General features: G+C 40.0%; 98 protein-coding genes (2 of these 98 only partly in view). 13 read left to right on the top strand and 85 right to left on the bottom strand.

The window, feature by feature from the left end; translation table 11 throughout:
* On the top strand, window positions 1-627 hold the 3' end of the coding sequence (locus tag AB4027_RS04765) for a transcription antiterminator (RefSeq protein WP_368646198.1). Its footprint begins 1,302 nt before the window's first position; 627 of the gene's 1,929 nt are visible here — the last part of the coding sequence; the start codon falls outside the window, past its left edge; its stop codon occupies window positions 625-627.
* 415 nt (window positions 628-1,042) lie between these two features.
* Here AB4027_RS04765 and AB4027_RS04760 read toward each other — a convergent pair whose 3' ends face one another.
* The 6 genes from AB4027_RS04760 to AB4027_RS04735 form a co-directional block, all read right to left on the bottom strand.
* Window positions 1,043-1,348, bottom strand: a complete 306-nt coding sequence (locus tag AB4027_RS04760) for a hypothetical protein (protein ID WP_368646197.1) — start codon at window positions 1,346-1,348, stop codon at window positions 1,043-1,045.
* Window positions 1,349-1,369: 21 nt separating this feature from the next.
* On the bottom strand, window positions 1,370-2,107 hold the full coding sequence (locus tag AB4027_RS04755) for an NDP-sugar synthase (RefSeq protein ID WP_368646196.1): 738 nt from the start codon (window positions 2,105-2,107) through the stop codon (window positions 1,370-1,372).
* 2 nt (window positions 2,108-2,109) lie between these two features.
* Complete coding sequence (locus AB4027_RS04750; RefSeq protein WP_368646195.1) at window positions 2,110-3,306, bottom strand: hypothetical protein; 1,197 nt, start codon at window positions 3,304-3,306, stop codon at window positions 2,110-2,112.
* A 188-nt stretch (window positions 3,307-3,494) separates the two neighbouring features.
* Window positions 3,495-4,892: a DUF4301 family protein gene (locus tag AB4027_RS04745; RefSeq protein ID WP_368646194.1), complete on the bottom strand. Its 1,398-nt coding sequence runs from the start codon at window positions 4,890-4,892 to the stop codon at window positions 3,495-3,497.
* 276 nt (window positions 4,893-5,168) lie between these two features.
* Window positions 5,169-6,017, bottom strand: a complete 849-nt coding sequence (locus AB4027_RS04740; protein ID WP_368646193.1) for an N-acetylmuramoyl-L-alanine amidase — start codon at window positions 6,015-6,017, stop codon at window positions 5,169-5,171.
* Between the two features lie 21 nt (window positions 6,018-6,038).
* Complete coding sequence (locus AB4027_RS04735) at window positions 6,039-6,599, bottom strand: sigma-70 family RNA polymerase sigma factor (protein WP_368646192.1); 561 nt, start codon at window positions 6,597-6,599, stop codon at window positions 6,039-6,041.
* A 482-nt stretch (window positions 6,600-7,081) separates the two neighbouring features.
* Between AB4027_RS04735 and AB4027_RS04730 the strand changes: the two genes are divergently transcribed.
* The 3 genes from AB4027_RS04730 (at window position 7,082) to AB4027_RS04720 (ending at window position 9,849) form a co-directional block, all read left to right on the top strand.
* Window positions 7,082-7,993, top strand: a complete 912-nt coding sequence (locus AB4027_RS04730) for a nuclease-related domain-containing protein (RefSeq protein WP_368646191.1) — start codon at window positions 7,082-7,084, stop codon at window positions 7,991-7,993.
* A 278-nt stretch (window positions 7,994-8,271) separates the two neighbouring features.
* The gene (locus AB4027_RS04725; protein WP_368646190.1) at window positions 8,272-8,880 is read left to right on the top strand and encodes a plasmid pRiA4b ORF-3 family protein; all 609 of its coding nucleotides are present in this window, start codon (window positions 8,272-8,274) and stop codon (window positions 8,878-8,880) included.
* 354 nt (window positions 8,881-9,234) lie between these two features.
* A complete protein-coding gene (locus AB4027_RS04720) occupies window positions 9,235-9,849 on the top strand; it encodes a hypothetical protein (protein WP_368646189.1) in 615 nt (204 codons plus the stop codon).
* Between the two features lie 304 nt (window positions 9,850-10,153).
* Here the strand turns inward: AB4027_RS04720 and AB4027_RS04715 are convergent, their stop codons facing one another.
* The 13 genes from AB4027_RS04715 to AB4027_RS04655 all read right to left on the bottom strand — a co-directional run bounded on the left by AB4027_RS04715 (window position 10,154) and on the right by AB4027_RS04655 (window position 25,139).
* On the bottom strand, window positions 10,154-12,169 hold the full coding sequence (locus tag AB4027_RS04715; protein WP_368646188.1) for a hypothetical protein: 2,016 nt from the start codon (window positions 12,167-12,169) through the stop codon (window positions 10,154-10,156).
* Between the two features lie 15 nt (window positions 12,170-12,184).
* The gene (locus tag AB4027_RS04710; protein ID WP_368646187.1) at window positions 12,185-13,885 is read right to left on the bottom strand and encodes a hypothetical protein; all 1,701 of its coding nucleotides are present in this window, start codon (window positions 13,883-13,885) and stop codon (window positions 12,185-12,187) included.
* A 505-nt stretch (window positions 13,886-14,390) separates the two neighbouring features.
* Window positions 14,391-15,395, bottom strand: a complete 1,005-nt coding sequence (locus AB4027_RS04705) for a hypothetical protein (RefSeq protein WP_368646186.1) — start codon at window positions 15,393-15,395, stop codon at window positions 14,391-14,393.
* Between the two features lie 203 nt (window positions 15,396-15,598).
* A complete protein-coding gene (locus AB4027_RS04700) occupies window positions 15,599-16,054 on the bottom strand; it encodes a hypothetical protein (protein ID WP_368646185.1) in 456 nt (151 codons plus the stop codon).
* A 26-nt stretch (window positions 16,055-16,080) separates the two neighbouring features.
* Window positions 16,081-17,082: a toll/interleukin-1 receptor domain-containing protein gene (locus AB4027_RS04695; protein ID WP_368646184.1), complete on the bottom strand. Its 1,002-nt coding sequence runs from the start codon at window positions 17,080-17,082 to the stop codon at window positions 16,081-16,083.
* 170 nt (window positions 17,083-17,252) lie between these two features.
* A complete protein-coding gene (locus AB4027_RS04690; protein WP_368646183.1) occupies window positions 17,253-17,723 on the bottom strand; it encodes a hypothetical protein in 471 nt (156 codons plus the stop codon).
* A gap of 109 nt (window positions 17,724-17,832) precedes the next feature.
* Window positions 17,833-18,006 carry a hypothetical protein gene (locus AB4027_RS04685; protein WP_368646182.1) on the bottom strand — a complete coding sequence of 58 codons (174 nt, stop codon included), beginning with the start codon at window positions 18,004-18,006 and terminating at the stop codon, window positions 17,833-17,835.
* A 51-nt stretch (window positions 18,007-18,057) separates the two neighbouring features.
* The gene (locus tag AB4027_RS04680; RefSeq protein WP_368646181.1) at window positions 18,058-18,279 is read right to left on the bottom strand and encodes a hypothetical protein; all 222 of its coding nucleotides are present in this window, start codon (window positions 18,277-18,279) and stop codon (window positions 18,058-18,060) included.
* A 399-nt stretch (window positions 18,280-18,678) separates the two neighbouring features.
* Window positions 18,679-20,355 (bottom strand): SWIM zinc finger domain-containing protein, encoded by a 1,677-nt coding sequence (locus tag AB4027_RS04675; RefSeq protein ID WP_368646180.1) that lies wholly within the window; start codon window positions 20,353-20,355, stop codon window positions 18,679-18,681.
* A 580-nt stretch (window positions 20,356-20,935) separates the two neighbouring features.
* On the bottom strand, window positions 20,936-21,664 hold the full coding sequence (locus AB4027_RS04670) for an HIRAN domain-containing protein (protein ID WP_368646179.1): 729 nt from the start codon (window positions 21,662-21,664) through the stop codon (window positions 20,936-20,938).
* 13 nt (window positions 21,665-21,677) lie between these two features.
* Window positions 21,678-22,511 (bottom strand): HipA domain-containing protein, encoded by an 834-nt coding sequence (locus AB4027_RS04665; protein ID WP_368646178.1) that lies wholly within the window; start codon window positions 22,509-22,511, stop codon window positions 21,678-21,680.
* A gap of 159 nt (window positions 22,512-22,670) precedes the next feature.
* Window positions 22,671-23,804: a Fic family protein gene (locus tag AB4027_RS04660; RefSeq protein ID WP_368646177.1), complete on the bottom strand. Its 1,134-nt coding sequence runs from the start codon at window positions 23,802-23,804 to the stop codon at window positions 22,671-22,673.
* Between the two features lie 300 nt (window positions 23,805-24,104).
* On the bottom strand, window positions 24,105-25,139 hold the full coding sequence (locus AB4027_RS04655) for a hypothetical protein (protein ID WP_368646176.1): 1,035 nt from the start codon (window positions 25,137-25,139) through the stop codon (window positions 24,105-24,107).
* A gap of 529 nt (window positions 25,140-25,668) precedes the next feature.
* Between AB4027_RS04655 and AB4027_RS04650 the strand changes: the two genes are divergently transcribed.
* A complete protein-coding gene (locus tag AB4027_RS04650) occupies window positions 25,669-26,532 on the top strand; it encodes a competence protein ComK (RefSeq protein WP_368646175.1) in 864 nt (287 codons plus the stop codon).
* Window positions 26,533-26,579: 47 nt separating this feature from the next.
* Here the strand turns inward: AB4027_RS04650 and AB4027_RS04645 are convergent, their stop codons facing one another.
* The 23 genes from AB4027_RS04645 to ltrA all read right to left on the bottom strand — a co-directional run bounded on the left by AB4027_RS04645 (window position 26,580) and on the right by ltrA (window position 52,399).
* Window positions 26,580-27,560 carry a Lin1244/Lin1753 domain-containing protein gene (locus AB4027_RS04645; RefSeq protein ID WP_368646174.1) on the bottom strand — a complete coding sequence of 327 codons (981 nt, stop codon included), beginning with the start codon at window positions 27,558-27,560 and terminating at the stop codon, window positions 26,580-26,582.
* A gap of 247 nt (window positions 27,561-27,807) precedes the next feature.
* Complete coding sequence (locus AB4027_RS04640) at window positions 27,808-28,659, bottom strand: IS3 family transposase (RefSeq protein WP_338192724.1); 852 nt, start codon at window positions 28,657-28,659, stop codon at window positions 27,808-27,810.
* A 32-nt stretch (window positions 28,660-28,691) separates the two neighbouring features.
* Window positions 28,692-28,952: a transposase gene (locus AB4027_RS04635; RefSeq protein ID WP_080145561.1), complete on the bottom strand. Its 261-nt coding sequence runs from the start codon at window positions 28,950-28,952 to the stop codon at window positions 28,692-28,694.
* A 218-nt stretch (window positions 28,953-29,170) separates the two neighbouring features.
* Window positions 29,171-30,181, bottom strand: a complete 1,011-nt coding sequence (locus AB4027_RS04630) for a nitroreductase family protein (protein WP_368646173.1) — start codon at window positions 30,179-30,181, stop codon at window positions 29,171-29,173.
* A gap of 60 nt (window positions 30,182-30,241) precedes the next feature.
* Window positions 30,242-31,762, bottom strand: coding sequence for a lipopolysaccharide biosynthesis protein (locus AB4027_RS04625; protein WP_368646172.1), 1,521 nt, complete (start codon window positions 31,760-31,762; stop codon window positions 30,242-30,244).
* Window positions 31,763-32,217: 455 nt separating this feature from the next.
* The gene (locus AB4027_RS04620) at window positions 32,218-33,069 is read right to left on the bottom strand and encodes an IS3 family transposase (protein ID WP_338192724.1); all 852 of its coding nucleotides are present in this window, start codon (window positions 33,067-33,069) and stop codon (window positions 32,218-32,220) included.
* A gap of 32 nt (window positions 33,070-33,101) precedes the next feature.
* The gene (locus tag AB4027_RS04615; protein WP_080145561.1) at window positions 33,102-33,362 is read right to left on the bottom strand and encodes a transposase; all 261 of its coding nucleotides are present in this window, start codon (window positions 33,360-33,362) and stop codon (window positions 33,102-33,104) included.
* A 199-nt stretch (window positions 33,363-33,561) separates the two neighbouring features.
* Window positions 33,562-34,071 (bottom strand): serine acetyltransferase, encoded by a 510-nt coding sequence (locus tag AB4027_RS04610; protein WP_368646171.1) that lies wholly within the window; start codon window positions 34,069-34,071, stop codon window positions 33,562-33,564.
* Between the two features lie 10 nt (window positions 34,072-34,081).
* The gene (locus AB4027_RS04605; protein WP_368646170.1) at window positions 34,082-34,798 is read right to left on the bottom strand and encodes a 2-C-methyl-D-erythritol 4-phosphate cytidylyltransferase; all 717 of its coding nucleotides are present in this window, start codon (window positions 34,796-34,798) and stop codon (window positions 34,082-34,084) included.
* A complete protein-coding gene (locus tag AB4027_RS04600) occupies window positions 34,799-35,632 on the bottom strand; it encodes a phosphorylcholine transferase LicD (RefSeq protein WP_368646169.1) in 834 nt (277 codons plus the stop codon).
* Between the two features lie 142 nt (window positions 35,633-35,774).
* A complete protein-coding gene (locus AB4027_RS04595; protein ID WP_368646168.1) occupies window positions 35,775-36,785 on the bottom strand; it encodes an NAD-dependent epimerase in 1,011 nt (336 codons plus the stop codon).
* A 107-nt stretch (window positions 36,786-36,892) separates the two neighbouring features.
* A complete protein-coding gene (locus tag AB4027_RS04590) occupies window positions 36,893-37,387 on the bottom strand; it encodes a glycosyltransferase (RefSeq protein ID WP_368646167.1) in 495 nt (164 codons plus the stop codon).
* Window positions 37,387-37,836: a PssD/Cps14F family polysaccharide biosynthesis glycosyltransferase gene (gene pssD, locus AB4027_RS04585; RefSeq protein WP_368646166.1), complete on the bottom strand. Its 450-nt coding sequence runs from the start codon at window positions 37,834-37,836 to the stop codon at window positions 37,387-37,389. The genes AB4027_RS04590 and pssD overlap by 1 nt, the downstream gene beginning before the upstream one ends.
* A gap of 136 nt (window positions 37,837-37,972) precedes the next feature.
* Window positions 37,973-38,875 (bottom strand): ATP-grasp fold amidoligase family protein, encoded by a 903-nt coding sequence (locus tag AB4027_RS04580; RefSeq protein ID WP_368646165.1) that lies wholly within the window; start codon window positions 38,873-38,875, stop codon window positions 37,973-37,975.
* Window positions 38,876-38,924: 49 nt separating this feature from the next.
* Window positions 38,925-39,530, bottom strand: coding sequence for a sugar transferase (locus AB4027_RS04575; protein ID WP_368646402.1), 606 nt, complete (start codon window positions 39,528-39,530; stop codon window positions 38,925-38,927).
* A gap of 214 nt (window positions 39,531-39,744) precedes the next feature.
* Window positions 39,745-41,262 (bottom strand): lipopolysaccharide biosynthesis protein, encoded by a 1,518-nt coding sequence (locus AB4027_RS04570; protein WP_368646164.1) that lies wholly within the window; start codon window positions 41,260-41,262, stop codon window positions 39,745-39,747.
* Between the two features lie 94 nt (window positions 41,263-41,356).
* The gene (locus AB4027_RS04565) at window positions 41,357-42,562 is read right to left on the bottom strand and encodes an O-antigen ligase family protein (protein ID WP_368646163.1); all 1,206 of its coding nucleotides are present in this window, start codon (window positions 42,560-42,562) and stop codon (window positions 41,357-41,359) included.
* 18 nt (window positions 42,563-42,580) lie between these two features.
* On the bottom strand, window positions 42,581-43,717 hold the full coding sequence (locus tag AB4027_RS04560; RefSeq protein WP_368646162.1) for a glycosyltransferase: 1,137 nt from the start codon (window positions 43,715-43,717) through the stop codon (window positions 42,581-42,583).
* On the bottom strand, window positions 43,710-44,732 hold the full coding sequence (locus tag AB4027_RS04555) for a glycosyltransferase family 2 protein (protein ID WP_368646161.1): 1,023 nt from the start codon (window positions 44,730-44,732) through the stop codon (window positions 43,710-43,712). The genes AB4027_RS04560 and AB4027_RS04555 overlap by 8 nt, the downstream gene beginning before the upstream one ends.
* A gap of 34 nt (window positions 44,733-44,766) precedes the next feature.
* Complete coding sequence (locus tag AB4027_RS04550; protein ID WP_368646160.1) at window positions 44,767-45,834, bottom strand: glycosyltransferase family 4 protein; 1,068 nt, start codon at window positions 45,832-45,834, stop codon at window positions 44,767-44,769.
* Window positions 45,835-45,876: 42 nt separating this feature from the next.
* On the bottom strand, window positions 45,877-46,971 hold the full coding sequence (locus AB4027_RS04545) for a glycosyltransferase family 1 protein (protein WP_368646159.1): 1,095 nt from the start codon (window positions 46,969-46,971) through the stop codon (window positions 45,877-45,879).
* 466 nt (window positions 46,972-47,437) lie between these two features.
* Window positions 47,438-50,617 (bottom strand): GW dipeptide domain-containing protein, encoded by a 3,180-nt coding sequence (locus AB4027_RS04540; protein ID WP_368646158.1) that lies wholly within the window; start codon window positions 50,615-50,617, stop codon window positions 47,438-47,440.
* A 393-nt stretch (window positions 50,618-51,010) separates the two neighbouring features.
* Entirely contained in the window at window positions 51,011-52,399 is a 1,389-nt protein-coding gene (gene ltrA, locus AB4027_RS04535) for a group II intron reverse transcriptase/maturase (RefSeq protein WP_368646157.1), read from the bottom strand.
* 540 nt (window positions 52,400-52,939) lie between these two features.
* On the opposite strand from ltrA, the gene AB4027_RS04530 reads away from it, so the two are divergent.
* Window positions 52,940-54,121: an IS110 family transposase gene (locus AB4027_RS04530; RefSeq protein WP_368646156.1), complete on the top strand. Its 1,182-nt coding sequence runs from the start codon at window positions 52,940-52,942 to the stop codon at window positions 54,119-54,121.
* Window positions 54,122-54,474: 353 nt separating this feature from the next.
* Here the strand turns inward: AB4027_RS04530 and AB4027_RS04525 are convergent, their stop codons facing one another.
* From AB4027_RS04525 to AB4027_RS04415, 23 genes are all read right to left on the bottom strand, one after another.
* Window positions 54,475-55,644: a nucleotide sugar dehydrogenase gene (locus tag AB4027_RS04525; protein ID WP_368646155.1), complete on the bottom strand. Its 1,170-nt coding sequence runs from the start codon at window positions 55,642-55,644 to the stop codon at window positions 54,475-54,477.
* A 104-nt stretch (window positions 55,645-55,748) separates the two neighbouring features.
* Window positions 55,749-56,726, bottom strand: a complete 978-nt coding sequence (locus AB4027_RS04520; RefSeq protein ID WP_368646154.1) for an LCP family protein — start codon at window positions 56,724-56,726, stop codon at window positions 55,749-55,751.
* Window positions 56,727-56,813: 87 nt separating this feature from the next.
* A complete protein-coding gene (gene rfbD / locus AB4027_RS04515) occupies window positions 56,814-57,653 on the bottom strand; it encodes a dTDP-4-dehydrorhamnose reductase (protein WP_368646153.1) in 840 nt (279 codons plus the stop codon).
* 65 nt (window positions 57,654-57,718) lie between these two features.
* On the bottom strand, window positions 57,719-58,699 hold the full coding sequence (rfbB, locus tag AB4027_RS04510) for a dTDP-glucose 4,6-dehydratase (RefSeq protein ID WP_368646152.1): 981 nt from the start codon (window positions 58,697-58,699) through the stop codon (window positions 57,719-57,721).
* The gene (gene rfbC / locus AB4027_RS04505) at window positions 58,699-59,268 is read right to left on the bottom strand and encodes a dTDP-4-dehydrorhamnose 3,5-epimerase (protein ID WP_368646151.1); all 570 of its coding nucleotides are present in this window, start codon (window positions 59,266-59,268) and stop codon (window positions 58,699-58,701) included. Before rfbC ends, rfbB begins: the two co-directional genes overlap by 1 nt.
* 11 nt (window positions 59,269-59,279) lie before the next feature.
* Window positions 59,280-60,149, bottom strand: coding sequence for a glucose-1-phosphate thymidylyltransferase RfbA (rfbA, locus tag AB4027_RS04500; protein WP_368646150.1), 870 nt, complete (start codon window positions 60,147-60,149; stop codon window positions 59,280-59,282).
* Between the two features lie 167 nt (window positions 60,150-60,316).
* Window positions 60,317-61,738 carry a lipopolysaccharide biosynthesis protein gene (locus AB4027_RS04495; protein WP_368646149.1) on the bottom strand — a complete coding sequence of 474 codons (1,422 nt, stop codon included), beginning with the start codon at window positions 61,736-61,738 and terminating at the stop codon, window positions 60,317-60,319.
* 14 nt (window positions 61,739-61,752) lie between these two features.
* Window positions 61,753-62,901, bottom strand: coding sequence for an EpsG family protein (locus tag AB4027_RS04490; protein ID WP_368646148.1), 1,149 nt, complete (start codon window positions 62,899-62,901; stop codon window positions 61,753-61,755).
* A gap of 31 nt (window positions 62,902-62,932) precedes the next feature.
* On the bottom strand, window positions 62,933-63,358 hold the full coding sequence (locus AB4027_RS04485) for an adenylyltransferase/cytidyltransferase family protein (RefSeq protein ID WP_368646147.1): 426 nt from the start codon (window positions 63,356-63,358) through the stop codon (window positions 62,933-62,935).
* A gap of 39 nt (window positions 63,359-63,397) precedes the next feature.
* Window positions 63,398-64,450, bottom strand: a complete 1,053-nt coding sequence (locus AB4027_RS04480; RefSeq protein ID WP_368646146.1) for a glycosyltransferase family 2 protein — start codon at window positions 64,448-64,450, stop codon at window positions 63,398-63,400.
* Window positions 64,451-64,481: 31 nt separating this feature from the next.
* Window positions 64,482-65,615 (bottom strand): CDP-glycerol glycerophosphotransferase family protein, encoded by a 1,134-nt coding sequence (locus tag AB4027_RS04475; protein WP_368646145.1) that lies wholly within the window; start codon window positions 65,613-65,615, stop codon window positions 64,482-64,484.
* A gap of 15 nt (window positions 65,616-65,630) precedes the next feature.
* Window positions 65,631-66,758: a glycosyltransferase family 1 protein gene (locus AB4027_RS04470; RefSeq protein ID WP_368646144.1), complete on the bottom strand. Its 1,128-nt coding sequence runs from the start codon at window positions 66,756-66,758 to the stop codon at window positions 65,631-65,633.
* Window positions 66,758-67,732, bottom strand: a complete 975-nt coding sequence (locus AB4027_RS04465) for an SDR family oxidoreductase (RefSeq protein ID WP_368646143.1) — start codon at window positions 67,730-67,732, stop codon at window positions 66,758-66,760. The genes AB4027_RS04470 and AB4027_RS04465 overlap by 1 nt, the downstream gene beginning before the upstream one ends.
* 17 nt (window positions 67,733-67,749) lie before the next feature.
* Window positions 67,750-69,069, bottom strand: a complete 1,320-nt coding sequence (locus AB4027_RS04460; protein WP_368646142.1) for a nucleotide sugar dehydrogenase — start codon at window positions 69,067-69,069, stop codon at window positions 67,750-67,752.
* Window positions 69,070-69,073: 4 nt separating this feature from the next.
* Window positions 69,074-70,171 carry a glycosyltransferase family 4 protein gene (locus AB4027_RS04455; protein ID WP_368646141.1) on the bottom strand — a complete coding sequence of 366 codons (1,098 nt, stop codon included), beginning with the start codon at window positions 70,169-70,171 and terminating at the stop codon, window positions 69,074-69,076.
* A gap of 239 nt (window positions 70,172-70,410) precedes the next feature.
* Window positions 70,411-72,474 (bottom strand): glucosaminidase domain-containing protein, encoded by a 2,064-nt coding sequence (locus tag AB4027_RS04450; RefSeq protein WP_368646140.1) that lies wholly within the window; start codon window positions 72,472-72,474, stop codon window positions 70,411-70,413.
* Window positions 72,475-72,606: 132 nt separating this feature from the next.
* Window positions 72,607-73,728, bottom strand: coding sequence for a hypothetical protein (locus AB4027_RS04445; protein ID WP_368646139.1), 1,122 nt, complete (start codon window positions 73,726-73,728; stop codon window positions 72,607-72,609).
* Window positions 73,729-73,742: 14 nt separating this feature from the next.
* Window positions 73,743-75,146: a sugar transferase gene (locus AB4027_RS04440; protein ID WP_368646138.1), complete on the bottom strand. Its 1,404-nt coding sequence runs from the start codon at window positions 75,144-75,146 to the stop codon at window positions 73,743-73,745.
* Window positions 75,109-76,347 (bottom strand): hypothetical protein, encoded by a 1,239-nt coding sequence (locus tag AB4027_RS04435; RefSeq protein ID WP_368646137.1) that lies wholly within the window; start codon window positions 76,345-76,347, stop codon window positions 75,109-75,111. The genes AB4027_RS04440 and AB4027_RS04435 overlap by 38 nt, the downstream gene beginning before the upstream one ends.
* Window positions 76,348-76,378: 31 nt before the next feature.
* Window positions 76,379-77,497 carry a non-hydrolyzing UDP-N-acetylglucosamine 2-epimerase gene (wecB, locus tag AB4027_RS04430; RefSeq protein ID WP_368646136.1) on the bottom strand — a complete coding sequence of 373 codons (1,119 nt, stop codon included), beginning with the start codon at window positions 77,495-77,497 and terminating at the stop codon, window positions 76,379-76,381.
* 158 nt (window positions 77,498-77,655) lie between these two features.
* On the bottom strand, window positions 77,656-78,582 hold the full coding sequence (locus tag AB4027_RS04425; RefSeq protein WP_368646135.1) for a glycosyltransferase family 2 protein: 927 nt from the start codon (window positions 78,580-78,582) through the stop codon (window positions 77,656-77,658).
* A 19-nt stretch (window positions 78,583-78,601) separates the two neighbouring features.
* Window positions 78,602-80,038 (bottom strand): lipopolysaccharide biosynthesis protein, encoded by a 1,437-nt coding sequence (locus tag AB4027_RS04420; protein WP_368646134.1) that lies wholly within the window; start codon window positions 80,036-80,038, stop codon window positions 78,602-78,604.
* Between the two features lie 36 nt (window positions 80,039-80,074).
* Window positions 80,075-81,127 carry a glycosyltransferase family 2 protein gene (locus tag AB4027_RS04415; RefSeq protein WP_368646133.1) on the bottom strand — a complete coding sequence of 351 codons (1,053 nt, stop codon included), beginning with the start codon at window positions 81,125-81,127 and terminating at the stop codon, window positions 80,075-80,077.
* Between the two features lie 284 nt (window positions 81,128-81,411).
* Here AB4027_RS04415 and galE point away from each other — a divergent pair, with 284 nt between their 5' ends.
* Window positions 81,412-82,425 carry a UDP-glucose 4-epimerase GalE gene (gene galE / locus AB4027_RS04410; RefSeq protein ID WP_368646132.1) on the top strand — a complete coding sequence of 338 codons (1,014 nt, stop codon included), beginning with the start codon at window positions 81,412-81,414 and terminating at the stop codon, window positions 82,423-82,425.
* 79 nt (window positions 82,426-82,504) lie between these two features.
* Here galE and AB4027_RS04405 read toward each other — a convergent pair whose 3' ends face one another.
* The 8 genes from AB4027_RS04405 to gnd form a co-directional block, all read right to left on the bottom strand.
* Window positions 82,505-84,367 (bottom strand): LTA synthase family protein, encoded by a 1,863-nt coding sequence (locus tag AB4027_RS04405; protein ID WP_091486281.1) that lies wholly within the window; start codon window positions 84,365-84,367, stop codon window positions 82,505-82,507.
* A gap of 1,263 nt (window positions 84,368-85,630) precedes the next feature.
* Entirely contained in the window at window positions 85,631-86,611 is a 981-nt protein-coding gene (locus AB4027_RS04400; RefSeq protein ID WP_368646131.1) for an acyltransferase family protein, read from the bottom strand.
* A gap of 138 nt (window positions 86,612-86,749) precedes the next feature.
* Window positions 86,750-88,207, bottom strand: a complete 1,458-nt coding sequence (locus AB4027_RS04395; RefSeq protein WP_368646130.1) for a hypothetical protein — start codon at window positions 88,205-88,207, stop codon at window positions 86,750-86,752.
* A 243-nt stretch (window positions 88,208-88,450) separates the two neighbouring features.
* A complete protein-coding gene (locus tag AB4027_RS04390; protein WP_368646129.1) occupies window positions 88,451-89,455 on the bottom strand; it encodes a LacI family DNA-binding transcriptional regulator in 1,005 nt (334 codons plus the stop codon).
* Window positions 89,456-89,517: 62 nt separating this feature from the next.
* Window positions 89,518-90,162, bottom strand: a complete 645-nt coding sequence (locus tag AB4027_RS04385) for a YesL family protein (protein WP_368646128.1) — start codon at window positions 90,160-90,162, stop codon at window positions 89,518-89,520.
* Between the two features lie 880 nt (window positions 90,163-91,042).
* Window positions 91,043-92,575 carry a gluconokinase gene (gntK, locus tag AB4027_RS04380; RefSeq protein WP_368646127.1) on the bottom strand — a complete coding sequence of 511 codons (1,533 nt, stop codon included), beginning with the start codon at window positions 92,573-92,575 and terminating at the stop codon, window positions 91,043-91,045.
* Between the two features lie 81 nt (window positions 92,576-92,656).
* The gene (locus AB4027_RS04375) at window positions 92,657-94,000 is read right to left on the bottom strand and encodes a GntP family permease (RefSeq protein WP_368646126.1); all 1,344 of its coding nucleotides are present in this window, start codon (window positions 93,998-94,000) and stop codon (window positions 92,657-92,659) included.
* A 90-nt stretch (window positions 94,001-94,090) separates the two neighbouring features.
* The gene (gene gnd / locus AB4027_RS04370; protein WP_368646125.1) at window positions 94,091-94,990 is read right to left on the bottom strand and encodes a phosphogluconate dehydrogenase (NAD(+)-dependent, decarboxylating); all 900 of its coding nucleotides are present in this window, start codon (window positions 94,988-94,990) and stop codon (window positions 94,091-94,093) included.
* Between the two features lie 140 nt (window positions 94,991-95,130).
* Between gnd and AB4027_RS04365 the strand changes: the two genes are divergently transcribed.
* Window positions 95,131-95,991, top strand: coding sequence for a MurR/RpiR family transcriptional regulator (locus AB4027_RS04365; protein WP_368646124.1), 861 nt, complete (start codon window positions 95,131-95,133; stop codon window positions 95,989-95,991).
* A gap of 130 nt (window positions 95,992-96,121) precedes the next feature.
* Here the strand turns inward: AB4027_RS04365 and AB4027_RS04360 are convergent, their stop codons facing one another.
* From AB4027_RS04360 to AB4027_RS04330, 7 genes are all read right to left on the bottom strand, one after another.
* Window positions 96,122-97,366: a CinA family nicotinamide mononucleotide deamidase-related protein gene (locus AB4027_RS04360; protein ID WP_368646123.1), complete on the bottom strand. Its 1,245-nt coding sequence runs from the start codon at window positions 97,364-97,366 to the stop codon at window positions 96,122-96,124.
* Window positions 97,367-97,519: 153 nt separating this feature from the next.
* Window positions 97,520-98,275, bottom strand: coding sequence for a type I methionyl aminopeptidase (gene map / locus AB4027_RS04355; protein ID WP_091486240.1), 756 nt, complete (start codon window positions 98,273-98,275; stop codon window positions 97,520-97,522).
* A 661-nt stretch (window positions 98,276-98,936) separates the two neighbouring features.
* A complete protein-coding gene (locus AB4027_RS04350) occupies window positions 98,937-99,848 on the bottom strand; it encodes a nuclease-related domain-containing protein (protein ID WP_368646122.1) in 912 nt (303 codons plus the stop codon).
* Between the two features lie 650 nt (window positions 99,849-100,498).
* Window positions 100,499-101,116 carry a hypothetical protein gene (locus tag AB4027_RS04345; protein ID WP_368646121.1) on the bottom strand — a complete coding sequence of 206 codons (618 nt, stop codon included), beginning with the start codon at window positions 101,114-101,116 and terminating at the stop codon, window positions 100,499-100,501.
* Window positions 101,117-101,366: 250 nt separating this feature from the next.
* Entirely contained in the window at window positions 101,367-102,278 is a 912-nt protein-coding gene (locus AB4027_RS04340) for a diacylglycerol kinase family protein (protein ID WP_368646120.1), read from the bottom strand.
* 123 nt (window positions 102,279-102,401) lie between these two features.
* Window positions 102,402-103,841: a glycoside hydrolase family 1 protein gene (locus AB4027_RS04335; protein WP_368646119.1), complete on the bottom strand. Its 1,440-nt coding sequence runs from the start codon at window positions 103,839-103,841 to the stop codon at window positions 102,402-102,404.
* A 370-nt stretch (window positions 103,842-104,211) separates the two neighbouring features.
* Window positions 104,212-105,162 carry a 2-keto-3-deoxygluconate permease gene (locus AB4027_RS04330; protein WP_368646118.1) on the bottom strand — a complete coding sequence of 317 codons (951 nt, stop codon included), beginning with the start codon at window positions 105,160-105,162 and terminating at the stop codon, window positions 104,212-104,214.
* A 242-nt stretch (window positions 105,163-105,404) separates the two neighbouring features.
* Here AB4027_RS04330 and AB4027_RS04325 point away from each other — a divergent pair, with 242 nt between their 5' ends.
* Window positions 105,405-105,857 (top strand): flavodoxin, encoded by a 453-nt coding sequence (locus AB4027_RS04325; RefSeq protein ID WP_368646117.1) that lies wholly within the window; start codon window positions 105,405-105,407, stop codon window positions 105,855-105,857.
* A gap of 186 nt (window positions 105,858-106,043) precedes the next feature.
* The gene (locus tag AB4027_RS04320; RefSeq protein ID WP_368646116.1) at window positions 106,044-106,889 is read left to right on the top strand and encodes an aldo/keto reductase; all 846 of its coding nucleotides are present in this window, start codon (window positions 106,044-106,046) and stop codon (window positions 106,887-106,889) included.
* Window positions 106,890-106,956: 67 nt separating this feature from the next.
* Here AB4027_RS04320 and AB4027_RS04315 read toward each other — a convergent pair whose 3' ends face one another.
* A complete protein-coding gene (locus AB4027_RS04315) occupies window positions 106,957-107,499 on the bottom strand; it encodes a TetR/AcrR family transcriptional regulator (RefSeq protein WP_368646115.1) in 543 nt (180 codons plus the stop codon).
* 311 nt (window positions 107,500-107,810) lie between these two features.
* Between AB4027_RS04315 and AB4027_RS04310 the strand changes: the two genes are divergently transcribed.
* Both AB4027_RS04310 and AB4027_RS04305 read left to right on the top strand, forming a co-directional pair.
* Window positions 107,811-109,049 (top strand): aminopeptidase, encoded by a 1,239-nt coding sequence (locus tag AB4027_RS04310; protein ID WP_368646114.1) that lies wholly within the window; start codon window positions 107,811-107,813, stop codon window positions 109,047-109,049.
* A 303-nt stretch (window positions 109,050-109,352) separates the two neighbouring features.
* Window positions 109,353-109,721 carry an ASCH domain-containing protein gene (locus tag AB4027_RS04305; RefSeq protein WP_368646113.1) on the top strand — a complete coding sequence of 123 codons (369 nt, stop codon included), beginning with the start codon at window positions 109,353-109,355 and terminating at the stop codon, window positions 109,719-109,721.
* A 35-nt stretch (window positions 109,722-109,756) separates the two neighbouring features.
* Here AB4027_RS04305 and AB4027_RS04300 read toward each other — a convergent pair whose 3' ends face one another.
* Window positions 109,757-110,326, bottom strand: coding sequence for a GNAT family N-acetyltransferase (locus AB4027_RS04300; protein ID WP_368646112.1), 570 nt, complete (start codon window positions 110,324-110,326; stop codon window positions 109,757-109,759).
* 385 nt (window positions 110,327-110,711) lie between these two features.
* Between AB4027_RS04300 and AB4027_RS04295 the strand changes: the two genes are divergently transcribed.
* Window positions 110,712-111,569, top strand: a complete 858-nt coding sequence (locus AB4027_RS04295; RefSeq protein WP_368646111.1) for an aldo/keto reductase — start codon at window positions 110,712-110,714, stop codon at window positions 111,567-111,569.
* Between the two features lie 99 nt (window positions 111,570-111,668).
* Here AB4027_RS04295 and AB4027_RS04290 read toward each other — a convergent pair whose 3' ends face one another.
* The 3 genes from AB4027_RS04290 to AB4027_RS04280 all read right to left on the bottom strand — a co-directional run.
* On the bottom strand, window positions 111,669-112,454 hold the full coding sequence (locus AB4027_RS04290; protein WP_368646110.1) for an alpha/beta hydrolase: 786 nt from the start codon (window positions 112,452-112,454) through the stop codon (window positions 111,669-111,671).
* Window positions 112,455-112,466: 12 nt separating this feature from the next.
* Window positions 112,467-112,877 (bottom strand): OsmC family protein, encoded by a 411-nt coding sequence (locus AB4027_RS04285; RefSeq protein WP_368646109.1) that lies wholly within the window; start codon window positions 112,875-112,877, stop codon window positions 112,467-112,469.
* A 991-nt stretch (window positions 112,878-113,868) separates the two neighbouring features.
* Window positions 113,869-115,343, bottom strand: the 3' portion of a protein-coding gene (locus tag AB4027_RS04280; protein WP_368646108.1) for a glycoside hydrolase family 3 protein. It continues 322 nt past the right edge of the window; 1,475 of the gene's 1,797 nt are visible here — the last part of the coding sequence; its start codon lies beyond the right edge, outside the window; it ends in the stop codon at window positions 113,869-113,871.

Genomic DNA, 115,343 nt, shown 5'->3' with positions numbered 1-115,343 from the left:
ATTAATATTGTCAAGGTATACCGTTCTCATACAATCGGTGATTTAATTACAGAAGAATATGATCTAATTATTAACAGCACTAGGACAGAAATTGCTTCCCCTAATTCTGTGGAGATTAGTAATATGCTTACACTGAGCGACTATAATACACTGAAGCACTATATTAATATCCGATCGATTGAAAAAACTCCCAAAGAGAGTTTCCAATATAAAAATCTCTTTTTTTTCAGGTGGAACTGTTCATCTCAAGAAGAATTTATTAAGACTTCCTGCAATTATCTGTTAAAAGCAGGTAATGTAACTGATAACTTTTCATTTACTGTATTCGAGCGTCAAAAAAAGAGTTCAACCTACGTTGCACGAGGAATAGCTGTCCTACATGGTTCAAAAGAGGAAGTTATCCGGCCCTCAATTTTGATAAATAATCTGGAAAACAAAATTGAATGGGACGGATACAAAGTAAGTACGATTATATTTATTATCTCTAATGATACAAATCCCACTATTTTCAAACACCTCTTAAGAAAAATCATGAGGATCGCCTCTTCAGATGAACTGACAAACCAACTGCACTCATGCAGGGCAATTGAAGACGTTCATATGTTACTTACAGAAAAAATAATATAGGAGCATATATCTATAAAATTTAAAGCACTTATCTACCTTAAGCTAGAAACTTGTATAAATGCTACTTCCCTGTGGACACATATATATAGAACTTATGGAGATTGATTTATTCTCTTCAGAAGTTCTATTTTTTTGTATTTTTCTACATCGAATATTTAGCAATTATTCTTACTTTAACAATTATTAATAACTAAATAATATATCTTCGAGTCAACTGTTTAACTAGCACACCGTTTCATAGTCCTTAACTATATACTTACTATTGTAGTGCAAAAAAACTCCCCCTTAAGTAGTATACTTATTTAAGCATCTACTTTAGAGAGAGCGTATCATATTTACTTACAAGGGTCTTAATTTAGTTCATGTATAGAGTAAAGATAACCGTTGCTTTTTACATTTTTTTGAGAAATAACTATTATCTATTCATTGTAAAATATTCAATCGTTTGTAAACGCGTCAGCACTTCACTTAATACAAATAATCCAAGAGAACTACTTACGCCTCCTAAAATTATCAGAAAAGCGTATCCCCATCGAGCTGGATGTGGAATCTCAGCTGCATAAAAGGAGTATTCATATCCCGGTTCAGTTGTAGTCAGATAAGTTCCCACAATCAACGCAATAATTATGGAAGAAACTACAATAGTATAGGCTGTAAATTTTAAAATTCGATTAGTTTTAGATATTTTCAACTCATACCTACTAAATAGATCTTGTTTCATCGTTCTTACTCCTTAATTTTTTTATTTATTCTCAAATATCTTTTTCACGCGCTCATAACTCTCCACGGTTCCGATATCATAGCGTTTGCCTTCGAACAGAAAGGCATGAACGGGTTTCTTGTCCAGCAGATACGGGATGAAGTGGCCCGGCGCATCCGGATTGTTTCCTTCATTTAAATAGGTTTTAAATAAAGGCAGTGTCTCTTTTTTATAAAGGTAAAAAGCCGGTACGGCATACGGAGATTTCGGTTGGTCCGGTTTTTCTTCAAAGGACTGGACCAGCTGATCATCAGTCAGTTCCACGATCCCTGCACGCTTCTGCTGGTTCAGATCACTTTCTTCATAAGCGGTGATACAGTCCGTATCCACATCATGGAAATAGTCCGCAAAGTCAGTGAGTTCAAAGTCGAACAGGTTGTCTCCCGCCATGATCATAAGGTCATCATCGACTTTCAGTGAGTCGATGACATACTGGATATCTCCGATGGCACCCAGCCGTGTGTCGTTCGTCAAGGAACCGTCGTTGACTACCGTCAGTTTTTTCGAATAGTCAGCGTCTTTGGCCCATGCTTCAAAGTGACCGGCGAATTTGTTGTTGGTCACAATAATGATCTCGTCCAACGATTCCACTTTCTCCATCTTCGCAACGATGAAGTCTAAAATGGTCGTTCCGGCTACTTCAAGCAGGGGTTTCGGCGTGTCTTTGGTCAATGGGTACAGGCGTGTTGCATAACCTGCCGCAAGTACGATCGCTTTCATCCTTACACCTCCAGATCAGTAACGAGACGTGCTCCGTCATCGGTCTGACAGAAGTTGACTTCATACAGGTCTTTGTATTCCGGATGCTGGGACGGATAAACGGCATCGATCTTGGCTTTGATCGCTTCTTTATATGCCGGATCGACAAGGCCAATGACAGCTCCGCGGTAGCCGGCTCCGCTTGGACGGGCACCGTAGACCCCTTCTGTTTCACGCAGGGTATCAAAGATGGTCTTCATCTCAGGAATGCCTGATTCATACTGATAAAAGGAACTGTTTCCAGATTCGAACATCAGCTGGCCAAAGGCTTTTATATCGCCACGTCCCCAGGCTTCTGCTCCGGCATTGACGCGGGCCTGTTCGGTGTAAAAATGCGCCGCACGTTTACGGAAGCGCTCCGGGAGCTGGTCTTTATACTCATCAAAAACATCAGGCGAGATGTTTCGTAAAAAGACTTTTTCCAGTGACGGTGTCGTTTCCAGTCCGGCGATCTCTTCCAAAAGCCAGCCGGCCACACGCAGTTCGTCGGTCCGGTTATTAAAGTCGGTGCTGATGAGTTGTTTGGAGATACCTGAATACACCACGATTACTTCAAAGTCCGGCATATCCTTGCCTTTTTGAATCATCTCGTGTTCATTGGTCCGGCAGTCCATGACCATCAGCTGATCGTCCATGCTCAAAATGTTGGCCGACTGATCCAGGATACCGTTTTTCAGTCCGATGAACTGGGTCTCCACCCAGTGGCTGTACTGGATCAGCTCCAGTTTGGAGACGTCGATGTCATTGACATCACAGAGTGCCATCAGGTAAGCCGTCGTGACAGCCGCTGATGAACTGAGCCCGCCGATTGGCAGCTTGCCGCTGACGATCCCTTTCAAGCCGACTTTCAAGACATAGTCCTGTCTCAGTGCCAGGACAGCGCCTCTCAAGTAGTTCCCCCAGAAACCCGGGATATAGTCCGACTCGTTACTGAGGTGGAAATATTCCTTGTCCGGGAAATCCAGACTTCTGATATGTACGTACCCGCTGTCGTCCGGTGTGTAGACCAGATCCACACTCGCATCCAGAGTCATGCCTGTCACCTTGCCCAGCTGATGATCAGAATGCGCCCCGATCGGACAGATGCGAAGCGGTGACTTGACTGCGCGTATATCTGTTGCTTCTGTTTCTTTTTTCAGTAATTCGACTAATTCTTTCATATTGATCCTCCATAGAAATAATACAACTAGTATATCACATTTCGTATGCCCTTTCAGTGATTATTACAAGGAGTCTATACATCCAACTCATATGAAAAAGAATCTGCCGGTATGACGCTCAGGCAGATCCTTTTTCTCTAAAACTCTTTTTTTTATTTGAAAAATAATCAGTATTAAAAAGGTTCCGTTTAGACAATAACTCTATTCGCTTTTGCTTCGATCGAATCATCTGTCGCTTCGCGATGTCCTTCTCTTAATAGATCATTGACATTCTTCACTGGGTTGAAGGTCGACTCAGGGACTTCGACAAACAGGGTGTTCCAGTGATGCATCGATCCGTTCCACAGCCCGGGATGTTCAAGTGCCTTTAAGGGTCTCCCTTTATAGGATTTTTCGGTGATAAAGTAACGGTCTTCCTTTCGGTAATCCATTAAGTTGAACTTCTGTCCTTTATAGTCTTTAACAAAGCACACCAAGTCTACGGGATTAAAAAACTGAGACGAATTGAAGATCTCCTGCTTATGTGGATCAGTTAAGTCGATCTCCGATTTCTCGCAGATCTGCAGATCAAGATAATCGCCATTGTCGACCACGAACGGTCCGCCGCCGGGTTCACCGCTATTTTTAACCATCCCGCACACGCGTAGAGGTCTGTTTAGGAAATACAGGGCCCACTCTTTGGTGAGTTCTTTTTTCAGCGAGATATTCAGTGTTTCTTTCATGAAGGTCTCAATATCATCTAAATCATAATCGTCTGCTTTTAAGTCTTTTATATAACTATCAATCTGTGTTTTGACTTTGAGTCCGACAGAAGCCAGTTCTTTCTTCGACTGGATCGTGTCTTCTACCTGACTTCTATGGCACACGTTGTCTATGTTTTTAATGAACAGGATGTCCGCATCTAGATCATTCAGATTCTCAAGCAAGGAGCCATGCCCACCGGGACGATACAACACTTCGCCGTTTTCAAGTAAAAACGGCTCATTCTCCATATCGGCTGCCGGAGTATTCGTTTCCCCTTTTTGAAAGGAATAAGTGATTGCTACGTGCGGTTTATCCGAGACAAGCCCGGTGATATAGTCGTTGAACAGGTCTTCATGCTCCGGAGCGATCGTAAAATGCAGATCGACAGCTTCTGGATCAAGGTACTGCTCGCCTTCAAAAATATGCTCATCGATAGGCGTCGCCGTTGTGTTTTCGTAGGCATGCATTTTAATCAGTGCTTTTGGAAAATTCCCGTACTTCAGCTTACTGGTTAATAGACGATCAATGATTTTCGCTTTGTCTGCTTGATCACGTTTGCCGGCATCCATCTTATTTTCATCTCCGACTAAATCCCTGTAAAAGGCAAAATGGTGAAGGTTCTCAAAAAAACGACGGATGAAAGGTGTCTCTTCTCTGTTTTCTAAATATGTATATAAGTCCTTGAACATCCGTGTCGCTGCGCCGCTGGCGGGTATAAACTTCATACATTTATGATTTGTGTAGGCTTCATTGATCCCTTCAGCAGCCGTCAGTTCATCAGCGGTGACCGACCGCACAATGTCCACATACTTATTCCCGTGTTTAAATTTATCCATGTCCATACAATACAAACGCTCCTTATGTGTGATGTGAATCGAGTTGATTTAATGTCTCGTTTTCTGCTGTATCTATTAATGCTTACTATATCATTTTTTTCAAAGGGATTCTAATTTACTTACCCATCGTGATACGTTTGTAAGATATTTAGTCAGTTTAAATTATGAATGGGGTCACTGTCCACAGCTATTTTCAATAGAAATTACGTTTATTTTTGCAAAAAAAAAGAATCTGCCGTTTTGACGCTCTGGCAGATCCTTTCTTCTAATTAACCAAACACTTTATTTCACACTGACATACACAGGACTGGCAGTGATATAGAATACCTTTCCTTTCGAGTTCTTCACTTTATACTGTGCCCCGCGCCCGACGGTCACTTTCTCCAAGATAGTCGGGAAGCCCTGACCTTTGGTGACGTAGCCGAAGACGTCCTTGTCTTCCCAGCTGGGCTTGTTGTAAAAGCGCAGTTTGCCGTTGTGGTGGCTTACTAGTCGCTTCCCACTGTAATTTCCAGACTTGACTGCCTTAACCGGTGTTTCAGTTTCTATCTTACTAGAACCTTCTCTCTCCTGACGCTTATAACCGATCCCGATTTTCTTGCATATCCCTTCGATCACTGCTTCAGCAGCTGCGTAAAACACATCGTCCTTTAGATACGCCTGATGATCCGTCACATTATCGATAAAACCGTACTCGATGATGATAGTTTCCGTCTTTCCAGTCAGTCGGTGCATGTAGTAGTAATCCACCCCCGGCTTCATCGTCCGTGAGAACACCCGGCGTAAAGGGAGTTGTGTCGCTCCCACCAGACGTTCAGCCAGATCCTCCGCAAAAAGCGGCTTGGCATGGACAGAATGGATCGTTTCGATTCCCCGTGCCTGTCCGTTAAAAGCATTCCAGTGATTGGAAACACAGATGGCATACTGATTCTTGATCCGGGCCACTCGCTGCACATGTTCCAGCGTCAAATCTCTGTCTCGCGTCAGATACACATCGGCACCCAAGTCTTTCAAGCGCTTGTACTGATACAATGTGATTTTTAAGTTCCAGTCTTTTTCCAGTATCCCAAAGCCGCTCGCTCCCGGATCACTTCCACCGTGTCCGGCATCCAGTATGATTGATTTTCTCATTTCGTTTCCTTCTTTCTCCGATTAGTTTTTTAATACTGACTTGTATTGTGACAGCTTCTCAGCTACGCGTTGACGCCAGGTATATACTGTTTTCCGGCTCACGCCCCGCTTTTTTGCGATATCCGTCACCGACAGCTGATGGATCACGGCATCGTTCAAATACGTCTGTTCCATTTCTGTGAGACATGACAGCATCGACTGATACACGTCGCGCATTAGTACATCTTCATCCACCCCCGACTTATCAACCACGACCATCGGCTCAAAGTCTTCCGGCATCGGCATCTCCCGTTCAGCCCGTCGGACCATTATCCGTATCTCGTCAAGGATACCCCACTTCACTTTCTGAAAGGCATAGCCCGTGAACTGATAAAAAGCTTCTTCTTCCGTTAAGTCTTTCGGAAAGGACTCATAAGCTTCCACCAGTTTCAGCCGTCCAATCTGGACATAGTCTTCATAGTCCGGATGATTATAAGGGATCTGGCATTTCTTCAGTGCCCCGTAGACGATGGTATCGTGAACAAAGAAAAAGTCAGCCGCCATCTCTTCCGTCAAACATCGTTTCTTCTCCTGCGTTTTCATCTGTTATCCTGTTCCAGAAGATCTTCTAAGTGTATTCGTACATGGCCTTTGTACACCCTTAATTTACGCTGGAATGCTTTCTCATTCAAAGTGACGAAATAGATAGATTCTAAGACGAAACAGACTGAATCCTTTAATTTGGTTCCAGATCAGACCAAAATGTCAGCTAAATAGCGACTATTTCAGTGAATTCTAATGAAGTTTATGTGGAATCTTTACAAGTGAGTACAGAATCTCGGTTCACTTGTGACGTTTCTCGATAATCGTCATAAGTGAACCCGTTTTTTCTTCCGACTTGTTATGTTTCTGATTAAACGTTACAAGTGGCCTCAGTATTTCTCGTCACTTGTTACGTTAATAGCTTTAAAGGCTGTTATTTTTCGCCCGGCGAAAAATTTCCTTATGAATTTTCGTGAGATTTCATTTCTTTTGCATATATATAGTATGTAGAGTTAGCTATGACTTAAAAGGAGTTTGATGAAATGATACTGAAAGAGCGTTCGAAATCGGTCAGTCACCGCATTCTAGAATCTTTAAATAACCGAATGGTCTTGTCTTCCACTGAAAAAGGACAGTATGAAAACCAGATTAAGGGATTTGACGGGGAGCTGTCATTTGACCGTATCCTAAACGAGTCGGACATTAGCGGTCTTATAATAAATGACCTACTTTTGACTACCAGAGATACTTTTTACCAGATCGATTCGCTGCTGATCACAGATGAGACCATCTATTTATTCGAAGTGAAAAATTACAGCGGGACGTACGTACACAAGAATGATTCTCTGTACGCATCGTCCGGTTATGCACTGCAGGATCCGGTTGCTCAGGCAGAACGTAAACGGGCTTATCTGCACAATTTACTAATAAAGCTGGGGCATAACATCGACATTCAAGTACGCGCCGTCTTTATTCATCCCGATTGTTACATTTACGATCTACCAAAGAGAGAAACGATTTTGTTTGCCAGTCAGCTTCCTGGTCACTTCAAAAAAATAGCTGGCAACTTGCCGAAACAGTCAGATGAGAACCTAAATCTTGCCCAACAGCTCATCACTAGGCACGACGATTTGTATCGCCCGACTAACTTGCCTGCCTACTCCTTCGATCAGCTAAAAAAAGGGATACGCTGCTTTAACTGCGACTCTTTTTCCTATAGTAAAAGCCGTCAGAATATTTATTGCAATGTCTGTGGTCACAAAGAAGCGGCTACTAAGGCGATTTACCGAAGCATTGAAGAATTCAAACTACTTTTTCCAGACATCCCGCTGTCGAAAGAGGTTGCGCATACCTGGTGCGGGAATGACTGGAAGAAGTCTAGAATTCGAAGAGTGTTGGAGAATAACTACCGAGTGCATAACCGTGGGCGCGGCAGCTACTATACTGACGACTAATACAAGATGTTATTTTTCGCCTGGCGAAAAATCTCCTCCTTGTCTCTGAAAACTCGATAAGTGGATAAAATAATACGCTTCACTTGTCACGTTTCGGGATAGTCTTTCAAGTGACCTCACTATTTCTTTCCACTTGTTAAGTTCCTGCTTAATCGTTACAAGTGAGAGTAATTCTTAAACTCACTTGTAACGATTCGACTGTTTTGTATGACAGAATCTCTGTGATTCACTCACCACTTCTGGTATCATAAAGCCATAAAATTAAAGAAGGTGCGACTATGATCTATCAATTCAAAGTGACACTAAAGGACGTTGGGATGCCGGTGTGGCGTAGGCTTCAAGTGGACAGCGAGACGACGTTTGAGGAGTTTCACTACATACTTATGGCGGCGTTTGACTGGTCGGGGTATCATCTATATGAATTTGATATAAGAAAGTCAGACGGAAAGCGGTTGAACAGTACCCGAATCGGTCCTGAGGAAAGTACGCCGATGACTGAAAGTGATCCACTTTTGCTCATGCTTAGACAAAAGCTCACTCACCCGGAAGACTATGACCTCCCCCGCTATCTGCTCGATGATAACGAAAATTTGTCGGACTGGTTCAAGCAGGAAAAAGACCGGGCGCTTTTCACCTATGATTTCAGAGACGACTGGGAGCATGAGATCGTTTTAGAAAAAATATTGACCCCAGACCCCAACATCCAGTATCCACTCTGCACAAAAGCGAAAAACGATGCGCCTTATGAAGACGGCCGTCGTGATCTGATGACCGGCCAGCTCGATCTGACTAACCCGAACGGCAAAGAAATCGTTGAAGACATCAACGACACCTACAGATACGACAACTGGAAAGACGAGTTTATGAATCGAGATGACTTTATTTGATCTAATAGATATGTAAAAGCTGGCTCGGCCAGCTTTTTCTTTATAGCTAGAACGTCATAAGTGAAAGGATAATAATCGTCCACTTGTTACATTTCTCGTTAATCGTGACAAGTGAGCCGTACTTTCTATCCACGCTTATGTCGTTTCTGCATAATCTTGACAAGTGAACCAAAAAATTCTCTTCACTTGTGACGTTTCTTCCCTTTTCAAGGCTGTTATTTTACGCCGGGCGAAAAATTTCTTTCTTTCAACTTGCAAATCCCCCTGTCTCACCGTGTATGCGCGAAAAAACTGTGAGGATGTAGAGTTTTTATGGTACACTTGTTATATCTGGGTAAAAGGAGAAAATTTATTATGAACGAAAAGTTAATACAGACGATCAATGAATTAGAAATAAAGAAAGCGCCTGAGGAACAGCCCTTAGAGGCGGCATTGAACCAGTACACTAAAAAGCAGCTGGCTCATTTTATCGAACGGTTCGATCTGGACATTGCTAAAAGCTGGAAAAAGGCAGAGATCATTGAAGCATTGATTGAGTGGATGGAATCAGCACAGTCAGAACTGTTAGAATCTAACGAAGACCTTAAAGCGTTTTACTTGAATAAAGTCGTGAATGCTAAAGAGCCACTTGAAATCAATGACGATTTGTCAGATAAAGAACAGGAACGTGTCTTAAGTCTTATCGAACACGGATTAGTCTTTAACGCTGACGGTCAGCTATGGGCGCCTAAAGCAGCAGATAAAACTGCCGATACTGAATCAGATAAACCAGTAGACTCCGGTGAGTCAAGCGAAGAAACTACTTCTCAAGAAAAGCCGGCAGAAACCGAAAAACCTAAGCCTCGTAAAAAGCAGCGCCAACAAGCGTCGGCTACTTCGCTCACACCGGAAGAGAGAATCGCTCGCGAGAAGAAAATGCGCTTAAAGTACTTTAAAACACAAGCCAAAAAGAATAAGAAGAAAAGATAATCAAAATGTTAGTCATCATTTCTACACAAAAAACGTTGAGCCAAATCACAGCTCAACGTTTTTTGTGTATTCTAATATATTTTTGAGGAATAACTTTCTTTTGGTTCCAGCTCGTGTTTCTATCCCATTGTTTGAAGTGAGTCGCTTCTGCTTAGCCAACACAGTTTTTCTGGCTGCTTTCAGCTCTTCTTTTGTGACAGAATGATTGGCCACCAAATCTGAACAACTTTTCAGCTTGGTTAATCTCACTATCTTGCTTTCATCAGTAGTCGCATTCATATTAATGTAGACAATACAAGCCCTGTTACTTATGAATTTCAGATGCTTGATTGATAAAGTCGACAAATTCATTTGCATCACTACTCATACGAAATGTTTGATCACTAGTACCACTATCTACTTTTCTACCACTCTTTTTCTCAACATAGAATTTATTTTCATCTTTTAAAACAGCACGTTTAACTCGATCAAACTTGATACTTTCTTTTCCAGGTTTTTCAAAGTCCATCTTGATATACATCGATTTATTAGTAATAAGTGCACCCGCTTTGCCATTGCCAAAAAGAGTGGTATCAAATAAACCAATAACGTTATCTCTATCCACTAAATTCGCATAAGTCTTTATAGCATTCGTTAATTTTTTATGAGGGATATTCTCTTTATGATATATATTATAGGTGCTTTTTGTATTCTGAGACCATTGTTTCACGAGAGTGTGCATCTTTTTCTCAATAAGCTCCGCTTCATCCAGATTAGATTCATTTTCTACAGAAAATGGAATCAACTCCACTATGGCATTCAAGAATTCAACGTATAATGAAGCATTTGAAGCAGCATAAAATTTATTACTGTTTGTTGAATCGATTAATAAGCCATCATGCGTATGCACCTTAAAATATTGATCGTCTTCTTCATCTATTTCGGCGTAAACAATTTCTTTAAAGGGTATTTTTCCTTGTCCCATCATTTTACCGAAAACACTTATATACATCGCTTCAGATGTAATTATTACTCCTTGACCGCCCGTCTTTAGAACATGATCATCGACCAAAACCAAGACATCTTTTACTGGAACGGCACCAGCATATTTAACTTTTGCACTATTTAATTTTCGTCTTGGAATATGCTCATTTCCTATATACACAGATGAAGCTATATTTTTTTCGAAAGATTTAGACATTTCGATAATAGCCTCTTTGAGGTCAACATGTTCTTCGAATAGACTTTCACTACTAGTTTCTCTTAATAAATGTTCTGGGATTTCTTCATTTTTGACTGTTTCATTTTCTAATTCAATCGCACCTATTGTTTTGGATTCATATGCCTCTGTCACGTCTATATTGCCCTGCAAATTTCTAATTTCTTGGGTAAGAATTCCATCGTCCGTAAGCAGTGGAATATCAATCAGTGCTTTGACTAATTGAGCGGCTTTTGTTGTTGAAGCAACGACATTCTTCTCCTTGACTGTATAAGCTGACCACTCAGTCTTTGTGTCTACTATTTCTTTCATTAATGTATTCCCTTCACGAAGGATTTGGCGAATAACATTAAATAAATTATTTAATTGATAAGCGTTTCTAGAAATGACTTTTAATTCAGCATCAGCCTTTTTCATTTCAGCAACAGCTACTTTGGCTTGGGCTAAATTTGAATAAGAATTATTTAATTTTGTGTTTGAACGAGCCTTATAAATGCCACCAGCAAGTAGTATAGCCGGGCCAGCAACGACACCTCCAAGTACTTGTGTACCTAAAGCTATTCCTCCGCCACCACTTGCTAACGATCCACCGCCTAACCAGGCGAGGGTTGCATTTGTTGCTGCTGCTCCCGAAAGAGAACCAATTGCTGTTCCAGTGCTTGCAGTCCCTAATGCCATAACTCCACCGTAAGAGCCCCAACCTAGTAAAATCCCCGACCCTAAACCAGCAGCACTACCTGAGATAATTTCCTTTGCATCAATCGATACTTTCTTCATTTCTTTCAAACTCTCATTCGTCAAGTTCATCTTGGAAATCTCATCTAAACCAACACTTTCTCCTAACTCAATATTTTTTATTTGAGAAAATGTCTTTACAAACTTATCTATGTCTTCTGAAGAGGCTTCTAGTTTTAATTCACCTAAAAGTTGAATAACTTCACTCGTTAACTCTCTAGTTACAGTGAGATTCTCTTGTTCATTTTTAAGGATGGTTTCTGCTTCTTCTTGAATTAAATCAGCTATCTTTGATTTTGATGCTCCTTTTGCTCCCATCACGGTTCCACTTGTACCAGCCGCAGTGGAAATAGCCATAATAGCTGCTGATAATAATGTAATTGACATATTAATTGCCCCCTATTATAATTTAAAAATTGTGTCTTTATCTGTCATAAATTCATCAAACTCTTCGAAAGAATCGAATTGCAATTTAACCCCAAAGGTATTACCAAGCTGATTCATAGTTTTAAAATAACTGTCAACATCATTATTGAGTATACAGTGATTTAAATTATCTAAACTTTTTCTTATAACTTCTTCTCGTTCAGAATAGACTTGATTTGAGTACGCAATTAAAGATTCTCGATAAGCGTTCATTGCTTGAACCGATTGTTCGGAAATTTCTTCGATAACTTTTCTTCTCTCAAATGATAATTTTTCTTCTTCTAAAGCTTCCATGGTTCCTTTATAGAGAACACTACTCATCGTACTCCCCAAAGTTGCACCAATAAAACTACCCGCTGTACCCAAAACAGCAGTTCCTGCACCAGGTAAAATTGCTGTACCAATGGTAGCTCCAACGACACCACCCACCGCTGCTCCATAACTGGCCGCAACCATCCCTGTCCCTTTTTCACCGAGTTCTTCCAGTAATTGATACTCGTCAATTTCACCTTTTCCATAACGAATCAAGCTTGTCGTTGTCTGTGTGATACTAGTAACTAGCATCGTTGGGGCATTGGTCGTACCTAAGCGACTAATTGTTTGATTTCTGGAACCATGCATCATAGCCTTTATAGCTGTCCCAGAAGCACCTGTTGTATATGCAACGGCACTGGTTTTTACTACATCTATTCCAACATCTTTAGCGGCCTCTTCAATGTCTTTATCGTTGTATAAAACTTGAAATAAATTCTGTCCAACTGACAGGCTACTCGACATTATAAAGGAAGCCTTTACCGCCTCTACTCCAGCATTATGAGAATCTTTTGCAACCTCTTTAGCTGTAAATTTAAAATGATTCTTTCTATTTTGAATCGCTTCATCGTATGTGAAATTCGATTTCTTTACCTTACTTTTGATCGTTTCATATCGCTCAGCCTGATCAAATCGTTCTTGTGCTTTCTTAGTGTCTCCTCTTTCTAAAAGTTTTTTCCCTTGCTCTCTTAAACTGTTACTTTTCTCAGCCGCTTGCTTTAAGACTCCATCATATTGATCACTAGGTATTTCAATTGTTTCATACCTATCCCAAGAAGAATTTTTTTTTACAATTTTATCCAAGACATCATAACTTTTAATCGAACCGTTGCTGTGGGTTTTATAACCATAGACTTTTAGTTGTGAACCAGAATTATCAATGATTTGACCATGTTCATCTATTCTCACGTGATCATGCTTTGTATCATTTGTCGTACCCACATCGTCTGTGGTTCTAGTGCGCGTTTTATCTCCTCTTAAAATAGCTTCTTTGTTATCACGAGCTTCTTTTATCAACTCAGCTGAAAAACCAGCTTGCTGTTTAATATTTTGACTTTCGTACTCTTTATTTATTTTATAATTAGAAATATCTTCGAAACTTCTCCCGTTATAAGTCCGATGATTACCAAAAGAATCTACTCGGATACCCTTTTGAGCTTGTATCATTTGGCTTGTCGCTTCGCCATGAAGTTGATTTAGATCTTGTTGCGACATACTGGTACCAACAGAATTAAGGATTGTTTTTCTCTTATTATTACTATTCTTTTCCTTGTTCTTTAATTCATCTTCTGATTGATTGCCTATATTATCAGGCATCTTCTCACCTTCTTCTATAAATTTTTTTAAAAGTGACCCTGCTAACACGACACATCCTCTATATCTGATCTGTTTTTTCACTTCTTTTTAATTAGAATAATGCTTTTACTAGCAAATGAAAGAAATAGCTCTAGTGAATTTTTGTATGCGCTTTATGTATATACTATTAGTATACCTTGATTAGTGAATGAATGCATTAATATTCCTAAAAAACCTTTAAGTATTTGATAGAAAGTATAAGACTGATAAAGTCACCTTAGTGGTACCGATGAATAGCTAGGTATATGTGATTCCTAACGCCCTCTTGTTAACCTTAAGATATCTTAAGTACACAGTAAGGTTTTAATACGGAAAATAACACACCCTTTCAGATTAAACATTGCGGACAAATAGTGCCACTTGTTGGGAGAAAAGAACCAGCGGCTACGGACAAGAGAGCCACTATAGATATATAGCTAAATCAAAAAACCTTCTGTATAATAATAGTTCATGTCTGCCGACATGCCACTTGAATACAGAAGGTTTCATATGATCAGTTCTTTAATTTGTGTTACTAAAACTCTCCTAGTTCTCCTATAGCTGGATTCAAGCCTGTATTGATAAAATCAGTCTTTGTCAGTGGATAGTAAGTATGACTATATTGGCTTATTAATTCTTTTTCGCTATTGCTATTCTCATACATAGAGTAACTAATACTTCCCGCATCAAGCTCCATTCCAATTTCTTCAGTTTCTGGTGGATTGTAAGCTATGAACAAAGAATTATCGTCAACGCTATAATCGACGATATCGTAAGCTGCATATTCTCCCCATCCAATGACGATATCATAGTACTTACTGTCAGTGATGATAATTAGATGGACCATTTCTGAATTATATGGCTCTCCTTCAAAGTTCGCATAGTACCCTTGGAAATCTTCAAATGCATATGCTGCAGCTTCAGGCTCGGATTCCACAGAGCTGTTGGATTCAGTAGCCTTTTCGGTTTCTTCTGCTACCACCATATCAACTTGCTCAACTTCAGCATCACTTTGATCCGTTTCATTCTTTTCGGGTTGTTCTTTCTCTAAAGTGTCAATCTCTAAGTCATCCTCAACTAACTCTTCTGAATTGATATCTTTTTCGGGCTCAGCTTCCTCTACTTCTGGTTTTGCTTCTTCATCTTCTTCATCTGCTTCTGTTTCAGCCTCTACAGTTAGTTTCTCAAGTTCCAACTGAGCGTTGTCGAACATGTCCTGAGCTTTCGCTGCCATGCCCGCTGAGCCATTCTCTGTATCTAAAACAAATTCCAGTTCTTCCATGGAATCAGCATATTGTTCCATGTCAAAGTATTCTAAAGCTTGCTGATAATGTTTGAGCTGGTCGATAAAGTCTTGTGTGCGCTGATCGTCAGGACGCGCTTCAAGTGCTTGTTCGAAATACACCTCAGCGCGGATAAAATCTTCTGCAGCAATATAGTCTAATCCGTCTCGAAAGGAATTGTTGTACATCTCGTCGGTTCCGTCATTGCAAGCGGTCATAAAAACAAGTAAAAGTGGCAGGGTCAACCATTTTTTCATTATTTATTCTCCTCCAGATATATGAGATCTTCGATTAAACGCGTAAGGAACGACTGCCTGATTTGGATATTGTTTACTAGATGTGAACGTCATACCTGCTGAGGATTTTTAAACCTCTTGTCTATTAGGTTATTACCAAATATGTCAGTTGCACTATAGTTAGCTCCAGTCCACCTCCAATGTTTGAATTATTTTTTCTAAATTTATTTTAAATCTCTAACATCTATATCTATATTTTCATCACTTTCTCTTTTCTGTTTAACTGCATCTTTCATTATTTTTTCAAAATTCTCAGTGACATACTGAAGATCCTCTTTATCATAACAATAGATATTAATAGTACAATCATTCATTTCAATGAAAAATTTTGTTTCATCAAAATCTTCTTTATCACTGGTAATTTTTTGCAACTTACTCTTTGACCAGCGATATAAATCACTCCCTAACTCATTTAAAAATCCTGAAGCTATCCCAGATGCTACAAAAGGTATTACTATATAAATCATTATCGCATCCCAACCAACTGCAGATGGCCATTGACCGAAAGAAGACTCTATTTTTATGCTGTCGTATGCATCCTTTGTAATTAATTCGCGGTCATCGCCTTTATAATTTATCTGGTTTAATTCCACTTTCATATATACCGTCTTATTTCCCATTTCATTACCCTCCAATAAATTGGTTTTTATTTGACAGTGTGAGAAATATTATGCTTCCAGATTTCCTGAACAACTTCTTTTGGTATCATAGGTTCTTTACTGCCTAACATGTTCATAGTCATCTTGAGTTTTAATTCATTTTTATCATCTATATGATAAGTTATTATCTCGTTTGCTGCATTATCCGATGTACTTATATAATTTCCGTATGCCAAATTAATGGTATTACTGCTGAACATTCCTCCAAACCATATCTTAATTGTATTGACTTTTCTTCCTTCCACATATAGTTTAAAAAGCGTCTTATGCGTATTGACTTCCTCTTTATCATATTCGAATTCTGTGTTATTATCTTTCACCTGTTCAAATAAAGAGGTGAGTAAACTTGAAATCTCGACAAAGCTTTCTTTTAGAAATGTATCAATATCTCTTTCTGTTATGCGTTTTAGACTAGGTATATCAAAATCAAATTCTTTGGATTTTGATTTTGTCTTCGACTGCGCAGACTTGACTTCCCTCTCACTCTCAAGGTGCAAATCTCTAGTTCTGAAATCCGGCATATCTCCTAAGGGTTCTACAGCGTGCCTAGGCTGTCCATAGATTCGATAAACCAACTCACCAAGTTTCTCTTCAAATTCTGTATCATTACTAAAATCGATAGCATACTGTCCTTTAAAATGGAACGGAAATACTTTCTCATAATTACCTTGATGGCGCATGACAAAGATTAACTTGTCTTGATTTTCCATTAAAATCGGCATCATCAAGTGGGATTCGAATCCCACACCCCCATGTGACTGATCCGCTTTTGTAGCATAGTCTTCAGTTAAGATAATAACTACGTAGTCAGCATCTCTGATTTTAGTTGCCATCAATAGTGGAAGAGACACAGAATTTAACTGAGTCACAAAGAGATCGATTTCTGCATCTATTCCATTTCTTCTTAACTGATTCGTTAAATTGATCACCCATTTTTGATGATCAATCGAATCCCAACTGTAACTCACAAAAACTTTTTTTCTCTCCATTTAGATAGCTCCTTACATAAGTTTTCTCTCTGTAGTATATCTTACCAGACTTACTTATAGATTAAACAGTTAATATTTACTAGTAGTGTTAATTCATAAGCACTAGAATCATGAATACTATAACAAAAAGCCTATCTATAACATGATAGGCTCTCATTTAGTATATACAATTATTTTTCTTCATCTGACTGAATGATTTCAGTTTCGCTGAGAATTTTAAACATTTGCACTAACTCGCTATCGGCATAGTCTTTTTCTAAAAGGTTGAAGCCGAACATTTCATATAGATCAAATAAGTGCGGGATATTCTTACATTCCAATATGACTATTCTTCCGCCTAGTAGTGTTTGTCCTTCAAGAATGGTAGCCAAACAATATTCCATTACTTCTGACCCACTAATGGCATCTACAAAATTTTCGTTTTTTCCAAGCTGACCGATCAGTATCGATGGAAATTCAGTTATTTTTACACCTTTTATCTTAGAACTAAATCCATCGAGTAGCATAGCTTGTCTCCCAGAAATCATTTCTTCTGGTATTTTTAATACTTGTATAGCAATCGTGAAATAGGCTAAAATATTAAATCGGTCACTATTTTCGTCAAAAATAGAACAGGTTCTGCTCTTTCCAATTTTTTCCAATTAAATAGCTCTGTCTTCAGGAAATTCTCAATGTCTAAATCTTTTTTGTAAACAAAAATAGAAATGAGTTCTTGAGCTTTCTCCTCATCACTCATTTCTATTAGTCGTTTTAGCGAGATAATATTTGTTTTAATTTCTGTTCACCTCGCCTCTCATTTTCAGGCGAGACTAATTCTCTATTAATTTTTACGCTTTTTTTCGGAGCGGAAATAATTCTTTCGAACGACTCCACAGATTTTTTAGAACTCAACGTAAAATCTTTATTAAATGATGATGTGGCCATTCGTATCCCTCCTTCATAATTCTGATTAAATATCTAAATCTTATTTATAATCTAAGTCAATTGTAACATCTTTCCTTGATTTGCATCTTTATTTATATCTCTAATTTCTAACATCATCTTTTTATAGTCAGAGTAAATTTGCCATTTCAACACTTTTTGTACCACTTCTTTTGCTTTATTCTTTCGGTCATCAAGACTAAATTCATCTCGATAAGCAATTTCTAAATTTTTTAAAGCACTTTTGGTCATTTGGAAAAGGATTGTTTTCTTCAAAATGCATTGATTGTTTTCTTCCTTCCCAAATTAATTCTTCGATTTTAATCCCACTAACAGGCTCTTTTAAAGTACGTGGACTTTCTTTTCCATATAGAGTTGATAAACCTTACTTTGCAATTCGAAGAATCGCAGCATAAATACATTGAAAAGAATCGTTACGAGTGACGCGATTGTATCTGGCCACTTGTCACGTTTTTACTTGATCGTGACAAGTGGGCCGTAATAAACGAGTGACTCGTAAAGATAACCGGTAAACGTGACAAGTGGCCCCAAACGACACGCTCACTTGTCACGTTTTAAAAATAAAGCGCAACACAGTTTAAGCCTCTTCGTAGTTTCGCCACAGTAGTTGACTCTTAGCTTCCTGACAATAAATTTTCAATCCAGCTATCCCCTCTATATTTTCGCCTTAGTCAATTCGTCCATAAAGGCAGGTTTTCGGCTGAACGTTTTCCGCAAGTTCTCGGTGACTTCACGAGCAGTATCTTCCCCTAGAATCCGGCCGCACTCTTTTACCAAAACAGCAATCGCCTTGTACTGCGAACGATTTGTTGCATTGGACGCATTGTGGATGATCAGCTGCCTATATGCTGTGACGACGAGTTCTTTGCGTGTATCAACCAAAACTCCGGCGTAATCCCGTACATATCTGACATCTGTGGTGACTACCTCAGCGAGAGCTTCGATGTCTTGTTCCTCCTTTATCAATCTCAGATACGTTTGACTGTAGCCGGAATACCGGTAAGATTCTTTTAGCGTCTTTTTGAGTGCTTCATACAAAGGCGTTTCATCATTCTCAGATAGCTTCTTCAAATCAGCATAATAATCAAAATCACCATCCAGGAAGAGTTCTTTTGCCAACAGTCGTTGTTCTTCAACCATACCCGCCTTCTTGTAGGCCTCATATCTAGCCGCTTTCCAGGTACTTACAGAACCTCGATACTCTTTGTCGTGCCGTTCTCCTTCTTCAGCTAATTGAATCACTTTTAGATACTCTCTTTTTTCAGTATAGATGTCGATCAGCTTTTTTCTGAACGTCCCATATTCTACATGGTTTAGCAAGAAGAGCAGCTGTTCATCCTCGTCGCCAGTTTTCTCGATCAAACGAAAGACCTGATTCAAATAGCGCTCATTATCATAAGTGACTGACCAGCTGTTTCCTTTCTTTACACGTCCCATCAATTCTTCGATATAGGCTTCTCTCAGGCTATCTTCCTGTGCAATGACTAAAAGCGCTTCAAACAACGGATCCTGATAATCCTCCCACCACACGGACTCACTATCCTGATCCAAGTTTTTAGTGATTTTCTGATATAAAACCTGCTTACTCTCTACAGTCAGCTCACTGGAAACAATACTTTTCACTACTTCTATACAATCATCCACTACTTCTCCAATAATCCAGTCATCATCTTCGATATATTCTAAACGTTCCACCGCTTCATTCATGACTAGGAACGCAATATCACAAGCAATTAACGGATTTTTGATCGCTACCGTTCTATTAAGTATTTGTCCCATCTCTGCAGCGTAATCAGAAATTCGGTCCTCATATATAATCCCTCTATGATCGCTATACTTTTCACTTATCGCCTGAAGTAATCGTTTACTTTCATTTAACTCATCTTCAGGAGAAAGATTGCCAAACTGTAGACGTAAATGATGTTCCAGGCTTGGATCACTAGCGGCTCTTTGCGTAATCAGTCGGACGAGCTCTTCCTTCGGTAAGGAAACTAGAATTTCTTCAAGCGTTCGGTCACTATTGTTATTTACTCCGTCCGGTACCTCAACATTGTTCTTTCTATTTAAGCGTTTTCTCAAATCATAAAATGCCGCAACCTCATGTTTACAGACTGATCCCGTATTAAACGGGCACGTGCAGGAAGATAAAATATTTTTCTGTTTATCGCTTTTCACTTTCACGCGGTAAGTGTCAGTCCCAAACACCTCATATATATACGTATCAGAATCTATTTTGGATACTTTATTTATAAAGCCCTCCTCGTAATAGACTTTTCCTCGTTTTAAAATCGTCGCATTGACTTGACTCTCAAATCGATTTAAATTGATCATCTGCCCACCCTTTTCCATTGGCAAAATCCGGTTTGCCTATATTTTATCATACGGTGACATATGTTCACATCAGCATAATACTTTTTTCGTAAAAAAACTGTAAATCACTGAAAAATATTTAGAAATCGATTCAAAAGTAGTCCTCGTGCAATTTAATATCAATAAAAGTAGTCTATGTATTAATTCTAAATAAACATGGAAAGGAATCGTTACAAGTGACGTGATTGCAAGTGCCACTTGTTACGTTTTTGCTGAATCGTGATAACTGGGCTGTATTAAACGAGTCACTTGTTAAGATAAACGGTAATCATGACAAGTTAGACCGGTGATGTGTTCACTAATCACTGCCAAACATTTGTACCACGATGTCAACTTTCTTACCCCTGTTTGCCAAAGAATGTACCCCTTTTGCCAGCCTAATGTACCATCAAAGAAATATCCCATAACCACTGTGATTTAAGTTGGTCACGGGATACTATTACGGGGCTCGGAAAAAACTCCACTTAAATTAATAAATCCCTCGATCCATTTTTTAAAAATGAATCGAAGGATGTTTCTTTTATAAGGCTTAAATCTATTATTAAGCAGTAACTAAAAGATTAACTTTTTGTTCTGTCTTTTTTTTATTGGCTACTCTTCCATTAATTACTATATTTAATTTTCTATGAGAAGAAGCTAGGTTATTGAAGTTGAAATCAGTAATTTCATAGATCAAATCATTTTCGATAACATTTTTCATAAACTCGGAATAAAACGCTGGTACATACCCAATAATCTTACCTTCATATTTTACCATGACTGCATCAGGATCCTGTTCGTTATCTTCATCAATTTCTAAAGTGATTTTAGCCAAGTCATTAAGTTGCTGTTTTTCGTCATTATAATGTCGCCAGCCACGAACATAAAAATCGAAATTGAAAAATTCGTTCTTAAATTTCACTGGCTTAACAAATTCATAATTATCGGAAATCAACTTCCCACCTGTCATGGTTAAAAAGTCAAATTCACTATCAGTAATGTTCAAATTATTTTCTCTTAGCAGTTTCATATAATCCGGTCTGGCTTTATTTGGTAACCTTCTAGAAAATGCACTAAACAGTCTGCTGGATTCATAATCTTTTAATTTTTCTGGAAAAGAAGGGTGCAGGTGATAGCCATTCTGAAGAGCTTCTTCTAAGCCTCTTTTCTTCTTATCTAGTTCATAAGAAAAAGAATACTTTCTATTGTCATTTAATGTCAGATTAGCAACATGATACCATTGTCTAGTCTTTTGATTCTGCCATAAAAGACATAATGTTTTATTTTTCATACTAATCAACCTTCTATTTAATTATATTCCCTAAAACAAGGGTTTTTTGTCTTATAACTTTTTCTAAAACTTTCATTCTATTCTCATTAATTATTATATCACTTAATTGATGAATTGTATCACTAATCGCTTGATAATCTGGATAATAAAACTTTGGTAATACTGTACTGTATAATGTCGGATTTAATTCATAAAGGATAGATAAAAACTCATCGACTTTTAGTTTATTCTTACCGTTAGCAGTAAAGCAAGACTCAGCACGCTTTACATAAGCGTTTAACATATTTCCATCTGTACTCATTTTATTGATTTTTTCATCTGTTATACCATTTAACAATGATGATCCGTTATCATAAAGCGGAGCCATAGTTCCTTTATTAGCTGAATCATATAAAATCCCCCAATTCTCACAATGTCTGTCTTGATTTCCTATTATAGAATCAAAAAAGCACATTTCATAAAATTCGAGAAGAATATTTTGTTCGCTCGCTATCTCGTAAGCTTTTTCAACGGTATACCCTTCTAGAGTATATGCATCAAAGTCTGCTCCAAAGTAATCTACTATCTCGTCAAATCGCTCATTTTCTTCTGTACTAACAAACGTTTTAGTTAATACTCCAAAATTATCATCTTTTATTCCCAGATAGGTTTCTGGAACTCGTAGTCCATAAATATTTTTAGCCAAGTTAGCTGCTAATATTTCAGCATAGAGTTCACCATCTATTTTTGGTAATTTAAATAAATATAAATCTCGTTCACTAGGTTCCTCAAGCCAGTATTTCATCCGAGTACCAGTAGTCATGATGCCTTTTTTTTCTTTCCAGGATGTAACGTTAATTATTTCCATTCACTAACTACCCCTAATAAAACAAAAATTATAATATAATTGTACCCATTGCTTGAATATACATTATGACATTATACTAGACTTTAATATAGATGTATAGTGATTGAGAGTTATCATTTTACATTTTACTCATACTCATCTTTCTAATACTAGTCACTCTTACAATAATCTGAGTAAATCATAATTGACATACACTTTGTTTTTTCTTTTTCTATTATCAACATCTAGTAATCCCAATTCCACCAATTTATTTAATCCATTTCTTGACGTGGATACTGCAATATCCAATTCATCGGCAACTTCTTTAACAGTTAAGTAGGGTTTATTAAACGTAGCCAACCAGATATTGTTTATAACATTCCTATCACTATTTATTCTAGATAATCCTTCAGACGCTATTGCAGTAATACTTTCTAATTTATTCAACATACTGTCAACCATTCTTTGACACGTATCTAAAAAGAAATTGATCCAGGCAAACCAATCTGGATTCTTGCCTCTTACACCATTTAATAAGTTATAATATCTGATTCTTTCTTTTTCTAATTCTTCACTAACAAAGAAAACTGGTTTATCAATAAGTCCATCCTGCATCGTATTCAATACAATAAGAATCCTTCCCATACGTCCATTTCCATCTAAAAAAGGATGAATGGATTCAAATTGGGCGTGCATAATAGCCGTTTTAATTAATGGATCGGAAGTCTCATCCAGCAGAACTTCATACTCGTCATTATAATCTTTTTCAAAAGAGCGGTGTTTCTCAGAATTAATAAAATATTCCAGATTAGTCATGTAGTCCCCAATTTCCTGGGCACTAACCGGTATATATACAGCATCTTCTATTTTTTCAGTAGGTCCAATAAAATTTTGAATTGATCTGTATTCTCCTGATGCAGACGTTGTTCCTCGCGTATTCTTTCCCATTAATATTTTATGCAGTTCTTTTATCAAACGAGAAGAAATTGGCGTTCCATTATTAATTATATCAATTCCTTTTGATAAAGCTTCCATATAATTATTGACTTCAACCACTTCATTACTTTTATTTTTCTTGGTTGCCTCTTCAATCATATCTGCAAAAGTAACGTGTGTTCCCTCTATTCGAGTTGATTGTACAGACTCTCTGAGACTTAACAACTGTATAAACTGAGAATTGACAACAGAGCGTTCTAACTCTGAATTAAGTTTCCCAATAGAGGATTTAATTTTTGCTATTTTCTTGTAAAGCTGCAACGCTTGTGAAATACTTACTTTTGGTGGAAGTAATTCTATACCTTTTACTGCACTCACTTTTGGGACCTCCAATCTATTTTTATCTCATTCATTATCTCGTGTTATTTGATTAATATCAACAAAAATAATCAAATAGACTGATTTGATAGAAAACAAAGAGTCGCTAAGCGTCAACGATCTGTTTTATCGTCACGTTGGGTCACTGGTATGGTAGAGTGTTTGTTCTTTCCCATATTAAAAACCTCCCGTTAAACTTATGATATCTCAAGTTTAACGGGAGGCCGTCAAGACTCACCGGTGCCTAACTATTCATCGCTTACGCAATATACAAGCTACTTTTTGCTTAGTCTTTTCAACTTATAACATTTTCTTAGGAACGATTTTCTTCTGCTTCCAACCCATGCTTCTGGCCCAGCGCCTGAAGTCGGCCGCTTCTTCTTTGTCTTCGGGTTCATTGATCGCTCTTAAGAAGTTCGCAAAGCCGCTCAGGCCACCGACATCGTCCATGACGTCCACGCCGTCTCTTGAAAGACAGACCGGCTTATGCTTAGTCAGCACAACTTCTCTAGCTGCGTCCACTTCTTCTTGCGTAACGGAGTGATCAGCCACTAGATCCTCACAGCTTTCCAGCTTGGTTACCTTAACAATCCAGCTGTCACCGTAGTCATACTCGTAATACAAGGCCTGTGTCACTGGGAAGCCGGACCCACTCAGCTCTTCGTCGGCATAGCCTAACACGTCTGTGATCACAAGACTTTCCATCAAACTTTCTGTCCCGCTTTCCATCACGATGGCCGCGTTCATCTCGTCCAAGGTCATATCGACCAAAGCCTTCTTGCCTAAGACTTTTGGTTTAGCAGCCGGATCTGTCTGTTTACGCTTTAGATAGTCGGAGAAAGGCTCCTGTATCTCCAGCTCTTCGAATCGGTCTAGTAGTTGATTAACGTCTGCTCTTGCGACATCAGACTGTTCAAAGTACCCACCGTATTGATACGGACCCGTATATTTCCTGCGCAACCAGGCGTTAAAATTTCCAGAATCATAATCATCATCCCAGAACACATCATGCTCAGCTTCTGACGGCGGTTGAAACAGCACGCCGACCAGATCTGACCAGCCTTTGACTGTCCCTTGAGTCAGCTCCTGATAGACATCTTTTGGTAAATTAAATTGCCTCAAGTGCGAATTCTGCCAGCCGAACAGTTTCTGCATTGCATAGTGCAGCACATGCAGGGTCATGTCAGAAGGAATCAGCACCTCTCTTGTGATGCGGTCGCCCGAACTGGACTCACCGTAGCGTTTCAGCATCACCTTCTCGTCACTATGACAGTAATCACTGATCAGTTCCAGCCTTAGTCGCACAGGTTTGATCTCTCTCTGCATTTTTGTCATGTTTCTGCCTCCACTTTTAAACATCTAATAACATGTTTCTAGCCAATCAAAGTTTACCATGTCTTTACTATAGATGAAATAAGAGAAGGAATTATAACAAGTGAGGTAATTACAGCAGCTCACTTTTAAAGTTTCCACCGAATCGTAATAAGTGGGCTGTGCCCGACGAGTAACTTATTAAGATAAAGGGTAATCGTGACAAGTGAGGCCGGACGACACGCTCACTTGTTATGTTTCTGGACTCGGAAACATAATGTAGTTGAAAAGTAATTTTTCGCTCTGCGAAAAATATCCGCTTAAGATTTTACGAGAATTTTTTTGACTCAGATCTCCTAACGGAGTTCTGATAAGATTGTCCGATTTTTTTATCAAGTACTCAATAAAACAAACCACGTTTTCGAATTAACTCTATTTTTTATAACAAAAATAATATTTTTCTCATAATGTCCATAAAATAAAAATATATATTATAATAATTATTGAAACCGCTAACAATAGGTGGTTTATTATTTTGCTGGAGGAATGTTTATTGGATTACGATAAAAAATATAACGACAGCGTGATGGACCGGTTCGACGCCTTCATCAGATGTTCAGAAGCAAAAAAGACGAGGCCTTATGCACTCATGCTGGAACACTCAGAGGCAGATTCGCGGGTGTTGTCTATCACAGAAGACAGTGTGCTCGACTTTTTAGACGTCGCGCTTGAGCAGACGTATTTGCTTCTGGATGACGACTCGTTTTATGTCTGCGATGTGTCTAAAGAAATCGGTACACCATACAATACCTTAGTCTTTCAGATCAATGGCAGCGTGCTTAAGTCGAAAGAGACTACGACCCACATCATCACCCGCTACATGAATTACATAGGTGTAGACTATAAAGCAACGATGCAGCTGGGCAAATCACTAGGTATCTTCAGTCAGTGTCCCTTCGTCTGCGGTACATTGTGTTTTACACCGCTTAACGGAGCGAGCCGGAAACCTGTCAGCTGGCTCGGTCTGCATCATGTACAGGCAATCACGGCGCACCAAAAAGCAACGTATTTCAATATCGACGGCAAGCACGAACTGACACTCAATGTTTCGCATAAAACGGCCAGCCGTTTGATCAGGCAGACTAAGATCTTGTCTGATTCCCAGCAGCGGATGGTGACAGAATGGCTGGCACTCATGCATCATCAAAAAGAATTCAGCAGCCGGCCTAACGTCGTGACGCGGTGCACTGTAAGCAGTCATTTCTCACAGCCTCTGCCTCTTCTGTCAACGTGGCTGATGACCCTCAGTTTCCTTCAGGGACGCTGGATCGTCCAGGATCTACTCAAAGAAGGCGACCCACTGCTGGATCTACTTCCACCGGAAAAATTAAATGACGAAAACGAGATTAACGACTAAGACTGATCACTACCTAAACAGGACTGCCATCACTTGGTAGTCCTGTTTTAATGTTGCCGCTTTTGTCGTATACGGTTAAGTGAATCCATAACTTTCTGATTCATATCTTCATCAACCGGATCAGCTACAACAGTGTACTCATCTTTGGCCCAGTCTGGTAGCGATTCACTCTTTGATACATGGTTAGTGAATGACTTCTGGCGATTCTTGAAGGATCGGTCATAAGTTGAAAGCTCTTCATAGTTCCTTACACCCTTCTGCTGAAAGTCTGTCAGAATGGCATTTAAATAAGCATACGACTTACCGTTCATGTGGGTTCGTCTGATCGCTTCTAGAATAACTGACTGATCAAAAACAGCTAACCAGTCTTTAAGTTGTTTTTCTATTTGGGGTGTAGGCACTTGAACCTTTGATTCAAATTCTTTAAGGATATGTAATAAATCATCATCGGAATCATCTGATCCTTTTTCACTTTCTGATGATGATTTACTTTCTTTTACTCTACTTTCCTTTACTTTACTTTGTGTAGTTAATGTAGACATTAATTCCGTTGAGTCAACATCACTGTCAACATAACTGATTTCTACTGATGGTTCAGGATAAAGTGAGACAATATTCAAGTTAGGGTATTTCTGGATTTCCTGTTCGCTTAAAAGGACATGCTCTAAAATAACAGGAACGTCTTTACGACGACTCACTGCTTCAAAGTAGCGCTTTTGAATCCCACGACTGGTCAAAATACCGTAGTCATTAAAAAGAGGCAGACTAAATAGCCCCCAATGGAGACCGGCTTCAACGATGTCTGTAACTGTAGAAACAGCAACACCCGTCCTTCTGCTAAAAAGTTTCGCTTCTTTTTCGCCCCAGTGGTAGCTATAGCCTTCGGAGTAAATCTTCATCAACAATTTGACGATAACCGTAAACCCTTCGATACCAAAATCAGATTCGATCAATGCGATTTTATCATCCTGATCAAACGTGACATCCAGTGGAAAATAATTTAAACCTGTTTGTAGTGGACGCGCCATAGTAAACACTCTCTTCTTCGTTATAATTTTGGAAATAGACTCTCCCCTTATTAATAACGATATGAATTTGGTATTACGTCAATATCTTGGACACGATTTAAGAGAATTTCTTAATGAAACATGGACCCGTTTTGAGGCCTCAAGGTTTCGGTAAACGTTCTAACCGCTGACACTTTTTAGAACATTTACCGAAACCATGAGGATAGCTAAAGTCTTTCTATTTAACCGTCCTATGGTTCCGTCTAACTTAAATGACTGCTTGATCTAAGTATGCTTGCTCAATGGCCAGGGGTGTTCGGTTCCCAAGTGCCGAGTGGATTCTCTTCCGATTGTAGAAGGCTTCAATGTATTGAAATAATTCTCTATAAGCCGTATCGAAATCAGGATAATTCTTTTGGTAAACTTCTTCCTTTTTTACGATAGAATGAAAGGATTCGATTACGGCATTATCGTGAGGACTCCCTTTCCGACTGAAACTATGACGAATCCCTTGTTTTTCCAGCGCAGATTCATACGCTTCGCTTGTGTACTGCGAACCAAGATCAGAATGGAGAATGAGGCCTTCGGCCGCACCGTATCGTTGGGTTGCCTTTGTTAAAGTATCTAAGACCAGATCCACAGTCATCTGTCGGCTAAATGACCAAATGGCTTTCCGTGAATATAAATCAATAATCGTAGATAGATAACTCCATTCATCTTTGCCTGTCCAGATATAGGTGATATCCGTTACCCATACTTGGTTCAATCCGGTGGTAGAAAAATCTTGATTTAACAAGTTTACTCGATCGTCTGGCACAGGATCAGCGGACCTGTGTGGCCGCCATTTCTTTTGTGTAATGGAACGAATACCTTGTTTATGCATCAGTTTTTGGACACGTTTGAGACTGCAGTCTTCGTTTTCGTGAGTAACCAAAAGTGCGTGAATTTTCGGGGCACCATACACACGCCCACTTGATTCCCATATGCGTTCAATTTTTTCAAGGATACGCCGATTTTCACGCTCTCTATGCGATTCCTCGCGATTAATACGTTCATAAAAACTTGATCGTGGGATCTCAAACAATTCCAGTGTTCGCTTTAAATTGATGTCGTCTTTGATTGCGTCGAGTTCGAAAATAAAGTCATCGCGGTCTATTTTTGAGTGAACATGGCTAAGACCTTTTTTAGGATATCATTGTCTGTCTTAAGACGGGCATTCTCTGCTTTAATTTTTTCGATATCTGCTTCAGAATACCCGGTTTTTTCATCTGTGGAATATTTTTTGATCCACCGATAAATGGTTTGTTCTGCTATGCCATGTTCCTCACTTAAATTCTTTACTGAATGACCATTTTCGTACAAACTGACTAGCGTTTTCTTATAGTCGACATCATAGGTTCTTCGGTTTGACATCGATAGACACTCCTTTTCGATAGTTTATATTCTATCAAAACGTGTCCAGGATTTCATACTAACATCAATTTGAAAAGTGTTACCTTGGAATAAAATTATTTTGATTAAGTATCGATATGTCTTTGCTTAAACAATTTCAGCTAATATAATAAACTCAATCGCTAGGTTATTGTTTAATTATTGCTCACCAAATAATAAAGTTAAATTGTTTTGACTAACTAAATTACTGTTGTAAATTGTGTATAATCATCTCTAGGTGATTTTGCTACCTTCAAATTTTCTGGATAGCTTCCTATTGCTATAAATGCAATTAAGTCTTCTGACTCTTTAATACCTAAAAGCTCTCTCATATCTAATTCCTTTTTAAGAGTGAAGTTAGTATTTAACGTGCAAGAAGCAATGTTCAAATATGTTAGTGCATATAACAGGCTCATTGTGTACAATCCACCATCAATATATGTCTGATTTCTTTCATGACCACCATTCATATATTGTCTATCAGCAGTAACTAATAGTAATTTATTCAAATTTTCTCCATTACCAGATAGTCCACCTTGAATCTTCAAAACTTTCTTAACAACATCTGGAGATTTAACATAACGTACTTGCCAAGCTTGCCTATTACATACTGAGGGAGATTTAGTTGCAATATTTATTGCATTGAATATACTCTCATCACCGATATCTTCAGTACCAAAGTCTCTAACACTATATCTTGACGCAGCTATTTCATTAAATGATAGCGAACTAAATTTAGGTAGATTTGAACGATTAATTTCAATATATCCACCAGACAAATCATGACATCCATTGTTATAGTTTTTATACTCAAGTTGTTTTCTTTCTACTAAACTAACATCAAAATTTTCTTTTTTGTGAAGTTCAACATAACTAGCTATAACACTAATAGCTTGTTGAAATCTTGAGTCATTACTAGGATAACCTTTATTTATATACTCATCCATTGCCCAAAATAGCTGATTGAAGGCTCTCTCTCCAAATCCTAGTCTTAAATTAGCATTACTTAACCCTTTTTCAATTGCATGATAATGAAAAGTGATTTTTGATCTTAAATTGTCTGCAGTAAAATCGTCGTTAATTGAATATGCATATTTTTTTAATCTCTTTTTATCAAATTGGTAAAGCTTATTAATATGCTGCATAGTTCTTTTTTTTCTCAAAAAATCTAATAATGACTCGGGAAATATTTTCTTGATTATTTTTTTCATTTTGTACTCCTTATAGAAAAATTTCTAACAGATATGTTTTGTGCTTAAACTTTTTAGTTATCATTTATATTTTTTCACTAATTTTAAGACTGGTTTCCCTAATAAATCTTTCTCAAACTGATTCATACCAATAAACCACATTGAGATACTAAAGATAAGTACATATATGAAACCTGCTGATAGAAATATCGGAAAAGCATATAAGTCAACATATCTTATAATTCCCCATCCAACGATCAATGGCATAGTTAAAGAAGGAATAAAACTTAATATCTTTTTCCAAAAAAACTTCATATCTAAGCCTACTTTAAAATGATAATACCAATTCATAACAAATCCATTCCCAACAATAAGTGACATAGCAGTGCCCGCTGCTGCACCAATGCCGCCATATTCACGTGCTAAAGGGATGGTTATTCCTAAATTTGCAAGAGCAATAAAGAAATATACCCATGACCTAAATTGATGCATATTTTTAGCTCGTTGTATCTCAATCCCAATATTTTGAATAAGAGGAATAGTTACAGGGACAGTTAATATTAATACTATTGGATATGCATCAGTATAATTAGAACCTGCCCACATATTAATAAATGATTGTCCGAAGAAAAACAGACCGCTTAATATAAGCGAAAGTATTATAAATTGAATTCTACCTATCTTAGTAAACAATTCAGTTAACTCATCATTATTATCAGAATCAGCAACTATTCTGTGTACTCTAGGTATAAAGACATTTGATACAGTAGAAGAAATCGATAGATAATAGGTATTCAATTGAGCTGCTAAACCATATACAGCAACAGATATAGTGCCGTGAAATCTCCCTAAAATAAATTTATCAACATTCCAGTTAATTTGATCTATTAATAGATTCATAAAAATAAAAGATGAGAACACAGTCATTTCTCTCATCAAGCTGAAATCAAAGTTCTTGAAAGAAAATCTCATTTTTAAAACTTTCAAACAATAAGTAGCATTGATTATTTCAATAGTAATATTAAGCACAGTAGTTACAACGACCATACCAACAGAACCATAGCCCATTATTAACACAGGTAAAACTACAAATGGATTAACAATGATTTTAATCATTTGCACTAATTTATAAAACACAAACTTCTCATTTGCAGTTATATGTGAGGTAAATACGATATTAGGAAATGAAATAGCCAAATTAATTACTAATATCAACATTAAGAATTTAGCTCTTGATAATTCTTCACTCGTCAATTCGGAACCAAATATTACTTCTGTATTCATAGCTAATACTGTTCCTGCGATTACCGCTATAAATCCTATAACGGAAAAGATGATTAAAAACATACCATTTAAGGTTGCAATTTTTTCTCTATCTTTTTGAACTTTATATCTTGAATAATAGCGTATATACGCACTACCGAATCCAAAGTTTAAAACACCCAAATAAGCTACAACAGATGCCACCAAGTTGTACAAACCATATTCACTTTGTCCCAATAATCTCAACATGACTGGAGTATAAATTATAGAAACTAGATAACCTAGTCCCATCGATATATATGATAGCATAGCACCGGCTTTTAATTGATTAATTTTCATTGTCAAATCCTCATCATTATATTAAATGTTTTCCTTAGAATAATTACTAGCTTTTTTTTTGCTTAATTTCCAATATTTAGAAACATATTAATCTTTTATGTTTAAATATCACCTGCCTTTTTAGTAATTATCCACTTTATGAACTTTAGATGAAATCATGATAATATTGCATTAATACTTGAACTCATAGGTGGAATCTTGCATATACGATTAAATACAATAAACGCTATTTCCAGTATAATTAAAAAAAGTCATGGAATGAATCAGAACTAAATATGGTATTACGTCAATATCTTGGACACGATTTAAGAGAATTTCTTAATGAAACATGGACCCGTTTTGAGGCCTCAAGGTTTCGGTAAACGTTCTAACCGCTGACACTTTTTAGAACATTTACCGAAACCATGAGGATAGCTAAAGTCTTTCTATTTAACCGTCCTATGGTTCCGTCTAACTTAAATGACTGCTTGATCTAAGTATGCTTGCTCAATGGCCAGGGGTGTTCGGTTCCCAAGTGCCGAGTGGATTCTCTTCCGATTGTAGAAGGCTTCAATGTATTGAAATAATTCTCTATAAGCCGTATCGAAATCAGGATAATTCTTTTGGTAAACTTCTTCCTTTTTTACGATAGAATGAAAGGATTCGATTACGGCATTATCGTGAGGACTCCCTTTCCGACTGAAACTATGACGAATCCCTTGTTTTTCCAGCGCAGATTCATACGCTTCGCTTGTGTACTGCGAACCAAGATCAGAATGGAGAATGAGGCCTTCGGCCGCACCGTATCGTTGGGTTGCCTTTGTTAAAGTATCTAAGACCAGATCCACAGTCATCTGTCGGCTAAATGACCAAATGGCTTTCCGTGAATATAAATCAATAATCGTAGATAGATAACTCCATTCATCTTTGCCTGTCCAGATATAGGTGATATCCGTTACCCATACTTGGTTCAATCCGGTGGTAGAAAAATCTTGATTTAACAAGTTTACTCGATCGTCTGGCACAGGATCAGCGGACCTGTGTGGCCGCCATTTCTTTTGTGTAATGGAACGAATACCTTGTTTATGCATCAGTTTTTGGACACGTTTGAGACTGCAGTCTTCGTTTTCGTGAGTAACCAAAAGTGCGTGAATTTTCGGGGCACCATACACACGCCCACTTGATTCCCATATGCGTTCAATTTTTTCAAGGATACGCCGATTTTCACGCTCTCTATGCGATTCCTCGCGATTAATACGTTCATAAAAACTTGATCGTGGGATCTCAAACAATTCCAGTGTTCGCTTTAAATTGATGTCGTCTTTGATTGCGTCGAGTTCGAAAATAAAGTCATCGCGGTCTATTTTTGAGTGAACATGGCTAAGACCTTTTTTAGGATATCATTGTCTGTCTTAAGACGGGCATTCTCTGCTTTAATTTTTTCGATATCTGCTTCAGAATACCCGGTTTTTTCATCTGTGGAATATTTTTTGATCCACCGATAAATGGTTTGTTCTGCTATGCCATGTTCCTCACTTAAATTCTTTACTGAATGACCATTTTCGTACAAACTGACTAGCGTTTTCTTATAGTCGACATCATAGGTTCTTCGGTTTGACATCGATAGACACTCCTTTTCGATAGTTTATATTCTATCAAAACGTGTCCAGGATTTCATACTAACATCATTCTTTCTTGTCAAGCTTTATATACAATACACTGGCATAAATGCTTTCAGTTTAGTTTTTCTAAGAATTTCAAATACAATGATCCTATGTTGATAGCAATCATTCCCTGTATACAAAAGATTTACTCGATGATTATTTTTTTATATTTTTAGCTGGGTTTCCAACGATTACACTGTTTGGACCAAAATCTTTCGTTACTACGGCATTTACACCGATTACTGAGTTATCTCCGATAGAAACCGGTCCGATTATCTTAGTACCTGCACCTATTGTGACATTGTCCCCGATACGGGCAACACCCGGATTTTTAGGAGTTTTACGCCCTATAGTCACTTCATGTCTAATACGTGCATTATAGCCTATTTGGACATCACGAGCCATTATGACATTAAACGGGTGACTTAAAAGTAAGCCGTAGCCTATTCTAGCTGTTCTGGGGATTATAGTATTAAAATATAATTTGGACACTAGCGAGTCTAACAAATACCAGATAGTTATAAGAAACTTTTTCTTTGTCCCAGTAGCTTTATATTCAGCATAATATCCTAACCTGTAAATAAAAACGACGATTTTTGCAGTTGTTTCTATCTGTTTATTTAATTCGTTGCATAACTTGAGTAACCCTTTAATAAAATCTTTCATAATGCTCCTCCTATTTTAACCATTCCGATTTCTCAGCTTCCAGCATTGCTTTGAACCAGTATATATCCTGTATCGATGTCAATTTAATGTTTAACTCACTGCCTTTAGAAAAATATAACTTTTTGCCGTACTCATGCATTAACGTATTGATTGAATGGTTCCCTGATATTGCCCTGCCATCTTCATATGCTCTTTCGTAAGTAGAAAGGATATCGCGCAGCTTATAAGCCTGAGGTGTTGTAACGATTTTTAATTGATCTCGTGGGATCGATTCGGACGTAGTAAAGTCATCATCTCTTTTCACTACTTGATCGACAATAGGTAATGAAGAAACGGCATTCCCATATGTTGATGCGGTAACTACAAGATCAGATATAATATCCAAAGATACTAAAGGTCGTACTCCATCATGTAAAATAATCAAGTCATCTGAACCTGCTTCTGCTTTTAATTTTTCTAAACCATTTAGAATAGACTTTTGCCTTTCAGTACTTCCCGTCACGATCCATTCTAATTTAGTGAGATTGAATTGCTGCGCGTACGCACTGAGGGCATTTTCCCATCCTTCAAGACAGACAACAAGTATTTTATCGATTTGAGGATGTTTTTCGAACTTTTCTAAGGTATATACAATGACAGGCTTGTCCTTAACGTTAATGAACTGTTTTGGGATGTGCTGACCCATTCTAAGTCCTTTGCCACTTGCCATTATCATAGCTATATTCATCTAATTCACATCCTTTACAAAAAATTCGTGTTCATCGTGTGTGATTTGTTTATCTTTAGGAGGGAGATCCATATAGTTCTCTCCATACAGAAGGGAGAGGTATGTGTCTGATGCTGCTATACCTTTAAATCGATATCCTTCAAAGTCATAGTCTTTGATTTCATCCCAGATGGACGAAGGATATCCTAAATTGCCTTTGTATCTTGAAAGTAAATGACCACATTTATCAGAATTTTTTATCGAATATATTTTTGATAACCTGTTAAGTTCGGTGACCAGATTAGTTTTTCCCCCTCTACGCTTTGAAGATAAATACAAGGGGAACGCCAGGATCAGTCGTTTTAATGATTCTATTAAAGATATGGAACTAGCATAGGATGGAAAATTGGCAGACCTGACAAGTAGATATGCTTGACGTACTTCTTTTTTAAATTTCCTGATTTCTGTTTCAGTGGACGGGAAACCATCTATGGGCATGATATCAACAAAGACCCCATGCGAAATATCTGAACCAAAGAATTTACCTTTTTTGTCGATAGAACCTTTGTGAGCCAATTTGGCCCATCCCTGAGTATACTGGTCTTGAATGGAGTATTCATAGAGGTCGTAGTCCTCTTTATCTTTTAAGATGTCTATCAATTTCTCATAATCTTCTCTCGGCATACTTATATCTATGTCATCATCCCATGGTATGTAGCCCTTGTGGCGAACTGCGCCCAACATAGTCCCTCCCCAGAGGGAATATGTCAAGTTATGTTCTGCTGCTAATCGATCTATATACACTAATATTTCAGTCATGATTTTCTTCTGTTCTTTCAGTTCGATTTTTGACATCCAACTCTCCTATCCATAAAATTACATACACATGTATCCGTTCTCGTGTACACCCATAAGACTAACTAACGACTAACTATTTGTTTTTTAGTCATACTGTCGCTATTCGGCTCTTATCCATGACAGAAGCTGTACGAGTTGATCAACTGTTACGATAATAGCTTCTATACCACTCAACAAATTTTTCCAGTCCTTCTTCAATCGTTGTGGACGGCCTAAAGTCGATATCCCGTTCTAAGTCTGAAACATCTGCATAGGTCCTCTTAACGTCACCGGGCTGCATAGCCATAAATTTTTTCTCGGCCTTCACTCCCAGCGCTGATTCTAAAGCATTGACGAACCGCATGAGCTTTATCGGACTATTGTTGCCTATATTGTAAATTTTGTAAGGAGCAAAACTCTCACTTAAATCCCCTTGTGTTTCATCCCATGATTCATTGGAAGCAGGAGCCTTATCGACAAGTTTTAGAATGGCCGAAACAATATCATCGATGTACGTGAAATCTCGTTCCATTTCTCCATGATTATATATGTTGATTGATTCCCCGGACAGTATGCGATCAGTAAAAGAAAAGTAGGCCATGTCAGGACGACCCAGCGGACCGTAAACTGTAAAGAATCTTAAACCCGTTGTTGGTATATCATACAAATGACTATATGTATGTGCCATTAATTCGTTCGATTTTTTTGTTGCAGCATATAATGATACCGGGTGATCCACATTGTGATTAGTAGAAAACGGGACTGCTTTATTCCCTCCATAAACTGAACTGGAAGAAGCGTAGAGCAAATGGTCGACGGGGAAATGACGACACGCTTCAAGTATGTTCATAAAACCGACCACATTACTGTCTATGTAAGCGTACGGATTCTCGATCGAATAGCGAACGCCCGCCTGAGCAGCCAGGTGTATTACATGTGTTGGGTTTTCTTTTTCAAATAATTCATCAACATCATCTTTATTTTTTAAATCTATTTTATAGAAATGAAATTTACCATCGCTATTCAATAAACTTTTACGGTGTTCCTTCAATTTCGGATCATAATAAACATTGAGATTATCTATGCCGACTACTTCTACCCCTTTATCCAGTAATTTTCTGGACACATGGAAACCTATAAAACCAGCAGCACCTGTCACTAATACTTTCATGAAATACATTCCTTTTATCTCTATTGGTTTTTCTCTCAGTGAGAATTGTAGTATCGATTAAACTCTAAGGTATTAGCTGTTCCATTTAATACCCGTTTACATAATTATTAAACAGACTCATCCAGCAGATTTTCTGCGATTTCACTGAATGAATGGACAAAAGAAACATTGTTACTTTGGAACACTGCATTCACGTTCTCATACCCTCTTATATACTCGCCTAAATCTTTTTCGTTTATAACGCTTTTGATCGTATATCCCTTGCTTAATACCTGTTCAAGAAAAATTCGCTGATGATCATTTACATGTTCACCATATTTTACTAATCTGGGTACCACTATCGGGATTTTATTATATTGTAATACATTTAAAAAGCTGGAGGGTCCTCCATGAGTAATCACTATGCGTGACTTTTTTATATAAGACTGCATTTCTTTATAACTCACAAATGGCGCCCACTCACAATATTCAGGTTTATAATCGGAGTACCCAGTCTGAATAAAAACAGTCTCAGTTATTTCTTCAGATTTTACTAACTCATCTACTTCTTTGACTAAACGATTAAATTGCTGTTCATGGGTACCAACTGTTACGAAAATCACTAATAAATCCCTCCTAAATAGATACCTTTGGGATATACTTTTTTGAGTTCTTCCCACTGAATTATAAATTTATCCGTGACCGGATATACTAATTTTCCTGTTAAAGTGGGAGCATCTACTCTATCAAATACTTCTATATAGATCGTTTTCTTCCCCATGATTTTACCTAAATAAAAAAAAGGAACGGCTACTGCGGCTCCAGAAGAGATGATTATATCTGGTTTTTCTTTAACCAGCACTTTGAATGCTAAAACAGTGTTTTTCAATAGATTTACCAGATTTCTATTTGTTGGAAAATAGCACGGATACATCTTTTCGTTTTTCAACATACTATTAGCGTCAGCCTTATCAAAGGTGACCCAGAATCGGTCTTTATCTTCCCAGAAATCCTTTAAAAGAAAAAGATGGGCCAAATGTCCTCCGCTTGAAGCAACCATACAGACTTTCATAATTAATCTCCTTTAAATATATGCTTCTTGACTTAACGATACTCTTTTTAATACCTATACTGGTGTATAATGTAGTATGAAGAGTTTAACTTGTTTTTTACATTCAAAAACAAGACAGCGTTATCCCAATCAGGATTTATACTACCGTAATCCAATTGCCCATTTCAATATTAAATTCATCAGGCTGTATATCTCCCATCCCTGACTGATGGAAAAAAGTGATCTCTCCGAATTTTATTTTATTGTTAATATAATAAAAATCGATACGCGCGTGTGGTATATCTTTTGATAACATGCAGCTCAGTTCAATCAATTGCTCTAACTTTTCCGGTTTTTCAATGACTAATTCTTTTTCTTGAGGGTAAGAAATAGTCGCATCCATTATATTCCAACCTACATCATAAAGATTACGTCTTGTTTTGCTCTTATCGATTATATTGAAATCTACTGTAATGAATTTTGGGGCCCCGTCAAAACAGAAAAAACGGTAATCTCTCAATTCACTTCCGCTTTCCTGTTCAATGTATTCTTCGATAATGATTCTCGGATTTACATTCTTATACGGCCATTCTCTATGAACAGAGTAATAGTCCCGAGATAACCAAGCATCGATTTTCCCTCTCAGGGCTTCGTGATCGATCTGGTTTTTATCTTTACAGATGAAAATGTTCCCCGATGTGTGCGTTGGCTTCATAACAAACTGATCCGGTAAAGCACGAAAGTCGATGTCATCATAAGTGTCGTAAACACCTAAAAGTGGTATAAGATACTCTTCTCCGATCAGCTCACTTATGTATTCTCTAACTTCATACTTATCAACTAAAGTCGTGTAGTATGTTTTCCTGTTATTAAGCTTTAACCATTGTAACTTCTCATTAAAGGTTTTTGGATCAGTAAGATTCAAAGCGTTTTTTGTATTGATTAGATAATCCAGCTCTATAAACCGTTTATCACTCATTTTTTTTAATAATTTATATTTTATGAGTTTATACCACGTGAATTTCACTAAACTGTGGCCCTTTGTCATTACACTATTCATTCTCTCTATTTCTACTCCTTCACTCTAAACAGTCAGCCATTTTGCTCTATTAATATGCATCAGTTCCTTTTATAACAACGACTACAGTCTTTAGTATTATTGTTATATCTAACATTAATGACAGATTATTGATATATTCTAAATCCAGCTCTACCATTTCTTTAAAACTGAGTGAATTCCTTCCGCTGACTTGCCATAACCCACTTATTCCAGGTATAACATTCAATCTTTTTTTATCATAGCTTGTATACTCTTGCACTTCTCTCACTAAAGGTGGCCGCGGACCGATCAGACTCATTTCACCAGTCAACACATTTACCAATTGGGGAAGTTCATCAATGCTGTATTTTCTTATAAAGCTTCCGATGCGTGTTACTCTCGGGTCACCCTGCATTTTAAACATCGCTCCGTCTATCTCATTATGCTTTAACAATGTCGCTAGACGATCTTCAGCATCTGAATACATTGAACGAAATTTATACATCTCAAATTCTTCGAGATCTTTTCCAACTCTTATTTGCTTGAAAAACACTTTTCCATACGGATCATCTAATTTTATCAGAACAGCGATGACAATAAACAATGGACTGAGTATAATCAGGATCGTTATGGCTAATATAATATCCAGAAATCTCTTCAAAACCTCGTACTCCAATAGTCCTACACTTGCAAGCTGTTTTGTCTTTCCTTTTTCTACCTCCACAACGTATCTACCTTCTTCCTTCTATAATTTAGTTTAGTAGTACTGATAAACTTAAGCCGAATGGATGATACTTTTATCACATTATTCAAAACTAATAATAGTATAACATAATAAAGCAGTCCGATGTTGTCCGATAGTAAAGAAAGTGTTCAAATACTCATAAAGTCTAGGTTTTTAACAGCACTCTTTTTATTATATCAACAAAACTCTTGAATTCAGTCGTTCGAAAGAAAAATGCAATAATTAACAAATTATATAGTATCACTATTGTGGAAACCTTAAATATAAACATTATCCAGTTATTATCAGGAATAAGAGATGTGATATAAAAAGTGAACCCTCCGCTCACGATAAATATGCTTGTATAAAAGGCGTACTGCTTAAAATAATCTCGTATTTTCTCATCAAAGCCATGTTTAAACAGGATATACGGTTCCACCCAAAAGGAAACTAAAAAGGCACTTAAAAAGGTTCCCCAAAAAATACCTGCTATTCCGTAAACTTGAACTAAAAGTATGGAACCAACTAAATTTATTATTGTTTCGAAAACCGGTTTGAATCTGTCATACCAGAATAGACCTAACGCATCTCTGAAAGTTAGGGGTACCTTTCTCATGCCATTGATATAAAAATTGACAACAAGAATCAATACAATATTCGTAGAGAAGGTATACTCCGTACCTACCCATAATGAAATAAAGGGGTTCAGTAGAGTAAGTAAACTGATTGCTGAAAAACTGTAAATCCAGAATCCAATAAAATTGATTGTCTTGAATGTAGAAATCAGTTTTAACTTACTACTCGTCATTCCCAAGTTCCCTACACTTGCTGTAAGAGAATTGAAAAGGAGTGCCAGGAAAACTGTCAGATTACTAAGTATCAGAGTATAGTTTGAATAAATACCTACGCTAACAATACTGATGAACGAAGACATGATGATATTATCTGTATTATTCACTGCGACACTGCCCAATTTGTGAATCGACATAGCATAAGTATTTTTATAGATACTTTTTCTGGTTACTTTATCTGGTAGGATCGTTTTGTTTTCTTTCAAATAAGGATAAAGTGCATCAGCTTTTCTTGAAATCATTAAGTTGGATGCCAGATCAGTACCTATTTTAATGAGTAAGTATACGATGAAGTTTCCAGTTAATATCAGGAAAATGATTTGCAGAATATTTTGCAGTACAATAAACCCTTTTTTGTAAAATGTGCTGATATAGTATTTCTGATGTGCATCGATGATTGCTTTTTTATATATCAGCAAATATGAAAAAACTGTGTTGATTAGATATAATAAGTAAATCAGTCTTATACTTTCTATGCTGACCGGTTCTGCAAAAAATGATTCTAAGAATGGTACTAATGTCAGCCCTATTAAAAAGATGATAATTGCAACAACCGTAAAAATACGTCTGAATAAGTTCATCAAGCCGGTTATTTCTTTTTTATTTTCCGAAGCTATGGGCTTATACATGCTGTAAATAATTGATGCCCCAAAGCCCAACTCTGCTAGAGACAAGACACTTAGTATATTTGTAAAGAGACCATGAACCCCTAGATACTCAGCAGATAATACACTAATAAATATTGTTCTACTTGCAAATTGAACCACAACTTGAAAAAGCTGTCCAATAACATTGACAACTATACTCTTAAATGAATTTTGTGTTCTTCCCATTATTACACCCTTTTATCAAAGTATTTAATGTCAGTATATATCGATGTTATTCAGATAAATCACACTGTACTGTTTCAACTCTTACTTATTGATTTTAATACTCTAATCTGTCTTCAACATTGGAATTCAAGTGTTTTTGATTATAAATATAAATAAAGATAAACCACATGAAATAACTGTAAAACAGTACTTCCATAATCATCACTATCAGTATAGTGAATGTACCTACTGATAATATGGTTGACATTAAAGTATTTTGATTCCTTCTAATATTTTTGGAGACATAGAAAAATAAACTTATAAATAGTAGTATACCCAACAAGCCAGAATCCAAACCCATTTGTAAAAGTTGACTATGTGCAAACATTGGTGAAGGACCGAATCCCACTACTCTGGCCATTTGAGTATTTACCCCAAAACCTATTAGAGGAGAATTCCCTATCGTTTCTATCGCTATATCCCAGATATAGATTCTATCAGTTAAAGTAAGACTCTTATCCAGTATATCTACAATAATGAACGAAAATAAATTTTGAATCCTTAAAATAATAACGGAAAAGTTGATAACTAATCCCAAAACAACAAAATTCAGATAGGTGCCTTTTTCCCTAATCCGTTCAATTTTAGTCAATACGTATAAAACAACTCCAAATGTGGCTACTGCCAGTATACCGGTAGCCACCCACTGGAACATCAGCTGTGTCAACACGATTGCAAACATTCCAGCAGAATATTTAGATATGACTTTATTCTCTCTTTGAAGAGAAAATATTGCTGAACTTATCAGTGCGATCAATCCATACGAAGTGAAGGATGTGCGTATGCCCAGCAAATGAAAACTATGATACGCAGAGGATGGAAACTGGACGTTCAACAGCATGAAAATCAAATTTAAACCTAGTAAAACTAAAAAGATCCAATATACGATTGAGATAATCCTTTTTGAGTTTATCTTAATCTCATTATCTAAGACAATTAAGGGCACGATGGTCCACAGCGCTATTAGTATATCGCTCCTGGACAAGGAAAAGACATTAATAAACTTAATCATTAATGTGATGAACTGATAGCCTATTAATAAATAAAGCACTCTAGATAGTTTATACTCTTTAGTATACAATTTCCAGATAATAAAGAAAAAACCCAGTATCCGTCCTAAATCATAAAACATTGGAAAAATCGAAGCATTTCTTAATCCAGCTGGTTCTATAAAAGATGCTATGATCAAGAATAAAAACACTATCTCTTTGTTTTCGATAATATTAAAAATGCTTATTGTTCTGTTCTTTATATTTTCCATAAATACTCCTTGTATCTATTATTGAATAGAATATTTCATCACTATTTTTTCAACCATTGCTGCTGTATGCGAGACATTATAGCCAGCATCTGAAAGTACTTTTCCAGTACGCTTTTTGGCAAGGTCAGAATTGATAATTTTATCTGCCCATTCTTCTGGCGAGGATTCAAGTGATACCATACTGGAAACTTCAGTTAATAAAATTTCGGGACTTATTGTATTAGAGAAAAAACTTCTTGTACCAGATGCCTGTGCTTCTACTCCAACCATTGGCAATCCTTCAAATAAGGAGGGAAGAATAAATATATCTATTGCCTGCAGCATCTCGGGAATTCTATTGGTTTCCCCATAGAACAATACAGAATCAGTCAGGTTCATTTGTGCGACTTTTTCTTTCAGTTCACTTTCCAGCGTACCTGTACCAAACAAGACTAATTTAGCGTTAGTCTTTTTTTTCAAAACTTGATTAAATATATCGATCAAAAAAGAATGATTCTTCGTTTTAGATAATCTTCCTACATGACCAATCACTAATGCATTAGTCATGTTCAGTTCTTTCCTTGTTTTCTCTCTAACAATAGGGTTGAATAAATAATTTTCCATATCGATCCCATTTTTGATTATTACATGTTTTTGTCTATTCAGAATTCGACTGCTATACATCCATCCCGCTGCCGGTTCAGAACAGGCAAAATATTCAGCTGCAATAAAAGAGATCATTATCTTTCCTATTTTGTACTGATATTTTTGCACCCTGCTCATATTATTAGCACCTGACGAATGAGAATGGATTATGATATTTTTAATTCCCAGAAGTCTGCATAACAAAGGTAGTTTAAGTACCTCGATTGGATTTGTAAGATTAAAATAAGCTACATCATATTTTTTCCTTTTAAAAGAGGCATAAATATTCTTGGCAATCTTATACTTTCTCTTAAGTCCTGTAAGGTTACCACTATCTTTTTTGTAAGGGTTCTTTTTTGTCCCTAGCGCAGTCAGCTCCTTATCGAAAAACTCTTTCTTGTCTTCCCAAGTGTAAAAATCAAGTGAAATAGTGTCTTTATTGATTTTTTTGTATAAATTTACTGAGTATTTTTCAATACCCCCACTTCCAAAACCTGACAAGTAATAATAAATATTGATTTTCTTATCCATGATTATCACCTCTTCTAAACATGAAGCCAAGTTGATGGTTTTTAATAAGTAATAATAAATTATATAAATAAACGAAAGGTGTCATTTTATTTTTGATCAATTTCTTCAGAATTAATGAATTGACAGAATAAGAGTTGAATTGACTGATCATTTTCACAGTGCACTCGTCATGTACAATGTTTTGCAGTTTCAGATATTTACTTTTAAAAGATGACTTATCATCATATATTATTTCTTTAACTATCCACTGGATTTCATGAAAAAATATAGTGTAATGAAATTCTATTTTATTTAAATCATAATAAGCTTTATATTCCTCCATCTTCAGAAAAAGGGTTTTCTGATTATGAAACTGGTCATCCGTGTATACTGTCATTAATGAATCAGGTGTATCATTTTTGTGCCAGTACAATGCCTTGTCAATTACACTGATACTACTGATATTTCTGAAATAATCTAAATTAAATAAGAGATCTTCTCCCCGGGCAAAGTCAGTGTTAAATCTATTGGTGATCTTGCTTTTTTTATAGAGTTTGTTCCAGGGTTGATTAAACAGATTTTTCTTTATGAGTGCGTTAAACTGTACGCCCCAATCATCCTGCATTTTAATCTGGCTGGTATCTGGCTGGTGAATATCTACATTTCGATTGTCATCAAACCCTTGATAACCGCAGATCGCTATATCAGTGTGTGAAACAGCTCTGATCAGCTCCTCACACATGTCTTCAGAAAGAAAGTCATCACTGTCTACAAACTGCACGTATTCTCCAGACGCTTCCTGAAGCCCTGCATTTCTTGCTGAAGAGACCCCGCCATTTGACTGATGGATCACCTTCACTCTATTATCCTTATGTAAATAAGAATCACATATCGAAGGACTGTCATCAGTAGATCCATCATTTATCAATATGATCTCAAGATTCTTATACGACTGATTCATGACACTATCTACGCATTCACTTAAATAATTTTCAGCATTATATACTGGTATGATGACCGATATCATTTTATTCATAAAAAAACTCCGTTATTTTTATTTTACATCTTTGTTATTCTGCAACAAATTTTTCCAAGTATTGATGCCACTGGTTATATATCAGAGTAGGATCGAGTTGTTTTCTGACACATAAAGCGTTTTTTCCCAAATCTTCTGAAAACTGGGAGGATTCAATTATTTTTTTCATAGCTCTGTGTAGCTCATTTGAATCATTAACTGGTACAAGGATTCCGTTCTGCTCATTCTCTATTAGTTCCCTCGGTCCCCCGGAAGGGCAATCAGTAGAAATAACGGGTAGACCCATTGCCATAGATTCAATTAAAGCATTAGGTAAGCCTTCATAATCAGAACTTAATACAAACATGGAAGCATCCTTAATGTTCTCAGGAGGATTACTTACTCGTCCTGGAAGACTAACAAGATCCGGATCTCTAAAAAGCTCACTGATTTGTTTTTCTAATTCTCCTCTTAAGCTTCCCTCGCCATATATAACTAACCTGTATTCAGGATATTCCTTTACGAGTTTCGAGAATGCTTCTAATAGAACCGAAAAGTTCTTTTGGGGTTCTAATCTACCTACTGATACAATTACTTTCTCTCTTTCTTTTTCATGAAGATCAGGAAGGCTTTCTATATCGATAGGATTTAATATGATTTCCCCTTTTTTTCTAACATAATTTGGAAAGAATTCCATTGCCTGACTGGTTTGGAAGATTATTCCTTTAACTAGTGAATAAGATACATAGCGGAGAATGCGTGTCATTTTATTCGAAGGCATAACAGAGGGATTATTTCTTTCAGAGATAATGACTGGGACCTTAGAGCCTATCATTGTGAGAGTCAAGTATATCCCGACTTCTTCAGGCATAGCTAATACAATATCAGGCTGCAATTCGTTAACTGAATTTCTGGCTTTTATGTACTTACCAGCTTTACTTTTCTCCTTGCTAAAAGAGATCACTTCAATATCAGGATGCAGCTGATAAAACTGATGGTCTCCAAAAAGAGTGAGAATAAAGATACTCTTTCCTTTACCGACCAGATAATTAGCCAGATTAGATATAACTCTTTCAGCTCCCCCAGAACTTAAATCTCTGGTCACAATACAAATTCTATTCAATAAAAACACTCCAGTAAGTAGCTTTAAAATTTAATTATGTTTCTAAGTTTCTGCGAGCAAATCAGTATATAGTTGTTTAAGATGACTTGCATTTTCTTTAATACTGAATCCTGCTTTAATAATTTCTGAATTATACTTGTTATCAGCTGATATTCGATCTTTAACTTGCTCAGCATCAATACATCGCGCCCATTCTTCAGGATTATCATCTAAGGGAACAAAATGAACTAATTCAGTTACTTTGACTTCCGTCGTTATATTGTCAGAAATATAGCATGGCAGATGAGCAGCTTGGGCTTCGATCAATGTTACCGGTAAGCCTTCAAATCTGGAAGGCATGACAAATAAGTCTATCGCACTTAACAACTCGGGAATATCCTGTCTTTTTCCAGCAAAAATGACAGCTTCTGATAAGTTAAGCCTGCTAACTTTCTCTTCAATGTCTTGCTTATACTTTCCATCTCCAATTAAGAGAAGTCTGTAATTATTATCTTTTTCATAGAGTTTTTGGAAAACATCTATCAGAAAATCATGATTTTTAGAATAACTAAAATGACCGATATGACCGATCAGCTTTTCGTTAGTTAAGCCCAGCGGTTCTCTTTGGTATCTTCTTGCACTTTCGTCATATTGGAATTTGTCGATGTCGATACCGTTATTGATCACTTCAAATGACTGGTCTTCATATAAATATTCCCCTGCTTTTTTACTGCACGCTAGACCAACATTGTATGAAGATTTAAACATTCTGTTGAACAGAGACCTGAGGTGCTTTATATTCGTTTGAGTGCTGTGACAATGTGAAATTCGTATTTCTATACCAGCCATTTTCGATGCCAACATCTCCAATGCTAATGTGCTGCTGTTTCCGTGTGCGTGGATAATATCATACTTATTTTCTTTAATCAACTTAGTCAGTTTCAGAACATAAGTAAAAGGATTTTTTTTTCGCATATTTAAAGTGTAGATGTTACTATTATTAGCTTTAATAATTTCTTCAAATTGAGGATGATTGATTTTCGGAAATACAAAATCTATCTTCATATCACTTTTATCCATTGAAGTGTAATAATTGATGATGACATTAGAAATCCCATCCAACTGCAAGTTTGTCGTTGAAATTGTTAGAACATTCATTACATTAAATTCTCCAATCATTTGTGCTGAATCTATTTATTTAAAATTACTAGTTTTTAGTATAAGCTGGTAGGTCCGTTTGATTATAGAGGTCGTATACAATGGCATACTCCTCGAGATTATTGCGTATCAGACTTTATATCTATTTAAAAAAGGTATAAGTCTTACAGAAATTTGTATTCAAATGGCAAATACCTAATAAAAATATATTCTTTCTTATTCTATCAGTTCTGAAGCATATTACAATATATTTCTCAATAATAGTCTTTCTATTCTTTCAATTTTAGCAATAATTTTCAAAAAGTATTCATAAGTCAGCCATAGACATCGCCCTATGTTTTTGCGCTAATCTTTTCTCTAAGTACCGCCCTTGAACGGTCGTCCCTTAATAAAAAATCTTCCTGATAAAATTATCAGGAAGATTTTTTAAATCACTATAACTAAGGAAGAACGAACGCTACATAATTTATTTTAAACCGCGGTAATCTACCCAACCAAGCAGTTGTCCGTCAAGTTTTACCAGATAATATGACCCGGTTGCGGTTTTGCGAATGACGTCCACTTTTCTTCCCGCATAATTGGCTGTATCGTTTAGTTTCTGATACCCGCTCATTCCCCATGGTTTCGTGTTGATCGTGTGTCCGCTTTTAACCATTGATGTGAAAGATACTGGCGTTGAGCCAAAGACGTCGGCTGTCGCTTTCGGGATCGATAATGCCCGATGATCTACCCAGCCTAGCAGTTCTCCATCGATTTTTACCAGATAATATGACCCGGTTGCGGTTTTTCGAATGACGTCTACTTTTCTTCCCGCATAATCAGCTGTATCGTTCAGTTTCTGATACCCGCTCATTCCCCATGGTTTCGTATTGATCGTGTGTCCGCTTTTTACCATTGATGAGAAAGATACTGGCATCGAGCCTAAGACGTCGGCTGTCGCTTCCGGGATCGATAACGCCCGATGATCTACCCAGCCAAGAAGTTCTCCATCGATTTTGACCAGATAATATGACCCGGTTGCGGTTTTTCGAATGACGTCCACTTTTCTTCCCGCATAATCAGCTGTATCGTTCAGTTTCTGATACCCGCTCATTCCCCATGGTTTCGTATTGATCGTGTGTCCGCTTTTTATCATTGATGTGAAAGAAACCTTATCAGAGCTCTCTATGCTTAAACTCACTGCTGGAACTGCTTCGAGTGCGCGATAATCGATCCACCCGAGTAGTTCCCCGTCATATTTTACGAGCTTGTAAGAACCCGATTTGCTTTCTCGTATAACCTCTACTTTCCGTCCTAGATAATCAGAAGTCGTCCCTTTTTTAAAGAATCCGACCTCGCCCCATGGTTTAGTATCAATTGAATGCTCTTTACTGGATATGACTGCATAATATGAAACAGCTCTAGATCCAGAAATGTTACTAGTGACTACTGGTTTTTCCATTGTTTGATAATCGACCCAGCCTAGCAGTTTACCTTTATCTGCTAGAAGTAAAAAGTTGCCATTTGCTGTTTTTCTTACAACTTTTAAGGATTTACCGTAATAATCTGCAGTCGATCCAATACGGTTTGATTCTTGATTTGACAAGGGCAAACTGTAAATACTTTCTGTATTAGATTCCACTGTTGCCAAGTGATCAACTTTTATAGAAGTTATGACGTTTTCATCTGAAAGCTTATCACTAAATGCTCTGCTATCTACCCAACCCAGTTCCTCTCCTTCAAACTCTACCATGATGTAAGACCCATTTTTGCTTTCTCTTACAGCCTGAACTTTTTCTCCAATATAATTATCCGTTCTATCTATATATTGGTATCCCTTTGTACCAAATGGTAAGGAATCAATAGAATACCCTGAATTGGAAATGAGTACACTATAGGAAACTGCAACGTCGTCCGAATCCGAACTTCCTGCTGTTTCGCTGACAATATGTGAATCATATTTTGTCAAATCGTACATCTCTATCAGATTGTTTACTTTCGTCGCATACCTTGAATCTGTTGCATATGTACCCGTTAAGTATGCAGTGGCATCTTTATAGCTATTCGTATTTTCTACCCATGTTGAAGCATAAAAATTTGAATTTCTTTTTAGACCGTTACGTAACAAGTTTGCATAATCCGTCATTGATTCATAATAAGAAGGATAATCTCTAAACTCAGCCGTTATATTGCTGATTTTCCCATTGTACTCTTCCCATGTCCCCATTGGAACGGATGCTCCATTGTATGATCCTTTAATTCCAAATAAATTATAATACGGTGGCAGAGACAATAGAGACTTTCCATAATAGCTTTCGTGAGCTGCCTGAGCAATCATAACAGACGCATAAAGTTGCGGTTCCCCAGACAAATTCGCTATTTTCTGGGCGTCATCAGCAATGTATTCAATAAATTCACGGTGACTCGCAAACGGGCGCTGTTCAGCTTTATTACTGGTTTCATTTTCGTTTTCTATTTCAGTTCCATTATCTTTCTCTATTGAGCGTTCATAAGCTTCCTGGGTCACATTGATTTTCTGTCCAACATAGATTAAATTGACATTGGTTATTTTAGGATTCCATTCCAGAAGTTGAGTTGTTGAAACTCCGAATTTTCCTGAAATTTTACTCATGTAATCTCCCGCTACTACAACATAGACGCCTTCTTCTGTTAATTGCTCACTTGACGATGAAGAGATGGATACCATCGAGAATGTTTCAGTATTATTCTTATCTGATATGTTTTCCTCATTTACAGTGTCTTTTTTTATTGTTTCTATTGCCGCATCTGTATTTTGTTCCGAAGAACTCTTTGATTCGTCAAGAGACACGTCTTCGTTGTCTTCCAAGTCTTCTTGACTGTCATTCTCTTCTACTATTTCTGTTGTTTCTGTTGTTTCTGTTGTTTCTATAATTTCTGTTGCTTCTGCTGTTTCTGTTGCTTCTATTATTTTGGTTGCTTCTGATGTTTCGGTTTGTTTCTCTGAAGAATCTCCTGTCTTTTCACTCAGGGAGGATTCAGATGAGGTTTTATCGGATTCAGATTCTAAATTCTGTTCTAATGAATTTATGCTGGTTCCTGTCTCGATTCCTTCATTTCCATCAGCATCTTCAACTGATTCCTGAGTTGATAATTGATTGTCATTCGCAGGTTCATTATAGGTATCTATTTCATTTTCATATGCTGTTTCGGTATGTAATTGAAACATTTCCAGTATCTTTGATTCATTTAGAATCAAGTCTATGAAATACTCTTCTCCGTGTGTATCTCTCAGAGACAGATTCAACTGAATACTTTCATATTTATCAATGGCTAGTAAATCTTTAAAAACAACTTCAAAATATCCATCTTCATCCGAAGACACGTTATACGTTTCAAATTTATCTATGTTTATAGTTACGTCACTGCTAGGGGTTACTTCCCCAAAAAAGGTTACCTGCTCTTGGTCATTTAAAGCAATATATAGACGCTCAATCAGTACGTTAGATATTTCCTCAGTTAATTGGTTCCCACTGGTTGTGTAGACTGCAAAATTTTCTAAGGCATAACGGGAATTAGAAACATCAACTGATTCTTCCGCAGAAACTAAGTAGGCTGGTCCAGTAATAGATAATAAAATTCCACTTGATATGGTCATCACCCATTTTTTATAATTTGGTTCATACATTTTAAATACCTCCGGTAGTAATATAATGTGTTCATGTAACTTCATACTAAAAAATGTCTACCTGAAAATTATAACATATTCATTTTAATTTCCATTAGATTTTTCAAATTATTAGTAAAGTTATACTTTTTTCACTTTGTAGTTAGTGGTATTTTCCTCAAATTGCTTGTTCTGTAATTATCCTATTCGGTTATTACATCTTTCCAGTTTAATGTTATTTAAATATTCGGGACGCATTTTAAATTTCCATAATATTTACCTATCGATTTCTTTTATCAGGAACTATTACTAAGTTTTCCTGCTCAATTCTGTTCGAAATCGAGTAGGAGATAAATGATTAATTCATTTATCGTCCTCTCACACCACCGTACGTACGGTTCCGTATACGGCGGTTCAATATCTTAAGTAAGCAGACTCTGCCAGGTCTCGTAGTGAAACTACGTTCCACCGGTAGAGTCTTTTCGTTGTAAGCACCCGATGAACCTCGGGTGTTTTTGACAATCTCCAGTATTTCTTTCTGGAATAGCCTATGCGTTTGGCACTATCTATATCTAGACCTAAGCGCATTAATCTGCTAATCTTAGTACGTGGATTTTTCCATCTCTTTAAAATTAGCTGCCTGATTCGGTGATGGAGCCATTGCTCCACTTTAGTTACGAAGGTTTTGATGAAGCCTGTGCCAAAATAATTTATCCAGCCTCTTGTTCGGCTGTTTATCTCTTTGACAATCTCATCAAACTTCCCTGCTCGCTTACGTTTGGTCAAGCGTTTCAAGGTGCGAATGAATTTCGCTTTGGCTTCGTTCGAAGGTCTGTAGCGACAGACCCCATTCACTGTGGTTATCAGACAACCCAAGAACTTTAAACGCGTTGGTGAACCCACTTTACTTTTCTCTTGGTTGACAGTTAGTTTCAGGTCTTTTTCAATGAAGCGAGTGATGCTTTGGAGCACACGTTCACCGGCTCGTTTTGACTTCACAAAGATGACGAAGTCATCAGCGAACCGAACGAAACGATGTCCTCTCTGCTTCATTTCTTTATCCAGTTCATGTAAGTATACGTTACTGAGTAGGGGCGAAATCACGCCACCTTGTGGTGCGCCTGTGTTACTTTCTACGAATTCGCCAGACAGATCTATGACACCGCTCTGTAAGAACTTACGGATAATTTTAAGAATCATTTTGTCCTGTATATACTGTTCGAGATAGTACATCAGCTTGTCATGATTGAGTGTGTCAAAGCACTGTTTCAGGTCACAGTCGACGGCTACTTTGTAGCCTTGCTGATAGTAGTCGACACACTCTTTCAAAGCTGTATGATTGCTTTTCCCTTTACGGAACCCATGACTATGCGGGAGAAAGTGTTTATCAATGATAGGCTCTATCACTTGCCTGATGGCTTGCTGGACCACTCGGTCCCGTACAACTGGAATCCCCAGTTTTCGGATACCACCATTCGCTTTTGGTATTTCCACCCGTCTGACCGGTTGTGGTTTATAGGTTCCGTCCAACAGTTTCTTTCGAATATACGGATACATTTCCATGATATGTGATTCTATTTCATTAACTGTCATACCATCTACCCCAGCAGCTCCTTTGTTACGTTTAACCATTTTAGCCGCTCCGAATAGATTCTTCTCACTTACAACGAGCCTCATAAGAGACTCACCATACTTGTCTTTACGTTCACCTAGGCCATTACTCCGCACATCTACATACTTTTTCGCTTCCAGCTTATCCCTTTGTAGTTTGCCAACCCGTGGGTTGTTTTCTGCGTTTGTCATAATGCCTAACCTCCAATCTTCAAAGTATTGATACTGTTCGGTCCTTCGGTACATTTTCCCTACTATGACCTCGGCTGACTTCTCGCCATTCGTTGTTACTACTAAGCGCTGACGAGACCTCCCCGGGTAAGAACGACAACCTTCTGCTCATGTCACTGCTTCATTTACTCAATAGAATTCGGGCAGTATCGGACTTCACTTTGTACGGCAAGCTCATCCGTTCTATCAAGCCTTTGTATGAAGTTTCTGTTCGTCAGTGCAAGCATTTGCGTCCGTCTTCCTTGTATATTGAGTATAGACGATTAAATGAATATTTTAGCCTAATTCATTTCATTTATAATCGTTATAGGCGTTGTGGATTAGTAGACTTCCTTACAGCACTTTTAGGAGATGACTGGTTTTCTGAAGGCTATAACCACAGGTCTTTGTTTTATTGGTAATAAGTTTGTTAACGCATGACGTTTAATTTGACACAAGGATCCAGATGACAAAGATTACCTGTGAAACTGCAGCGCAAATACTTTTAGGAGAGGGTTTTCAATGATTAATGTCGGCATAGATGTTTCCCAAAAGAAGCATGATATTTGTATTATAGATTCTAATGGAACAATTCTCAAAGAACATCTTACAATAGACAATACTAGAAAAGGATTTAATACACTTTGTAGTGTAATATCAAATCAGGAAGAGGGATCAGCAAAAAGCAACGTACGTATTGCTTTAGAAGATACTGGTCACTACAGTCTTAATCTATTAACTTTTCTTAGAAATGAAGGATATACAGTATTTACCTATAATCCTATTTTGATAAAAGAATTTGCTAAATCAACTACGTTGAGAAAAACGAAAACAGATAAAAAAGATGCCAAATTGATTGTTCGAAAATTAATGAGTGACAACCAAGTAGAAAAGTTTACTGCTGATAAAAAAATGACAGATCTTAAGTTTTTAACCCGCAATAGAACACGACTAAGTCACTATCAATCCGAAGGGAAAATTCAATACGTAAGACTTGTAGACTTAGTATTTCCAGAGCTTTCTGTATACGTTACTTCTTTACACCATTCTTATGTTTATTCGTTACTTAAAAACTATCCTTCGGCTAAAGCTATAGGTAACTCTCATTTGAGTACATTAACATCAACTCTTGCTTCAGCCTCTCAAGGAAAAATAAGGAAGGAAAAGGCCCAAGAAATAAGAAATTTAGCAAAAGACTCCATTGGACAAGTTTCAAAAATTCTCGAGTTAGAAATGACACAAACGATTGAAATAATAGAGTTTTATAATAAAAAAATAAAAAAAGTAGATAAAGAAATCAATTCACTAATGAATGAGATTGCTTCTCCTATTACTTCAATTCCTGGTATTTCTAATCGTTTAGGGAGCGTTATTATTTCTGAGATAAGAAATATCAATAATTTCAAAACGCCTGCACAATTACTTGCTTTTGCAGGTATGGAGCCTTCGGTCCATCAATCCGGGACCCATGATGGAAAAGGTAAAATGGTGAAACGGGGCTCATCTTCTTTACGTTGGGCCTTACATCAAGCCGCTAGACTAGTGGCAATTCATTCTCCATTATTTAAATTATACTTGCAAAAAAAACTAGCAGAAGGAAAACACTATAACGTTGCGTTAACTCATGTAGCAAAAAAACTTGTAAGAGTTATTTTTCATTTGCTAAAATACAATGTTCCTTATATTGAAAAATCTTTAGCCTGAATTTTTTTTTGAAAGATTGTAGGTTTATTTACTATGCACTTTTTTATTAAGATTGAAAATTCGGACTTTTATGATATTTTCTCTTGACTACATATAGTTTGTCTTCAGATTCCGCCTCACGGCGGACACCCTTGACTTTCGCTAACAGTTCCTACTGCCAAGTCTGTAGTGGACTTTCACCATCAAGTTATCGCCCATGCCGGGCGCACCAAAAAAAAGCCTCAAAGTTTTCGAAGAAACTTTGAAGCTTTAAATGATTCCGCTAAACTTACGAAAAACACCTGCAGATTAAAAACAACTAAAGTTAGCTTGCACTGATCAGTGGAATCAATAGTATTACCCTTATGGAAAAATTAGTTGTTGTTGAATAAGTCTCTTGTGTATACTTTTTCTTTGACATCTATTAAATCCTCAGTAAGTCTGTTTGCAACTATAATATCGACTTCTTTTTTAAATGAATCTAAATCATTGTTGACTCTGGATCTGTAGAACGTGCTGTCTTCAAGTACCGGTTCATACACGACCACTTCAATGCCTTTGGCTTTTATGCGTTTCATGATGCCTTGGATAGCACTTTGACGAAAATTATCTGATCCAGCCTTCATTACTAGTCGGTAGATACCGACTTTCCTCGGATTTGTAGCTATGACCTGATCCGAAACAAAGTCCTTTCTTGTACGGTTCGCATCCACAATAGCCCGAATGAGATTATTTGGTATTTGCTCATAGTTCGCTAACAGTTGCTTCGTGTCTTTAGGCAGACAATAACCGCCGTAACCGAATGACGGGTTATTATAGTGTCCACCGATACGTGGATCTAAAGAAACTCCTTTAATGATAGATTGTGTATCTAATCCATGTACTTCAGCATAAGTATCCAGTTCATTAAAGTAAGCAACACGCAAAGCTAAATAAGTATTAGCGAACAGCTTAACAGCCTCTGCTTCAGTCGAATCCATCAGCAAGACCGAAATATCCTTGTCTACCGCCCCTTCGACCAGTAAATCAGCAAATCTTTGAGCAGCCTCCGATTTTCTTCCAACAATTATGCGGCTTGGGTGTAAATTATCGTATAATGCATTCCCTTCTCGAAGAAATTCAGGCGAGAATATAATGTTTTGGGTATTATATTTTTCACAGACACTTTTGGTATAGCCTACAGGGACTGTCGATTTGATGATCATCGTCGCCTCTGGTGCATATTTAAGTACTTCTTCAATAACAGATTCCACAAGCGAGGTGTCGAAATAATTCGTTTTTGTATCGTAATTTGTTGGTGCAGCAATGACGACAAATTCAGGATTATGTATGTATGCCTCATTCTTGTCGGTCGTCGCAATAAGATCCAGTTCCTTGTTCTCTAAAAAATCTGAAATATACTCGTCTACAATAGGTGATTTTTTATTATTTACCATGTCCACTTTTTCTTTGATTACATCGATTGCTGTAACCGTATGATTCTGTGCCAGCAAGATTGCATTTGACAAGCCAACGTATCCCATTCCTACAACTGTAATATTCATAACCACTCTCCTTCTAATACTTCTACCATTATAGTGAATTGTTGCCATTGTCACAATAGTAACATAAAAGAGCATAGAATTTTATGCTCTTTTATGTTCAATTATTATAATTCCAGTTCTGATTTAAGATGTGTATGAACTCGGTTTATTTCATCATCTGGTATCATTTCATAATAAACACCACTAATCATCTTACCTGTGCCGGACAACTGTACTTGTTCAATGTTAGAAACAGCCCCACGATATTTATTGAACATATCAACCATATCATCAAAAGACATGTTAGTTTTCATTGAATTGCTCATGGTTCCCAATATAGCACTATAATTACGTATAGAATCTACAGATGCAATACTATTCATTGTACTTTCAATAACCTGACGCTGTCTATGCTGACGTCCATAATCTCCGTTTGGATCATCGTAGCGCATTCTGGAATAAGATAATGCTTGAGAACCACTCATATGAGTCGGTTGGCCTTCTACAAAACTGTTTCCACTGTGGCTGAAAGATAGAGGCGGTGTAATCGTAATGCCACCGACCGCATCAATAATTTGCTGCATACTTTCCATGTTAACAGATACGTAGTAATCAACGGGTACATCGAGAAGATTTTGAACAGTATTTACAGCCATGCTGGTTCCACCAAAAGCGTAAGCATGGTTGATCTTATCTTTAAATCCTCTGCCTATAATTTCTGTATACGTATCGCGTGGAATACTTACGATACTTGTTTTTTCAGTATTGGGATTAATTGTCAGCAGCATCATAGTATCTGAACGACCCTGAGCATCTCTACCAAAATCTCCTTGATCGACACCCATTATAAGAACTGAGAAAGGATCTTCTCCATCATCCACAACAACTGGCTTAGTTTCACGGCTGACATGCTGCTCCTGACCTTCTACATCTTCATACATCTCATCTGTTGTGCTCTGCAGATCATCCCAGACCTGCCAGGCCACATAGCCGCCTGCTAGAGTTAGTATCAGCATAAAAAATAAAACTACACTTAAAACAATCTTGACTACTGACTTTTTCTTTGTTGGCTTGTTTCTATTCGCACGTGTTTGGTTCGGCATGGTTCTCCAACTCTCTCGTTTATAAAATTCTTCTTACATTATAACAGAATTTCATCTGAATTAACTCTATACTTTGTGACTTTTTTATTAATTTTGCTGAGAAAACTTAAACTCTCTTAGCGCATCTTTCCAATGAGGAATTGCAAACCCAGTATCTTTTGATTTTGACAAGTCCAGAACAGAGTGCATAGGACGTTTAGCTTTTTGTGGATACTGATTGGAGTTTATCGGTTTGATATTAACTGACTCATTCTTAAGTATCGCTTCTGCAAACTCATACCAGGAACAGGTCCCTTCGTTCGATAAGTGGTATGTGCCATAGTCCTGCTCAGTTTCTGCCAGATGCACCATAAATTCAGTTAATGTCCGTGTCCAGGTCGGTCGACCGATCTGATCACTGATGATTGTCAATTCGTCTCTATCTTTTGCCAGCTTTTTCATTGTGTAGACAAAATTAGACCCGAACTCGCCAAACACCCATGACGTGCGGATAATATAATACTCTTTCAATAATTCTTGAACGACTTTTTCCCCTGCAAGTTTTGCTTTGCCGTATTCATTGATCGGGTTTGGCTGATCGTCCACTCTGTACATCTCTTCTGATTTTCCGTCAAATACATAATCTGTGCTGATATAAACGAACAGTATGTTCTGCTCTTTACATACCTCTGCGACATTTCGCGTTCCTTCAACATTAACTGCCCAGTTCAATTCTGTTTCTTCTTCAGCCTTATCAACTGCTGTATAGGCTGCACAGTGAAATACGACAGTGGGTTTGTCGTTACTTATTATTTCCTCAACTCTATCTTTATCCAGAATATCCATTTCCGAAGATCCGTAAGCTGTATATGGTATTTCTTTTTCTGTAAGATACTTTTGAAGCTCCTGCCCGAGCTGCCCCGTTGCCCCAGTAATCAATGCTTTCATATCCCATACCTTCTTTCTATTTATATGTAAAAAAGAGCCGCGTTACGCTGACTCTTTTTTGATTCTTACAACTGTGCTCTTTCTTTTAGTGGACGCCACCAGTCTTCGTTTTTCTGATACCAGTCGATCGTTTCTTCGATACCTGTATCAAAGGTATACTCCGGCTTCCAACCCAGTTCATTCTCCAGTTTCGTTGGATCGATCGCATAGCGTCTGTCATGGCCTAAGCGGTCGTCTACATATGTGATAAGATTTTTGGACACGTTAAGCTTATCAACAATCAGATTAACAATATCATTATTAGTCCGCTCGTTATGTCCACCCACGTTATACACTTCACCGCTCTTACCATTTTTCATGACCAGATAAATTGCCTGGCAGTGATCCTTGACATGCAGCCAGTCTCTGATATTCTCGCCATCACCATAGATAGGCAGCTGCTTCCCATCCATCGCATTGGTGATCATTAAAGGTATTAGCTTTTCAGGGAAATGATACGGGCCATAGTTATTCGAACATCGCGTGATATTAACAGCCATTCCATAGGTTTCATGGTACGAACGAACGAGCATGTCCGCACTTGCCTTACTTGCTGAATAAGGGCTGTTCGGCGCCAAAGGAGTTTCTTCAGTGAAATAGCCTTCTGGTCCCAGGCTTCCGTATACTTCATCTGTTGAGACCTGGACAAATTTTTCAATACAGAACTGTTTGGCACAGTTTAAAAGATTGAGGGTCCCTTTAACATTGGTTTCGATAAACACATCAGGATTCAGAATACTTCTATCTACATGTGATTCAGCAGCGAAATTAACGATGTGTGTAATTCTATGTTCTTTGATCAAGTGATTGACTAATTCAGTATTCGTGATATTTCCTTTAACAAAATGATACCGGTCATTCTGTTCGATATCTGCCAGATTATGGACATTCCCGGCATAAGTGAGCAAATCCAAGTTAACTACATTCGCTTCTTTTTCATTTTCTAAAATGTAGTGCACGAAGTTACTGCCGATGAATCCCGCTCCCCCTGTTACAAGTATATTCATTATGCTTTGTCCTCCCATACAAACGGATTGTTCCATTCGTCTAATGTCGGATGCTGTTTATCTTTATCCGATAAGATTGCCTTTTCGCTGTCGATCGTCCAGTCGATACCAAGTGACGGATCATTGAACATGATTCCGCCGTCATGTTCAGCAGAATATGTTTCATCCACTTTGTACTGTACGTTACAGTTAGGTGTCAGTGTCACGAAGCCATGGGCAAATCCTTTTGGAACGAGTAATTGCCGGTGATTGAATTCACTTAGTATAAATCCTTCCCACTCTTTGTATGTCGGAGAGCCTTTTCTCAGGTCCACTATGACGTCATAAATCACACCTGTCGTTGCACGGATCAGTTTTGTCTGAGATTTAGGTGGCACTTGAAAATGCAGTCCTCTCAAGACTCCCGGTTCAACTGACAGGGAGTGATTGTCCTGAATAAAGGAATTTTCTATACCATGTTCAATAAAACGCTCTTGATTATAACTTTCTGTAAAGAAGCCTCGATGATCACCGTAGACATCCGTCTCAATGATCATTGCATCTTTTAGCGTTGTTTCGATAACTTTCATTAGTCTCTCCTTTACTCCTCGTCAACCAGACGCAGCAGGTACTGTCCATACTCGTTTTTCTTTAATGGCTGTGCCAGCTCTTTTAACTGTTCGGAGCTGATGTACCCCATGCGCCAGGCGATCTCTTCAAGACAGGCGATTTTCATGTTCTGACGTTTCTCGACCGTTTCGATAAACTGACCGGCTTCAAGCAGGGATTCATGCGTTCCAGTATCCAGCCAGGCGAAGCCACGGCCGAGAAGTTCTACCTCAAGTTCTCCCATATCGAGATAAGCCTGATTGATATCTGTGATCTCCAGCTCACCGCGTTCAGATGGTTTGATCTGCTTGGCTATTTCTACAACTTGATTATCATAGAAATACAGTCCTGTGACAGCATATGAACTTTTAGGTTTTTCAGGTTTTTCTTCGATCGATACCGCCTGTTTATTATCATCAAATTCAACGACCCCAAAGCGTTCAGGATCAGACACATGATAACCGAATACCGTGGCCCCTTTTTCTTTTGCTGCCGCACGCTGCAGCATCTTAGATAACCCGCCACCGTAATAAATATTGTCTCCTAAAACTAAGCAGACAGGCTCATCCTGAATGAAGTCTTCTCCAATAATGAACGCCTGAGCCAAGCCTTCCGGTTTCTCCTGAACAGCATACTCTAAAGAGAGGCCTAAATCAGAGCCATCCCCTAGAAGTTCTTCAAAGCGAGGAGTATCCTCTGGTGTTGAAATAATCAATACTTCCTTTATTCCTGCCAGCATTAAGACCGATAAGGGATAATAGATCATGGGTTTATCATATATCGGCATGAGCTGTTTGGATACAGCTTTCGTTAAGGGGTACAGACGTGTGCCGCTGCCCCCTGCAAGAATGATACCTTTCATAGAGTTATATCCTTTCTGTGTGTCACGTTTATTTATTCCATTAGGTCTAATTTTAATATACTGAAAGTACTTTGACAACTTATTTTCTTGTAAAGACTTTCATGATAATAGAAACACAGCTCTTAAAAGAAAAGAGCAGAAAGCCAACTGCCCACTACTCTTCACTCTTATTTTGCTGTCATTAATTCTTTCATTCCAATATACGTTCTCTTGACATCTGATTTTTTGAACAGCAGATAAACAAGGTAACTTACACCATAAATCGCTACTGTCCACCAGGAATCAATATACCACCCCGACAGGATGAAAATCACAGTCAGTGCGATTTCCAGGATAAAATCCTTAGTCAAGCTGATATTCAGTTTACTTGACAAGAATACTTCTGCAATAATAGCCCGTACCATCTGTCCTAATAAAATGGTCAAGACAGCGAGGTTTAAATTATGCCAGACAACTGTTGTGAATATGGTGAACACAGCACTCACTGCAACGGTTATAGCATTTAAGTGCAGCATCTTTTTCTCGTAACGCAGAGTCTTCAAATACGTATTGATAAGCAGTGTGATTCTTCCTTCATAAATAACCATAGGGAACAAGAGAGCCATGTATAGCAGTGATTCTGAATATTCCGGCAGCCAGGCAGAAAGAATGACTCTGGCCGGATAATAGAAAATCAGGAAGGACAGTGACACGATCATCAGAAAGTTCCGCATGACTTCATATATATTGGGAAGCTTTTCTCTACTCGTCCGCCGAAGGATCGGATAGACGACGACGCCGATACCAGTAATAAAGACCATCATGAAATGTGAGATACTTAGCGTCAAGGATACACGACCAAATGTCTCCACATCCCATGCCCGTTCGATCCCGAACCGGACGATACCGATAATCAGTTTACTCGCCAGATTGGCCAGCATGAGTTTGATCCCTACATTGATGTTATTCCATGTTTCTTTTAAATCCAGTGAAAAATTAGAGAATCGCTGAAATACAAACTCTTTACAGACATACATGCCATAAACTAATGAGACTACTTTTGATAGTATATCAGCAGCAATCATTAAATGATAATCTCTGCTTCCGAGTAATAATAACAGGAGTACGGTAGCTATAAACAGGATACGGTCAGTGACCATGATCGCTGCATACTTTTTGATCCGGTTGGTGGCCTGCAGCGTAAATAAAAACATATATCGTACGTTTAATATGACCATATCGAGTGCGATCATACGTAAGATGAATATGCGGTCTGGACCGTCTGCAAAGAAGCCGGCGGATAAAGCGACAACGGCAGCAAAAGCCAGCTGCATGATACCCAGCTGGATAAACTGGGAGAAAAACTTCGGTTTATCAAGGGACTCATAATCTTCTCCACCATATCTTAAGTAGATACCATCATTCCATCCAAAATGGAAAAAACCCACATACGTGGAATAAAACATATACAGCTGCCAGTAACCATAGTCCTGCACTCCGATCAACTTGGGTACGATAAGGGTGACTAGTGTCGATACCAGCAGCGTGATGAGGTTTGAAGAAAAGGTATAAGAGAAATTCTTCAAAAAATTTAAAACTTTACTATTCATAACTATCCTTCTATCTATAAGAGGTTTTCAAAAAAGAAAGGAATCAGTAACCTTCCCGGGGCGATACGGTGAACCAAATCTAAAAACAGCCAGACAAAAACAGATCCCAAAACCATTGCATTAAACAGTATATTGGGCGTGCGTCTGATGATGTGCTGAGAAGCTTTCGCACAGACAACATAGGTGATCAGAAGCAGACTGCGCATCAGTCGGTAAAATTGAACGTTTACTAGATATAATGGGAAAATCATAAGCATACTGACATTGATCCAGAATATGATGTTTGAAACAGTCAATTCACGTCTAATCGTTCGCTCTTCGAAAAACTCCGGATCATTCGGCAATGCATTCAGTTCCCTCCCATAATACTTATTATGGATGATCTTCCTGGACCAGAAAGCTAAAAATACACTGGATCCGTGCATAATAGTGGGGATCAGAAACCCAAAATTCGTTCGTGTGGTCAAATACGTTTCGATATCTTCATTATTTACAGCATCGATAATCAACTGTTGAAAAGGTATCTCATTCCCATTTAGTAGTATGATCAGACTCAGCATCAGTGCGGCAATGACTAAACGTTTGATCCATTTGTTATGCTGTTTTCCATTTACCAGTAAAAGTGGTGCATAAAACACAAAAGAATAATGGAAACTGATGGAGATCAGCCAGACGAGGAAAAATTTCAGTTTATCTTTCCATAGTGACGTTTCAAGAAAATGCAGGCCACTCAGCAAGACAGTGAGTGCGATCCAGTTTCTGTATTGTTCAGAATCAATAATAATTGCATACAACATGTATAGAACGAGTATGTAATTGACGTTGACCTGATACCGTTTGATGACGTACTTATAAAGCAGACCAATACATGCTGCAATAACGATCAGTCTGAACAGCGGGAAAGGGATTCCCAAAAAATTTCCAATGGTTATTAGTATTGCATAGCCAACCTGATTGCCGTGCAGTAATCCCCGGTCCAGCACAGAGTAGTAGTTTCTGTAATAATTATCATAGTCCGCCTGGAATGAATAGAAAGGCCCGGCCCCTGACATTATAAAGAAAATAAAAAGCAATGTCAGAACGACCAGGATCTGGTTCGATCGTTTTTTTAATGCGTAATAGCCATTGGTCAGAACGACTGTTAAATATAGAAGTAATGTCATTCATTCCCCTCCATTCCATACAAAACTGACATTATTGCTTCATTAAATTGTCCAGTACATTTCTCAAGTGTGTCGATGATGTTCCTTTTGTGTAAGGGAAATACATGACATCAATATTTTTTTTATTGAATTCTTCTTCGTATCTGTTCCACTTTGGCGTGCCTTTCCAGTCGTCACCTTTAAATATACGATTAAAGGTAATGGCTTCGGCCGCTTTCAGTTTGTCTGTATCATTCTCAGGGACCACTTCATCAACATACCGAATAGCTTTTACGATTTCCGCACGTTCTTCATAAGGGATGATCGGTTTTTTCTTTTTTACACGTTCTACTTCTTCATCCGTTGTGACACCGACAATAAGATAATCACAGTTTTCACGTGCTTTTTTTATCACATTCAAATGTCCGATATGAAACAGATCAAATACTCCTGTCGTATATCCTACAATTTTCGTCATACGTCTCACGACCTTTCTGTCTATATGAAAACGATCCTTCTACCACTTTTCATTATTAAGCATAAACTGGCCTTTTAGGATAACATAAGCTAACATCATCCAGTTATTACTGAATGCCAGTGAAAAAGGTAAATGCTTGCGTTTTATCTTTGCCAGCTCTTTTTTTGTTTCTTTGTCTAAATAGTAGTTCAAATGCTCGTTCTTTTTAACTGTATTAAGGAAACTGACCTTTTCTTTAACTGTCATCGGATTATCCCGATGAAACAGCTGCTGTGTATACATGTTCATGATCAGCTTGTTTATTTCAATAATGATCCTTGCTTTGACTTCAGGTGTTTTTTCCATTCTATCAAATATCTCTGCCTCTGATCTTGACGCCAGCATCATAGACTCGATTTTGTTTTCATTGAATTTTCTCGATGTTGACGAAGCATCTCTTCTATAGTGTATATAATAGGCTTTGGGATTTACTGCTATCGTTTTCGCAGCCATGAAATAACGGTATGAAAAATCAGCATCTTCACTGCCATAACGCATAAACTCATTGAAGAAAATGTTTTCCTCTTTGATTAAAGCTAGACGATAGATCCCATTCCATACGTTCATCAACAGACCTTTAGACTTCATATAGAAATAATGATCCATTTTAGTCTGTTCGTTAAAGCCGGACGCTTTTTTTAAAGGCGTTTCTTTTTCTCTTAATACCTTATCGTTTGAATCGACATCAATGAGTTTTCTTCCGAATTTCACCATATCAGCCTCTGTTTTTTTTGCAATTGAATAATTATCTTCAATAAGTGTTGTTAAAAAGAAATCATCATTGTCACAGAAAGCCACATATTCACCTTCCGCCTCACTCATTCCTCTGTTTCGAGCACCACAGATCCCTAAGTTTTTCTCAAGATGTATAACCTTAATACGGTCATCTTCATTTTTTAACTGGTCACAGATCTCAGCGCTGTTATCTGTCGACTGATCATTAACCAGTATGATTTCAATGTCTGTCATTGTCTGTTTTCTAATTGAGCCGACTGCTTCTGTTAAATACTGTTCCCCGTTATAAACAGGGACGATCACACTCACTTTTGGCATATCACTATTCCTTTTTATATATAATTTACAGCTAAATTCCAGTATACTCTTTTACTTTCATCCATACATCCTGTGTGGCATGTCCGGATTCAAAACTTCCCTGGTTGATATGATGTCTGTCTACTGCTTCTTCGTACTGCACTTGATCAAACTCGATGATTTCCCATTCAAATTCCTCGTTGGTTTTAGCAATCGGAAATGGCCATTCACTCGGTGGTGTGAAGAATGAGCGGTCTTTTTCATATTCCTCCATATCAGGTGCGAAAACGAAACAAGGTTTTTTCGTCAAGGAAAAATCCCACATGACTGATGAGTAATCCGTTATCAGTACATCCGTCGCCAGCATCAGTTCCTGCATGTCGTCATATCCGGATACATTTACTGCGTTCTTATATTCCATTTTTTCATTCAGATAGTAATGCATACGCGTGAATACGACCCATTCCCCTCCGAATTTTGTTTGTAGAGCATTGACTAATTTTTTCATATCCAGATGTTCGTATGAAGACTCATCATCCTCTTTGCTTCTATATGTCGGTGCATATAAGACGATGTTTGTATCCATATCCAGATCATAGAATTTTTTGACTTTATTTTTGATTTCTTCCGATCCTTTTAAAAGGATATCATTTCTCGGCATACCGATATTATAGAATTTGTCTTTGCTGATCAGATGATTATCCGATTTCGTATCCGTCACCTTTTGGCTGCTTGAAATGAAAAACTCGATTTCATCCGCTATCAGTTTCAGTTTTTTAATCTGCAGTGGGCTCTTGTCATAAGAAAGTCCTGTTTTCTTATACGCTCCCCCCCCGTGCCAGGTCTCTATATACTTCTGTTTTTTTCTGAGAGGAATGTAGGTCGGGATTGAGGCATTAGATATCACCACTTTAGATGTCAGGAAATGGTAATAGAAAGACAGACCTTTGTTATCTACCAGTGATGTATTATCATAATCTTTCAACTCATCATTCTTCTCATCTTCAATCACCCAGATATGTTCCAGCTCACTGGTTTCATCTTGAATATACTGAAAGATATATTTCGGGTTACAATTAAATTTTTTGCCGCCATATGACATATACAAGACTTTATTGTTCTTTATCGGGAAAAGATAAAATACTTTCAGGATCATTCGAAAAATTATGATTGACAAATATTTCATTTCGATACTATTCTCCTAACTTTCTTTTGTTAATAGATTAGTGACGTATCTGTTATACCAGGAAGCAATCTCAGCGATGTCATAATGTGCTTCTTTTAGATCCTCTAATGTCACTCGGCTCTTTCTTTCGAGATTCGCTGCCTTTTCAATCTGCTTTACCCAAACGCTATCCGGCTCATCGAGGTTTACCGAAGTGACCAGTTTCGTATAAACAGCTTCATCGGGAACGGTATCGGATACGACACAAGGCAAACTACTGGCCTGTGCTTCAACGACTGCTATACCCAGCCCTTCATATTTTGATGGGAAGAGGAAAACGTCCATTGCCTGCAAAAGTTCATGGGCATCATTTCTGGAGCCCATAAATAATACATGATCAGAGAGATTCAATTCTTCTGTTTTCTCTTTTATCTGCTCAGAAAGTTCTCCGTCACCTATCAGCATAAGTTTTGCATGAGGAATGACTTCATGTATCGAACTAAAGAGTTCCAGCAATCTTATATGATTTTTTGACTCATGAAACCTTCCTAAATGCCCTATAACCAGATGGTCATTCAAAGCCAGTTTATTTCTCCATTGATTTCTGATTTCTTCATTATAAATATACTTCTGTCCTTCTATCGCGTTGTTCATAACATGGAAATTAGGCTGTTCCACGACCTCGTCGCCAAACAGCCACAGTCCAGCTTCATTGGAACAGGCTAAAAACTGATCCGCCGTCTTCCGGATTCTTTTCTGCATCAGTGTCTTGACAAACCCAGAAACGCCTGATCCAGAAGAAATACTGTGACTGTGCGCAATAGTTTTCAGTCCATGGGAGTCGGCTATGGCCAAATAAATATTGGCTGTGCTTCTCACATGTCCGTGGATGATATCATATTCAGGATGGGCGTCGAAAAATGACCGCCAGGCTTTTTTATATGCTAGATGATTTTTACCATTGTACTGCGGAACCCGATATATCTTAGCACCTAACTCTTTTGCTTCTTTTTCGTAGGCACCTTCTTTCTCAGAATGTACCACAAAATCAAAGACCACCTGACTACGGTCAATGTGGCGAAAAGTATTCATTACCAATGACTCTGTTCCGCCGAAATCAAAGTAACCGAGTACATGCAAGACGCGAACAGGCTTCTTATTCACTATAAATTCTCCTTGTACCAATCGATAGCTTCTTCTATGCCTTTTTCAAAGCTCCAGTCGGGACTGTATCCAAACATTTCTTTTGCTTTAGAAATATCTGCATTGCTGTGCTTTATGTCGCCGGCACGTTCCGGTCCAAACTCAGGTTCGATCGATTTCCCTAGTGCATCTGTCAAGTTGTGATAGATATCGATGAGATATTCTCTACCTCCAAAGGCGATATTAAAAGCTTCTCCAGCCGCAGAACTTGGTGCCTGACAGGCTTTCAAGTTCGCTTCGATAACATTCTCGATATATGTGAAATCCCGGCTCTGCTTGCCGTCACCATTGATCGTCGGCTGTTCATCATTGATCAGCTGTTTCAGGAATTTCGGGATAACCGCTGCATAAGCACCATCAGGATCCTGACGTCGTCCGAATACGTTGAAATATCTTAGACCATACGTGTCCAGACCATAGAGTGAATGGTAAAGTCGTGCGTACTCTTCATCCACCTTTTTAGTCAGTGCATAAGGTGAAAGGACTTTCCCCTCTCTACCTTCTCTTTTAGGAAGGGTCGGTTCGTCACCGTAAACAGAAGAGCTGGATGCATATACAAATTTCTTTACACTGTTTCTGACAGCAGCTTCCATCATATTGATTGTTCCCTGAACGTTCACTTTTTCATAATGCTGAGGCATTTCGATACTTCTTGGTACACTTCCCCAAGCGGCCTGGTGTAGAATGAAATCCACATCTTCCGTTGCACTTAGGCATGTTTCAAAGTCCGTAATGTCCCCTTTGATAAACGTGAAGCGTTCGTTCTCCAGAAAAGGATCGATGTTTTCTTTATGTCCATTTGATAAATCATCCAGACAGCGCACTGAATATCCTCTATCGAGTAAAGCTTCGATCAGATTGGACCCTATAAACCCGGCCCCACCTGTTACTAAAAACACACTGTCTTTTTCAAATTGAATGTCACTATATCCCATGAATGAAACTCCTTCTATTATAATCTCCAGTAATTGTAGCCAGACGCCAGATATCTTTTCTTATCCAAAATACTTTTCACATCGACTAATACCCTCTGTTCGTTTGGTACATCTTTATAAAATGATTCAAGCTGTTCAAACGACAGGCTCATGAACTCTTCATGCCCCACCGCTACGATCAAGGCATCCATATCTTTTAAATCTTCCATCGTATTCAGTTTCAATCCATATACTTCTTTTAATTCATTCTCATCTGCAACAGGGTCGACAATCAAAGGCTGCACCCCATATTCTTTCAGTTCTTCAACAATATCGATGACTCGCGTATTTCGTGTGTCTGGTGTATTTTCTTTGAAGGTAAAGCCTAGAATACCCACTCGTGCTGTCTTGACTGGGACATTTGCTTTAATTAATTTCTTCACTAGATTTTCGACAACATAATGACCCATTTCATCATTGATCTGTCTGCCGGCTAGAATGATACGTGAATGATAGCCGACTTGTTCCGCTTTATAAGTCAGGTAATATGGATCGACCCCGATACAGTGGCCCCCTACCAGGCCCGGAGAGAAGTTGAGGAAGTTCCACTTTGTTCCAGCTGCTTTAAGTACTGCTTTTGTATCAATATCGAGCTTATTGAAAATAATGGATAACTCATTCATAAAAGCAATATTGATATCCCGCTGAGAGTTCTCAATTACTTTAGCTGCTTCAGCTACTTTAATCGATTCCGCTTTATAAACTCCGGCTTCAACAACGAGTTCGTATACTTTAGAGATAATATCCAGTGACTCATCATCCTGACCAGATACGACTTTAACGATCGTTTCTAAGCGGTGCACCTTGTCGCCTGGGTTGATCCGCTCAGGTGAAAAACCGACTTTAAAGTCCACTCCGGCTTTGAGACCAGATTCTTCTTCTAGAATCGGGATACAGATGTCTTCCGTTACACCAGGATAAACCGTTGATTCATAAACGACGATCGATCCTTTAGTCAGTTGCTTACCGAGAGTGTGACTTGCCGATTCAACCGGTTTAAGATTTGGCGTATGATCGTCATTGACGGGAGTAGGTACCGCTACGATATGAAATTTTGCTTCTTTCAAGCGTTCAGCATCCGAAGTGAAGTCGACTGTTGTTTTTGAAATGACGTCGTCTCCAACTTCTTTCGTCGGATCGATCCCTTTTTTATAAAGGGCTACTTTTTCCTTACTGATATCAAATCCAAGAACTTCTGCTTTTTTTGCAAATGCCACGGCAATCGGCATACCGACATAACCCAATCCAATTAAAGATATTTTTGCTTCTTTATTCACTATTTCATCGTAAAGAGTCATTTTATCATCTTCCAATCTTTTCAATTATTTTGATATACATATTTAATATAATAATTCTGTCAAATTCATTTTCCATCTTCTGACGTCCAACCCGACCCATATCTCTTTTAAGATTATAAGGGAGCTCAATGAATTGTTCAATAGTTTTGATGAGCGATCCCGTATCTCTGGCTTCAAAGCCAAAACCCGTACGATTTTCGTCAAACGTTTCCTGACAGCCCGGTACGTTTGAAGCAAGTATAGGTCGTCCTGCTGCAGCTGATTCAAGCAATACATTGGCCATCCCTTCATGGTAGGATGGAAGAACAGTTGCATGAGAAGATCTGATATAAGGTCTTACATCGGACTGTCTGCCTAAGTATTCGATCGTCCCTTCTTTATCTGCAGCTTTTACTTTTGCTATATCTTCTTCCAGATTACCGTGTCCGATCACTCTAAAAGTAACAGTCGGATATTTCTTTTTAACGGCACGTGCCGCTTCCAGTAATTCAAAGATCCCTTTATCTTTCATGATCCTTCCGATGTACAGAAACTGGATCGGTTTGTTTTCATCGGGATACTCTGCAAACGGGTGACGCTCCAGACTCACCCCAGACCCTGGTGTCATGTGCACGGGTGCATGGATCATATCAAAGTCCTTCAGTTTTTTACGGATAGACTCATTCTGTACAAATAATGCCGTCGCTCCTTTGACACCTATTCTATACAGTTTACTGGCGATCTTTTGGAGGATGCCCGGATTCTCCATTGCTGTTCCCAGACCGGTTATCATCGGTATATAAGGCGTCCTTGTCAGTCTTGCTGCCATCCCTCCGTATATATTCTGTTTGGTGGCGTATGTAAGTACGACATCCGGTTTTTCTTCTTTTAAAATTTTTACGTTGTTTTGAAGCAGTTTCAAGTCAGTGAAAGGATTAACGCTTCGTTCACTGATTTTTATATCGATCAGTTTGACGCCAATGTCTTTGAAGTGCTCGACTTCTTTACCATAAGGTACGACTAAAGACACTTGGTATCCTTCATTAATAAGACCTTCAATAATTTCTTTTCTCAAGTTATACGTATATGCCGGGTGATTAGAAAAAATCAGTACTTTTGTCATCAGATATCCTCCGAAACCTATTATCATTGTCTAAAACAATCTATTCAATTATAAAGGAAACTTACCAATAATGCATTTTTATTGTGCCATTATTATGAAATCTTCAGAAATTCATAACATTTGAAATATCAGCTTCGTTACATGCCAAAAAAATCACTCACTTATAGTCTGTCTATTCCGATCCCAACCTTTGATCAAAGTGGATCTAGACAGTATAAATGAGTGATTATTTTATGACTTTATTTGTGTACTGGAAAAGCTGTTGACCCCCAGTTGTATTGGCTGCTTAACTGCTCAACAAATGTATTGGCCTGACCTTCATAAACAAAGCCTTCCGCATAAATACGGTAATAAGGATTTGTTCTAGTGGACAGTACCTGTTTACTTCCCCATCCATAATGGTTAAAGTAGATTTCGGCACTATTCACATGGTTTGGTGTATTGAACGTTCCAGTTCTTACAGTGTAGTGTGGTGTGTAATTACCTGTTCCAATTATACTTGCACCCCATCCAAGCTCGTGCATGTAAGCAAGACCTTTACGTGCGCTGGATGCTCCATTAAAGAAGCCTGTAAGTATTCTGTATTTCCCATCCGAATCTATTTCAATACTTGCTGAATAACCACTTAAGTTCCTGAAGTTATCAAGAGCGATTTCTGCTCTAGCCTTTGTATTGAAGAATCCTGAGCGTACGCGGTGTCTTTCAGTACCATTTCCTGTGGCGATCATCGATGCACCCCAGCCTTTATCTCTGCGTAACTGATCGATCACTCTTTGAGCACCGGCTTCTCCCAGGAACTCTTCAGTGGATTCGATTCTTCGGTATGAATAAGGTGTTTTATTCGTATCGACTTCCATTCTATAATCCAAAGCATTATTTGCACTGATAAGCTTATTTACTTGGAGCTGAGTGAAAGCTTCTCCTAAGAAGGTTCCTGTACGAACGTAGTAATTTCCTGTGTCGTATTTAGTCAAATCAAAGTTGTCGATGATCCGTTTGATTGCAACATAATAGTTCGGATCTGTCGCATATCCTCGTAATCCCCCATTATCCAGCACATCCCAGACAGAATCGGTTTTGCTTCTCCAAGTTCCAGAATAATAGTCTCTGCTCCAGGAAAGACCATTTCTAAGTAAACTTGCATAACTCTGTAAAGAAGCATCGTAAGAAGGATAATGCCTGAACGGAGCCAAGACATCGACTCTCACACCACCTAAAACCTCCCATGTCCACATCAACACAGATTTACCGTTGTGAGAACCTTTTATACCACTTAAGTTATAATAAGGAGGACTAGCTAATGATGAACGACCATAATTACTTTCATGTGCAGCCTGAGCGATCATCAGTGACGGCCACAACGCTTCTTCGCCCTCCAGATTGGATACTTTTATCGCTTGTGTAGCAATATCATCGATAAACTCTTGCGGTATAGTGTAAACCGGTTCAGCTCCACCTCTATAAAGTCGTGCTTTATCAGCATCAGACAACAGTGCTTCCACGCCTCTGCGTGTTACCGCTAATTCTGTCCCAACTATCAAACTATTGATATTAGAGACATGCCCATTCCATTCTTGTAACTGTCTTGTTTTCAAATTAAACGACGAAGCTATGTCATTGAATGTATCTCCACTAACAACTGTATATATACCGTTTTCTGCTACTCTACCGTCCGAAGAGGAGATGCTCATCATTGTACCGAAAGTACTAAAGAACTCCTCCCCTCCATGCAATAACTCTTCAACTTCAGATGATCTTGAATATGAAACGTCAGCTTCTGTAGAATAAGTTTTAGGGGTATAGCTCGCTTCAGGTATCTCTTCTTTAGCTGCAGTTGCAACTGATTCCAATTGTTGGGACTCAATTTCTGAAGAAGTAGTGAATTCTCTTTCCAGTAGTTCTGTTAGATCATATAATTCGGAGAGGCTGACTTCAGCTGTTACCGATTTATTTTCATTAGAAACAAACTGTAAAAACTCCTGATTTTCAAAGTAACTAATTACTCTTTCATCTACTTCGTTAAAACCTATGTAAGTTGTATTTTCATCCACTTCTAACATGATACTATATGTACCATCAATGAGACCTTCAAGTGCCGCTATTTGTTCCTCAGATAAAGAAGATGAGTCAAAAGTGATGGTTTTCAATTCATTGAAAAGTCTATTTAAACTTTCACCATCACTCTGTGTACTCACTTCAGCTGTCTCGTCAACGCTCTCTGCTAGAGCAATCGTTGTAGTACTGGCAGCACCGAGGATTAGCATACTACTCATGATGATTCCAAACGCTTTATATTTTTTCATTGTGTCCTCCTTAAGTATGTAAAAGTTTGATACTCAAAAAGTATAACACAGAGAAGCGTAATATATAACGTCATTCTGTAAAGAAGTAAAGAAAAGAAGTAATTAATATTCATTTTTTTGTAACAATATTACCTAGAATTGGATTATCTTTATAGGGATGTTATAACCGTTCAATTGAACTCGCTGATTATTATACCAGTCTTTGGATGTCCTGTTTACTTTGGATAAAATAATGATTTCGTCAATATTTCTCAATTCTTCATTTATATTTGAAAAATCTTTATACTTAGAAATGTTGGATTTGAAATGTCCAAATAATTCAGTCCATTCATTTTCAGTTTCTTCATCGTAAAGAAGAATTTTAGTATTAACTAATGGCGTATTGATATTAGTTAGTCCTTTTTGCATCCGTTCTTCTGGACCAACATTTCTTAAATGATTCAGTCGTACCACTTTATCCGTATCTTTACGTACATAGTCATAAAGTGCTGTCACCTGTTTACTCATTATTATTCCAAGCAAAGCAATAATAATTCCAATCACAGTTCCAGCTGCAATACCTATGATCCCAAACAACACTATATCTCTGATGAATGAGCCGATTGAAAAACCAGATTCAACTGTTGTGTCCTCTTCAAAATTAGAATAATCTTCTTCGACCAGTTCAGGTTCATCTTCAACGAAATATACATTTTTATTCTCTAATACAGGTATTACGCCTTCTTCAATAGCATCCATCACGATATAAGCTAATTCTAAACTTTCCTCCTGTGTACCTCTTTGAAAATGTAATTCGTAGACACCGGAGTTAGCCAAATTCTCGATATGAACTGCAAAATCGATATCAGGAGTTAAATCAGCATTTAGATTGTCTTCAATATAATTTAGGACATCGTTATTTCTGAATACTTCTCTCATGAATGTTGTGTTTGTGATTGGTTCGTAATCCTCATGTTCGGCATAAAATGTGATCTTATATGCTTTGGGAAGAAGGTACGCCTGCATTTGTCTTATTTGTGGCTCTGAGAAAAGTTCTACAGGCCACTGAGCGTATTCTTCATATCTTTTCTCACTGATTAGTCTAGGATTTTCAATAGGCGTGGTATCAACAGTTTCAGAGTCATCTAAATCTAAATTTGATAAGACAGCAAATACTATTGCCATAATACTCGTAACTGCGACCGTGCTAATAATGATTTTTATATTATCAACTAAAAATCTGTATAAATCTTTTAATGTCAACTCATCTTTCATTTCGCCACTCCTAACTATCTATAAATTTTTATTGTCTCTGGAATGCTTGTATCGATTTCTTCATCTACACCTTTTGAAGAAACTTTGTCAAACAATACCTTAATTGTCTGTAATAGTATTCTTAAATCCATTAATAAATTATAATTTTTGATATAAACCAGATCGAAATTTAATTTACTGTTAAAATTCGTAGAATATTTACCATACACTTGAGCATAGCCAGTTATTCCAGCTCTAACATTATGTCTTAAATCATAATAAGGGTTTTCTTTCTTGAACTGGTCAACGAAGAAAGGTCTTTCAGGTCGTGGTCCAACTAATGACATCGTCCCATTCAACACATTGAACAGCTGAGGCAATTCGTCAATACGCAAAGCCCTTAGATACTTACCGATCGGCGTGACCCTCATGTCATTTGCTTTCGCCAGTACAGGACCTGAATCTGTTTCTGCAGTAGCTGACATGGTCCTGAATTTATAAATATTAAACTCCTGCTGATCTTTCGTTATCCTTACTTGCTTGTAAACAGCTGGTCCTTTTGATGTGATTTTGATGAATAGAGCCGTTAATATCATTATCGGCGATGTCGCTATAATCATCAATGCTGCTACAATAATATCGATAGTCCGTTTAATTAAGTCAAATTCAGGAGAGATTCGAAAATTAGATAACTCTATCACACTCTCGTCTTCAATATTCATAATATTTGGGTTCACTAAAGCCAGATGTTCAAAACTCGTGTTAACAAATATGTTTTTGTTATTTTTAACAAGAAAATCAATAATTGTTAATTTTTCCTGACGTGACAAGTCGGCTGCAATATAGACAATATCAATGGTATCGATATGTTTCTTTATGTTTTCAATATAATTATCCAGCACTGCCGAGGTGACAGTATGCCTTTTATTTTTAGCATTCATGAAGTTGTAAATGATTTCACCGATTTTATTTTCCTCACCCACGACCATAACTTTCTTCGTCCCTGCAATTCTTTCGTAGAGTTTAAATACTGCTACTCTCCAAATAAATAGAATAACTGAACTGGTAATAAAACTAATAACTATGACAGATCTGGGGAAACTAAACCATCTTCCGAAAAAGGTCATGGCCATAATCATTACGGTAAGTATTACCTGAACAATGATTGTAATCACAAACAGATCCATAATTGATTTGTTGTAGTATATATAAATTCCAAACAAAATGTTTAACAGTAGAAATACAAAAAATATATACACTCGGGCATTTTGATACGATATATAGTTAAAACTAGGAATATTCCCGTCATATCTATAATAAAACGATAGCCATATCGATAAATGATACAATAGGACTTCTACCATTCCTATTAATATTTTTTTTGTCTTGTCAAATCCTTCATTACTTCTCACGGTGTTCTCCCTTTCTATTAGTAACATGAAATGGTTCAAAGTTACGAGCCGAATAAATGATCACAAGTAAAATCAGGAACCAGTACCCAGAGGATAAATATCCGCCCTTAGCGAAGTTCATTAATATAAACACTAGCGCAATTGGTATATTATAGTTCATTAAGTAACCGATACTCAATACGTATAAAAAGAACACAATCAGTCCTAACTCTGTAAATACATAGGCAAAAATGTTCCATAACATTCCAGGACTTTGTAAAAAACCATATCCTGATAAAAATGTTTCTTTATTTATATAGCGCCAGCTGACAATTAAGCGTTCATATCCTGATGTTTCTACACCTGTAATAATATCTATGGTCCTCTGTACCAGCGTCGTGTATATTAACTCTCTGAAAAAAAACACAACGATCAATACAAGTCCTAAACTGACAAATGCACTTGGAGTCCATTTTAGTTTACCTTTAAAGTGATTAAAATTGACAATCAGCCAAAGTGCCAATATCGAAAGCATAATAAAGACTGAGCTATATGATAACGTTAGTATAACCCCCGTAATCAATAAGCTGTTGATCCATTTTTTCATTTTCAGCTGCTTCTTATTCAACAGATTTATCATGAGTATTGAATTTAAGTAATACCCTAAATGAGCAGGTTCCTGGAAGATACTCTTCATTCGTACGATCGGTATATCTCGCCGGTAAAGGTGTCCATCCAGTCGAGTAAATCTCAACAGAAATTCATAAGGTAATCCTTGCTCAAAGTTCGTTTCCATGTAGACGGCAAGAGCAATGTATACCCCCAGAGCTAAAATAATAAGAGCAACAAGATTATTCCATATCATGAACTCCTCTTTCAGCTTTTGTACCTTGATAAAATTATACAGTCCAGTAACGGCCAACACGTAAAATAATAACTTAATAAGTGCTATAACTGAAATCCGCAAATTAAAATCATCATAAACGTTATATAAATAAAGAGAATGAACTAAAATTATGATTATTGGAGCCAGTACCCATTTTAATTGGTGAACATGTATTCTATACTTTCCCGCTAAAAATAAAATACTGAGAGACAATCCAAGTATCAGTTCTGTAAAAGTGAATGCACCGTAAAGCCAGTCACTTAAGGCGAATGAGATAGCTACTAAGAATAAAACCAGATGGTTGAATACAGGTTGTCTGTTTTCGTACTGATTTAACCATTTATTGACTAACGTCGATTCCACTCACCCATCTCCTCTATTCATACTCATTCAATTACAGAAAGTAACCTTTTATTGTTTCGAGTATCCTTCCACTTGCGTATCCATCTCCATAAGGGTTATCTCCTTGAGACATTTTTATATATAGATCTCTATTTGTAACTAACTCATTTACTTCTTCTACTATTCTTCTCTTATCTGTACCTATAACTTTGAGTGTGCCTGCATCCAGTCCTTCAGGTCGTTCCGTCTTATCTCTTAAGACAAGGACAGGTTTATCTAATGCAGGTGCTTCTTCCTGCAGACCACCGGAATCTGTCAGTACTAAATAGGTTTTATTGATGACTTGATGAAAGACATCGACTTCAAGTGGTTCGATTAAATGGATTCTGTCGTGATCGCCTAGAATCTCATTCGCTACTTTCTGAACTGTCGGGCTTAAATGAACGGGTACAATTACTTCAATTTCTTTGTGATTATTTACAACTTCTAAAATAGCCTCAAATATATTGATCATTGGCTGTCCGTAATTTTCTCTCCGGTGAGATGTGAGTAATATCCATTTCTGATCCGTTTTTTCATCCATTAAGTCCAATGCATTGTGCTTGGTTTTACTGACTTTTGTATAACGAACCGCATCGATCACTGTGTTGCCTGTGACAACTATCTGTTGTTCATCCTTGCCTTCTTTGAGAAGATTCTGTTTCGTGGTTTCCGTCGGGACAAAGAACAGGTCGGTAATTGCATCAATCAACTGTCTGTTCCCTTCCTCTGGGAACGGGAAATATTTATCGTGGGTCCGGAGTCCGGCTTCCACGTGACCAATCGGGATCTGGTGGTAGTAAGCCGCCAATGCCGCAGCGAAGCTAGTTGTCGTATCCCCGTGTACCAGAACCATATCCGGCTCTTCTTTCACAAAGACCGTTTCGATCCCTTTCAGGACATCAGAAGTGATGTCCGATAAGGTTTGATTTCGTTTCATGATATCCAGATCGTAGTCCGGTTTGATGTCAAAAACGGACAGGACCTGGTCAAGCATTTCTCTATGCTGAGCAGAGACAATGATGCAGGGTTCAAACTCATCCTGATATTTTTTCAGTTCAAGAATGACTGGTGCCATTTTGATCGCTTCCGGACGTGTACCGAACACGATCGCAATTTTCTTTTTCTTCATCTCTGTCTTTGCTCCGTTCTATTTATTCATTATATTCAGTATCTATAGTGTGACACAATCAAAAGCCATTTTACCATAAAAAGAACCTCTACCGACAGATTTTCAGCGTATTGTCATAATCTGGTAAAGGTAAGTGCTTTCTTATTCACTTTTTATTCTTATCTTCTCAGCTGCTGCTTGAACCTGGCTCCCAGCACGAATAGTTTATCCTTTAATGTGACGGATTTAAACTTCTTTAATCGACTTTTCATTTCGGGATGGACGTCACTGACAAGCAGTCCGTTGTAGATGGAAAGCAGCTGGCGTTTGATGAACTGTTTCTGGGTTTCTGAGTACTTTGGTTTCTCGAACTCCTCTTCCAGCGCCTGGAACACTTTGATGTAGGAATTGAACGATCTCAGTTTGTGCTGTTTCGTCTGTTCCGTCATGGTCGAAGCCGTCCGGTAACGACGATGGTAGTAGTTTTTATTTAAGTAAATCAGTCTTTGGGTGTTCGCAAATAAGACAGTCGTGAAGTACTCGTCTTCATGCAGGACGCCTTCGATAAACGACAAGTTGTTTTGATCGATCAGGTCTTTTTTCACTAAATAGAGACAGGGTGACGGCGTGAAGGCTTTTCTATTTTTCAAAAGAGCCTCTTCTCCTGTGTAGAGCCTATTATTTTCGAGCGTTTGAGAAAAGTCGTAGTTGTTTTCATTTACCGCCGATTGGTCGTCCTGATAAAAGGCCAAGCCATTGAAACGGACCAGTTCTGCACTGGTTTTTTCGGCCAGCTCGACACATTCTTTGAGTGCCTCTTTTTCCAACCAGTCGTCGGCATCCATGAAATAGATGTACTTTCCGCTGGCTATCTGGAGCCCCTGATTTCGTCTTGCACCCTGACCTTCGTTCTTTTCATTTTCGATTAGGATAATCTCTTCGGTGTACTGCTTTAATAAGTATACAGTCGCATCGGTCGACGCATCGTCAAGAACGATGATCTCGGTATTCGGATAGGTCTGAGCGAGCAGGGCATCGATGCACTCCTCAACATATCTTTCTACATTATAAGTCGGTACGATGATTGATACTAAGGGTTTAGTCATGTTCCTGCTCCTCTCTTCTTTATTCTTTGATGCCGCGTGCACGCTGGAGTTCCAGTTTCAATCGTTTAAATTCCCCGGTGATGAATAGGCCGATAATCCAAATGATAAGGAAAACCAGTCCTTTAACGACCAAACTGAAGAAGACGTTCAGCGGCAGTTCCGGCAGTAGCCAGAACGCACCAGCCTGCATGACTGCCAGTATGAATGGCTGAGTGAGCACTTTGAAAAACTCCAGCAAATTAGACTTGAACATCTTGATCATAAGCAGGTAGTTAGCCTGAATGAAGTTCAAGCTGAACGCCAGGACCAGAAAGCCGGCGACATATTCGATCTGCCCCATCAAAATACCGATAACGATACCGGTGATATTGAAGGCGGTCGACAAGATGCCTGAAAGCAATAGTAAGTCCGTCCGGTTCCCTGACTGGAAGATGCCGCCGGTGCTTGACAGGATCATCTGGATCCAGATCGACAAAGCCAGGATCTGGAAGGCCGCGATACTGCCGTCCCATTGTCCCCCAAAAAGGAACAGGATCACTTCTTCGGCAGCGAAGAACAGGAAGACAGACAGCGGCATGCCGAGCGTTGCCAATAGATTGGAAATCCTTAAGTACACACGCTTGATGCGTTCCTTTTCATCTTCATAGTCTGACAGGATCGGATGAATCACTGACGTCACGAGACTTGTGAGCACCTGATTCGGATACAGCGAGACCTGATAGGCTTTGTCATAGTAAGCCAGCGCACTTGCACTGAAGTAGCGCCCGATCAGGAGATTGTCCAGATTCCTTGAAAAGTAGTTGATGAAGTTGAAAAGGAACTGATTGCGTGAAAAGGCAAAAATCTTTTTGAGCGGTGCCCAGTTGAATTTGAGACTGAGCTTGGTATCGGTCTTTATGTAGAAAATTACGAACATAATGAATGCCCGGGCCGTATTGCCGATGATGATTGCATAATAGCTGAACCCTAACAGGGCTAGGCCGATAGAAATCGCACCGGATACCAGCGCGCCGGTCACTGTCGTAATATTGACGAGCCGGAAATTTTTTTCCCGAAGGAGGATCGACTGCGGTACGACTAAAACGCCGTAAAAAAAGACGGCGACGGCCAGGATACGGCTTATCGCTATATAGACTGTGTTCCCGTAGAAATCACTCATCGGATATCCCAGGAAGAAAAATACCACTCCCAATCCGACCGCGACATAGAGGCTGAAAGAAAAGATGTCATTCAATTCTCTTTTATTCAGACTTTTATTCTGAATAACTGCTGGACCGATCCCGAAATCAGCCAGCAACTGGAAGAAAACGAGGAAGATATTGACAGCTGCCACGATCCCGTATTCCGCCGGTGTCAGGATCCGGGACAGGACTGCCTGAACGAGCAACTGAACCACGACGATGGAATATTTACCAATAGCTGTATAAAAAAGGGCATGTTTGAACTGTTCCATCATAGCGGTTGACTCCTCGGCTGTTATTTCTTTTCCTGTTTAATTTTTAAAAAAGGTTCTCACTTTACTGAATACTTTCGTGTAGCGTCTGGCGACCTGATTGCGGCTCTTCATCAGGCGTAGTGCCTGTTTGAAGTTCTGCTGCTTGTAAGTCTTTAGTAGCAGGCGTCTGAACGGGTTATGGTCGCTTTGTTTATAAGGGACTATTTTTGTGATACCTATGGTCTGCCAGATGTCAGTCAGACGTTTGATTTTCTCTTCGTCGGAAAGCGGGCAGTCTCTGTGGACCAGATTGGCCGTTTCAAGGTAGAGTGCATTGAAATACTCTTCACCGATCAGATCAGTGAAGGTCCCTTCGTCGCCCCACTCACTCATCAGCTGTTCAAAGGCTTGAGCGATGTTCTGTTCCATCAGATAACGCTCCGGACGGTACCGGTTGACAGACGACCCTTCATGTGACACATAGTGATAGTAGACTTTCCGGTTCACGGCGACCGATGTCAGATTTTTGTAGACGTCGATATTAAATAGCGCATCCTGCCCGGTCTTCTGACTTGTGAAACGAATGTGGTGCTTTTTCAGAAATTTTTTTTTATAGAGCTTGTTCCATAGAGCATAGGGAGAAAAATGGTAGACATTGCCAAAGTGCTGGCGGAACCCTTCTTGGGTCGTCAGCTGCGGGAAGTTCGGCAGTTTTATTTCACGGTCTAAAGGATCTGACGCCTTCTCCTGCGTGTAGCCGAAAACCACCATATCAGGCTTAGTTTCTTTGGCTAGGCGGCAGTTTTCCTGCAAAAGGTTGTTATCAAAATAATCATCGGGATCCGCAAAATAAATATATTTGCCGATCGCCTGGTCCAGTCCAGCATTGCGCGCGGGACCTGATCCTTTGTTTTCCTGATGGATCACTTTGACTAAGAGAGGCTCGCGCTGAGCATAATCGTCACATATCTCTGCACAGCCGTCGGTCGACCCGTCGTTAACAAGAATGATTTCAGTCAGTATTTTTTTCTGATTCAAGGCCGATTCGATCGCCCTCGCCAGATGTTCCTTAACGTTGTACACAGGCATGATGATGGAAACTTCAAACATAACTCAAGTCCTCTCTATTTTTTGCTGGTTCTTGAAACTCTTATGTCCTTTTATATTTTATAATTTCATATATGCATAGATTTTTCAATTACAGCAAATTATACCACAGTTTCTGTCTATAACTAGAGTTTTCATTAATTCTTTACATTTGTCGATAGAGTTTAACCGTTTTGTTATCTAATAAGAATATCGATGCACGGAAACAGATGTCTGTGGTACAATGAGGGGAGTAAAATAAAGAGTAAAATTTAGTAAAAAATACTACTTATGAAGGAGCGAAACTCATGGCTATATTAGTTACAGGTGGTGCCGGTTATATCGGCAGCCACACGGTCGTTGAACTCATCGAAAAAAAATATGATGTGGTGATCGTTGACGACTATTCCAACTCAAAACCGGAAGTCCTGAAACGTCTGAAAGACATCACAGGAAAAGACATCCCTTTCCACGAAGTGAATATCTGCGACAAGGAAGCCCTGCGCGAGGTCTTTGAGCAGCACGAACTGGAAGCGGTAATCCACTTTGCCGGTTACAAAGCCGTCGGAGAATCTGTGGCCCAGCCGCTGAAATATTACAGCAACAACCTGAACGGTACGATCGTGTTGATGGAGCTGATGAACGAATACAACGTGAAGAAAATCGTCTTCAGTTCAAGCGCCACCGTTTACGGCATGACGAATGAAGCGCCGTTCACCGAGGACATGCCGCTGTCGACAACGAATCCTTACGGGACCACAAAAATGTTCATCGAGCAGTTCATCCAGGATCAGTATATCGCTGACAATCAGTGGAGTGCCGCATTATTGCGTTACTTCAACCCGATCGGCGCCCACGAATCCGGACGCATCGGCGAAGACCCTAACGACATCCCGAACAACCTGATGCCGTATATCACTCAGGTCGCTGTCGGAAAGCGCGAGAAGCTATCTGTGTTTGGTTCAGACTACGATACACATGACGGGACCGGCGTGCGCGACTACATCCACGTGGTCGACCTGGCGAAAGGCCATATCAAGGCGTTGGAGAAAGTCATGGGCATGACCGGCGTCGAAGCTTATAATTTAGGGACCGGTAAAGGTTATTCCGTGCTGGATGTGATCCATGCATTCGAAAATGCCAATGATGTTGAGATCCCGCACGAAATCGTCGACCGCCGTCCCGGCGACATCGCCACCAGCTACGCCGACGTTACTAAAGCCAAAAACGAACTCGGCTGGGAAGCCACCTATTCGATCGAAGACATGTGCCGTGACTCATGGCGCTGGCAGAAATCGAATCCGAACGGATACGAGAGTTAAAAGACTATAAGGAAAGCCGCCAGCGATGGCGGCTTTTTTCTTTATAACAGAGAAGAAAATAACACAATAATGATTTTTATTATTGGCTTTTGATTTCAAAAAGACCTAACTTCTTACCGTACTCATTGCCTGAAACAATGTCATATTGAACTAAGTTAAAATCTTTGAGTATAGCTTGGGCTTCTTTGCTTAATTCATTTCTGGATGAAATGACTTTTTCACTATTTCTCTCCAAGTATACTCCTCCGTTAAGACCAGGCAATTTCTGTTCTAGATTATCTACCAAAGCTTCATAAGGAGATACCTCAATATCTAATATATCAAGAACTTGATTAGTATGAAACATCGGGCTTATTGTTCCAACATCTCCAGATAGTTCTTGCTTATTAGAGTAGAAAAATAATGGTGTTTCTCTCATATTTAAATCACTGTTTTCACTAAGAACTTCTTCGCTATAAATACCAGGAAGGTGATCACCCCAAAATACAACTAAAAACTCTTCTTCTTGATTTTCTAAATATTCTAAGAACTCTTTTAGTGCTAAATCGCTATTGTGAAGATCTTCAAGGTAACTATCCGCCTCCAAGCTCGATTCGGTACCATTAGCGTTAGTACTGAATTTAAGATCTTCGTACTTTCCTTGGTAAGGACCATGATTTTGCATGGTTACGAGATGAATAAAATCTTTTTCTTCAGTTTTTTCAATTACTTCTATACTTTCTTTATATGCAGAACGATCAGAAATATGTCGGCTATTTCCCATCTTCTCAGTATTTTTCATATTTTTTGCATATAAAAATTCGCTAAAACCCAATTTTTCGTATACTGATAAACGTCTGTACAACGTTGGATCGTAGGGATGAATAGCTGTTGTCGTTAATTTATCATTGTTTGCTTTTTTTACAATGGATGGGACCTTGTGCATAATATTGACGGCTTCAACGAATGGAACACTCACTCTAAAAGGTTCCTTTGAAAGACTGGTAAGTGCTTCAAACTCACTATTGGCTGTGCCGCCACCAATATTCAATGCTAAAGACTCTCCGCTCAGTGTATTATTCAAAAGTTCTCTTGTATAAGGAATTGGATCCTGATCCGTTGAAAAACCATTAATTTTAGTGGGATCAGAAAACGATTCATTCATAATATATATAAGATTAGTATTTATCTTGCTTTGAGTCCTATTTTGGTTGATTTTTTCAGCTTCCTCTAAATATTTTTTGTAAATTCTCTCTATTTCATCTCTTGAATAGTCTTCAGGTTCTTCCATATTTACTGTTCCTAAATTATATAAGAAACCTGCTATAAAACCATTCCGCTGATAATTCATATTCTGGTTATATGTTACCCATCTGGTATAGTTGGAAAAATGTTCCTTGATTTGATTACCTGAACCATTAAAATGAGTGACATAGATCATAAAAAAAGTTGAAATAATAAGTGTTAAAATCCTCCAGCCATAATGAACTGTCTTTGGAGAAATGTATTCTTTTTTAGTTGAAAATTTTTTATATAATATAAAAGTCGTTATTGATGTAAGCAGTATTACCCCAGCTGCCATTAATATGTCTGCTGTACTGACCATAGTAGCTAGTTCCGAAAGATTTGTAACCATTCCTAATTCATTTGGATATAGAGGTTCAACACGATATTGATATTTCACATAGGAGGTTAAACTTAAAAGTATAGACAAAAACATTAGTATGGAACTTCCTAAAACAGAGCTTCCTGTAAGCGCTGTTAACCACATGTATACTACGAAAAGTAGTCCTGCACCATATAAAAAGAGCTTTGTGTGAGAATGAAAAACAAAAAAGTATGTGTCTTGAAAATTAAACTGAGTAAAAAAATACTGCATGACGAATGCTGATATCAAAGAAACAAATATACCAAAGAGGAAATATCTAAACACCCGTCCCGCGTATTTCTCTTTATTTATCATTATAATATTCAACCTCTCTATGATTATTAATATCTATACCACTATACTATTCTTTGTATGATTTGTAAATATTATTATAAAATGATGAAAAAAACCTCTATTATAGCATCGTCTTGTACAGTTTTATGACTGCGTAAACAACATTGAGTACACACTTTCAATATATTGCTCGTCGTAAGATAACAATTTATTAACAGAGATAAGTGAACTATAACAAATTTAACGACTTCACGTATTTTAAAGTGCCAGGATCTGTATATTAACTACTTATATGATACTCAATACAAGTTTGTCTTTTTAACGCTGCAACTTGTACTGAATAGCCGGTTATGGATCAAGTGGTATTTTTCTGTGGTTTACTCGTTCCTGATACGGATCAGCGGGACAAGTAAGGAAGATTTTTCTTGTCACTTGTCCCGATTAATACTTTTTATGACGTTCATACACGCACGACTGCGCCTTTGTTTCCCCTGAAAGTATATTAATACAAAATCATACCTTTTCTGATAATTTTATGCGTTTATTATTTTAATTTTATGGGTTTTATGGTTTAACTTTTCCTTGCTCAAGCGTTACAGCACCAGGCAATTTTCACTTTTTTGTCACTTAATGCATAAAAAATAACAGTGTTTTATAAACATTCTTGACTCCCTTCTTTTTGAGCGTTACATTAAACTCAAAGAAAGAAAGGATGAATAAAATGCTCCCAAATCTGATGTCTGTTCCTTGCAGCAATCCGGAGTGCAGATCAGCGCTAAAGGGGACCAACTTTAAAGAACACCCTCATCATTCATATTGTTATACCCAACGCTGCACTAAATGCAAAAAGAAAACTTACATCAAAGCAGACGGATCCCCTTACGACCTGTAAAACTCTTTAAGTTTTTTCAGGCATTCTTTAGTGCAGAAAACACCTTATTTCATGCTGCTTACTTCACCTTTAAAGTCAGTTTATTCCTATATACACACATTCGGTACATGCGGCAGTATACTATTAGCTCACATGTACCGAATTTTATCTATTAAAAGCAAAGCCGCCATCGCTGGCGGCTTTTTCAAATTTTTAAGATCTATTTGGAACAAGTGAGACTCTTTATCATTGAAACTTGTTCCGAATAGCCATTTGCGGTACAAGTGGGACAGTCTCTAAGCACCACTTGGTCCGGAAACCGATCAGCGGGACAAGTGATCCAGAAATTACTAGCCACTTGTCCCGCAAACTACTTTTCATGATGGTCATACGCGCAAGCCTGCGCGTATGCTCTACTTTTTAATGACTTTCCTGTTCAAGTAGCCATCCAGCAGGTAAAAACCGATGCCTGAAGCGATGGGGATCGTCAGAAACATCAGAAGATACATAAAGCCGCTGAAATCCGGCAGGCGTTCGTGCAGGAACCAGAAGTAAAACATCTGGGTCAGGTAGATATGCAGTGACGCCTGTCCGATCAGTATAAAGAACTTTTCAAGAAGGGACTCTTTACCGACTTCCAGATGCTTCATACCGATCATGATGATGAACAGCACGTAAAAATAGGACGGGGCGTGCTGACTGTGCCAGTATTCTTCGACGATCAGCTCCCAGTTATAGTAATGGACGGCCGTGATGTACGCCAGACTCGCAATAGCCGGAATAACGAGCCACTTCAGCTTGATGGTCGACTTTTCCAAGGCATACCATATCCCTAAGGTCACTGAAAACAGGTGGCGGATGATCAGGATGCGGTATAAGCTACCGGAAATATTCAACCAGAATGAAGCCAAATCGATCAATAGACTCACAAAAAACAGCAGGATCATCATTTTTGTCGGCTGTTTTTTCAGGATCAGATAGATGAACGGGATAAGGATCGTTGCCTGGATCAGCAGCGGAATAAAATAACTGCCTGGACCGTAGCCGCCTTCCACAAAAGAAAGGAGGAGCTCCCCAATATCCCTGTTTTCAAAATAAAAGAACTGGATCAGCACCTGCATGAGCCAGATGATACCAAACGGCAGCAGGATGCGTTCCGCTTTATTCAGGAGATAATGACGGGCAAGGATGTCAGGAAGATTTTCGTATCCCTTTCTCATGAAGGAGTTGGCGGCGTTATAGCCCATTAAGATCATAAACACTGGGACCGTCTGCCAGATGTAGTAAGGCGCCAGGATATCGTAAAGTGTCGCGTTGGATAAGCCATGGATAAGTATGACCGAGATGATCGCCAGTGCCTTGATGATGTCGATCGTATAATTGCGTTTTGCCATAGCGCACCTCTTTCTTAACAAAGAGTATACGTCTATACGCTGATCCAGACAACTTTTATGCTTGCTATGAGGCAAATCAAAAACGCCTTCCGGGAGGATCGCTCGTCCGGAAGACGTTCTGATAGTTATTGGTTTAGCTTAGTCCTTTTTAAAGACTTTCAAGCCCAGTCCGGTCCCTAGCCCAGTCAAACCGAGCGCACCGAATGACCAAACAGCTGTGGCTGTTTCAGGCAGTTTTTCGCCTTCTTCATCTTCAGCATCTGATTTCTCTGCCTCTTTCTTATCGTCTTTGTCTTGTTTATCTTTCTCTTCGTCCTGATCATCTTTCAGATCGTCTTTTTCGTCATCTTTTTCATTCTCCTGTTTATCGTCGTTCTTGTTGTCGTTCTTGTCGTCGTTTTCATCACCGGGTTCTTCTCCTTCGACCGGTGTTTCACCGTTTTCAGGATCCGTTTCGTCACCTGGCTCTTCTTCGACTGGTTCTTCTTCCACAACGAATTCGACTTCTTTGAGGCTGACGTTATCGATCATCACCGTGTAAGGCGTTTCGAGTTCTTCATCTTCCGGCAGTCTGCCTAAGCCAAACAACAGCTGCAGCTCTTCGCCGTTTTCGATTTCAACGATGGCTTCATAGGTGTTCATTTCTTCGTTCACTGTAAAGTCCATGACCTCAAGACCGGCATTGATAAGTTCGACACGGACATTTCTTGCGTGTTCGGATGCCATGTCAAAGGACAGTCTGTAAGTGCCGCTTGGAACAACGTCCAGGTTCTGGTATAACTGGATCTGCCACCAGTCCCAGCCGACTTGCTGGATCACGGTGTTCAAGACATTGTCTACAACAGAAAACTCGCCTTTGCCGCCGTTTGGATCATGGTCAGCCATGTTGAAGATCTTCCAGGTGGCGTCACTTTCTGGGGCTCCGAAAGTCGTTGTATCATCAAACGATCCGTCTGTGACCAGGTTGTCTCCGACAGCTTCCCAGTTGGCAGGGTCACGGTCCAAGTCGTCTGCCGGTTCTTCCGGTTCTTCGACTGTTTCTTTCAGCGGTGATGGTGACTTGTCATAGTTTGCATTGGCATCTTCATAGACGCGGACATAATCCACTTCGACTTGTCCAGGTAATTCAGTTGACGCATCCGGTTCCAAGCCGTACCAGCCGCCCACAGCCAGGTTCAGGATCATATAGAAGTCCTGGTTGAAGGGTGCTGGTTTTTCGTAATGTTTTGCACCATCGATATAAGCTGCTTCATAAAAACATTTTAGGATACTGGAAATACCAGCCATCAGGATGATGAATGTACACCCGAACCACATCCAGGCACCGATCAGAGCGACCCACCCTTGGACAAACACCTGATCGTTCAGCCAATTGATCGGACAATCGATAAGATTTAAGCTCAAAAGCATCTGATTCAGTGGACCGTATTTCCAGTTCAGCAGGATGCTGAACAGCAGTGTCACTGAAGCGATCGTAATGATATTCGGTAGGAAGAATAACGCTCTGAACGTATTCAAGCCCTTCAGTTTCAGGCGCATGTCTGAAAACAGGAGCACCAGTCCCATGGCAATGGTGATTTGAATGGCAAAGCTCACACCCCAGATTTTAATCGTATTGAAGAAGGCTTCATAGAAGAAGGCATCTTTCTATCAATGGAGTTTTTTTACGCTTTTTTGCATTATTATATTTCAAATAAAAAGTAATGCGATTTCGACTTTCATTTCTATTTGTAACGCTTACAATCTCTTTATTCTATTCATTTCCCCCTTTATTTCGTTTAAACTCCATTTCACTCTTGCCTTAAGCGCTTAATTTTTATTTATAAAATGGTACCTTGCTTAAGCAAGGCGGTGTACCGAATCTCTTTTGATCAATGATACAGGCACCATTTTTTTATCCACTTCTTGAGTTGGATCTATGCTATTGATTTTATCGAGCAATATGATTGCTGCCTGCTGTCCGATCAGTTCTTTATCCTGACGAATCGTCGTCAGTGCCGGATCGACGTGCTGGGCTAGCTTTATATCATCGAAACCAATAAATGAAATATCTTCAGGAACCTTGAGTCCCCATTCTTTCGTGACTTTCATGGCGGCTATCGCCATTTCGTCCCCCGCCACATACACAGCGGTCGGTCGGTCTTTTAAAGACAACAGACGGATCATTGCTTCACGTCCACCCGCTTGAGAGTAGAAACCGCCATCTACTAAATACTCGTCTCTTACAGGCAGCCCTTGTTCTTTCATGGCTTTTTCAAACCCCTTGGCCCGTTCGATACCGGCAAAAGTCGTCTGATTCCCTCTGATATGAGCGATTTTAGTGTGACCGTTTTCAACGAAGTGATTGACAGCCAGTCGACTTCCAGCGTGATTGTCACTGTAAACCGTTCCTGGTTCATCCGTTGGTCTGTCGATATAGACAGTCGGGATCATGTGATCCACTTGGGATATTTCATCTTCACCATGAGACTGGATAATAACGATCCCGTCTACTCCACGATGAAGCAAGTGTTTATATGTTTCCTGCTGAAGTCCCATGTGTCTTGAAACGAAAAGCAGATCGTAGTTATATAACTCAACGTGCTTTTTAAATCCTTCGATGACTTGGCTGAAAATTGGATGGGCGATCCCGATACCGAGATTCTCTCCGAAGACCACACCGATCATCCAGGATTTATTGGTTGCAAGTGTTCGAGCAGAAGAATTAGGTGTGTAGTGCAGTTCTTCAACTGCCTCCATAATCTTTCGTCTCGCTTTTTCACTCACCTTTTTATTGTTCAAGGCTTTGGATACCGTAGCGATCGAGTATCCGGCATGTTCAGCGATATCATAAATCGTAACCATAATGTTCTTCTCCAATCGAAAGCGCTTTACATGTGTAACTATATCGCACTATGAAATCGATGTCAATAACTATTTGAATATTTTTTTCTTTTTATTCGTTTAAAGGTTTTTGACATGATCCATTGCGTAACAAACGCATAAGACGAAACCGAGTAAAACATGATCAAAGCCGGTACATAGGCGTATATTAATAGACCGATCAAAAAGGCGTGGACGATCATGATGCCTGCGACAGGTGAAATAAGTGTCAGCCAGAAAGCATCTTTCAGACTTTTTATAACCGAATCACCGAACTCGAAATAGACACCTAAAGCGAATGTTGCGACGATAATGACTAAAGCGCTTAAGATTAACAGTGAAGGCAAGACAATTAATTGAATGAACGTGTTCTGCGGTAAAGCCTGAATCACACGGATATCGACATAGATAAACAGCGATGCAGCAGTTACCAGCCAGAAATAACGGTTCCCCTCTTTGAAGTGTTCCTTGAATTCTGTTTTGAATTTCGTGAACACGTGGGACAGATCGCCCTGGTGCAGTTTCTTTTTGACTAGTGCATTCACAGCAAACGTCGCCGGCCCCGCTCCGAACAGGATTCCTCCCGCGAGTGTAAAACCTAACCATAAGATGTTAAGAAATGCCAGTGTGGCGAGCCAGTCGAACCCTTTCATGATGAGATCCATTGATCCACCTTCTGCATTTTCCATTCGATCACTCCTTTCTTTTGACTGGCTGCTTTGAAACAGGGATATTTGAAATATATCCTCACTTTTTCTCTTTCAAAGCCACCAGTTGAATTCATGAGTCATTTTAATGCTTATTTTTAAAAAGTGCAACTGTTATTTTATAATTTGTGAAATCGTTTACCTAAAAATGACATTTTTTTTGACAAGTTTCCTGCTCGTAATGACGGGTTTTTTTAACTATAACTATACAAAATCATTGGTGCTTAACGATTTTTTTATTTCAAAGTGGATCAGTCTCGCTCGGCAGCGAGACTGCACATTATTAAGTGCTTTTAGAGAAGGATTGCAGGTCACTGTGTGTTTGGCATGACGCAGATAAGGGTTTGTGCGGAGTTTTTGGTGTCGTTTTATGTGGTTCGGTAAGTAGGATCGGGATTTCTAAACGAACGTGTCGAAGTTTACTGTATTCGGTAAGTAGCGGGCCCGGCCATGCCACTAATTACCGAAGCAGGCATGTGTTCGACACTTTGAAAATAAGGTTGTCCTGCTACTTACCGAACTGGCGCTTCTTCGGTAAGTAGGCTGCTTTAGCTTATTCCTAATTACCGAACCTCCCCCGACTTCGACACTTAGGGCTAGATCGTAAGCACGTACTTACCGAAGTTAGCCTTGTTCGTCACTTAGGCGAGTGGCTTGTTCACCTAAGTGACGAACCAGTCCTAAATGAATAGTGACTGCTGAATTTTGGGATGCCCTTTTACGAAAAGTCTTTTAGGTTAGGAAAAGAGGGTGACATTCTGCCACCCTCTTCATCTTCAAATCACTTCGAAAACAAAAAAACACTGAACGAGCGCCACCTTTACCGATGGGCCACTCGTTCAGTGTGATACTTTTATAGCTTTTACTTGTGTTTCTGCTGGAAAGCAGTAATGGCTTCGTATTCCTCTTCGAACAAGCGGCTTAGACGGATGTAAAGCGGCATCAGTTCTTCGTAGACCGCCACTTCCTCGGCTTCCGGTACGGTGATTTCTTTGGTTTCCACCATATGTCTGACTTCGGTCAAATCGTCGATCTCACCAATGGCATATTTACCTAAGACGGCCGCACCCAGACAGGCGCCTTCTACCGTCTGCGGGACATGCACTTCCTGGTTGAAGATATTGGCCATCATCTGACGCCATACGGGTGACTTGGCAAAGCCGCCTGTCGCATGGATCCGATCCGGTATCCCGATCACTTCTTCCAGAGCAAGAAGGACCATATAAAGGTTCATATTGATCCCTTCAAGCACGGCACGCATCATGTGGTCGCGTTTATGGTGCATCGCCAGGCCATAGAAGGAACCTCTGGCATTGGCATTCCACGAAGGAGCCCTTTCTCCCGACAGATACGGATGGAAAAGCAGACCGTTTGAACCGGCACTGATTTTGGCGATCTTTTCCGTGATGAGATCATAGGGATCACACGCTTGTGCCTTGGCAGCACTGACTTCTTCAGCGCACAGCTCATCCCGCAGCCAGCGCAGGATCATGCCGCCATTGTTGACCGGTCCGCCGATGACCCAGTGATCCTCAGTCAGGGCATAGCAGAAAATACGGCCTTTAGGATCGGAGACCGGCTTGTCTGTTACAGTCCGGATCGCGCCGCTGGTACCTATCGATACAGCAACCACGCCGTTTTCAATGGCGTTCACGCCCAGATTGGCCAGGCAGCCGTCGTTGGCACCGATAACGACTTTCATATCGGGATGGATCCCCATGCGTTCAGCCAGTTCAGGATCCATATCCGTGAACACGGCCGTCGTCGGCACAAGTTCAGATAAGCGGTCTTTTGTCACGCCGGCTGTTTCAAGGGCTTCTTTGTCCCAGTCCAGCTCATACATATTTAATAAGCCCGTTGCGGACGCGATAGAATGATCCACCACATACTTATTGAAAAAATGGTTAAAGACGTACTCTTTGATCCCGATAAACCGGCTGGCTTTGTTGAAAATGTCCGGCTGCTCCGCTTTCAGCCACATCAGCTTCGTCAAGGGAGACATCGGATGGATAGGCGTCCCGGTTTTATCGTAGATCGACTTCCCGTTCGTTTCTTTCAGCTGTCTGGCATACGGTTCTGCGCGCTGATCCGCCCAGGTTAGAGACTTGGTCAACGGCTTCCCTTTTGCATCCACGGCGATCAGACTGTGCATCGCGGCACTGAACGAAAGGACGGTGATGTCTTTCTTGTCCACCCCGGAATTTGCCATGACGCTCTGAATGGCTGTCACGACTGCTTCCACGATCTCATCCGGATCCTGCTCTGCTGCTTTGGGTTCCGGTGTTAATAAAGGATACTCTACCGTCGCCTGATGGACGATATCTCCTTTTGATGAAAATAATACCGCTTTGGTGCTCGTCGTGCCTATATCTGCACCGATTGAATAATGACTCATTTCATGACCCCTTTCTGTGCTTGAATCTAAAGAAGAAGCCTCTCCTGGAGAAGCTTCTTCTGTTTTACTGATTAGTTCGTCTTACATAAAGAATACGCCTAAAAGCATCGCCATAGCAAGTCCTGTGAAGCCGATAATGGTTTCCATGACCGTCCAGCTTTTCAGTGTGTCTTTTTCATCCAGACCGAAGTAGCGTGAAACCAGCCAGAAGCCGGAGTCGTTGACGTGTGAGAAGGCTGTTGCCCCACCAGCGATGGCAATAACGATCAGCGCCAGTCCGGGACCTTCAACGCCCATCGAAGGTAACACAGGAGCCATCAAACCGGCTGCCGTGACCATGGAAACGGTGGCTGAACCTTGGGCGATACGGATGGCAGAAGCCAGAACGAAAGCCAGAAGGATCGGAGGCAGCGGTGACGCAGCCATCTGCTCACCTAATACCTGTGCCACGCCTGAATCGATCAGGACTTGTTTGAAGACACCACCGGCACCGGTCACGAGGATGATGATCCCGACAGGTTCCAGTGATTTGGTCGCGATGTCCTGAACTTCTTTACGGGTATAGCCGCGTTTTGTACCTAATACAGTGAATGTGACTAATGTAGCCAGCAGTAAAGCGACGATCGGATGCCCGATAAAGGTCGAGATGCTGCGGATGATGTTGCCTTCTGCAAACAAAACAGTCGATAGTGTGTTAAACAGGATAAGAGCTAAAGGCAGCAGGATGATCGATGCAATCATACCGAAACTTGGCAGTTCTTTGTCCCATTCTTTATCTTCCAAGTTCATGTATTCAGGGATACCGATATTGATGCGTTTTGATATCCATTTACCAAAGACAGGGCCGGCAAGTATCATTGAAGGGATACCTGCGATAAATCCGAACAGGATGACCCAGCCTAAGTCAGCGCCGACTAGATCAGCCACGGCGATCGGACCTGGAGTTGGTGGGATGTATGAGTGCGTGACGGCCAGCCCGGCTAATAGCGGGATACCGTAGTAAAGCAGTGAACGCCCCGTTTTTCTCTGCAGGCCGTAAACGATCGGTACTAAGATGATGAAACCGACATCGAAGAATACCGGGATAGCGACCAGGAAGCCGGCGATGCCTAAGGCCCACTGTGCTTTATCTTCCCCGAACTTATTCAACAGACTGCTTGCGAGCCGCTCGACCCCACCGGAGATTTCCAGCATCTTACCGAACATGGCGCCAAGGCCGACGACAATGGCGACAAATCCGAGGGTCCCGCCCATCCCACTTATCACAGAGTCGATGACCCCGTTAAGTGGCATGCCTGTTGCGACACCGACGATCAAACTTGTTAATAGTAAAGCAACAAACGCATGCATTTTGAATGCGATGACCAGGAATAAAAGAATCGCGATCCCGGCCAGCGCCATGAAAATCAATAGTGTTCCATCCATTATAATTCCTCCAATTTAAATGTATTTATAGCAATCAATTAGTTCCAACTGTATTTATATAGTAATTTTCCGATCCTTTTTAGTTGTCTATCAATCATTCAACTCGACTGAATGGCCGCCGAACTGATTGCGAAGTGAGGCTACCACTTTCCCGCTGAACGTATCGGATTCCAGCGAACGGTTCCGCATCATCAGCGACAAGGCGATGACCGGGGCAGCTGCTTCCAGTTCCATAGCGGTCTCAACGGTCCATTTCCCTTCACCGGATGCATGGACGACTCCTTTGATGTCATCCAGCTTCGGATCATCTGAAAAGGCGTATTCCATGAGTTCCATCAGCCAGGATCGAATGACCGATCCGTTGTTCCAGACTCTAGCGACGTCTTGATGGTCGTAGTCGAAGGCACTCTTTTCAAGGATATCAAAACCTTCCCCGATCGATTGCATCATGCCGTACTCCACGCCGTTGTGGACCATTTTAAGGAAATGTCCGCTGCCGGATTTCCCGGTGTATAAGTATCCTTTATCGACTGAAATGTCCTGGAAGATCTGTTCGATCTCTTCAACGACGTCTCTGTCACCGCCGACCATCGTACAGGCGCCTTCTCTGGCTCCTTCCATCCCGCCGCTCGTGCCGACATCGATATAATGGATCCCTTTCGTTTTGAGCGTGTCATATCGTCTCATCGAATCTTTGTACAAGGCATTTCCACCGTCCATCAGAACGTCTCCAGCGGAAAGCAGCGGTGTGATATCGGTTACAAGGTTTTCCGTGATGTCGCCAGCCGGGACCATCATCCAGATGATTTTCTTGTCCGGCAAGTGATCCACGACCTCTTTTAGTGACGCGGCTCCTGTGGCACCTTTCCTTTCTGCTTCAGCAATCAGTTCCTCATCGATATCGTATGCAACGACCTTATGATCGTGGTCCAATAAATTAAGTACCAGGTTCATTCCCATTTTTCCTAATCCACAAATCGCTAACTCCATTTTCATCCTCCTTTATGAAATTTTTTTCTATGGTGTAAGTATACAAAAGAATTTTATTCTTTGCAAGCCTTTTCAAGAAAAATATTTCTTTTTTTGTGATTTTACTTTATACTGAAAAAAAGAACTAACGAGGTGAGTGTATGAATGAGTCTTTTAAAACAAAAAATACGCAGATGCGGGTCCGTTCTCTCTTTTCTACATTAAGTGACAAGGAACGTCTGATGGCGGAGTTCATCCTGGAACATCCGGAGAAAATCATCCATGGGACGATCAATGAAATCGCTGAAGAACTGAACCTTGCCGACTCCACTGTGTTCCGGTTCTGTAAAAAGCTCGGCTACAAAGGTTTTCAGGATCTGAAGATCTCTCTGGCTACGGAATCGGTGAATGAGATGAAAGATGTCCACGAGAAAGTATCAAAAAGCGACGATGAAAAAACGATCCTGGAAAAAGTTTTCTGTTCCAACATCAAGACCCTGCAGGACACGCTCGAAGTCATCGACGACAAAGATTTTTCCAGGGCGGTCGACACGATCCTTCACGCCGGCAAGATCGAACTGTTCGGCTTCGGCGGATCGAACGTCATTGCGATGGACGGTTACCATAAATTTATCCGGACCGGCCTGACCGTCAGCGCCCAGAGTGATTCCCATATGCAGCTGATCTCGGCGTCTCAATTGAAAGAAGGCGACGTCGCTATCCTGATCTCGCATACGGGACACTCCAAAGATATCCTGGAGATCCTGGAAACGGTCAAGGATCAGCAGGTCACGACCATCTGCATCACCGGCTTCACCCAGTCACCGCTCAGTCAGGGTTCCGATATTTCTCTGTATACCTTGTCGGAAGAAACCGATTTTCGCTCGGAAGCCCTGGCCTCCCGCATCGCCCAGCTGAGCATTTTAGATGCGTTGTACGTGAATGTCATGGCTTCGCTGGATGACAAAGGTCAGGCCTCTCTGCAACATGTCAGAAAAGCGATCCAGAAGAAACGTCTGTAAGGTTTCTTCTGGATAGTAGAAAAGGCTTGAATCTGGTGAGATTCAAGCCTTTTTTGTTTGCACTGATTGATTGTGCGGATCGATTTGTGGGTGAATCGATTTTCTGGCAGAAAAAATCTCTTTGGTGATGCTACTCCACTGCATCTTTCAAAAACGCCAGTGCTTCGTTTTTGAGCAGCTCTCTTAACACAGGCTGCGGCTTTTCCGGCAGCGGGAACGGCTTCACTTTGACCGGCTCGCCTTTTATGAAAACAGCGATGTGGCCGGTACCGGACATCAGCTGACCAGATGTGTTGAGTGTGGTTTCCGCTGTGACGCTCAAGCCGATATCGGTCTGAAAGGTTTCTGCACACTCTTCTGCCAGTATTTTAGCCGTGTCTTCTAGTGTTTTGCTTTTTAGATCCGTGAGACCGAACTGTTTCTCACTCGTTTCAGTGTTCAACGAGACCAGTCCGCCGGCAAAGACCGAAGACACCCCGGCTACCGTTGAGAGCGAACTCATGATGAGCCCAGATGTAAAGCCTTCTACGATGCCCAGAGTCAGGGTCTTCTTTTTAAGTCGTTCCACGACATACGTTTCGATCGTCTGGTCTTCCCCGTAGCCGATAAAGTTGTCTGACAGGATCTCTTGGATCTCATCCGCTGTTTCCTGGTTCATTTGTGCCGCTGTTTTGGCATCTTTAGCACTGGAAGTGAGGCGGATCGTGATGTGCCGCGGCTTGGCATACATGGCGATCGTCGGATTCGTCTGGTTCTCGATTTTATCATTCAAAAGCATGGCCACCCGCGACTCGCCGACCCCGTTGAAATTCATGAACAAGGACTCGATGACGCCTTTTTTCTGGATGATTTCTTTTAAGTACGGCTTCACCTTGTGCTTGAGCATATAGGTCATTTCATACGGAACGCCTGGGAGCAGGATGATGTGCTGGTTGGTTTCTGCCTTTGTCTCTCTTTTAAATGCGGATCCGCAGGCCAGGCCCACGTCATTGAGCAGTGTCTGGCCGTGCTTAAAGGTCAAGGCTTCGCGGTAGACATTCTCGTCCGGCTCTGTGCCGCGCTTATTGAACACAGCTTTTATGATATCCAGCTGTCCGTCATCTAAAACCAGTTCATCGTCTAGAAATTCTGCAGCCACTTGTTTGGTGATGTCGTCCTGCGTCGGCCCCAGTCCACCGGTCAGGATGATGATATCGGACCGCTCCGACGCCAGTTTTATAGCTTCACGTAAACGCTCGGGATTGTCTCCCACCGTCTGCTGGTAATAGGTCCCCAAGCCGATCGTCAACAATTCCTGCGCGATCTTTCCGGCATTGGTGTCCACAACATAGCCCATCAAGAGCTCGGTCCCGACTGATATGATTTCTGTTTTCATAGCTATTCTCCTCTGCAAAGTGTTTCTTCTCTCATTCATTGTATCAGAAGTGAGGATTTAAACGTATATGTAAGGTGTGGTCGTGTGGTTTTTCTCTAAAAAAAGAAGTGCGCGGCTGCGCACTTCTTCTGTTTTCTATTCAGTTGAGTCGGGCTATTCGCCTTCCTGTTTCGTCAGGATTTTTGGACCGTCTTTGGTGATCGCAATGGTGTGTTCGTACTGGCAGCTGAGTCCGCCGTCTTTGGTGCGGGCTGTCCAGCCGTTGCTGTCCATTTTCGAGCGCCACGTCCCGGTATTTACCATCGGTTCGATCGTGATGACGAGGCCTTCTTTCAGGCGCGAGCCTTTTCCGGCTTGGCCATAATGCGGCACACTTGGTGCTTCGTGCAGCGTCGGGCCGATGCCGTGTCCGATAAATTCGCGGACCACCGCAAAGCCTTCTGCTTCAACGTATGTCTGGATCGCATGACCGATGTCACCGATACGGTTACCCAGTTTGGCAGCTTCGATGCCTTTGTATAAGGCTTCTTTCGTGACGTCCATCAGTTTCTTGAGTTCCGGCGTCGGTTCCCCCACACTGTAACTCCAGCATGAATCCGCTAAAGCGCCGTTCAGGTTGACGACCATATCCACTTTGATCAAATCGCCCTGCTTCAGGACATCTTCACGCGGAAAGCCGTGACAGATCTCGTCGTTGACGCTGACACAGGTGGAATACTCGTAGCCTTCAAAACCTTTCTGTTCAGCTGTCGCGCCGTATTTTTCCATCAATTCTTCTACATATTTTTCGATAGCCATGCCGGTGATGCCCGGTTTAATAAAGTCGCGCAGATGCTCATGGATCTTCGCCAGCACGTCGCCCGCTTTGTCCATCGCTTCGATTTCGCGAGGTGATTTCAAGGTGATCACAAAACATTCTCCTTCACTATTCATTTCCCTTACTATTATAGCGAAAACACCGCCTTTTAAAAACCTTTTTCTTGAAAGAAGTGATTTTAAGACGGAGCATACGCGCTGCCGGCGTGTATGAACCGAATCGGGGTTCGTGGATTTGTTGGTATTCGGCTCTGACGTCATTTTAATTTTTTAATTTTATTAATAATGGACGTGTTCGGTAGTTAGGATGCTCAACTTGCAACCTACTTGTCGAATATCGCCAAATTCGGTAAGTACATTCCAGTGAACAAGTTTTAAGTGACGAATATAGCGTAGGTTCGGTCGATAGATTCATCCACTTGCACCCTAACTACCGAATAAATGCTACTTCGGTAGTTAGGATACAACTATTCTTTTCTAATTGACGAAGGTGTACAAATTTCGGTAATTAGCTGTGTATGTTTAGGATGAACTTGCCGAATATCTCTAACTTCGGTATGTAGCTGAGCGTATCCATAATCTACTTACCAAACCACCAACTAAACGCTCTTTACTTCAATAACCTATTCGTTTTCATCGAATAGGTTCCCTTTTTAAGTTCTAATGCTTTTGAAACTGACATGAGTCAGTTTCATCCTTTAAAATTTCATAAAAAAGCCTTCGACCGTGAAGTCGAAGGCTTTCAGATTTTAGTTTAATCGTAGTAACTGTTACTTGTTGTTCCTATTTTCTTGTAATGTGTGCCGCAGACTTTTCTGAGTCGACGCGGACTCGCTTTTCCACCGCACCAGTCATACAGGAGCTGTACCGTCACTTTTTCATTAGGAAACAACAGTTTGAACTCTGCGATATGCTCTAGTATCGTCTTCTCCAGTCCCTGCTGATGTTGACAAGTTGTACAATAGCTTCTTTTTCGAGTGACCCTCAAACGATCCTTTCCACATAAACTGCAGTATATAGTCTTCTTCAATTTACTGTATTCAAAATCCGGAAGTTCTTTCTGATAGGGTACCGACTCTCTATTTTCCTGTATCAGCTTTTGTGCCAAATATTGCTGCTCTTTTGTTAATGGAGTCAGGCGGTTGTTCATATCATTAAAGTGTTTCTCGATCTGGTTAGGATAGATAAAAGAGACGGTCGTTTTAGCGTCATATAAATAAAAAGTCGGATTCACGAATATCACTGAAGCATCCACTTTTATTCCATACCCAAAATCTTTCACCATCTGTTTCATTAATGTTTTTGCCCGGTTGATTTGATTCACCGGGTTATTGATCTCTTGACCAGTGAGCGTCACTATTTGTCCTGCATTCATCTGGTAATTTCCTTTATAGTTCTTTATTTCATACATATAGAGTGTATCCGAGGTGATGATCACACTGTCCACCTGGAACGAACTTCCTCTGCTGGTGAGCAGCAAATCATTTAATACAATAACTTCCTTAGTCAGATATTGTTTGACATAGTCGTCAAACAATTCTTCTCCCTTATAACCTCTTTCAAGATTTAACAAGTAATTGCGATCGGTATCCTCCAACACCATTCGTTTATCTAGTGCAAGCAGACCTAAATGAATTTTCGACTTCTCTCTTTGTTTTAGTAACATTTTCCATCCCTCCCATACTATAGATATTGTCAAATAAATTAAATAATCATGAAAATTATTCAGAATATCGGTTAGATATTTTAAATACTGATCACTTTACTGACTATAGTTGTTTGTTGAGGCAAGGTTCGACAAGTAGGATCAATTACTCATTTCCTAAGTACTGAATTAGGATAACTTCGGTAAGTACGTCGTTTCGATTCCTTTCTAAATGTCGAAGTTAGGCAGGGTTCGGTAGTTAGGATTTTGTAAACTCAATCTACTTACCGAAGAAGCTTCAATTCGGTAAGTAGATTGCATTATTTAATTCCTAAGTGTCGAAGGCACACCTACTTCGGTAATTAGATCATCAGTTCCACCAGCTACTTACCGAATAACGTGAACTTCGACAAGTTGATTGCTTAGGTCGTATCTAACTTACCGAACCCTCCAATTCTAGACTACATTTTTACTCCTCCATATCTGAATAAGCCAAACCGTATGAAAAAACCGCAAATCCGCTCTCTATAATGCCCATACGCGCCAAAAAGCGCGTATGTTCCACATTAAAATCTTGTAATGGTGAAACTGGCCCGGCCAGTTTCATCCTCCCTGAACTTAAAGATGAAAAAGAAGCCTTCGACCGGAGTCGAAGGCTTGCCATTTTTTATTTAGTCGTTGTCGATGAATTCGATGTCATAACCCTGGGTCTCGAAAAAGGTTGTGATGGCGTCGCGGCGCCGGCTGTTTTCAGGGATCATGACGACCATGTCTGATGTGGTTTCATACTGGTTGAATATATCAAAATGGCTTGAATCAACTGCCATCGGATCGTCATAGACATCCGGCTGATAGTAGTCTTCTTCATCCAAGCCGCTCAGACGGAACTCCTGCATGGTGCCAAAGTCGGCATACTCTCTGAAGGCCGGTTCGTCCATTAAGATGACATCATATTCAGCAGCCGTCAGCTGGGCGGTGAACCGCTCGGCAAGCTGACCATGAGGCGTAAACGAGGCGTATGCTTTTTCGTTGCGTCCTTCCGGCTGTATGAGCTGATTAAGGTCCTCTGTCAGCTGGTTCTCTTCTTCGGTATCCACTTCAGGTGCCAGCACAGTCACGTGGAAAGCGGTGATCGGCCGGTTCATCCAGTCGACGAATAAATAGCCCGCAAAAAATATCCCTGACACGAGAATGACCACATGCCAGCGATAGTATCCCCACAGGTATTCAAATTTTTCTTTCGGTGTATCATTTGACTGCAGTATTTCTCTGACTTTCGTTTTTGCCATAAAAGACCGTCCTCTTGATTGATTTTCTTCGCTCATTATCAAAATTTGTCGTGTTCGTTGAATACTTATCTTAACTATTTTCCTCTCCTATTCTAGCATAGGGGTAAAGTGTATTCAATTGAGGAAAAAGGTTTGATTTTTCTGTGAACAGTGAATTTTAATAAGAGGACGGTCCATCTGGTAAGAAAGCTGCTTCAGGAACCAGGGCTGGGTTTGAAGCCATTCCCTAGTTCTCACCTAGAGTATACAACTATTTGTCCGCATTGTCAGGTACAAAGACTTGCATATGCTGCTTGAATACTTTCAGTTTTATCGGCAGATGATCGCCTTCATCGCCGTCGACATTGGTGATGACGGATTCGTACTTTTTCTCATCCGTAAGGGAGATCTCTGCTTCTGTAAACTTGCGGTAGAAGATCTCATCATCTTCAGGTATTTTTCCGGCAAATATTTTCGGCACAAGATTCACCTGCTGGGCAAAATTGTCTGCTTTCACTGCCAGCAGATGCAGATAGCCGTCATCTTCGCTGGCCTCCGGGATCATGGTCGGAATACCGGCCACTGAGTTGGTCAAAGCAATGACCACCAAAAATGAATTCACTTCAGATACTTTCCCTTCGATATCGAAGGCAAACGGGTAGACTTCCTTTTCAGACAAAGCTTTGAGCCCTTCCATGATATAAGCAAAGGGGCCCAGCTTGGTTTTTTCCTCCACGGGTACGGAGTGAACGGCTTCTGGGATCGACCCGATGGCAACGATATCGACAAAATACTTCTGATTGATCTTGCCGATATCGATGGCTTTTTTTCGGCGGTTCGTCAACTGTTTCACTGCTTTATCCGGATTCATCGGAATGCCTAACACGCGTCCCAGGTCATTGACGGTACCCAGCGGGATAAAACCGAACGGCGGCCGATGGTCTTCAGGCGCGATCCCGTTCACACATTCGTTCACGGTGCCGTCTCCCCCTAAAGCATAGATCGCATCCACGTGTTCACGCGCGGCTTCCCGGGCAAAGTCGGTGGCGTCGCCTTCTTTTTCTGTCCATCTCAGTTCCACTTCGTCGTACAATTTTTCAAGTTCAGTCTGAGCTTTTGGACCATATTCTTCACCCTCGGCCCGCCCGCTCGACGGATTCACGATCACTACAGCTTTAGTCATATCACCAGTCTCCTTTATGTAAACGTCTTTTACTCTTACTATTTTACTGTAAAGTCCCTCGATATGCGAAAAAATGGTCTCGAGAGCCCCGAGACCATTTCCATTTCTTCTATATTAAAACACTCAATCCAGTTCCTGACCGTTCGTTTCGATCACTTTCTTGTACCAGAAGTAACTGTCTTTCTTGTAGCGTTTCAGTTCTTTTTCGTCCAGTTCTTCACGGTCCACATAAACGAAACCGTAACGCTTCTGATAGCCGTTCATCCAGCTCAAGAGATCCGTGTAGCTCCAGGTGCAGTAGCCCAATACCTCGACACCGTCTGTGATGGCTTCCTGGATCGCCTTGACATGGTTTCTCAAGAAGTCGATGCGGTAGTCATCATGGATCGATCCGTCTTCTTCCAGATCATCATACGCACCCAGTCCGTTTTCCGTGATCAGTATCGGCAGCTGGTAGCGGCTGTTGATGCGGCGCATGGCCACACGCAGGCCGGTCGGGTCGATATCCCAGTCCCAGTCCGTTTTTTCGATGAACGGATTTTTCGCAGATTTATACAGTCCGGGTACGCCGCTCGCTTCACTTGTTCCTTTTTTACCGGTCGTGTTGATTTTACCCGCACCCACACCGTCTAAAGGATTCGCTTCGACTGTGGCGGTCTGATAATAGTTCAGTCCCATGAAGTCAGGCTTGCCGGCTTTCAGAAGTTCTGTGTCCCCTGATTTTATCTCTGGAGCCAGATCATGGCGCTCGAGATACTTCCAGACCACAGACGGATATTCACCGCGCACATAGATGTCCATCCACAAGTGAGCATTGAACTCTTCATTATTTTCAGCAGCCAGCTGGTTCAACGGATGACTGTCTAAAGCATACGTCGGACCGTAGGCGAAACTCGGACCGATCATGCCTTTCATGCCCAGTTCTCTGAAACGCTTAATGACTGATGCGTTAGCGAGATGGGCGATATGATTGGCCGCATACATGCGTTTTTCATCCGTGACATTCGGTGGATGCGCCGCCATACGGTAGCCCAGCATGATGAAGATGTTCTGTTCATTTAAGCTGACCCAGTAGTTTACTTTGTCGTTGTAGCGCTTGAACAAAATTTCGGCATAGCGCGTGAAGTCCTCGATGACCTGACGGTTTTCCCAGCCCTGGTATTTATCCTGCAGAGCCTGAGGGATATCCCAGTGGTACAAAGTCACAACGGGTTCGATATCATATTTCAGCAGCTCGTCGATCAGGTTGTCGTAAAATTCAAGCCCTTTTTCATTGACTTCTCCGTCACCGTCCGGGATGATGCGTGACCAGGCGATCGAAAAGCGGTAAGCTTTCAGTCCCTGCTCCGCCATCAGTTTGACGTCTTCTTTGTAGCGGTGATAATGATCGACAGCCACTTCTCCTGTCGTTCCTTTAAAGGTCTTTCCCGGGATCTTGACGAATCGGTCCCAGACAGATTCTCCTTTGCCGTCTTCACTCATTGCGCCTTCGACTTGATAGGCGGCTGATGCAGATCCCCATAAAAAGTCTTTCGGAAAGGCATCGTGTTCTTTATGAAACATTGACTCACTCCTAAATCTGATTTTTTATATTTTGAAAAATATAATTAAAACTATTTATCCAGCAAAACGACCCTGACCACGTGCGAAAAAAGATGACTGTACCCAGCTACGTAAGAGCTCCTCGCATACTATGCTTGTAAGTGGCTGAAGCCACAACAATCATGGCAATTGCGCGCAAGCTGCTCATTTGTTGAGGCTCTTAATTATTTCCTAGAGCCTCAATACAATGTGACTGCCAAGGAACATTGCTACAGATTAAAAGGTAACCACGGTCGCTATGCTCCCCTGGTACTGTGAAACTAAACATGAGACATGTAAGTTTCACAGCAATTTTTCGCAGGGTCAAAGCGGGTCGTTTTACTTTTATCACTTACAAGCGATTGGTCTTCTTGTTCATCCTGCGTGCGACTCTGGCGATGATGATCGGCATACCGACACTCGTCAGGACTGAGACCAGAAGAACCTGGGTCGTTGCCCCTGACACATATTGCTCGACTTGCGGGAACGTTGCAGCCACGATGGCGGGTGATGACGTCGATAGACCGGCAACGGTCATCAGTGCCATCCCATATAATCCGTCATTTTTCAGGATGTTTTTATCCAGAATGATCAGTGTCGACATGGTCAGAATGAAAAAGGCCGTCAGCAGCAGTCCGGGCAACCCTGAACGGATCGCCTCGATCAGATTGACGCCCTGACCGACATTCCAGCCGAGAAACGGCAGGATGGCACTGATCCCAGGAGCAAACAATTCTGTGAAATCCTCGTCCAGGTTCCCCAGGATCACGCCTAAAATCAAAGGGATCAGGATAGAAAACACCGGAGTCAGATCGATAGCCGAACCTCCACCCGAGTACAGCAGACTGTATAAAATGATTGGCAGCACCGGCAGACTCAATATACCGAACAAGCCATATGCCCCTGTGTCCAGTTTGGTGCCGTAACTTTTTGCAGTGAGCAGATAGATCGCTGTATTCACACTGGTGATCGTGGAGGCAAACGCCAGTCCGCTGATGCCCAGGATCCCTTCCTGCCCAAACAAGAGGATATAACCCCAGGCCAGAAGCATGCTGAAGACCGCTTTATAGAGAAACAGGAGCCCTTGACGTTTGATCAGATTACCCAGCTGCTTGACATCGATCAATGTGCCTGAGAAAAAGGTCAGGATGGCTGCAATGAATCCGACACTCTGGCCAGAAAACAGCGCTTGTGTCAATCCCCCGATCATAAACAGATCTGGCCAGATCGTGTAGGTGATCATACTCAAAATGAGCGGCACTAAAAACGTTCCGGCCGGGATGCGGCGGATTTTTGCTAACATAAAACATTCTCCTAAACTTTGTTTGTTCTACAATGAACGTCTGTCGTTACATTAAGAAAAACCTTCTATATTTACTAGTATACCTGTTTTTATAAGCTGATTACACTATTATTCTTTTAATTTCTATGATTTGTATCTGTGTCCTCCGTTGAATCTTATACATTTAAATGGTATTCTTTTTTAGACAAGCTTTACTTTGAAATGAGCAATCATATTATATAGAGAAAGAAGGATATCAAGCTATGCCTAGTGTAATGATCGTTTATGCAAGTCTGACAGGGAATACTGAAGAATGCGCGGAGATATTAGTAGAAGCTTTCCAGGAACTGGGAGCCGAGGTTGAACTCGTCGAAAGTGTTTTTGCTGATCCGGAAGACTTTAAAAATGTCGACATCACAGTCGTTGGTACTTACACCTATGGAACGGATGCAGATTTGCCGGATGAAATCGTTGACTTCTATGAAGAACTCGAGGATGTCGATTTGACAGGAAAGATTTACGGTAACTTTGGTTCTGGCGATACATTTTATGAAAAGTACTGTAAATCGGTCGATGACTTTGACGAGCAGTTTGAAAAGACGGGTGCCACTAAAGGAGCCGAAAACGTAAAAGTAAACTTGAATCCCGAAGATGAAGACATTGAAAACCTCAAGGCCCTTGCAGCTAAACTGATCAGTGCTCACGAAAATCAGTAGAGTCCGGGTTAATAAAATGAAAAACGAGCAGTGAATGAAGGATGCTTGTCACCGGCAATTGTGTATTGTTGAGTGACGACTCCCTCTTTCACTGCTTTTTTTGAGTACTTATATTGGCATTCGCTTTCTTCTATCGCTATACTTTTGATAGAAGAAAAAAATACTGTTGAAAGTGGGAATGCACACATGTCATTAACAGATGGGTATCAGATGAACAACGGATTGACCATTCCAAAAGTCGGTTTCGGGACCTGGCAGGCCAAAGACAATGAAGCCAAACAGTCTGTCCTTTGGGCTCTGGAAGCCGGTTATCGTCATATCGATACAGCCCAGGGCTACAATAACGAAGAAGAAGTTGGCGAAGCCATCAAAGAAAGCGGTGTGAAGCGGGAAGAGATTTTCCTGACGACCAAACTGCATAATAAGAAACACGGCTACGACAATACCGTGGAAGCCTTGAACGACTCGCTGCGTAAACTGGATACGGATTACATCGATCTTGTCCTGATCCACTGGCCAAATCCTAAATACTTCCGTGATAACTGGAAAGAAGCGAACGCTGAAAGCTGGAAAGCCATGGAGGAATTCGTGGCCAAAGGTAAAGTCAAAACGCTTGGTGTATCCAACTTCCAGCCTCATCATCTGGATGCCTTACTTGAAACGGCGAACATCAAGCCGGCAGTGAACCAGATACTGCTCAATCCAAGTGAAATGCAACCGGAAGTGGTCAATTACAACACTGAGCATAACATCATCAATGAAGCATACAGCCCACTGGGCACAGGGAAGATTTTCGACATCGATGAGCTGAAAGATCTGGCTGAAAAGTATGATAAGTCCATCGCCCAGCTGGTCCTGCGCTGGAGCCTGCAGCACGATTTCCTGCCGCTGCCTAAGACCGTCACGAAAGAACGCGTCTGGGAGAACGCAGATATTTTTGATTTTGAAATCAGCGACGCAGACATGAAGATCATCGACGGCATGACCGGTCGAGCCGGTTCAGCCACGGATCCCGACACCATCACCTTTTAAAGAATGCAAAAAGACTTGACTAAAAGGTTTCACACCTCTTAGTCAAGTCTTTTCTAATTGTGGTTCTCTAGGCTACTTTTGATTCTTTCCAGACAGCCAGCGAATGCGTCACGATATGATGAGCTTTTTCATCGATCGTTTTATCGTCAAAATCGAACTGACCCTGTGCGGTCAGCACAGCTGTGCCGTGGATCGACGGCCAGACAATATCCAGAAAAGCTTTTCTTTCCTCATAATCATCAAGCTCATTCATCTGTTTCATCAGATCATTCAATGAATTCAAAGCACACTCGTGTAATGTACGGGCCGGGCGGTCTCTACCCATAAATAAAGCGCAGAAAAGGGTTCCCTCTTCCTTGGCAAAACGTATATAGTTGGCACAGACATCGATCAAATTTCCATTATCGGTCGTCACTTTAAATATGTTCTCGTGAATGATCTCTTTTACATATTCAAGCAAATTTTCTCTCAGATCATCCATATTCTGAAACTCTTTATAGATAGGCTGAGTTGAAGCATTCAAGTATTCGGCAATGCGTCTTGCGGTAAAATTCTCAAACCCTTCATCTTTCATTAGTTCTAAAGCGGCATCAAGAATATGTTCTTTCATAATTTTCCTTTTGCGGGGCACATCCTTCACTTCCTTACTTATATATCAGTATTATAATAATATAATCCTAGTGCTATGAATAATAGTATAACATGTTGAACAAATTCAAGAAAGGGTTCAAAAAGATGTTCATATACTAACGCTTACATAGATTGTGAAAACTGACTATCTTTGTAAAAAAAAAACAATCCCGTTCATCCTGTCAGTTTACAAAACATTGAGTATTAAAATTTGATGAATTATTCTGATTGTGACATACTGTCATCTGTGCTAATATTATAAAGTAATGAAAAATCGTAGGAGGAAAACTAATGGTATTACCAAATTTCGAAGAAAACCTGAAAAAATATGCTGAGTTGCTTGTATCAACTGGTGTAAATGTTTCTGACGGTCATACAGTTGTATTGAGCGTCGATGTGGACCAGGCTCCCCTGGCTCGTCTGATCACGGAAGCGGCTTATGAAAGAGGCGCCAAAGAAGTGATCGTGAAGTGGACAGACGATCAAGTCACTCGTTCTACTTTCAAACATGCCCCTGAAGACGTCGTGGCTACGGTTGAACAGTACAAAGTCGACGAATCTTTAGATCACATTGAAAAAGGTGCCAGCCGTATCAGCGTGCGTTCATCTGACCCGGATTCATTAAAAGGACTAGACAACAAGAAGATCGCTGCTGCTCAAAAAGCAAGAGGCAAGGCCTTTTCTGCTATGCGTAAAGCCACTCAGTCAAATAAAGTCAGCTGGGTCGTTGCTGCTGCCTCAGGAGAAAAATGGGCAGAGAAAGTCTTCCCAGAACTCGATACAGCTGAAGAACGTGTCGATGCCTTATGGGATGCTATCTTCAAGGCGATCCACTTGTATGACGAAGATCCTGTTTCCACTTGGGAAAACAAGGACAAAACTCTTGAATCCAAAGCTGACGAATTGAACAAAGAACAGTTCGTTGCATTGCACTACACTGCTCCAGGAACAGACCTGACCGTCGGCTTGCCTAAAGGGCACCGATGGGAAGGTGCCGGAAGCTTGAACGCGCGCGGCGAACGCTTCATGGCCAACATGCCGACTGAAGAAGTCTTCAGTGCTCCCGATGCCAACCGTGTCGACGGTGTCGTTGTATCGACCAAGCCTTTAAGTTATGCCGGCAATATCATCGAAGGCATGGAGTTCCACTTCAAAGACGGTAAAGTCGTTGACGTTAAAGCTGAAAAAGGTGAAGACGTCATCAAGGAATTGATCAAAACCGACGAAGGTGCTGCACGTTTAGGCGAAGTGGCTTTAGTCCCTGATGCCTCCCCTATCTCACAGTCTGGTTTGACTTTCTTCAATACTTTATTTGACGAGAATGCTTCAAACCATCTGGCTCTGGGTTCTGCTTACGCATTCAACCTGGAAGGCGGAACAGAAATGTCTGAAGACGAATTGAAAGAAGCGGGCTTGAACCGTTCTGACGTTCACGTCGACTTCATGATCGGTTCCGACCAGATGGACATCGACGGCATCCGTGAAGACGGCTCCCGTGTCCCAGTCTTCCGCAAAGGCGCCTGGGCATAAAACGTGTCGCGAATCTCTTTACAATCGATTCGTACTGCGGTTCTACATCATGAATGACTAGAACCTCACCAAAAAGTAATTTAAGTTCGGTTGACACTCACGAAAAATTGCTGTTCCCCTAGCATGTTTCATGCGTAGGAGAACAGTACCAGGGGAGCAAAGCGACCGTGGTTCCCTTTCGTTCCAGTCAAACTTAATTTGCTAGACAAAATTAAGGATGCGAATCTCTTCACACTAGATTCGTACAAGACATTAAAAAATTAACGCTGAAAAATTCCCCTGACTTCTTTAGGGGAATTTTTTATGAAAGGAATAATCTGTATGCATTATTTTATGGGGCTTTATGACAGGCCTTTTCAATTAGTTGCTTCCGGTGAAAAAATCGTCGAGGTTCGTTTGTATGACCGAAAACGTCGCAATCTCAAAATCGGTGATCTGATCACTTTCAACAAGTTGACCAATCCGCTTGAAGACGTGACCGTTCGCATCAAGGATCTGACCCGCTTCCCAACTTTTAAAGAAATGTATCAAACCATTCCGAAAGAAGCGATGGGATCCACGGATTCATCTCTTGAAGAGATGCTGGAAAAAACGTACACGATCTACTCTCCTGAAAAAGAACAGGAATGGGGAACGCTCGCCATCACCATCGAGAAGCATGAAACTGACTGATCAGAAAAAGCTGCCTTCGCGGGCAGCTTTTTTGTTTATTTTTCGGATAGTTTTACTGAAAGTTCGGGTTCGAACGTTTCCGGTTTAATCGTATTGATTATCGGCTTTATCTCAGTTAACAAAGCCAAAAAGCTGTCTTTATCAAAAGCTTTTTTACTGCATAGCAGTTCAAACTTCATCCCAGCATATGAAAGGTCATATCCTGTTTCATGAAATCCGTTCTGTTTGTAAAATCCTATTTTCGTTTTCAGTTGACCGGCATGCGGTTCAGCTTCATCCACTTCCACCATATCTAGAACGATCTGCTGGTGCGGATAATATTCCTTTATTGCATCGATAATTTGTCTGTCATATCCTTTTGAACGCTGCTTCTTAGTGACCGCAAAGAAAAAGATGTAAACAGTGTCCGGGTTTTTAGCTATGAGATAATGCCCTATAAACGTTTCGCCATTTTTGATCGCCAGAAAGTCAAAATTATTCGAGTTGGATAGATCCATGAGCTGGTCGAAAGGAATGCGTTCACTTTTGGGAAAAGCCTGTTTGTTGAGCCGTTTCATATTTCTAATATATTTATTTTCAAGATGTGCAATAGGTGTTAGATGCATATGATCGATCGCCTCCTTAAAGGAATGGTTCCGGTTATGTTAGCTGGTTCAATAGTATATAGCTTCCTTTACTTCAACTTTCGTACCATTCATCGCCTGCCTGGTCACTGGTCACTGGTCACATCACCGTGAGTCTGCGCCTATTTTGTCCGAAAGTCAAATCGATCGGGAAAACATATATCCAAAGTCTTTTCTGCATGCTATTAATTTACGAAGCCGCCTTTCTATAATCAAGTACTTATCATTTTGTCTGGAATCAGTATGCTCAGTTAATTTTCAGACATCTCCTAGTCCTTTATTCTTTAAAAAAAGACCTGTTCCTCTTTCCGGTCACTTCATACGCCTTTGTAAATGCTGATGCTTACACGTAATCAGGGCTTAAACTTTGAAAATTGTTATCGCTTTCATTAAACTGAAACTATCTAACCAAGGTGGTTTACTGAATATGGGCAAGTCATTTACCGATTCTTTAAAATTGAATGATGGCAATAGGATACCTTTGATGGGGTTCGGGACAGCCGGGCTGAAAGGGCGGGAAGCTGAAGAATCCGTTGCTTATGCACTGGAACAGGGTTATCGTTTTGTTGATACGTCTCCCAATTATGGCAATGAAACGGACGTGGGCAAAGGCATCCATACCGCGCTTAACGAGTCGATCAAGCGTGAAGATCTGTTCGTGCTGACTAAAGTAGAACGTGAAGATATGAGTGTGGAGGGTGTCAGAACATCCTTAGAAGAAAGTCTTGAGAGATTGAATCTCGACTATCTTGATTTACTTATCATACATGCCCCGGACGATGACGACGCTGTCAATATAGATACCTGGAAAGGATTGGAAGCGGTCCTTGAATCCGGAAAAGTCAAATCGATCGGCGTATCCAATTTTACACCGGATAATCTCGGGCCATTACTGGAAAATGCAGCGGTCAAGCCCGTCATCAATCAGGTCAAGTTCGCGCCGGGAACTGTCGACTGGGAAACGAAAAAGTACTGTGAAAGCCGAAACATCTTCATCATGGCTTATTCCCCGATCAAAAGAGGAAAGCTTGACAGTGACGTGATCAGGAAACTGGCGAAAAAGTATCACAAAACACCCGAACAGATCGCTTTGCGCTGGACCATCGAAGTCGGTACGATCCCTATTCCCCGTTCAGGAAACAAGGAACATATCAGAGACAATGCCGAACTTTTCGACTTTTCATTAACAGAGGACGAGATCAAGGAAGTCAATGAGTTGAACTAAGGTAAGTTAAAAGCCGGTCCCATTAAATCGGGGAACCGGCTTTTTCTATAGCTTCTTGTTTAATGTCCAGATCATGCGAGGTTCTACTTTAAAGAAGTTTTATTTTCCGTAGATCCATTCGAGCGCCTGTCTGATCGTTGTTTCCCAGAATTTCCAGTTATGCTCGCCGGGCGCTTCGATGTAGTCGTGCGCGATATCCTCTTTTTCCAGCCACTCATGCAGGAGTTTATTTTCTTCATAAAGGAAGTCCTCTGTGCCGATAGCCAGAAACAAGTCAGGCTTCTTGTCGGCATGTTGGATCATTTCATAGATATCCAGCTTCTCGGCCATCTCATCCCATACGTCGCTTTGAATGATGTATTTCAGTTTCGTGTTAATGGCATTTTCTTCAGACAAGTCGTGCACCTGATCATTTTTGTGCAGGACGCTGCTCGATAAGCCGATGATCTTACCGAAAGTCTGGTTATACACATAGCCGTTCCTCAAAGCCCCATATCCGCCCATCGATAGGCCGCCGATAAAAGTGTCGTCACGTTTAGTCGATAGCGGAAATAAATTACGGGTGACATTGACCAGTTCTTCGCCAATAAATTTGCCGTAGTTTGAGCCATCCACATGATCGACATAGAAACTGTTCTCGCCGGCCGGCATGATGACCGCCAGATTGTACTGGTCGGCCAGCTTAACGATGGTCGAGTTGATGATCCAGTCTTCGTGATTGCCGTTCCAGCCGTTCAGCAGGTACAGCGTCCGAAATCCTTCCGGCTTGACTTGCGCCTTCGTCTCATAGTCGTAAAGAGATTTTGTCGATGTCGGGATGATCGCTTTGAATGTCACGTTCCGCTGCAGCTGTTCAGATTGAAAAGTCGTAGTGAGTGTCGCCATAGATTCAGCTCCTTATTTTTTAGGGTCTTCCACTTCTTCGCCGTTCAAAACGACAGTGTAGCTCAGGTCGGCATTCAGTGAGTTGGCTACGGAACAGTATTTCTGGTCACTCAAGTTGACAGCACGCCAGACACGGCTTGCCGGGATATCCCCGTCTATATTGATCGTGATGTGAATGGACTTAAAGTATTTTGGTGCTTCGTCATTGCGTTCGCCGTCCGTATCGATCTCCAGACGCTTGATTTTATCCTGATAAGGTTTCAGTACCATTACGATATCGATGCCCATGCACCCGGCCAGTCCGCCAAGTACAGATTCCATTGGAGAAACCCCATCACCGTTTGGATCAAGATGCATCGTTTTTCCCCGCTGATTCGTCATTGTATAGGCCATTTCGCCTTCCCAATTTGTTGATACTTTCATTTCTAACCACTCCATTCTTTGAACTTTATCGCTTACTTAAGTATAGCATACGCTTCACTCTACTTGCATAAGAAAAATGCTTTAGACTTGGTTAGCAAAAGTTGCATCTGTGACTACAGCACCTTAGGCATAAGCAGTTCTTCCAAGCTGAATCGCAAATCAGTTTCTTCACATTCTTTGCGTTCTTTACGTTCTTTAAGGCTGTTCATACTCGCTGGCTGGCGAGTATGATCCTTCTAAACTTTGGGCTAAATTGTTTTTGCGGACATAAACTATGTCAGAACATGTTGTGTTGGCATATTCATGCGGCAGTTCGACACTTTAAAGTCTCTTCCTTTTCGCTAAGTGTCGAATATGGGAAAGTTCGGTAAGTAGGAGGCTGACGTTTTCTCCTAAGTGTCGATATTGATATGAGTTCGGTAGGTTGAAAAGTTGATTCGTGAGCTAATTACCGAACTTGGCTCCATTCGGTAACTAGCTGCCTGAATAAAGTTTGAAAGTGTCGAAGGTGCCCTAACTTCGGCAGTTAGGATCAAAGTGGCTGACTCAACTGGCCGAACATCTGTATCTTCGGCACTTTGGGAGAAAATAAACCTTCTAACTACCGAATCATTAAAAAAGAATAGAGTTATCTGTTTTTTGTTCGTAGTTTTCCAGATAATCTGATATCGGTATATTTGTAAACGTTTAGAAAAGAAATCCATAATGAAAAACAACTGCTTGCCAAAGCAAAAGTATGTAGCAAGGTATTAGCACGATCTTTTGGGTCAAGCTAGGTTATTTTACCTTTCAGACGCCTCTTGTCTTTTCGGTCATCGTTTGACGGATCATCGGTCTGACTTCACCTCAAAAAGCGCCTAACTGATTCGCTATCTTTTTCGTTTCCATCGTGCTTGTGTTAGATAATATATGATCCCGCAACATACAGAAAAGAAGCCCACAAAGTCAGACAATACTGACTTTGCGAAGCTTCTTCTTATTTCATTGAAAGTTATTTTTTAGCGTAGGTGCTTGTACGCCAGACTTTTGTGTCAAATAATCCACAGTAAGCATCCACTGAACTTACGCCTTTGAATTCAGATTCACCGGCCAGTTTCTTGACCAGTTCTTCCATTGTGACTTCCATGCCATCATACGTGTTGATGTATGTGCCAACTTGTGGAACATCGGCAAGGTCGAATGGGTTCTGAACGGAAATGAATAGTGTCGGCACTTCATGAACGTAGAACGGAATGTCCGGTGTTCCTTTAGAAGCCGGCCATACAGTACGCTGGATCGTTCCGCCGCTGTTGACGTCAGAAACATTGATAATCAGATCATAGTTTTCAGTCAGTTTTGAGATCGGCTGTTTCTGAGCATAAACGTTCGCGATGGCTCCCGCACGTTCACTTTCCGGCAGTTTCATGATACGCTCTTCTGTGTTTTCCCAGATCGAGACTTCATGTCCGCGTGCTTCAAGCATTTTCTTCAGGTGGTCATGTGCTTTGGGCTTGTTGCCGGCGATCATGGCACCGAATCCGCCAGTCAGACCTTGAACAGGAACTAAAAGAATACGTTTGTAGCGTTCCGGTGTGACTGGGAACAGGTCTTTCTGTTCGTCTTTGACCAGTGTGATCGCTTTGTCAGCGACTTCGCGAACGACAGCCTGGCTTTCTTCTGTGTTGATCAGGCTCAAAGCTTCTTCTTTCGGCTTCATGATCTCTTCGCGCTTTCCTTCATAGTTATGCAGGCCAAGTTTCGCTTTCAGGCCTAAAGTACGACGCAGGGCGTCATGCAGACGTTCGTCAGACAAGAGTCCGTTTTCGTATCCTTCTTTCATCCACTGAAAATCTTCATCCGGATCATTGAAAAATAAGAACAAGTCACAGCCTGCTTCGATGGCAGTCGGGACCATTTCACGTCGTGGCATGGCCGCTGTCATACCGACCATGTGAGAGGCGTCAGTAACGATCGCGCCGTTGTAGCCTAATTTGTCGCGTAATAATTCTGTCAGCAATGTTTTGTTCAGTGATGCCGGCAGGAAGTCTTTTTCGTCACGTTCTGGGTGAAGAGCTTTTTCGTATTCAGGCAGGTGGATATGTCCAGCCATGATACCTGGAAGTCCTGCGTCTGATAATTCTTTATAGATACGGCCGAAGGTTTCATCCCACTCTTCCACGCTCATTGGATTGCTTGCATAAGACAAGTGGTGGTCACGTTCGTCGATACCGTCACCAGGGAAGTGCTTGGCAAATGGCATGATGCCGTACTCCATGATCCCGCGCATGTACTCCTTTGAATAATCGATGGTCTGCTGGACGTCAGCACCCCATGTACGGTTTGAGATGATCGGGTTTCTCCAGTTACGTGTCAAGTCAACGATCGGTGCAAAGGATGCGTTACATCCAACAGCTGATGCTTCCAGCCCTGAAATACGTCCCAGTTCGTAAGCATAGTTTACATCGTTGGTAGCAGCAACTTTAACTT

The organism is Alkalibacterium putridalgicola (assembly GCF_040959045.1).
Lineage (GTDB): Bacteria > Bacillota > Bacilli > Lactobacillales > Carnobacteriaceae_A > Alkalibacterium > Alkalibacterium putridalgicola.
Note: the sequence above shows the minus strand (reverse complement) of the source record. Positions and strands in the feature narration are given on the sequence as shown.

Coding starts and splice junctions, on each gene's coding strand:
- AB4027_RS04450 (WP_368646140.1), bottom strand. CDS start 72,474: ATGAAAAAATATAAAGCGTTTGGAATCATCATGAGTAGTATGCTAATC.
- AB4027_RS04595 (WP_368646168.1), bottom strand. CDS start 36,785: ATGAAAGTATTAGTGACAGGTGCTGCTGGTTTTATAGGTTTCCATGTG.
- AB4027_RS04670 (WP_368646179.1), bottom strand. CDS start 21,664: ATGAAAAATAAAACATTATGTCTTTTATGGCAGAATCAAAAGACTAGA.
- rfbC (WP_368646151.1), bottom strand. CDS start 59,268: ATGAAAGTTATCGAAACAACGCTAAAAGATGCAATGATCATTGAGACG.
- AB4027_RS04290 (WP_368646110.1), bottom strand. CDS start 112,454: ATGGCGACACTCACTACGACTTTTCAATCTGAACAGCTGCAGCGGAAC.
- AB4027_RS04685 (WP_368646182.1), bottom strand. CDS start 18,006: ATGGCCACATCATCATTTAATAAAGATTTTACGTTGAGTTCTAAAAAA.
- AB4027_RS04360 (WP_368646123.1), bottom strand. CDS start 97,366: ATGAAAACAGAAATCATATCAGTCGGGACCGAGCTCTTGATGGGCTAT.
- AB4027_RS04720 (WP_368646189.1), top strand. CDS start 9,235: ATGAACGAAAAGTTAATACAGACGATCAATGAATTAGAAATAAAGAAA.
- AB4027_RS04615 (WP_080145561.1), bottom strand. CDS start 33,362: ATGTCAAACCGAAGAACCTATGATGTCGACTATAAGAAAACGCTAGTC.
- galE (WP_368646132.1), top strand. CDS start 81,412: ATGGCTATATTAGTTACAGGTGGTGCCGGTTATATCGGCAGCCACACG.
- AB4027_RS04750 (WP_368646195.1), bottom strand. CDS start 3,306: ATGAAAGAATTAGTCGAATTACTGAAAAAAGAAACAGAAGCAACAGAT.
- AB4027_RS04675 (WP_368646180.1), bottom strand. CDS start 20,355: ATGATCAATTTAAATCGATTTGAGAGTCAAGTCAATGCGACGATTTTA.
- AB4027_RS04420 (WP_368646134.1), bottom strand. CDS start 80,038: ATGATGGAACAGTTCAAACATGCCCTTTTTTATACAGCTATTGGTAAA.
- AB4027_RS04330 (WP_368646118.1), bottom strand. CDS start 105,162: ATGTTAGCAAAAATCCGCCGCATCCCGGCCGGAACGTTTTTAGTGCCG.
- AB4027_RS04425 (WP_368646135.1), bottom strand. CDS start 78,582: ATGACTAAACCCTTAGTATCAATCATCGTACCGACTTATAATGTAGAA.
- AB4027_RS04565 (WP_368646163.1), bottom strand. CDS start 42,562: ATGGAAAATATAAAGAACAGAACAATAAGCATTTTTAATATTATCGAA.
- AB4027_RS04400 (WP_368646131.1), bottom strand. CDS start 86,611: ATGGCAAAACGCAATTATACGATCGACATCATCAAGGCACTGGCGATC.
- AB4027_RS04385 (WP_368646128.1), bottom strand. CDS start 90,162: ATGGAAAATGCAGAAGGTGGATCAATGGATCTCATCATGAAAGGGTTC.
- AB4027_RS04655 (WP_368646176.1), bottom strand. CDS start 25,139: ATGACAAAAATGCAGAGAGAGATCAAACCTGTGCGACTAAGGCTGGAA.
- AB4027_RS04315 (WP_368646115.1), bottom strand. CDS start 107,499: ATGAAAGAACATATTCTTGATGCCGCTTTAGAACTAATGAAAGATGAA.
- AB4027_RS04465 (WP_368646143.1), bottom strand. CDS start 67,732: ATGGGATATAGTGACATTCAATTTGAAAAAGACAGTGTGTTTTTAGTA.
- AB4027_RS04415 (WP_368646133.1), bottom strand. CDS start 81,127: ATGTTTGAAGTTTCCATCATCATGCCTGTGTACAACGTTAAGGAACAT.
- AB4027_RS04520 (WP_368646154.1), bottom strand. CDS start 56,726: ATGCCGAACCAAACACGTGCGAATAGAAACAAGCCAACAAAGAAAAAG.
- AB4027_RS04325 (WP_368646117.1), top strand. CDS start 105,405: ATGCCTAGTGTAATGATCGTTTATGCAAGTCTGACAGGGAATACTGAA.
- AB4027_RS04390 (WP_368646129.1), bottom strand. CDS start 89,455: ATGGTTACGATTTATGATATCGCTGAACATGCCGGATACTCGATCGCT.
- AB4027_RS04735 (WP_368646192.1), bottom strand. CDS start 6,599: ATGAAAACGCAGGAGAAGAAACGATGTTTGACGGAAGAGATGGCGGCT.
- AB4027_RS04760 (WP_368646197.1), bottom strand. CDS start 1,348: ATGAAACAAGATCTATTTAGTAGGTATGAGTTGAAAATATCTAAAACT.
- rfbA (WP_368646150.1), bottom strand. CDS start 60,149: ATGAAAGGTATCATTCTTGCAGGGGGCAGCGGCACACGTCTGTACCCC.
- AB4027_RS04340 (WP_368646120.1), bottom strand. CDS start 102,278: ATGACTAAAGCTGTAGTGATCGTGAATCCGTCGAGCGGGCGGGCCGAG.
- AB4027_RS04305 (WP_368646113.1), top strand. CDS start 109,353: ATGAAAGGAATAATCTGTATGCATTATTTTATGGGGCTTTATGACAGG.
- AB4027_RS04715 (WP_368646188.1), bottom strand. CDS start 12,169: ATGTCAATTACATTATTATCAGCAGCTATTATGGCTATTTCCACTGCG.
- AB4027_RS04460 (WP_368646142.1), bottom strand. CDS start 69,069: ATGACTCTTTACGATGAAATAGTGAATAAAGAAGCAAAAATATCTTTA.
- AB4027_RS04700 (WP_368646185.1), bottom strand. CDS start 16,054: ATGGGAAATAAGACGGTATATATGAAAGTGGAATTAAACCAGATAAAT.
- AB4027_RS04440 (WP_368646138.1), bottom strand. CDS start 75,146: ATGTTACTAATAGAAAGGGAGAACACCGTGAGAAGTAATGAAGGATTT.
- wecB (WP_368646136.1), bottom strand. CDS start 77,497: ATGAAGAAAAAGAAAATTGCGATCGTGTTCGGTACACGTCCGGAAGCG.
- AB4027_RS04645 (WP_368646174.1), bottom strand. CDS start 27,560: ATGGCGCGTCCACTACAAACAGGTTTAAATTATTTTCCACTGGATGTC.
- AB4027_RS04310 (WP_368646114.1), top strand. CDS start 107,811: ATGGTATTACCAAATTTCGAAGAAAACCTGAAAAAATATGCTGAGTTG.
- AB4027_RS04730 (WP_368646191.1), top strand. CDS start 7,082: ATGATACTGAAAGAGCGTTCGAAATCGGTCAGTCACCGCATTCTAGAA.
- AB4027_RS04665 (WP_368646178.1), bottom strand. CDS start 22,511: ATGGAAATAATTAACGTTACATCCTGGAAAGAAAAAAAAGGCATCATG.
- AB4027_RS04365 (WP_368646124.1), top strand. CDS start 95,131: ATGAATGAGTCTTTTAAAACAAAAAATACGCAGATGCGGGTCCGTTCT.
- AB4027_RS04625 (WP_368646172.1), bottom strand. CDS start 31,762: ATGAAAATTAATCAATTAAAAGCCGGTGCTATGCTATCATATATATCG.
- AB4027_RS04445 (WP_368646139.1), bottom strand. CDS start 73,728: ATGAAAGATGAGTTGACATTAAAAGATTTATACAGATTTTTAGTTGAT.
- AB4027_RS04475 (WP_368646145.1), bottom strand. CDS start 65,615: ATGAAATATTTGTCAATCATAATTTTTCGAATGATCCTGAAAGTATTT.
- rfbD (WP_368646153.1), bottom strand. CDS start 57,653: ATGAAAGCATTGATTACTGGGGCAACGGGGCAGCTCGGGCAGGAGCTT.
- gnd (WP_368646125.1), bottom strand. CDS start 94,990: ATGGAGTTAGCGATTTGTGGATTAGGAAAAATGGGAATGAACCTGGTA.
- AB4027_RS04725 (WP_368646190.1), top strand. CDS start 8,272: ATGATCTATCAATTCAAAGTGACACTAAAGGACGTTGGGATGCCGGTG.
- AB4027_RS04455 (WP_368646141.1), bottom strand. CDS start 70,171: ATGACAAAAGTACTGATTTTTTCTAATCACCCGGCATATACGTATAAC.
- AB4027_RS04525 (WP_368646155.1), bottom strand. CDS start 55,644: ATGAATATTACAGTTGTAGGAATGGGATACGTTGGCTTGTCAAATGCA.
- AB4027_RS04495 (WP_368646149.1), bottom strand. CDS start 61,738: ATGAATAGTAAAGTTTTAAATTTTTTGAAGAATTTCTCTTATACCTTT.
- AB4027_RS04580 (WP_368646165.1), bottom strand. CDS start 38,875: ATGAATAGTGTAATGACAAAGGGCCACAGTTTAGTGAAATTCACGTGG.
- gntK (WP_368646127.1), bottom strand. CDS start 92,575: ATGAGTCATTATTCAATCGGTGCAGATATAGGCACGACGAGCACCAAA.
- AB4027_RS04560 (WP_368646162.1), bottom strand. CDS start 43,717: ATGGATAAGAAAATCAATATTTATTATTACTTGTCAGGTTTTGGAAGT.
- AB4027_RS04375 (WP_368646126.1), bottom strand. CDS start 94,000: ATGGATGGAACACTATTGATTTTCATGGCGCTGGCCGGGATCGCGATT.
- AB4027_RS04405 (WP_091486281.1), bottom strand. CDS start 84,367: ATGATAAATAAAGAGAAATACGCGGGACGGGTGTTTAGATATTTCCTC.
- AB4027_RS04705 (WP_368646186.1), bottom strand. CDS start 15,395: ATGAAAAAATGGTTGACCCTGCCACTTTTACTTGTTTTTATGACCGCT.
- AB4027_RS04320 (WP_368646116.1), top strand. CDS start 106,044: ATGTCATTAACAGATGGGTATCAGATGAACAACGGATTGACCATTCCA.
- AB4027_RS04490 (WP_368646148.1), bottom strand. CDS start 62,901: ATGACATTACTTCTATATTTAACAGTCGTTCTGACCAATGGCTATTAC.
- ltrA (WP_368646157.1), bottom strand. CDS start 52,399: ATGACAAACGCAGAAAACAACCCACGGGTTGGCAAACTACAAAGGGAT.
- AB4027_RS04540 (WP_368646158.1), bottom strand. CDS start 50,617: ATGTATGAACCAAATTATAAAAAATGGGTGATGACCATATCAAGTGGA.
- AB4027_RS04480 (WP_368646146.1), bottom strand. CDS start 64,450: ATGCCAAAAGTGAGTGTGATCGTCCCTGTTTATAACGGGGAACAGTAT.
- rfbB (WP_368646152.1), bottom strand. CDS start 58,699: ATGAATATACTTGTAACAGGGGGAGCGGGATTCATCGGCAGTAACTTC.
- AB4027_RS04555 (WP_368646161.1), bottom strand. CDS start 44,732: ATGAATAAAATGATATCGGTCATCATACCAGTATATAATGCTGAAAAT.
- AB4027_RS04485 (WP_368646147.1), bottom strand. CDS start 63,358: ATGACGAAAATTGTAGGATATACGACAGGAGTATTTGATCTGTTTCAT.
- AB4027_RS04335 (WP_368646119.1), bottom strand. CDS start 103,841: ATGTTTCATAAAGAACACGATGCCTTTCCGAAAGACTTTTTATGGGGA.
- AB4027_RS04285 (WP_368646109.1), bottom strand. CDS start 112,877: ATGAAAGTATCAACAAATTGGGAAGGCGAAATGGCCTATACAATGACG.
- AB4027_RS04530 (WP_368646156.1), top strand. CDS start 52,940: ATGATTAATGTCGGCATAGATGTTTCCCAAAAGAAGCATGATATTTGT.
- AB4027_RS04740 (WP_368646193.1), bottom strand. CDS start 6,017: ATGAGAAAATCAATCATACTGGATGCCGGACACGGTGGAAGTGATCCG.
- AB4027_RS04600 (WP_368646169.1), bottom strand. CDS start 35,632: ATGTCAAAAATCGAACTGAAAGAACAGAAGAAAATCATGACTGAAATA.
- AB4027_RS04345 (WP_368646121.1), bottom strand. CDS start 101,116: ATGGCAAAAACGAAAGTCAGAGAAATACTGCAGTCAAATGATACACCG.
- AB4027_RS04570 (WP_368646164.1), bottom strand. CDS start 41,262: ATGGGAAGAACACAAAATTCATTTAAGAGTATAGTTGTCAATGTTATT.
- AB4027_RS04545 (WP_368646159.1), bottom strand. CDS start 46,971: ATGAATGTTCTAACAATTTCAACGACAAACTTGCAGTTGGATGGGATT.
- pssD (WP_368646166.1), bottom strand. CDS start 37,836: ATGAAAGTCTGTATGGTTGCTTCAAGCGGAGGACATTTGGCCCATCTT.
- AB4027_RS04635 (WP_080145561.1), bottom strand. CDS start 28,952: ATGTCAAACCGAAGAACCTATGATGTCGACTATAAGAAAACGCTAGTC.
- AB4027_RS04350 (WP_368646122.1), bottom strand. CDS start 99,848: ATGTTACTAAAACAAAGAGAGAAGTCGAAAATTCATTTAGGTCTGCTT.
- AB4027_RS04610 (WP_368646171.1), bottom strand. CDS start 34,071: ATGAAAGATTTTATTAAAGGGTTACTCAAGTTATGCAACGAATTAAAT.
- AB4027_RS04605 (WP_368646170.1), bottom strand. CDS start 34,798: ATGAATATAGCTATGATAATGGCAAGTGGCAAAGGACTTAGAATGGGT.
- AB4027_RS04630 (WP_368646173.1), bottom strand. CDS start 30,181: ATGAAAAAAATAATCAAGAAAATATTTCCCGAGTCATTATTAGATTTT.
- AB4027_RS04745 (WP_368646194.1), bottom strand. CDS start 4,892: ATGGACATGGATAAATTTAAACACGGGAATAAGTATGTGGACATTGTG.
- AB4027_RS04695 (WP_368646184.1), bottom strand. CDS start 17,082: ATGGAGAGAAAAAAAGTTTTTGTGAGTTACAGTTGGGATTCGATTGAT.
- AB4027_RS04755 (WP_368646196.1), bottom strand. CDS start 2,107: ATGAAAGCGATCGTACTTGCGGCAGGTTATGCAACACGCCTGTACCCA.
- AB4027_RS04300 (WP_368646112.1), bottom strand. CDS start 110,326: ATGCATCTAACACCTATTGCACATCTTGAAAATAAATATATTAGAAAT.